The organism is uncultured Anaerofustis sp. (assembly GCF_938029165.1).
GTDB lineage: Bacteria > Bacillota > Clostridia > Eubacteriales > Anaerofustaceae > Anaerofustis.
Window position 1 is genome coordinate 1 of sequence record NZ_CALHFB010000030.1, and the last position, 115,343, is coordinate 115,343.

The 115,343-nt window shown below is 32.6% G+C and carries 107 protein-coding genes, 2 tRNA genes, 1 riboswitch and 1 other annotated feature (1 of these 111 running past the window's edge); of the genes, 46 read left to right on the forward strand and 63 right to left on the reverse strand.

The window, feature by feature from the left end; translation table 11 throughout:
- The first annotated feature begins 249 nt into the window (after window positions 1-249).
- The 6 genes from rpsF to fusA all read left to right on the forward strand — a co-directional run bounded on the left by rpsF (window position 250) and on the right by fusA (window position 4,508).
- A complete protein-coding gene (rpsF, locus tag Q0516_RS03005) occupies window positions 250-537 on the forward strand; it encodes a 30S ribosomal protein S6 (RefSeq protein WP_257479995.1) in 288 nt (95 codons plus the stop codon).
- A gap of 21 nt (window positions 538-558) precedes the next feature.
- Window positions 559-990 carry a single-stranded DNA-binding protein gene (gene ssb / locus Q0516_RS03010; protein WP_257479996.1) on the forward strand — a complete coding sequence of 144 codons (432 nt, stop codon included), beginning with the start codon at window positions 559-561 and terminating at the stop codon, window positions 988-990.
- Window positions 991-1,014: 24 nt separating this feature from the next.
- Window positions 1,015-1,287 carry a 30S ribosomal protein S18 gene (gene rpsR, locus Q0516_RS03015; RefSeq protein ID WP_365945436.1) on the forward strand — a complete coding sequence of 91 codons (273 nt, stop codon included), beginning with the start codon at window positions 1,015-1,017 and terminating at the stop codon, window positions 1,285-1,287.
- 223 nt (window positions 1,288-1,510) lie between these two features.
- On the forward strand, window positions 1,511-1,888 hold the full coding sequence (locus Q0516_RS03020; protein ID WP_294465673.1) for a hypothetical protein: 378 nt from the start codon (window positions 1,511-1,513) through the stop codon (window positions 1,886-1,888).
- A gap of 9 nt (window positions 1,889-1,897) precedes the next feature.
- Window positions 1,898-2,326 carry a DUF948 domain-containing protein gene (locus tag Q0516_RS03025; protein WP_257479998.1) on the forward strand — a complete coding sequence of 143 codons (429 nt, stop codon included), beginning with the start codon at window positions 1,898-1,900 and terminating at the stop codon, window positions 2,324-2,326.
- A gap of 94 nt (window positions 2,327-2,420) precedes the next feature.
- A complete protein-coding gene (gene fusA / locus Q0516_RS03030) occupies window positions 2,421-4,508 on the forward strand; it encodes an elongation factor G (RefSeq protein ID WP_257479999.1) in 2,088 nt (695 codons plus the stop codon).
- A 29-nt stretch (window positions 4,509-4,537) separates the two neighbouring features.
- Here fusA and Q0516_RS03035 read toward each other — a convergent pair whose 3' ends face one another.
- Window positions 4,538-4,867 carry a hypothetical protein gene (locus Q0516_RS03035; RefSeq protein WP_257480000.1) on the reverse strand — a complete coding sequence of 110 codons (330 nt, stop codon included), beginning with the start codon at window positions 4,865-4,867 and terminating at the stop codon, window positions 4,538-4,540.
- Between the two features lie 67 nt (window positions 4,868-4,934).
- Here Q0516_RS03035 and Q0516_RS03040 point away from each other — a divergent pair, with 67 nt between their 5' ends.
- Window positions 4,935-5,510 (forward strand): epoxyqueuosine reductase QueH, encoded by a 576-nt coding sequence (locus Q0516_RS03040; protein WP_294465678.1) that lies wholly within the window; start codon window positions 4,935-4,937, stop codon window positions 5,508-5,510.
- Window positions 5,511-5,523: 13 nt separating this feature from the next.
- On the opposite strand, the gene Q0516_RS03045 is transcribed toward Q0516_RS03040, so the two are convergent.
- The 34 genes from Q0516_RS03045 to Q0516_RS03210 all read right to left on the reverse strand — a co-directional run bounded on the left by Q0516_RS03045 (window position 5,524) and on the right by Q0516_RS03210 (window position 48,103).
- Window positions 5,524-5,979 (reverse strand): hypothetical protein, encoded by a 456-nt coding sequence (locus Q0516_RS03045; protein ID WP_294465682.1) that lies wholly within the window; start codon window positions 5,977-5,979, stop codon window positions 5,524-5,526.
- A gap of 9 nt (window positions 5,980-5,988) precedes the next feature.
- Window positions 5,989-7,650 carry an AAA family ATPase gene (locus Q0516_RS03050; RefSeq protein WP_365945439.1) on the reverse strand — a complete coding sequence of 554 codons (1,662 nt, stop codon included), beginning with the start codon at window positions 7,648-7,650 and terminating at the stop codon, window positions 5,989-5,991.
- Entirely contained in the window at window positions 7,640-8,236 is a 597-nt protein-coding gene (locus Q0516_RS03055; RefSeq protein ID WP_294465685.1) for a 4Fe-4S single cluster domain-containing protein, read from the reverse strand. The genes Q0516_RS03050 and Q0516_RS03055 overlap by 11 nt, the downstream gene beginning before the upstream one ends.
- Window positions 8,237-8,950: a helix-hairpin-helix domain-containing protein gene (locus Q0516_RS03060; RefSeq protein WP_294465689.1), complete on the reverse strand. Its 714-nt coding sequence runs from the start codon at window positions 8,948-8,950 to the stop codon at window positions 8,237-8,239.
- Window positions 8,937-9,158, reverse strand: a complete 222-nt coding sequence (locus Q0516_RS03065) for a DUF2997 domain-containing protein (RefSeq protein ID WP_294465692.1) — start codon at window positions 9,156-9,158, stop codon at window positions 8,937-8,939. Before Q0516_RS03065 ends, Q0516_RS03060 begins: the two co-directional genes overlap by 14 nt.
- A 112-nt stretch (window positions 9,159-9,270) precedes the next feature.
- The gene (locus tag Q0516_RS03070) at window positions 9,271-9,981 is read right to left on the reverse strand and encodes a response regulator transcription factor (protein WP_257480002.1); all 711 of its coding nucleotides are present in this window, start codon (window positions 9,979-9,981) and stop codon (window positions 9,271-9,273) included.
- Window positions 9,974-12,664 carry a sensor histidine kinase KdpD gene (locus tag Q0516_RS03075; RefSeq protein WP_294465695.1) on the reverse strand — a complete coding sequence of 897 codons (2,691 nt, stop codon included), beginning with the start codon at window positions 12,662-12,664 and terminating at the stop codon, window positions 9,974-9,976. Before Q0516_RS03075 ends, Q0516_RS03070 begins: the two co-directional genes overlap by 8 nt.
- Before the next feature lie 59 nt (window positions 12,665-12,723).
- The gene (locus Q0516_RS03080; protein ID WP_294465698.1) at window positions 12,724-13,611 is read right to left on the reverse strand and encodes a hypothetical protein; all 888 of its coding nucleotides are present in this window, start codon (window positions 13,609-13,611) and stop codon (window positions 12,724-12,726) included.
- Window positions 13,612-13,624: 13 nt separating this feature from the next.
- Window positions 13,625-14,221: a potassium-transporting ATPase subunit C gene (locus Q0516_RS03085; RefSeq protein ID WP_294465700.1), complete on the reverse strand. Its 597-nt coding sequence runs from the start codon at window positions 14,219-14,221 to the stop codon at window positions 13,625-13,627.
- A 14-nt stretch (window positions 14,222-14,235) separates the two neighbouring features.
- On the reverse strand, window positions 14,236-16,308 hold the full coding sequence (gene kdpB / locus Q0516_RS03090) for a potassium-transporting ATPase subunit KdpB (RefSeq protein ID WP_294465704.1): 2,073 nt from the start codon (window positions 16,306-16,308) through the stop codon (window positions 14,236-14,238).
- Window positions 16,309-16,330: 22 nt separating this feature from the next.
- Window positions 16,331-18,139 (reverse strand): potassium-transporting ATPase subunit KdpA, encoded by a 1,809-nt coding sequence (gene kdpA / locus Q0516_RS03095; protein ID WP_257480007.1) that lies wholly within the window; start codon window positions 18,137-18,139, stop codon window positions 16,331-16,333.
- A 266-nt stretch (window positions 18,140-18,405) separates the two neighbouring features.
- A complete protein-coding gene (locus Q0516_RS03100) occupies window positions 18,406-19,689 on the reverse strand; it encodes a hypothetical protein (RefSeq protein ID WP_294465708.1) in 1,284 nt (427 codons plus the stop codon).
- A gap of 267 nt (window positions 19,690-19,956) precedes the next feature.
- Window positions 19,957-23,181, reverse strand: coding sequence for a carbamoyl-phosphate synthase large subunit (carB, locus tag Q0516_RS03105; RefSeq protein WP_294465711.1), 3,225 nt, complete (start codon window positions 23,179-23,181; stop codon window positions 19,957-19,959).
- A gap of 10 nt (window positions 23,182-23,191) precedes the next feature.
- Window positions 23,192-24,250: a glutamine-hydrolyzing carbamoyl-phosphate synthase small subunit gene (gene carA / locus Q0516_RS03110; protein ID WP_294465720.1), complete on the reverse strand. Its 1,059-nt coding sequence runs from the start codon at window positions 24,248-24,250 to the stop codon at window positions 23,192-23,194.
- Window positions 24,251-24,262: 12 nt separating this feature from the next.
- Window positions 24,263-24,850, reverse strand: a complete 588-nt coding sequence (pyrE, locus tag Q0516_RS03115) for an orotate phosphoribosyltransferase (RefSeq protein ID WP_294465723.1) — start codon at window positions 24,848-24,850, stop codon at window positions 24,263-24,265.
- A 20-nt stretch (window positions 24,851-24,870) separates the two neighbouring features.
- On the reverse strand, window positions 24,871-25,773 hold the full coding sequence (locus tag Q0516_RS03120) for a dihydroorotate dehydrogenase (protein ID WP_294465727.1): 903 nt from the start codon (window positions 25,771-25,773) through the stop codon (window positions 24,871-24,873).
- Window position 25,774: 1 nt separating this feature from the next.
- Window positions 25,775-26,473 (reverse strand): dihydroorotate dehydrogenase electron transfer subunit, encoded by a 699-nt coding sequence (locus tag Q0516_RS03125; protein WP_294465730.1) that lies wholly within the window; start codon window positions 26,471-26,473, stop codon window positions 25,775-25,777.
- Window positions 26,464-27,324, reverse strand: a complete 861-nt coding sequence (gene pyrF, locus Q0516_RS03130) for an orotidine-5'-phosphate decarboxylase (RefSeq protein ID WP_294465734.1) — start codon at window positions 27,322-27,324, stop codon at window positions 26,464-26,466. Before pyrF ends, Q0516_RS03125 begins: the two co-directional genes overlap by 10 nt.
- Window positions 27,308-28,462 carry a dihydroorotase gene (locus Q0516_RS03135; protein ID WP_294465737.1) on the reverse strand — a complete coding sequence of 385 codons (1,155 nt, stop codon included), beginning with the start codon at window positions 28,460-28,462 and terminating at the stop codon, window positions 27,308-27,310. The genes pyrF and Q0516_RS03135 overlap by 17 nt, the downstream gene beginning before the upstream one ends.
- An 8-nt stretch (window positions 28,463-28,470) precedes the next feature.
- Complete coding sequence (locus Q0516_RS03140) at window positions 28,471-28,905, reverse strand: aspartate carbamoyltransferase regulatory subunit (RefSeq protein WP_257480016.1); 435 nt, start codon at window positions 28,903-28,905, stop codon at window positions 28,471-28,473.
- Window positions 28,898-29,824, reverse strand: a complete 927-nt coding sequence (pyrB, locus tag Q0516_RS03145) for an aspartate carbamoyltransferase (RefSeq protein WP_257480017.1) — start codon at window positions 29,822-29,824, stop codon at window positions 28,898-28,900. The genes Q0516_RS03140 and pyrB overlap by 8 nt, the downstream gene beginning before the upstream one ends.
- A gap of 322 nt (window positions 29,825-30,146) precedes the next feature.
- Window positions 30,147-30,875: a 23S rRNA (guanosine(2251)-2'-O)-methyltransferase RlmB gene (gene rlmB / locus Q0516_RS03150; RefSeq protein ID WP_294465744.1), complete on the reverse strand. Its 729-nt coding sequence runs from the start codon at window positions 30,873-30,875 to the stop codon at window positions 30,147-30,149.
- A 15-nt stretch (window positions 30,876-30,890) separates the two neighbouring features.
- A complete protein-coding gene (gene thyX / locus Q0516_RS03155; RefSeq protein WP_294465747.1) occupies window positions 30,891-31,664 on the reverse strand; it encodes an FAD-dependent thymidylate synthase in 774 nt (257 codons plus the stop codon).
- A gap of 151 nt (window positions 31,665-31,815) precedes the next feature.
- On the reverse strand, window positions 31,816-37,068 hold the full coding sequence (locus tag Q0516_RS03160) for an InlB B-repeat-containing protein (protein ID WP_294465750.1): 5,253 nt from the start codon (window positions 37,066-37,068) through the stop codon (window positions 31,816-31,818).
- 381 nt (window positions 37,069-37,449) lie between these two features.
- Entirely contained in the window at window positions 37,450-38,664 is a 1,215-nt protein-coding gene (gene coaBC / locus Q0516_RS03165; protein WP_294465753.1) for a bifunctional phosphopantothenoylcysteine decarboxylase/phosphopantothenate--cysteine ligase CoaBC, read from the reverse strand.
- Window positions 38,657-39,058, reverse strand: a complete 402-nt coding sequence (gene panD / locus Q0516_RS03170) for an aspartate 1-decarboxylase (RefSeq protein ID WP_294465755.1) — start codon at window positions 39,056-39,058, stop codon at window positions 38,657-38,659. The genes coaBC and panD overlap by 8 nt, the downstream gene beginning before the upstream one ends.
- A 9-nt stretch (window positions 39,059-39,067) precedes the next feature.
- The gene (gene panC / locus Q0516_RS03175; protein ID WP_294465757.1) at window positions 39,068-39,913 is read right to left on the reverse strand and encodes a pantoate--beta-alanine ligase; all 846 of its coding nucleotides are present in this window, start codon (window positions 39,911-39,913) and stop codon (window positions 39,068-39,070) included.
- Between the two features lie 12 nt (window positions 39,914-39,925).
- Complete coding sequence (gene panB, locus Q0516_RS03180) at window positions 39,926-40,753, reverse strand: 3-methyl-2-oxobutanoate hydroxymethyltransferase (protein ID WP_294465760.1); 828 nt, start codon at window positions 40,751-40,753, stop codon at window positions 39,926-39,928.
- Window positions 40,754-40,755: 2 nt separating this feature from the next.
- Entirely contained in the window at window positions 40,756-41,625 is an 870-nt protein-coding gene (locus Q0516_RS03185; protein WP_294465762.1) for a Rossmann-like and DUF2520 domain-containing protein, read from the reverse strand.
- Between the two features lie 193 nt (window positions 41,626-41,818).
- Entirely contained in the window at window positions 41,819-42,937 is a 1,119-nt protein-coding gene (locus tag Q0516_RS03190; protein WP_294465766.1) for a trypsin-like peptidase domain-containing protein, read from the reverse strand.
- A gap of 9 nt (window positions 42,938-42,946) precedes the next feature.
- The gene (locus Q0516_RS03195; RefSeq protein ID WP_294465769.1) at window positions 42,947-43,735 is read right to left on the reverse strand and encodes an MBL fold metallo-hydrolase; all 789 of its coding nucleotides are present in this window, start codon (window positions 43,733-43,735) and stop codon (window positions 42,947-42,949) included.
- An 84-nt stretch (window positions 43,736-43,819) separates the two neighbouring features.
- Window positions 43,820-45,082 carry a UDP-N-acetylglucosamine 1-carboxyvinyltransferase gene (locus tag Q0516_RS03200; protein WP_294465772.1) on the reverse strand — a complete coding sequence of 421 codons (1,263 nt, stop codon included), beginning with the start codon at window positions 45,080-45,082 and terminating at the stop codon, window positions 43,820-43,822.
- Between the two features lie 91 nt (window positions 45,083-45,173).
- A complete protein-coding gene (locus Q0516_RS03205; RefSeq protein ID WP_294465775.1) occupies window positions 45,174-46,031 on the reverse strand; it encodes a PHP domain-containing protein in 858 nt (285 codons plus the stop codon).
- An 8-nt stretch (window positions 46,032-46,039) separates the two neighbouring features.
- Window positions 46,040-48,103: a U32 family peptidase gene (locus Q0516_RS03210; protein WP_294465777.1), complete on the reverse strand. Its 2,064-nt coding sequence runs from the start codon at window positions 48,101-48,103 to the stop codon at window positions 46,040-46,042.
- 163 nt (window positions 48,104-48,266) lie between these two features.
- Between Q0516_RS03210 and Q0516_RS03215 the strand changes: the two genes are divergently transcribed.
- The 9 genes from Q0516_RS03215 to Q0516_RS03255 all read left to right on the forward strand — a co-directional run bounded on the left by Q0516_RS03215 (window position 48,267) and on the right by Q0516_RS03255 (window position 64,382).
- Window positions 48,267-50,636 carry a SpoIIE family protein phosphatase gene (locus tag Q0516_RS03215; RefSeq protein ID WP_294465782.1) on the forward strand — a complete coding sequence of 790 codons (2,370 nt, stop codon included), beginning with the start codon at window positions 48,267-48,269 and terminating at the stop codon, window positions 50,634-50,636.
- Window positions 50,637-51,072: 436 nt separating this feature from the next.
- Window positions 51,073-52,665 carry a hypothetical protein gene (locus Q0516_RS03220; protein WP_294465785.1) on the forward strand — a complete coding sequence of 531 codons (1,593 nt, stop codon included), beginning with the start codon at window positions 51,073-51,075 and terminating at the stop codon, window positions 52,663-52,665.
- A gap of 360 nt (window positions 52,666-53,025) precedes the next feature.
- Window positions 53,026-53,763: a methyltransferase gene (locus Q0516_RS03225; protein ID WP_294465787.1), complete on the forward strand. Its 738-nt coding sequence runs from the start codon at window positions 53,026-53,028 to the stop codon at window positions 53,761-53,763.
- Entirely contained in the window at window positions 53,738-54,607 is an 870-nt protein-coding gene (locus Q0516_RS03230; protein WP_257480060.1) for a DNA glycosylase, read from the forward strand. The genes Q0516_RS03225 and Q0516_RS03230 overlap by 26 nt, the downstream gene beginning before the upstream one ends.
- A gap of 3 nt (window positions 54,608-54,610) precedes the next feature.
- Window positions 54,611-55,255 (forward strand): HAD family phosphatase, encoded by a 645-nt coding sequence (locus Q0516_RS03235; protein ID WP_294465800.1) that lies wholly within the window; start codon window positions 54,611-54,613, stop codon window positions 55,253-55,255.
- Between the two features lie 224 nt (window positions 55,256-55,479).
- The gene (locus tag Q0516_RS03240) at window positions 55,480-56,037 is read left to right on the forward strand and encodes a manganese efflux pump MntP family protein (RefSeq protein WP_257480058.1); all 558 of its coding nucleotides are present in this window, start codon (window positions 55,480-55,482) and stop codon (window positions 56,035-56,037) included.
- A 75-nt stretch (window positions 56,038-56,112) separates the two neighbouring features.
- Window positions 56,113-58,749, forward strand: coding sequence for a calcium-translocating P-type ATPase, PMCA-type (locus tag Q0516_RS03245; RefSeq protein WP_294465804.1), 2,637 nt, complete (start codon window positions 56,113-56,115; stop codon window positions 58,747-58,749).
- Window positions 58,750-58,948: 199 nt separating this feature from the next.
- Complete coding sequence (locus tag Q0516_RS03250) at window positions 58,949-60,412, forward strand: extracellular solute-binding protein (RefSeq protein ID WP_294465808.1); 1,464 nt, start codon at window positions 58,949-58,951, stop codon at window positions 60,410-60,412.
- Between the two features lie 28 nt (window positions 60,413-60,440).
- Window positions 60,441-64,382, forward strand: coding sequence for an ATP-binding protein (locus tag Q0516_RS03255; protein ID WP_294465810.1), 3,942 nt, complete (start codon window positions 60,441-60,443; stop codon window positions 64,380-64,382).
- Window positions 64,383-64,534: 152 nt separating this feature from the next.
- On the opposite strand, the gene leuB is transcribed toward Q0516_RS03255, so the two are convergent.
- From leuB to Q0516_RS03290, 7 genes are all read right to left on the reverse strand, one after another.
- Window positions 64,535-65,605: a 3-isopropylmalate dehydrogenase gene (gene leuB, locus Q0516_RS03260; protein WP_294465813.1), complete on the reverse strand. Its 1,071-nt coding sequence runs from the start codon at window positions 65,603-65,605 to the stop codon at window positions 64,535-64,537.
- A gap of 3 nt (window positions 65,606-65,608) precedes the next feature.
- Window positions 65,609-66,103 (reverse strand): 3-isopropylmalate dehydratase small subunit, encoded by a 495-nt coding sequence (gene leuD, locus Q0516_RS03265; protein ID WP_257480053.1) that lies wholly within the window; start codon window positions 66,101-66,103, stop codon window positions 65,609-65,611.
- Window positions 66,103-67,377, reverse strand: coding sequence for a 3-isopropylmalate dehydratase large subunit (leuC, locus tag Q0516_RS03270; RefSeq protein ID WP_294465820.1), 1,275 nt, complete (start codon window positions 67,375-67,377; stop codon window positions 66,103-66,105). Before leuC ends, leuD begins: the two co-directional genes overlap by 1 nt.
- Window positions 67,378-67,398: 21 nt before the next feature.
- Window positions 67,399-69,060, reverse strand: coding sequence for a 2-isopropylmalate synthase (gene leuA, locus Q0516_RS03275; protein WP_294465823.1), 1,662 nt, complete (start codon window positions 69,058-69,060; stop codon window positions 67,399-67,401).
- A 136-nt stretch (window positions 69,061-69,196) separates the two neighbouring features.
- Window positions 69,197-69,450: a binding site (T-box leader), on the reverse strand.
- A gap of 512 nt (window positions 69,451-69,962) precedes the next feature.
- Window positions 69,963-70,211: a TM1266 family iron-only hydrogenase system putative regulator gene (locus tag Q0516_RS03280; RefSeq protein WP_294465828.1), complete on the reverse strand. Its 249-nt coding sequence runs from the start codon at window positions 70,209-70,211 to the stop codon at window positions 69,963-69,965.
- A 9-nt stretch (window positions 70,212-70,220) separates the two neighbouring features.
- Window positions 70,221-70,919 (reverse strand): gamma-glutamyl-gamma-aminobutyrate hydrolase family protein, encoded by a 699-nt coding sequence (locus Q0516_RS03285; RefSeq protein WP_294465831.1) that lies wholly within the window; start codon window positions 70,917-70,919, stop codon window positions 70,221-70,223.
- A 100-nt stretch (window positions 70,920-71,019) separates the two neighbouring features.
- The gene (locus tag Q0516_RS03290; RefSeq protein WP_257480049.1) at window positions 71,020-71,673 is read right to left on the reverse strand and encodes a phosphatase PAP2 family protein; all 654 of its coding nucleotides are present in this window, start codon (window positions 71,671-71,673) and stop codon (window positions 71,020-71,022) included.
- 205 nt (window positions 71,674-71,878) lie between these two features.
- Here Q0516_RS03290 and Q0516_RS03295 point away from each other — a divergent pair, with 205 nt between their 5' ends.
- A complete protein-coding gene (locus tag Q0516_RS03295; RefSeq protein ID WP_294465839.1) occupies window positions 71,879-72,577 on the forward strand; it encodes an N-acetylmuramoyl-L-alanine amidase in 699 nt (232 codons plus the stop codon).
- A gap of 8 nt (window positions 72,578-72,585) precedes the next feature.
- Here the strand turns inward: Q0516_RS03295 and Q0516_RS03300 are convergent, their stop codons facing one another.
- Entirely contained in the window at window positions 72,586-73,143 is a 558-nt protein-coding gene (locus Q0516_RS03300) for a biotin transporter BioY (RefSeq protein ID WP_299237413.1), read from the reverse strand.
- Between the two features lie 101 nt (window positions 73,144-73,244).
- The gene (locus tag Q0516_RS03305; RefSeq protein WP_257480046.1) at window positions 73,245-74,177 is read right to left on the reverse strand and encodes a sugar-binding transcriptional regulator; all 933 of its coding nucleotides are present in this window, start codon (window positions 74,175-74,177) and stop codon (window positions 73,245-73,247) included.
- Between the two features lie 177 nt (window positions 74,178-74,354).
- Here Q0516_RS03305 and Q0516_RS03310 point away from each other — a divergent pair, with 177 nt between their 5' ends.
- Window positions 74,355-75,452: a galactitol-1-phosphate 5-dehydrogenase gene (locus tag Q0516_RS03310; RefSeq protein WP_257480045.1), complete on the forward strand. Its 1,098-nt coding sequence runs from the start codon at window positions 74,355-74,357 to the stop codon at window positions 75,450-75,452.
- Between the two features lie 45 nt (window positions 75,453-75,497).
- The gene (gene deoC / locus Q0516_RS03315) at window positions 75,498-76,169 is read left to right on the forward strand and encodes a deoxyribose-phosphate aldolase (protein WP_257480044.1); all 672 of its coding nucleotides are present in this window, start codon (window positions 75,498-75,500) and stop codon (window positions 76,167-76,169) included.
- Window positions 76,170-76,227: 58 nt separating this feature from the next.
- On the opposite strand, the gene Q0516_RS03320 is transcribed toward deoC, so the two are convergent.
- Window positions 76,228-77,256, reverse strand: coding sequence for an FUSC family protein (locus Q0516_RS03320; RefSeq protein WP_294465848.1), 1,029 nt, complete (start codon window positions 77,254-77,256; stop codon window positions 76,228-76,230).
- 141 nt (window positions 77,257-77,397) lie between these two features.
- Between Q0516_RS03320 and Q0516_RS03325 the strand changes: the two genes are divergently transcribed.
- Entirely contained in the window at window positions 77,398-77,835 is a 438-nt protein-coding gene (locus tag Q0516_RS03325; protein WP_294465853.1) for a MarR family transcriptional regulator, read from the forward strand.
- A gap of 27 nt (window positions 77,836-77,862) precedes the next feature.
- Here the strand turns inward: Q0516_RS03325 and Q0516_RS03330 are convergent, their stop codons facing one another.
- The 5 genes from Q0516_RS03330 to Q0516_RS03350 all read right to left on the reverse strand — a co-directional run bounded on the left by Q0516_RS03330 (window position 77,863) and on the right by Q0516_RS03350 (window position 80,796).
- Window positions 77,863-79,221, reverse strand: a complete 1,359-nt coding sequence (locus Q0516_RS03330; RefSeq protein ID WP_294465856.1) for an FAD-dependent oxidoreductase — start codon at window positions 79,219-79,221, stop codon at window positions 77,863-77,865.
- Between the two features lie 2 nt (window positions 79,222-79,223).
- Complete coding sequence (locus Q0516_RS03335) at window positions 79,224-79,649, reverse strand: Rrf2 family transcriptional regulator (protein ID WP_294465860.1); 426 nt, start codon at window positions 79,647-79,649, stop codon at window positions 79,224-79,226.
- Between the two features lie 16 nt (window positions 79,650-79,665).
- A complete protein-coding gene (locus Q0516_RS03340) occupies window positions 79,666-80,058 on the reverse strand; it encodes a rhodanese-like domain-containing protein (protein ID WP_294465863.1) in 393 nt (130 codons plus the stop codon).
- 135 nt (window positions 80,059-80,193) lie between these two features.
- Complete coding sequence (locus tag Q0516_RS03345; protein ID WP_257480040.1) at window positions 80,194-80,484, reverse strand: helix-turn-helix transcriptional regulator; 291 nt, start codon at window positions 80,482-80,484, stop codon at window positions 80,194-80,196.
- Window positions 80,485-80,553: 69 nt separating this feature from the next.
- The gene (locus Q0516_RS03350; protein WP_294465866.1) at window positions 80,554-80,796 is read right to left on the reverse strand and encodes a helix-turn-helix transcriptional regulator; all 243 of its coding nucleotides are present in this window, start codon (window positions 80,794-80,796) and stop codon (window positions 80,554-80,556) included.
- Window positions 80,797-81,177: 381 nt separating this feature from the next.
- A riboswitch (FMN riboswitch) is annotated at window positions 81,178-81,290 on the forward strand.
- Window positions 81,291-81,369: 79 nt separating this feature from the next.
- On the opposite strand from Q0516_RS03350, the gene Q0516_RS03355 reads away from it, so the two are divergent.
- Window positions 81,370-81,936, forward strand: a complete 567-nt coding sequence (locus Q0516_RS03355) for an ECF transporter S component (RefSeq protein ID WP_257480038.1) — start codon at window positions 81,370-81,372, stop codon at window positions 81,934-81,936.
- 51 nt (window positions 81,937-81,987) lie between these two features.
- Here Q0516_RS03355 and Q0516_RS03360 read toward each other — a convergent pair whose 3' ends face one another.
- Both Q0516_RS03360 and spoVG read right to left on the reverse strand, forming a co-directional pair.
- Window positions 81,988-82,647: a DUF1287 domain-containing protein gene (locus Q0516_RS03360; protein WP_294465871.1), complete on the reverse strand. Its 660-nt coding sequence runs from the start codon at window positions 82,645-82,647 to the stop codon at window positions 81,988-81,990.
- Window positions 82,648-82,710: 63 nt separating this feature from the next.
- Window positions 82,711-82,992: a septation regulator SpoVG gene (gene spoVG / locus Q0516_RS03365; RefSeq protein ID WP_257480036.1), complete on the reverse strand. Its 282-nt coding sequence runs from the start codon at window positions 82,990-82,992 to the stop codon at window positions 82,711-82,713.
- A 258-nt stretch (window positions 82,993-83,250) separates the two neighbouring features.
- Here spoVG and murC point away from each other — a divergent pair, with 258 nt between their 5' ends.
- The 3 genes from murC to Q0516_RS03380 all read left to right on the forward strand — a co-directional run bounded on the left by murC (window position 83,251) and on the right by Q0516_RS03380 (window position 85,573).
- On the forward strand, window positions 83,251-84,651 hold the full coding sequence (gene murC / locus Q0516_RS03370; protein WP_257480035.1) for a UDP-N-acetylmuramate--L-alanine ligase: 1,401 nt from the start codon (window positions 83,251-83,253) through the stop codon (window positions 84,649-84,651).
- Window positions 84,652-84,728: 77 nt separating this feature from the next.
- Window positions 84,729-85,286 (forward strand): DNA-3-methyladenine glycosylase I, encoded by a 558-nt coding sequence (locus tag Q0516_RS03375; protein WP_294465876.1) that lies wholly within the window; start codon window positions 84,729-84,731, stop codon window positions 85,284-85,286.
- 14 nt (window positions 85,287-85,300) lie between these two features.
- Window positions 85,301-85,573: an acylphosphatase gene (locus Q0516_RS03380; protein WP_257480033.1), complete on the forward strand. Its 273-nt coding sequence runs from the start codon at window positions 85,301-85,303 to the stop codon at window positions 85,571-85,573.
- A 48-nt stretch (window positions 85,574-85,621) separates the two neighbouring features.
- Here the strand turns inward: Q0516_RS03380 and Q0516_RS03385 are convergent, their stop codons facing one another.
- Window positions 85,622-87,334, reverse strand: a complete 1,713-nt coding sequence (locus Q0516_RS03385) for an MBL fold metallo-hydrolase (protein ID WP_294465879.1) — start codon at window positions 87,332-87,334, stop codon at window positions 85,622-85,624.
- Window positions 87,335-87,422: 88 nt separating this feature from the next.
- Window positions 87,423-88,085, reverse strand: coding sequence for a transaldolase family protein (locus Q0516_RS03390; RefSeq protein ID WP_257480063.1), 663 nt, complete (start codon window positions 88,083-88,085; stop codon window positions 87,423-87,425).
- 400 nt (window positions 88,086-88,485) lie between these two features.
- On the opposite strand from Q0516_RS03390, the gene prfB reads away from it, so the two are divergent.
- Entirely contained in the window at window positions 88,486-89,580 is a 1,095-nt protein-coding gene (prfB, locus tag Q0516_RS03395; protein WP_294465884.1) for a peptide chain release factor 2, read from the forward strand.
- A gap of 73 nt (window positions 89,581-89,653) precedes the next feature.
- On the opposite strand, the gene Q0516_RS03400 is transcribed toward prfB, so the two are convergent.
- Entirely contained in the window at window positions 89,654-90,478 is an 825-nt protein-coding gene (locus tag Q0516_RS03400) for an alpha/beta hydrolase (protein ID WP_294465887.1), read from the reverse strand.
- 328 nt (window positions 90,479-90,806) lie between these two features.
- Here Q0516_RS03400 and rplU point away from each other — a divergent pair, with 328 nt between their 5' ends.
- The 7 genes from rplU to yqeK all read left to right on the forward strand — a co-directional run bounded on the left by rplU (window position 90,807) and on the right by yqeK (window position 94,614).
- Window positions 90,807-91,145, forward strand: coding sequence for a 50S ribosomal protein L21 (rplU, locus tag Q0516_RS03405; protein ID WP_117530850.1), 339 nt, complete (start codon window positions 90,807-90,809; stop codon window positions 91,143-91,145).
- On the forward strand, window positions 91,145-91,471 hold the full coding sequence (locus Q0516_RS03410; protein ID WP_117530852.1) for a ribosomal-processing cysteine protease Prp: 327 nt from the start codon (window positions 91,145-91,147) through the stop codon (window positions 91,469-91,471). The genes rplU and Q0516_RS03410 overlap by 1 nt, the downstream gene beginning before the upstream one ends.
- Before the next feature lie 2 nt (window positions 91,472-91,473).
- On the forward strand, window positions 91,474-91,767 hold the full coding sequence (gene rpmA, locus Q0516_RS03415; RefSeq protein WP_007050617.1) for a 50S ribosomal protein L27: 294 nt from the start codon (window positions 91,474-91,476) through the stop codon (window positions 91,765-91,767).
- Window positions 91,768-91,834: 67 nt separating this feature from the next.
- Window positions 91,835-93,118: a GTPase ObgE gene (gene obgE, locus Q0516_RS03420; RefSeq protein WP_117530854.1), complete on the forward strand. Its 1,284-nt coding sequence runs from the start codon at window positions 91,835-91,837 to the stop codon at window positions 93,116-93,118.
- Between the two features lie 11 nt (window positions 93,119-93,129).
- Window positions 93,130-93,414, forward strand: coding sequence for a ribosome assembly RNA-binding protein YhbY (gene yhbY / locus Q0516_RS03425; protein ID WP_294465913.1), 285 nt, complete (start codon window positions 93,130-93,132; stop codon window positions 93,412-93,414).
- A gap of 8 nt (window positions 93,415-93,422) precedes the next feature.
- Complete coding sequence (nadD, locus tag Q0516_RS03430; RefSeq protein ID WP_294465916.1) at window positions 93,423-94,019, forward strand: nicotinate (nicotinamide) nucleotide adenylyltransferase; 597 nt, start codon at window positions 93,423-93,425, stop codon at window positions 94,017-94,019.
- Window positions 94,020-94,029: 10 nt separating this feature from the next.
- Window positions 94,030-94,614 carry a bis(5'-nucleosyl)-tetraphosphatase (symmetrical) YqeK gene (yqeK, locus tag Q0516_RS03435; RefSeq protein WP_294465923.1) on the forward strand — a complete coding sequence of 195 codons (585 nt, stop codon included), beginning with the start codon at window positions 94,030-94,032 and terminating at the stop codon, window positions 94,612-94,614.
- A 123-nt stretch (window positions 94,615-94,737) separates the two neighbouring features.
- Here yqeK and Q0516_RS03440 read toward each other — a convergent pair whose 3' ends face one another.
- The 3 genes from Q0516_RS03440 to Q0516_RS03450 form a co-directional block, all read right to left on the reverse strand.
- The gene (locus Q0516_RS03440; RefSeq protein ID WP_294465925.1) at window positions 94,738-95,145 is read right to left on the reverse strand and encodes a VOC family protein; all 408 of its coding nucleotides are present in this window, start codon (window positions 95,143-95,145) and stop codon (window positions 94,738-94,740) included.
- 48 nt (window positions 95,146-95,193) lie between these two features.
- A complete protein-coding gene (locus Q0516_RS03445; protein ID WP_294465927.1) occupies window positions 95,194-96,027 on the reverse strand; it encodes a helix-turn-helix transcriptional regulator in 834 nt (277 codons plus the stop codon).
- Window positions 96,028-96,273: 246 nt separating this feature from the next.
- Entirely contained in the window at window positions 96,274-97,212 is a 939-nt protein-coding gene (locus Q0516_RS03450; RefSeq protein WP_294465931.1) for a M28 family peptidase, read from the reverse strand.
- A 155-nt stretch (window positions 97,213-97,367) separates the two neighbouring features.
- Between Q0516_RS03450 and Q0516_RS03455 the strand changes: the two genes are divergently transcribed.
- From Q0516_RS03455 to Q0516_RS03480, 6 genes are all read left to right on the forward strand, one after another.
- A complete protein-coding gene (locus Q0516_RS03455; RefSeq protein WP_257480074.1) occupies window positions 97,368-97,574 on the forward strand; it encodes a hypothetical protein in 207 nt (68 codons plus the stop codon).
- 72 nt (window positions 97,575-97,646) lie between these two features.
- Window positions 97,647-98,207 carry an aminoacyl-tRNA hydrolase gene (gene pth / locus Q0516_RS03460; protein WP_294465939.1) on the forward strand — a complete coding sequence of 187 codons (561 nt, stop codon included), beginning with the start codon at window positions 97,647-97,649 and terminating at the stop codon, window positions 98,205-98,207.
- A 183-nt stretch (window positions 98,208-98,390) separates the two neighbouring features.
- A complete protein-coding gene (locus Q0516_RS03465) occupies window positions 98,391-99,311 on the forward strand; it encodes an alpha/beta hydrolase (RefSeq protein WP_294465942.1) in 921 nt (306 codons plus the stop codon).
- A 55-nt stretch (window positions 99,312-99,366) separates the two neighbouring features.
- Window positions 99,367-99,442: transfer RNA gene (locus tag Q0516_RS03470), tRNA-Thr, on the forward strand.
- 155 nt (window positions 99,443-99,597) lie between these two features.
- Complete coding sequence (locus tag Q0516_RS03475; protein WP_294465945.1) at window positions 99,598-100,425, forward strand: helix-turn-helix transcriptional regulator; 828 nt, start codon at window positions 99,598-99,600, stop codon at window positions 100,423-100,425.
- 79 nt (window positions 100,426-100,504) lie between these two features.
- Complete coding sequence (locus Q0516_RS03480) at window positions 100,505-100,681, forward strand: hypothetical protein (protein ID WP_007050606.1); 177 nt, start codon at window positions 100,505-100,507, stop codon at window positions 100,679-100,681.
- Between the two features lie 64 nt (window positions 100,682-100,745).
- On the opposite strand, the gene Q0516_RS03485 is transcribed toward Q0516_RS03480, so the two are convergent.
- The 5 genes from Q0516_RS03485 to Q0516_RS03505 form a co-directional block, all read right to left on the reverse strand.
- A complete protein-coding gene (locus tag Q0516_RS03485) occupies window positions 100,746-101,603 on the reverse strand; it encodes an AraC family transcriptional regulator (RefSeq protein WP_294465952.1) in 858 nt (285 codons plus the stop codon).
- 355 nt (window positions 101,604-101,958) lie between these two features.
- A tRNA-Tyr gene (locus tag Q0516_RS03490) sits at window positions 101,959-102,043 on the reverse strand.
- A gap of 120 nt (window positions 102,044-102,163) precedes the next feature.
- A complete protein-coding gene (locus Q0516_RS03495; RefSeq protein WP_294465955.1) occupies window positions 102,164-103,210 on the reverse strand; it encodes an alcohol dehydrogenase catalytic domain-containing protein in 1,047 nt (348 codons plus the stop codon).
- Between the two features lie 206 nt (window positions 103,211-103,416).
- Entirely contained in the window at window positions 103,417-105,141 is a 1,725-nt protein-coding gene (locus Q0516_RS03500; protein WP_294465958.1) for an ammonium transporter, read from the reverse strand.
- 113 nt (window positions 105,142-105,254) lie between these two features.
- Window positions 105,255-107,339, reverse strand: coding sequence for a glutamine synthetase III (locus Q0516_RS03505; protein WP_294466210.1), 2,085 nt, complete (start codon window positions 107,337-107,339; stop codon window positions 105,255-105,257).
- 461 nt (window positions 107,340-107,800) lie between these two features.
- Between Q0516_RS03505 and Q0516_RS03510 the strand changes: the two genes are divergently transcribed.
- From Q0516_RS03510 to Q0516_RS03545, 8 genes are all read left to right on the forward strand, one after another.
- Window positions 107,801-108,907, forward strand: coding sequence for a glutamine amidotransferase family protein (locus Q0516_RS03510; protein WP_294465960.1), 1,107 nt, complete (start codon window positions 107,801-107,803; stop codon window positions 108,905-108,907).
- 1 nt (window position 108,908) lies between these two features.
- Window positions 108,909-110,414 (forward strand): glutamate synthase-related protein, encoded by a 1,506-nt coding sequence (locus tag Q0516_RS03515; protein ID WP_294465964.1) that lies wholly within the window; start codon window positions 108,909-108,911, stop codon window positions 110,412-110,414.
- A gap of 2 nt (window positions 110,415-110,416) precedes the next feature.
- On the forward strand, window positions 110,417-110,851 hold the full coding sequence (locus tag Q0516_RS03520) for a 4Fe-4S dicluster domain-containing protein (RefSeq protein ID WP_294465968.1): 435 nt from the start codon (window positions 110,417-110,419) through the stop codon (window positions 110,849-110,851).
- A 2-nt stretch (window positions 110,852-110,853) separates the two neighbouring features.
- A complete protein-coding gene (locus Q0516_RS03525; protein WP_294465972.1) occupies window positions 110,854-112,089 on the forward strand; it encodes an FAD-dependent oxidoreductase in 1,236 nt (411 codons plus the stop codon).
- Entirely contained in the window at window positions 112,086-112,820 is a 735-nt protein-coding gene (locus tag Q0516_RS03530) for a glutamate synthase (protein WP_299237449.1), read from the forward strand. The genes Q0516_RS03525 and Q0516_RS03530 overlap by 4 nt, the downstream gene beginning before the upstream one ends.
- A 12-nt stretch (window positions 112,821-112,832) precedes the next feature.
- Window positions 112,833-114,128, forward strand: coding sequence for a glutamine synthetase family protein (locus Q0516_RS03535; protein ID WP_294465976.1), 1,296 nt, complete (start codon window positions 112,833-112,835; stop codon window positions 114,126-114,128).
- 33 nt (window positions 114,129-114,161) lie between these two features.
- Window positions 114,162-114,731, forward strand: a complete 570-nt coding sequence (locus Q0516_RS03540; protein WP_294465981.1) for an ANTAR domain-containing protein — start codon at window positions 114,162-114,164, stop codon at window positions 114,729-114,731.
- A 114-nt stretch (window positions 114,732-114,845) separates the two neighbouring features.
- Window positions 114,846-115,343, forward strand: the 5' portion of a protein-coding gene (locus Q0516_RS03545) for a calcium/sodium antiporter (protein WP_294465984.1). Its footprint extends 450 nt past the window's final position; the window shows 498 of its 948 coding nt (coding positions 1-498); the start codon lies at window positions 114,846-114,848; its stop codon lies beyond the right edge, outside the window.

Below are 115,343 nucleotides of genomic sequence, written 5' to 3' on the forward strand. Positions count from 1 at the left end.
TATAACTTTTTTCTCAAGACATTTTTAGTAAATTTAATTTTTTTATTATAATAATTTATAAATAAACAATAAATTATTATGCTTATTAAAAAATCAATATATATTTAAAACACTTATTTATCAACAAAAAGTTATAAAAAGCCTTTACAAAAAGGATTTTAAAGGATATAATAATCTAACTGTGACAATTCGTCACATCCTTGGGAAAATATAAAGTTTTCCCCATGAGTCCATAAGGAGGTGAAAGATATGCAAAAATATGAAACATTATTCGCTGTTAGACCTGACATGAATGAAGAAGAAGTTAAGGCAATGGTTGAAAAAATTCAAAACGTAATCACAAGTAATGGTGGTAAGGTTGAAGAAGTTGATGAATGGGGCATGAAAAAATTAGCATACAAAATTAACAATAAGTATCGTGACGCATACTATACATTAATTAATTTTGAAGCTGAAAAACCTTGTTTAGATGCACTAAACCACACATTCAGAATTACAGAAGATATCATAAGAGACATTATCGTAAAAAGATATTAATCTTATATTTAGGAGATAAAAATGCTAAACAAAGTAGTATTGATAGGACGTCTAACAAGAGATCCTGAAACAAGAGTTTTAACTTCAGGTTCAAGTGTTAGTACATTTACACTAGCAGTTGACAGAACATTCAAATCAAGAGACGGAGAAAGAGGAACGGACTTTATCCCAATAGTTGCTTGGGGAAAAACTGCGGAGCTTTGCGGACAATACCTTTCAAAAGGAAGACAGACCGCTGTAGCAGGCAGGATACAAACAAGAAGCTATGACGCAAATGACGGAAGCAAAAGATATGTGACAGAAGTTGTTGCTGAAGAAGTAACTTTCCTTGGTTCTAAAAATGATGGTATGAGAAATAATAATAACAATAATTCATACCAGTCTCAGGATAACGAATTTGGCGTACCAATGGACGGCTTTAGTGAAATGGACGACGACGATATGCCATTTTAATTAATTAAGTAAAGGAGAAAAGCTATGGCTATGCAAAGACAAGGTGGATCTAACGGTGGATACAGAGGTGGATCAAACGGCGGATTTAGAAGAAGAAAAAAAGTTTGCTATTTCTGTGAAAACAAAATAGAACACATTGATTATAAAGATACAAAATTACTTAAAAAATACGTATCTGAAAGATATAAAATTTTACCTAGAAGAGTAACAGGTACATGTGCGAAACATCAAAGAGGTGTTACACAAGCTGTAAACATTGCAAGAAATGCAGCATTATTACCATATACAACTGAATAATAAGTAAATTATTAAGGACATACATAAATGTATGTCCTTTTTTTATTATTAAAGTTACAATTATCGAACTTTTAAATAATTTACTAATAAAAAGATAAAATAAATAATAGTTTCATTTTATTATTATTGAATGAAAACGAAAGTAAATCAAATAAAAATTATATGTATTTTTTACCTGAAATGTGATAATATATAAATAGATGTATTAAGGAGGACAGAAATTATGTCAAACGGAAAATTTTTAGCAGGATTAACAATAGGTGTAATTGCGGGTATAGCGGCAAAATACGCCTATGACAACAAGGAAGAACTTATGGATATAGCATTGGATAATTACTACATTGCTAAAGATGAACTATCTACTTTTGCTCAGCATTCTTTGGAAAAGGCAGAAAATTTATCAAAACAAGCTAAAGAAGGAGCTGACTTTGTATTTGACGCAGCAAAAGAAAAAATTGAAGAAGCAAAGAGCTATGCTGATGAACAAATAGATGATTTAAAAGGTATGGTTAAATCAGCAGGCAGCGAATTAAGCGAAGATAAAAAAGAAAACGAAGATATAGACGATTTTGAACTAAAGTTTGATGAAGAGCTTTTGTAGGAGAAGTAAATGAATATAAATATCAGTCCCTTAGATATGGCGTTGATTGCTCTTTGCATTGCTTTAGTAATACTAATCATATATTTGATTATAACGGTAAATAAATTATCAAAAACAATGAACGAAGTAAACACATTACTAAAAGATGTACAAACAATAACACAAGACAATACAAAAAATATAAACTCTATTATAGATAATATAGAACATATCACAAGCGACGCAGTTGAGCTGACAAACAAAGTAAACAGCTCTGTAAAAGGTATAGAAACAGCTCTCAAAACGCCCTTAGATGATCCCTCAGGAATCATGGAAGGAACCATGAAGGTTAAAAAAGTATATTCTACAGCAAAAAATGTCATGTTTGCTGCAATGGTGGTAAAAGACTTCTTTAACAGAAGGAAAGAGAAAAAACTAAGAAAAAAATATAAACAATAATATTATGGACATCAAGGTTGTGGCTGAAAAATTAGTGTATAGCTGCGGCCTTTTATAATATTATCAAAAATAAAAGCGAAAGGAAACAACAAAAATGAAAACTTATAAGACCAAGGATATAAGAAACATTGCATTACTTGGACATGGAGGCTCAGGTAAGACCTTGCTTGCAGAAGCTATGGCTTTGAAAGCGGGTCTGATAGAACGACTTGGAAAGACAGAAGACGGGACTACGATTTCGGATTATGATGCGTGTGAACAAGCCAAAGGCAGTTCAATTTCTACATCTTTAATTCCAATTGAACACGGCGGAGTTAAGATAAATGTACTTGATATCCCGGGTTATTTTGATTACATAGGAGAACAATGTTCGGCTCTCAGAGTAGCAGATACAGCAGTAATAGTAGTAGATGCAATAAGCGGAGTTCAGGTAGGAACGGAAAAAGCTTATGAAATGGCAGTAGAAAGAGGAATTCCCGTTGCATTTGTAATAAATAAACTCGACAGAGAAAATGTAGATACTCATAAAGTTATGGAAGAGCTTAGAGCTCTAACAGGACCTAAAATCGTACCTTTTCAAATCCCAATAAATGAAGGTGTCGGTTTTAACAGCGTAGCTGATATTTTTGATAACAAAGCTTATACATACGAACAAGGTAAAGTAACGATTACAGACGTACCCGATTCGACAATAGAAAAATCTTCAAAATATAAAGATATTATATTTGAAATCGCTGCAACCACAGATGAAGAATTAATGGAAAAATACTTTGAAGATGAAGACGGAACACTTACAGAAGCAGAACTTCATTCCGGAGTTAAGACCGCAATAGCAAACGAAGAACTTATCCCTGTATTTTGCGTAAGCGCACTAAATGATATAGCTGTTGATAAATTCTTAGATGCTATAGTATATAATTTCCCAACCCCTATCGAAGCTAAAGCAGCTAAGGTGGATCAAGACGGAAAACAAGCACAAAGACATTATGCAGATGACGAACCTCTTAGTTTGTTTGTATTTAAAACAATAGCAGACCCATTTGTAGGTAAATTATCATTATTCAAAATCAAGAGCGGTATTTTAAAACCGGGAATGGAACTTAGTAATACCAATCAGGATAAAAAAGAAAAAATCGCTAAGATTTATACTTTAATAGGTAAAAAGCAGGAAGAAGTCATGCAAATGCATCCGGGCGATATAGGTGCACTTGCCAAACTTGCTTATACAAAAACATCCGATACACTTTGCGACCCTAAAGATAATATTAAATTTAATCCTATAGAATTCCCTCAATCAATCATATTTACGGGAATAGAACCAAAATCAAGAGGCGATGAAGATAAGTTATCTACAGGACTTGCGAAATTAAAAGAAGAAGACCCAACTATTGTAGTTGAAAGAGACGAAGAAACTCATCAAAATGTTTTATATGGAATGGGAGAAGCTCATCTTGAAGTAGTAAAAGATAAACTTAAAAATAAATATGGTATAGAAGTTGTACTTACACCTCCTATTATCCCATATAGAGAAACAATAAAGAAAAAAGCCACAGCCGAAGGTAAACATAAAAAACAATCAGGCGGAAGAGGTCAGTTCGGTGTTGTAAATATAGATTTTGAACCTACATATAACTTGGAAGACGATCTTGTATTTGTCGATGCTGTTGTAGGAGGAGCAGTTCCTAGAAACTTTATCCCTGCAGTAGAAAAAGGACTTAGGGAATGTATCAAGCATGGCGTACTCGCGGGATATCCTGTAGTTGGACTGAAAGCAACTCTATTTGACGGCAAATTCCACCCTGTAGATTCAGACGAAATGAGCTTTAAAATGGCTGCAAACCTTGCATATAAACAAGGTATGGCTGAAGCTAGCCCAATCTTACTCGAACCTATATATAAAGTTGAGATTACAATACCTGATGACAATACTGGGGACGTAATGGGAGACCTTAACAAGAAGAGAGGCAGAGTCCTTGGAATGGATCCGGTAGGAAACGGTAAAACTAAGATCACCGCTGAAGTACCTCTGGGAGAAATGTTTAAATATGCTACGGAACTAAGATCAATGACTCAGGCAAGAGGATCTTTCACAATGGAATTTGAAAGATATGACGAAGTCCCTCAAATGGCGAGCGGAAAAATAATAGAAGAAGCTAATAAAAGAAAAGAAGCTAAAAAATAAATATATTAAAAGCACCTAGTAAGGTGCTTTTATTTTTCTTTATATTTGTTTTCTACCATAGAACAGATAACAATAAGACCTATTACCCATGGCATGATAAGAAGTACACTGACTATAGAACCTAAAGAATGTTCCGGTGCAAAAATCAAGGGGGACATAATAGGCAAAAGTAATAATCCAAAATAAATGAAAACTTTTCCCAGTTCTTTATTATATCCTTTAACGTCCTTTACGTCGGGCAATTTACTTACATTCGACATATATTGGACAGGTTTCTTACTTTTAGAAATGCTGATTCCGATCAGGATAAAAATAATCACTACTATTATAATGACGCCCAAAGCTATATATTTTCCCATAATTACTCTGCTTTCTATATATTGCATTTATATAATATATATTAATTATACTATGAGGAGAATTATTTTGAAAGTATTACTTCATACATGTTGTGCGCCCTGTTCCATTATGTGCATTGAAACACTCAGAAAAGAAAACATAGAACCCACATGCTTTTGGTATAATCCCAATATACATCCATTTCAGGAATATAAAAAGAGAAAAAAGACACTGATCGATTATACTAATGAAATAGATGTTAAATTAATAATTGAAAATGAATACGGGCTTAGAGAATTCTTAGATAATATTTATCCAAACTTTGATAACAGATGCGGTGTATGCTATAATATGAGGCTTTTCGAAACTGCAAAATACGCAAAAGAAAACGGGTTTGACGCATTTACTACGACTCTTTTAATAAGCCCCTATCAAGATCATGATTTAATGTGTATGATTGCAAAAGCTGCCGGCAAAAAATACGATATTGAATTCTTATATAGAGATTTCAGACTATATTTCAACGAAGGACAGGAAAAAGCTATAGCATTAAATCTTTACAGACAAAATTACTGCGGCTGTATTTTCAGTGAAGAAGAAAGATTTTCAAAAAAAAGAAGAAAAGAAATTATAAATAAACAAAAAGAAAAAGAACTTCAATAATGAAGTTCTTTATTTAATCTATATCTATTGTTAAAATAATTGTATCGTCTTCCAATATTTCCTCACTCTCAACATTCCATTCATTCTTTTTTACGTTATCCATTAAAACATTATATGTATATTCCTGAACATTATTTCCATACTCTTCGTTTATCGACTTAACTTCTTTCATAAAACAATTCATATCAGGTATATTCTCTAAATTCATAACATAAGGATGATATTCGTTTTCTCTTGAATATCTTAAAATCCCTTGTTCGTTATCAATATAAATATTATTATCATTTATTACATTAACTTTAAAACCATGTTCTGTCAATGTCTTTATAAGAATGTCCTTATCCTTAAATATTGTTGGGATATTTTTATAATTATTGTTTTTTAAGCTTTCATTATATTCCTCCACATAAACATCCATACTCATACCTACTGCAATAGCTAAAGGAACTAAACCTAAAATTAGTGACATATTATCCTCCTAAAAATCTAAAATTCTTCCGCCTCTTTTTTCTTTTATATCAAGTGATGGTGCTGGTTTTTCATCATTTGATTTATCAAATGCAAATTTACCCAAATCTTCTTTTGATGTAGCGGCAACGGCTCGTACATTTGCCCATTCTCTTAGAGCTTTAATTTGCTCTTTCTGTGTTATACAAAGTGGAACTGTATTTTTAATACATTTAATCAAATCATTTTCAGTTAAATCTCTATTTTCAAAAAAGGCTTCATATAATGCGGCTATAATAACTTCTTCAATCTCAGCACCGACAAAACCTTCACTTATTTCAGCCAATTTTGAATATAAGTCTTCATTAAGCTTTAACTCTCCGATTATATCAACATCTGTTAATCTTTTTTTTAAGTGAAGTTCAAATATTTTTTCTCGTTCTCTCTTTGTAGGTAAATCTACAAAAAATATTTCATCAAATCTACCTTTTCTGAGCAGCTCCGGAGGAAGGTTACTGATATTATTTGCAGTTGCTATTACAAAAACAGGAGCAGTTTTCTCCTGCATCCAAGTTAAAAAAGTCCCAAAAACTCTTGTGGACGTTCCTCCATCTCCTGAACCGTTATTGGCACCCGCCAATCCTTTTTCTATCTCATCAACCCATAATATAGACGGAGCAACAGCTTCGGCTGTTGCTATTGCTTTTCTGATATTCTCCTCAGAACTTCCAACAAGCCCGCTGAAAATTTTGCCTATATCTAATTTTAACAACGGTAATTTCCACATCGCGCTTGTAGCTTTTGCAGTAAGACTCTTCCCGCATCCGGGAACACCGGTTATCAAAATACCTTTAGGTGTTGGTATATTATATTTTTTTGCATTATCTAACCAAGATTTATTCCTCTTCATCAGCCATGATTTTAAATTTTCAAGACCGCCGATATCATTTATGTCTAAATCGCTTTTAATAAATTCTAAAATACCGGTTTTCTTGATTACCTGATTTTTTTCATCCAAAATGATATTAAGTGCATCAATATTAATGCCTTTAAGTTCAACCATTGCTCTTGCAAAAGCATTTTCGGCTTCCTGAAATGTTAAACCAAGTGCAGCCTTTATTAATTTATCTTTTTCTTCGACAGTTAAATTATTTTCAAGCCTCGATGAATTGACATTTATTAAATTATCCAATATTTTCGCCAGTTCTTCTTTCGTTGGAAGGGGAAATTCTAATATAGAAATATCCTTTTGCAAATCATTTGGTATATTTAGAACCGGAGAAACAAAAACAACGGTTTTTAAATTTTCACTATCACTCCTTAAATAAGGTATAAGATCCCTTAACTTTCTTATTATGTTATTATCGCCGGGTCTATTATTTGCGCCAAAAAAATTATGGAAATCTTTTAATACAAAAATAGCATCTTCTTTTGAATTTGCAATAGCATTTAAAGCGGCAGAAGGATCATATTGAATATTGTTTTTAGTAAAAGATTCTTCTATACTTTTAAATCCCTTAGTTTGGCTCCAAACATAAACCTTCCTTTTATCCTTGAATAAATTAGTATCATTAGCTGCAGAATTAATCATTTTAACTACTCTATCTTCTTCCCATGTTGGGATATAAATATATGGATATCTTGCTTTTATTAAATTTGCAAATTTTGTTTCAATATTATTTTCATTTTCCATGCCTATCTCCCTTTAAAATATCAATAAGATTATTAAAATTTCCCATACCATTAATAATGACATTTCCTTCTTTATTAATCCTCATTTCAATCTTACTTTTATATTTTTTAATATCATTATAAGAATATCTATCACTCAAGAAAATATAACTCTGATTTTTAGATCCAACCCAAGGACGGGAAAAATCCTTTAAACTTTCAATGTAAGGTCCGTCTACTAATAGGTCAGTATATTTTAGAAGTTCATTTACATATTTATCATTTAATGTCTTTAAATCTTCATATATATACCCCGTAAATGTAAGAACTGACAAATCTTTCTCTTTAACCTTCTTTGCTATTTTACTTAATTCTCTTGCCTGCAAAAAAGGCTCTCCCCCCAAAAAAGTAATACCCTCAATATCTTTTTCATATAAAATCATATTTAATAAGTCGTTAGCACCCATATATTTATCTACATCTGTATCCCAAGTATCCTTTGCAAAACATCCTTCACACCTATGCTTACAACCTTGCACCCATATACAAAATCTTTTGCCGGGACCTTCAACTTCAGTTTGCTTAATAATTTTATATATATTTATCATCTATATATCAAGTATCCTTCCATCAGCTATATCATCTTTTTTATTTTTATACTCTGTAATATATGCCATATCTAAAATTTGAACGGCAAAATGCGGTTTGATTTCCATTAATTTAATAAACTCATCCATAGATTTAAAACCATTATTTCTATTTATATAATCAGCTATTTTTTTTGCTTTAACAACTGTAATACCGGGAAGCTTACTTAACTCATCCGCAGTACTATTATTAATATCAATTTTATTATTTTCAACGACTTTATTTTTAAGATATATTGAGTCTTCTGCTTCAAGCTTCAAATCTTCTTTTTTATATAAATCTGATTTATTATCAACTATTTCTTCATTTAAAGGAATATAAAATTCTTTTTTTGTATTTCTATACTGATGTTCGTCTATAATTTCAAATGGATTGGACAAATAAAAATCCCTTCTTATTAAATATTCTTCTCTTACTACAAAACAATAAACAATACCTGAAACATAAGTTAACATTGGTATATATGCAAAAATAGAAGGTAAATTAGATACATCGAGAGATAACATATAAACCCATGTTAAAAAGAAATATATTATACTCAGTATTTTCCACCTCTTTACTTTAGCCTTATAACCTATATACATCAAAGATATAAATCCGAGTATAAAAAAAGATAAAAGTACCCACCAGGAATTTAAAAGCTCCCATTTTTTGCCTCTGTTAGTTATTGACATTTTTTAAAACATCCTCTCCTATAATTTCATTATTATTTATATTATCATTTTCATAATATTCATCAGTAAAAGAAGAATCAGTGACTTCTGCATTTAATATTTCTTTAAATACGTTTATATAATCTAGGCATTTTTTACCTTTTATATTTTTTGTCGACGCTTCTATTTCACCATTTGAACGTATTTTTACAATCAATTTTTTAGACATTTTGTACCCCAATAATATTATAGTATTTTATATGATTATATCATACTTTATAAATTAATAACAAATTATATATACCTAAATAACTAAAAAAGAACTTCAATAATGAAGTTCTTTATTTGTTTCCTATTCTAAGCATTCTATATCCAACACCAATATGAGTCTGTATATAAATAGGATGTTCACTATCCTCTTCTATCTTTTTTCTAAGCGTTGCCATATATACTCTAAGAGAGGCAACATCACTATCAAAAGCTGTACCCCATATTTCGTTCAAAATATATTTGTGAGTAAGGACCTTGCCAACGTTTTTACTGAGTAAACAAATCAATTTATATTCATTAGGAGTTAAATGCACTTCTTTGTCATCTACAAAAACACATCCGCTTTCATAGTCTATTTTAAGTCCCCCGTTAGTAAATATAGGACTTGCATTTTTATTATAATTACTATTTTGATAATCAAGTCTTCTAAATGCAACCCTAAGTCTGGCTAAAAGTTCATCTACGCTGAAAGGCTTAGTTAAATAATCATCTGCGCCGGCATCTAAGGCATCTATTTTATCTTTATCTTCACTCCTTGCACTGACTACAATTATTGGCACATTAGACCAGCCTCTGATCTTTCTTATTATATCAACACCATCCATATCAGGAAGTCCTAAATCCAATAATATGACATCAGGTTTTCTGCTGATTGCTTCATCCAGTGCCTGTTTCCCATTCTTGGCAGTATGAAATTTATAATCCTTACTTTCTAAAGTCGTGGATATCAAATTTTTTACTGCATTATCATCTTCTACGACTAATATTAATCTATTATTCATATAGTGTAACCTCCTGTGCCCTTAATGAAAATGTAAATATAGTACCCTTTGGAGTATTATCTTTAACCGTAAGTTCTCCGCCATGCGCATTTATTATAGTTTTACATAGATATAACCCAAGCCCCAATCCCCTTCTGCTATCGGCGATATTACCACCTGTATAAAACATTTTAAATAAATTCTTTTTCCCCTCTTCACTTATACCATCTCCATTATCCATTATACTTGTATATACATATCCATTTTTCTTTTTAACTTTAATTATTATATCCGAACCCGCTTTAGTATATTTTATTGCGTTATCTACTATATTTATTATAACTTGCATAATTAGTCTGGAATCCATTTTTGCCATTAACAGTTCGTCATCATTTTCTACTTTGATATTATGCTCCACACTTTTTCTATTGATATGTTTAAGTGATTCTAAAATAACTTCATTTATAAGTTCAGGCTCTATATTTAAATTCATACTTCCGTCTTCTATCCTTGTAACAGAAAGAAGATTTTCTACAAGGTTGATGAGCCACATGGAGTCATCATACATATCTTCGTATAATGCATGTTTTTTGTTTTCATCAATACTATCAAAATCCTTTAATAAGACAGAAGCATTTCCGGAAATACTTGTAAGAGGAGTCCTTAAATCATGAGATATGGAACGAAGTAAGTTAGCTCGAAGCTTTTCCTGTTTTGCTTCTAATAATGTTTTTTCATTCTTTTCTTCTAAATAATTATTTTCCAAAATAGAACCGCATTCATTTACCATTGAAATAAGTAAGCTTCTGTCAAACATGCTAAATTCTTCATCATTATCTATTTTAACTCCTACGACCCCATAAATACCCTCTTTGCCTCTTATTGAAAGATAATAGCACTTAGATCCATTTAATGTATTAGTGGACACCCCAGCATGTTTGTTATTTTTATACACCCAAAGAGCAACTGCCTGCTCATTGGCATTAATATATTCTTTTATATCTTCATTTATATCGGCTTTAAATATACGGGGTTCCAACAACCTATCATGTATAGACAAATAAATAATGGTAGTTTTATCAAGTAGTTTTAAAATTTGCTTTCCGGTTTCTTCTATTATATCTTCTTTGTTTTTCGCCTGCTGCAGTCTCTGATTCGTTTCCAACAAAACTTTCATTCTATAGGCAACTCTTGCAGACTGTTTCGCCTGCTCCTTTATTTTTGATGTAAGTGTACCTGTGACAAAAGCAGCAATGAACATTATTAGAAAAGTTACAGGATAACCTTTATCATATGCATCCAATGTAAATCTTGGTACCGTGAAGAAAAAATTAAATATTAAGACACTGAGTAAAGAAGATACAATCGGATATATTTTTTTAGGCGTTAATACCGCAGTCCCGAGAACACCTAAAATATAAACAGTTATTATATTTGCTTCACTAAACCCTAAAGAATAAAAAATAAATCCCGCTGCAGTACATAAAAATAAAATAGTAGTAGATTTAATAGTATCCATAAAATTAATACTTACTTCCTCTTTATCAATGATATTTTTGATATTTCTACTATTTTTAACATCACTGTCGGGAATGATATATATATCTAAATTGGGATAAATCGAAGATAATTTATTTGCAAAAGAAGAATTTGAAGAGAAAAGTCCCCTTTTATTTCCGCTTCTTCCGATAACTATCTTCGATACATTTGACAGCCTTGCAAATTCAGCAATTTGGAAAACTATATCATCTCCGTAAACTGTAGTTATATTTGCCCCGAGCTGTTCCGCTAATTTGAAATTCTCGTTAAGCCTTTTTTCATCTTCCTCGGATATTTCTTTATCATCTGAAGTTTCAACATATAATGCAGTAAAAGTACCTTTAAAAGCATCTGCCATACGTGAGGCAGTCCTGATTACTTTTTTATTGCTTGGAGAAGCAGATAAACATATCAATATATGTTCATTTGAGGGAGATGAATTCTTTGTAGGATTTTTTATCTTTTCAGATATTTTATTTACCCTATCGGCACATCTCCTTAAAGCAATTTCTCTTAGTGCGGTAAGATTATCGACAGTAAAAAAATTATCAAGTGCAGTTACTGCTCTATCCCTTCTATAAATTTTACCTTTATTAAGCCTATCTATTAGATCCTCAGGTTCAATATCCACAAGCTCTACCTGGTAAGCAAGGTCAAAAATTCTATCCGGTATCCTTTCCCTTACTTCAATTCCGGTAATTGACTCAACTATATCATTAAGGCTTTCAATATGCTGTACATTCACAGTCGTATACACATTTATCCCTGCATTAAGTAATTCTTCAATATCTTGATATCTTTTTACATGCCTAGAACCCATAGCATTGGTATGTGCAAGCTCATCCACAAGTATTATCTCAGGATTTCTTTTAAGGGCAGCACCCAAATCAAACTCTTTAAGGATAATACCATTATACTCTATTTTCTTATTATCCAAAGATTCTATACCATTTGTAAGTGCCATTGTTTCAGGACGAGCATGCGGTTCGATATATCCGATCACTACATCCTTACCATTATCAAAAGCTTTATGTGCAGCCTCAAGCATTGAGTACGTCTTACCTACACCTGCGGCATACCCAAAAAATATTTTTAATTTGCCGCAGTTACTATCTTTTTTTTCTGTTTTGATTTTCTCTAAAATTTTGTTCGGATCAGGTCTCATAATTTTCTCCTAACAAGATAAACAGTGCTAATATATTTAAATATTAACACTATTTAATATTACTTAAAAGTATTTATCGGAAATAATATTTTTAAAAACAATTTTTCTGCACTATTATCAGATGAATAATCAAAGTATAATCTCTTATTATTTTTATCGATTATTTTAAAATTATTATCATTATATTCTACGCTAATACGCAGATCACTAAGTGCAAGCCGAAGAGCAAGTTCCCATTCAAACAAAGAAAACAAACTATTCTCTTTATATCTTTTGAAAGCATAATCAAAATCAATAGGCGATAACTTATCTTTCAAAAAAAGTTTCCATAATTCTTTTCTTTGTTCTATACTAAGGGAATCAATAAAGGCTTCATTTTCATATGGATTATCCAATTTTATGTACTTATAAAAAGTATTTTTATCTTCTTCATCCATATTATTAAACATATGTTCAGGGAACTTTGCTCTGTCAACCGCAATATAACTTTTCCTATAATCAAGGTTATTAATGATTTGATAAAAACTATCCAGTAAATCTGAATTTATCACTTCTATTTTTACACAAATATCGGTCATTTCAGCAAAATCCTTACCGGATACATTTTTTTTCATAAGTATAATTTTACTATCACTTAAATCATAATAAGATACAAGTGAAGCCGATTCATTATCATTTATAATCCCATAAATCGATAAAGGATATTTGTTGGATATTAAACCGGCGCTTATACCAAATTCATCAAAGAAATTTTCAACTGCATAACAGGCCTTTTCATAATATACCCATATAGAATTTTCTTTTTCTATTTTATATACCTTTGGGTTTATATTAAGCTCATATCCTAACATATAGATATAAACCATTAAAAGTGATTCTTCATAAGAAGGTTTAATATCTTTGGAAATATTTACTTCTTCCTTATATGCAATGACTTTGTTATGCATATCTAATCTCCTTTTACTTTAATATACCATCTAACATTAAGTTAACTTTTAGTACATTTACTCTTTTTTCTCCAAAAATACCGAGAAAACGTCCTTTTGTACATTTATCAATTATTGTTTTAACTTGTGATTCACTCATATTATTATTTTTAGCAAGCCTTTTTACTTGATATTCTGCTGCTTTAGGAGATATTTCAGGGTCTAGACCGCTTCCCGAATTTGTTATTAAATCGGGCGGAATAGGTGTATTCCCCATCTCTTTATGATTTGCTTTTATTTTTTCTACTCTTTCTTCTATAGTTTTTTCAAAATCATTACTTGCGGGAGTTACATTTGAAGGACCGGAATAAAGAAGAGTATTTCCGTCTTTATCCTTAAATGTTGTCATATTTAAATTCATAACACGACCCCACATATGATCTTCATCTTCATACTGCTGTGCCATAAATTCACTTCCGTATTTCACTCCGTTTACTTCAATTATACTTCCGTTAGCTTTATCATGAAATAAAACCTGACATATACCTGTCATAACAAAAGTATATATAAGTCCGCAAAGTATAGTAGTGATGACTACAAAAATTAGTGATCTTTTTATTGTACCTTTCATTAATCTTTTTCCTCCTATACCAAACCGAGAGAAACGATGATTACATCAATTATCTTAATAAAGATAAATGGAGTGATAATACCACCGAGTCCGTAAACAAGTAAATTTCTGCTGAGAAGTTTTCCCGAAGACACTTCTCTGTATTTAACACCTTTTAAAGAAAGAGGTATCAATGCAACAATTATCAACGCATTGTATATAATTGCAGAGAAAACAGCTGAATTTGCACTGTGAAGTCCCATTATATTAAGTGTCTGTAATCCAGGATATAACCCTATGAACAATGCGGGTATAATAGCAAAGTATTTTGCAATATCATTTGCTATACTGAATGTTGTAAGACTTCCTCTTGTCATTAATAACTGTTTACCTATCCTTACTACATCAATTAATTTTGTAGGTGAGGAATCCAAATCTACCATATTACCTGCTTCTTTTGCAGCCTGAGTACCTGAATTCATTGCTACCGCAACATCCGCCTGTGCAAGTGCGGGAGCATCATTTGTACCGTCCCCTGTCATAGCAACAAGATGACCTTTCCTTTGAAAATCTCTTATCATATCAAGTTTACCTTCAGGGGTAGCTTCTGCAAGGAAATCATCCACACCTGCTTCCGCAGCAATAGCAGCAGCGGTAAGAGGATTATCTCCGGTAATCATGATTGTCTTGATACCCATCTTTCTAAGGTCGGCAAATTTTTCTTTTACACCTTTTTTTATGATATCTTTTAAGTGGATAACACCCAATACTTTATCATTTTTAGCGACAACAAGCGGTGTTCCGCCTTGGTTAGCTATTTTATTTACTGCCTCTTCGATTTCCGTATTAAAGTTACCGCCTTGTTCTTCTACATATTGTTTGATAGTATCAGCGGCACCTTTTCTGATTTCCATTCCATTCATATTTACGCCGCTCATACGAGTTTTAGCGGTAAAAGGAACGAATTCCATATTTAATTCTTCTAGATTTCTGCCTCTAAGCCCAAACTTTTCTTTTGCTAACACTACTATACTTCTTCCTTCGGGAGTTTCATCCGCTAAAGACGAAAGCTGTGCAGCATCTGCCAATTCTTTTATGTCTACTCCGCTTGCCGGAATAAAGGCATCTGCTTTTCTGTTCCCTAAAGTAATAGTTCCTGTCTTATCAAGCATCAATATATCCACATCACCTGCGGCTTCGATTGCTCTTCCGCTCATTGCAAGTACATTTGCACTATTAAGTCTGCTCATTCCCGCAATACCTATTGCAGAAAGAAGTGCACCAATAGTAGTTGGAGCCAAACAAACCAATAACGCAATAAGTGAGGTTATTGATGTTGGATTTGCAACACCCTGTTGATTTGCTGAGAATAAAGAATATCCATATAGTGCCAATGTTACCAATATAAATATGATCGACAGTGCTACCAAGAATATTTCAAGAGCAATTTCATTAGGAGTCTTCTTTCTTGAAGCACCCTCAACCATTGCGATCATCTTATCCAAAAAGCTTTCGCCCTTTTCACTTGTTACTTTTACTACTATCCAATCGGATATAACCGTAGTACCTCCGGTAACAGCACTTCTGTCACCTCCGCTTTCCCTTATGACCGGTGCAGATTCACCGGTTATGGCACTTTCATCCACGGAAGCAGCACCATCTATAACTTCACCGTCAGCAGGAATTTGTTCTCCTGCTTTTACAATAACCATATCTCCTTTTTTGAGATTAGCTGAAGAAACTTCGGTTATTTGATGCTTTTTATCTATAGATGGAATTTTATATGCCTTTACATCCTGCTTTGCGGCTCTGAGGGAATCAGCCTGAGCCTTCCCTCTGCCTTCCGCTATCGCTTCTGCAAAGTTGGCAAATAAAACCGTAAACCAAAGGATTAGAGCTATTCCAAGTATATATCCCTTTGGTGCATCTTGAATGCCAAACAGAGCCGAAACAAACAAAATACTTGTAAGTATAGCCGATATGTATACAAGAAGCATTACCGGATTTTTGGCTTGTATTTTCGGAGAAAGTTTTATAAAAGAATCTTTTATGGCACGTAGCACCATATTTTTATCTTTTAAAGCGCTTGTATATTCATTATTTTTCATAATACTACTATAATCTCCTTTACTATATAATCATTTCAAAAAATTCTGCTATCGGTCCGAGAGCCAGTGCAGGGAAGAAACTTAAAGCTCCTACTATCAACACCATTAATACAAGTAAGAATACAAACATAGCATTTGATGTCGATAAAGTTCCTGCAGTTACAGCAATTTTCTTTTTCTTTGCAAGACTGCCTGCTATAGCAAGACATGCCGTCATTTGAACAAAACGAGCAAATAACATTACAAAACCTAAATTAACATTGAGAAACGGTGTATTTGCATTAAATCCGGCAAAAGCAGAACCATTGTTACCTCCGCATGAAGAAAAAGCATAAATCACTTCACTAAGCCCATGAGCTCCAGCATTATTCAAACTATCAGCCGTTGACGGAAGTATAGTAGCCAGGAAGCTTCCTATAAGTATAGCTATAGGAGTAGCCAGACATACCAATACTGCCATTCTCATTTCAAAAGGCTCTATTTTCTTTCCTAAAAATTCAGGAGTCCTTCCGACCATAAGACCTGCCACAAATACCGCTAAAATCGCAAAACCGAGCATTCCGTATAATCCACATCCTACACCGCCAAATACTACTTCACCAAGCTGCATTTGAAGCATTGGTATCATACCTCCTATAGGTGTATAGCTGTCATGCATGGAGTTTACAGAACCGTTCGATGCCGCTGTTGTCCAGCTAGCCCATGTAACAGATGAGGCAATACCGAACCTCGTTTCCTTACCTTCCATGTTACCGATTTGCCCATCAACTGATGTACTTACCGCAGGATTTGCAGTAAATGCAGGCGTAGAAGCATGTTCACTATAGGCAGTTATACCCATAAAACCAACTAATAATATAAACATTGCCATAAATATAGCAATACCTTGTTTTTTGTTTTTAATGTCTCTGCCAAAGGCAAAACACAATGCAACAGGAATCAATAATAACGAAATCATTTCCAACATATTAGAGAAAGGCGTTGGGTTTTCGAGTGGGTGTGCAGAGTTAACTCCATAATATCCACCGCCGTTTGTTCCAAGCTGCTTTATTGCAACCTGACTCGCTGCCATACCTAAAGGAACGATTTGCTTTGTTACCACTTCAGCATCTTTTATCTGTTCACCATTAACATAAACTTTATTATCTTGAATTTTTGCATTCTCTATGATTTCACCTTCGGTAGTTATGGCTACAGGTTCAAGTAGGCTTACTTCTTCATGTCCTTTAAATGTTTGTACAACACCTTGAGAAGCAATACCTATTGTTACAACTAATGAAAGCGGGATCAATACATATAAAATACTTCTTGTTACATCCACAAAGAAATTTCCTATACCTTTACTTTTAACTTTCATTAGTCCCCTTACCAAAGCGTATAGAACAGCCATACCTGTTGCGGCAGATGTAAAGTTTTGAACAGTTAAGCCCAATGCTTGAGCTAAATAACTAAGCTGAGATTCACCGCTGTAAGCCTGCCAGTTTGTATTTGTAACGAAACTTGCTGCTGTATTAAATGATAGATCCCAGCTCATACCACCGATACCTTCAGGATTTAAAGGCAAGAATTTTTGTGCACATTGAATTACAAATAAAAATATAAGTCCAAATGCACTGAATGCCAATGCACTTATGGCATATTTCTTAAATCCCATTTCTTCATCTTTATTGATTTTTAAAATTTTATAAATGAAGTTTTCAACGGGAAGTATTATTTTTGATAAAAATACCGTTTCGCCATTCATTACTTTACTTATGTATTTTCCTAGAGGAATGGCTAAAACAACTAAAATTACCAAGTAAAATACATATTGCAAAATTGAATTACTCATTATTCTCTACCTCCCAAAAGTAAAACAGCGTAGTAAATAAGCATACCTACAGCTGCTAAACCGCTTATTACTATAAGAAATGTCATTTTTATGTCCTCCTTTTAACAAGTTAAAGTCTATCACTTAGAGAATTAAAATGGTGTTAAGGGACAAGTAAAGAGTATTAAGATTATATAAAGATATACTATTAAAAAAGAAGCAGTATAAAACTACTTCTTAAAGTTTAAAAAAAAAGAGAAGTAAAAATACTTCTCTTTTTTATTTATCTATTTACTATATTGTATTTTATACATACCGCTGCATTTTTTACCTTGCTGAACTTTAATATAATAAGTGCCTTTATTAGCTTTACCATAACTTGTTCCGTAAGTTATTTTACCTTTAAATTTATCGGTATATGGAGTAATTTTTTGCGTCCCTATTTTCTTTTTACCTTTATATACTGTTACAGCAATATTACCGGATTTTATTCCCTTTGTATTTAAGGTTATAACTGTAGGTCTTTTTTTAGAAACTTTTATTTTATACCAATCACAAGTTTTCTTTGTTGATGCAACAAATACTGTAGATACAGTTTTCTTACGCTTTATTGTCTTAGCCTTGCTTTTTTTTGAGATATTATAATCTTTTACTTTAGCATTTGAGTATTTAACACCATATTTATATTGGTATTTAGATGAACCTGTGCAATTATTTATCCTTATATAGTAAGTATTTTTTGCCTTAACGCCAAAATATGCTTTATTATAATAACTATTTTTGGAATTATAATAAACTTTTGATGATATTGCCTTTTTCTTAGAATCATATAAGGTTATATATCCCGTTGAACTGGAATATCCGTACCTTTTTAATGATACGTTAATATACCCTGTTTTGCTTGGTTTGATTTTATAGTATACATTACTATATCCGCTTCCTTTTGCACCAGACGATAATATCCATTTATTAACAGATAGACTTCTTGAATTATTAGCATATACATAGCCTCTAACTGATAATGTATACTTATTAGTAGAAGATCTCGGTTCTACTAAAATATAATATGTTTTTCCCGCTACAACATCGAAACCATTTGTATCAACTCTAGACTGCCCCGGTGATAAAAACATAGAAGCACCATATGCAGTCACATTAATATCAGTAGAAATTATAGCTATACTTGCTGTACTACTCTTATCTAATACAGCATCTATATATAGTATTCCTGTAGTAGCCGCTTTTATAGGAATAACATAGTTACCAGATACATTACTATATTTAGAATAGCCAGGTTTTCCTGTAGTTGTATATGCCATATGTTTTGAATTTATTGTTTTAGCCCATGTTATATTATTGTCTTTTGTCAACTTTACTGATGAAAGTGTTTTTTTATCAGATAAATTTAGTTCCTTACGAATTTTTTTCTGATTTATTTTATCTTCTATTTTATTAGAAGATAAAACCTCACCTTTAAACTCCGATATATTCGCCGCAAATACTCCGGCACTGCCCAGTGCAAACGTTGCTACCAATGTAAGCACCAAAAGTCTCTTTAAAACTTTCTTCATAATTTATTTCCCCTTTATGTATTTATTTTTAGTAACTCTTTGTTACTATATTAAACTAATTAAGAACAAAATATTGTCATAATACACTTTTTTCCTCATAAAAAGAGTAGTATCCAATAATTCTTTTATAATAATATTATAAAATACTTATAAGCAAAAGTCTATTATTTTAAACTTGGTTTCCCTTTATTTTACGGTGTTTTATACTTAAATTTTCTTACGGTAACAAAAAAGAAGATAGTTTAAAACTATCTTCTTAAATTATAACTAATAGTTTGCAACATCGGTTACATCAAATTCACTGAAGCTTAAATCCTCACTGAATAAAGTAGCCAATGCAATGGCACTATCGATTGAAGTTACTACACTTACCCCGCATTCAACGGCACATCTTCTTATTTTAAATCCGTCGGTTTCAGAATCTGAGGAACTTCCAGGAGTATTTATAATCAAATCGATCTTATGATTTTTAATAACATCTAAGATACCTAAATCCTTATGATCTCCTTCGTGCCCGATTTTATATACTTCGGTAACATTTTTAATCCCATGCCCTTCCATATAATTCTTTGTATTTTCCGTAGCAAAGAATTCATATCCGATATCAGACATCTTTTTAAGAGAAGGAAGGAATTCTTCTTTACTGTCATCATTTAATGAAATAAGGAGTTTTCTCTTTCTCTTACTTAAGTCAAATCCGGCAGCTAAGAACCCTTTATATAACGCTTCCAAATAATTCTTGCTTACACCGAGGACTTCTCCCGTAGAACGCATTTCGGGTCCGAGGCTTACTTCAACGTTCGGAAGTTTTTCCGTAGAGAATACAGGAACCTTTACTCCGTAATTTTCGCTGTCGGGCTGGATATAACTTCCGTATCCCATTTCTTTAATACATGGTCCAAACATAGATTTAACAGCCATTTCAAGAATAGGTACATTAGTGATTTTTGTTATATAAGGTACGGTCCTGCTTGAACGAGGATTAACTTCGATAACATAAAGTTCATCTTTAAATACAATAAATTGTATATTTATCATTCCCTTAACATTAAGTTCAAGAGCGATTTTTCGTGTATAATCATATAATGTTTCTTTGATTTTATCACTTACGTGTCTTGTAGGATATAGTGTAGCACTGTCTCCTGAATGGACTCCGGCTCTGTCAAGATGTTCCATAATACCCGGAACAAATACATCTACACCGTCACAAACCGCATCTACTTCAACTTCAAGTCCGAATAAGTATTTATCAATTAGGACAGGATTTTTGCCGTCTTCTTTTATGGCATTTGTAAGGTATTTAATTAGACTTTCCTCATCATGACAAATCATCATCCCTCTTCCGCCAAGTACATACGAAGGTCTTACAAGTACGGGATATCCGATTTTTTGAGCTATTTCTTTACCTTCTTCAACGGTAAATACACCTTTACCTTTAGGTTGTTTTACCCCAAGTTTTGAAAGCATAGCTTCAAATCTTTCCCTGTCTTCCGCTTTATCAATACTGTCAGGAGAAGTTCCTAAAATAGGGATATTTTCTCTTACACACATTTCCGCAAGCTTGATTGCAGTTTGTCCGCCAAACTGAAGAATAACTCCGTCAGGTTTTTCTTTATTGTAAATATTAAGTACATCTTCGTCTGTAAGAGGTTCGAAGTAAAGTTTATCGGAAGTATCAAAATCGGTACTCACGGTTTCCGGGTTATTGTTTACAACTATAGTTTCTATACCCATTTGCTTTAAGGCGTATACACAGTGAACGGAACTGTAGTCAAATTCTATACCTTGACCGATTCTGATAGGACCGGAACCGATGACCATTACTTTCTTCTTATCGCTTACGACCACTTCATCTTCGGTGTCGTAAGTTGAATAATAATATGGAGTATATGCTTCAAATTCCCCGGCACATGTATCAACCATTTTATAAACAGGATTGATATTCCACATTTGTCTCATTTCATATATATCTTTTTCTCTGACGCCCATTAAGAAGCTGATACCCTTATCGGAAAAACCTTTTTTCTTAAGGTCAAGTAACTCAGTTTTTGTTAAAGTTTCCAAAGTTAAAGTCTTTAAGTGTTCTTCTCTTTTTACTATTTCATTAATTTTATTTACAAAGAATAAGTCAATACCCGTTATCTTACTTACTTGAGTAACCGAATATTTAAGTCTGAGCATTTGAGCCAATACGAATATTCTTTCATCATCTGCTTTAAATACTTTATGTCTTAATTCTTTTATCGGAATATCATTTACTTTATTATGAACTAAAGTATGCTTTTTGATTTCAAGAGATCTGATTGCCTTTAAAAAGGCTTCTTCAAAAGTCCTTCCTATTGACATTACTTCTCCTGTCGCCATCATCTTTGTTCCAAGATCTCTTTTGGCACTTAAGAATTTATCGAACGGCCATTTAGGAACTTTTATTACCACATAATCAATAGCAGGTTCAAAACATGCAAATGTTTCTTTTGTAACTGCATTTCTTATCTCTTCCAAATGATAACCGAGTGCAATCTTTGCTGATACTTTAGCTATAGGATAACCAACGGCTTTTGAGGCTAGTGCTGAAGAACGGGAAACCCTTGGATTTATTTCTATAATCGCATATTCCATGCTGTCGGGATGAAGTGCGAATTGAACATTACATCCTCCTTCAATACCTACTGCTTCAATTATATCGAGAGAAGCTGAACGAAGCATTTGACATTCTTTATCGGAAAGAGTTTGAGTAGGAGCAACGACTATACTATCCCCTGTATGGATACCTACAGGGTCTATATTTTCCATATTACAAATTGTAATACAAGTACCGTTGGAGTCTCTCATTACTTCGTATTCGATTTCTTTCCAGTTTTTAATACTCTTTTCAATTAGGATTTGAGTAGTCATAGAAAGAGAAAGTCCGCTTTCCGCAATCTTTAATAGCTCTTCTTCGTTATTTACAATACCGCCGCCTGTACCCCCAAGAGTATATGCGGGTCTTACTACAACGGGATATCCGATATCAAGTGCTGCTTTTTTAGCATCTTCAAGTGTATTAACTATTCTGCTTTCAATGACAGGCTGACCGATTTCCTGCATAAGTTTTCTGAACTCATCTCTGTCTTCACCCTTCATGATACCTTCAACACTTGTTCCGATAACTTTTATTCCATACTTGTCAAGGATACCTTTATTGTGAAGCTCCATTGTCATGTTAAGAGCTGTCTGTCCTCCCATGCCACCTATAATAGCGTCGGGACGTTCTTTTTCAATAATCTTTACAACCGATTCCAAAGTGATAGGTTCTATGTATACTTTATCCGCAGTTTGTTTGTCTGTCATAATAGTAGCAGGGTTAGAATTTATAAGAACAACTTCGAATCCTTCTTCTCTTATGGCTTCACAGGCTTGTGTTCCCGAATAATCAAACTCGGCAGCTTGTCCGATTATTATCGGACCTGAACCTATAACCAATACTTTACTTATATCGTCTCTTTTTGGCATGATAATCCTCCTACTCTATTACCTTTAAAATTTCGTCTAATACATTCCCGTTGTCAGTCGGTCCGGGACAAGCCTCAGGATGGAACTGAACGGTATATATTTTTTTATCTCTTACTCTCATACCCTCTATACTTCCGTCATTTACGTGTGTATATGTTACTTCAACATCTTTTGGAAGTTTATCAACTACATATCCATGATTTTGGCTTGTAATAAATACTCTTTCATTTGATAAGTTTTTAACGGAGTGATTTCCGCCTCTGTGTCCGAATTTAAGTTTCTTTGTTGTTCCGCCTAAAGCCAATGAAGCAAGCTGATGTCCCAGGCAAATACCGAGAATTGGAAGCTTACCTATGAGTTTTTTGATTTCTTCAACACACATAGGAAGATCCATAGGGTCTCCGGGGCCGTTTGATAAAAATACCGCATCAGGGTTAATCTTTAAAACTTCTTCGGCTTTAGTATCAAAAGGAACGATAGTTAAGTTAAGTCCTTTTTCTTTAAACATATTGATTATATTAGTCTTGATACCATAATCGTATATAACGATATGTTTTGCATTTTCATCGCCTTTTATTTCATATGTATTTGATGTAGAAACAGAAAATACACTTTTTGAATTATCATGTTCGTCAAGTATTTCGATAAGCTTGGTCTTAGGCATCATATGAGTGGTTATCATTCCTCTCATAACACCTTCGTTTCTGAGTACTTTTGTAAGCATTCTTGTATCTATCCCGCTTAATGCCGTTATATCTTCGCTTTCAAGATAATCCGGAAGTGTCATTTCATTGTTAAAATTATTAGGTTTATAACATACTTCTTTAACAATAAAACCTCTTGCTTTGCAGCTGTCTGACTGTTCATAATCAAAATTAACTCCATAGTTACCTATAAGCGGGTAGGTCATCGTAACTATTTGACCGTAATAAGATGGGTCTGTTAAAATCTCTTGGTATCCGGTCATTGAAGTATTAAATACAACTTCTCCGATTACTTTTTCCTGGACTCTTCCGAAAAGTTCACCTTCAAAGGTCATTCCATTTTCTAACTGTAAATATCCTTTCATTATATAACCTCTTTATTTAGATTTTTTAAAATCTCTGCTGCCCGGTTTTACAAGCTCGATTTTTCCCTCTTTACATAAAGGACAATCTTCACCGTCATAAGAAACTATATTTAGTCTTATAGCAGAGTATATAGGAAGCGGGAAATTTAAATCATCACTTGTTCTGTTTACTATAGAACAAACACCAACAACTTCCGCGCCCATGTCTTCAAGTACTTTAACGGTTTCTAAAGTGCTTTTACCGGTAGTGATAACATCTTCGCTTATAAGTATCTTATCACCTTTACCTACACTGAAACCTCTTCTAAGCTCCATTTTACCGTCTTTTCTTTCAGTGAATATACTTTCTATTCCAAGCTGTCTGCCAAGCTCGTAAGAGACGATAACGCCTCCCATAGCAGGTCCGCAGATCTTTGTGATACCAAGGTCTTTTACTTGTTCTACCACTTCTTTTAGAACTTCCGCCGCTTTATCCGGAAATCTTAATAGTTTAGCACACTGCACATACTGATTTGAATGTCTTCCCGATGAAAGAAGGAAGTGACCTTCAAGAAATGCTTCTGTCTCTTTTAAAATCTCTTTTACTCTTTGTTCACTCATTTATATATACCTTACCTTTCTTATACTATTCCAATCAATTCGTTTATATTATCTATATTATTTCTTATTAAATATTCTTCCAAATCTTTTTTGATATCTATCATTACCGTAGGATTAGCAAATATTGCGCTTCCCACGCCGACAAGCGTCGCACCCGCCATTATAAATTCAAGTACATCCATATAATTGCTTACTCCGCCGTAAGACAATATAGGGATTTCTATCTCTTTGGCAACTTGATGAACCATTCTAAGTGCTATAGGTTTGATTGCAGAACCGGAAAGTCCGGCATATACATTATCAAAGACAGGTTTTTTCTTATTTATATCTATTGCCATAGCCAAAAAAGTATTTGTAAGACTTACAGCATCCGCACCTGCATCTTGAACGGTCTTAGCTACATCGACAATGCTTGGAGCATTAGGAGAAAGCTTCACTATTATTGGGTGTACGGATTTTTCTTTTACCGCTTTGGTTATATCATAAGCACTCTTATTATCCATACAAAAAGCCATACCGCCTTCTTTGACATTTGGGCAGGATATATTAAGTTCAATAAAGTCCAGTTCTTCTTTATTTAAAAGTTCAATACCTTCCAAGAAGTCCTCTGTACTGTGAGCTCCGAAATTTACTATTACCCTTGTTCCAAGCTTATTCATATAAGGTAAATCTTTTATTAAAAAGCTTCTTACTCCGGGATTTTCAAGTCCGATACTATTTATTACTCCGCTTGGAGCTTCCCATAATCTGTTCCCTGAATTTCCCGGCTGAGGTTTTAAAGTAAGTCCTTTTGAACAAACTCCTCCTATTTCACTTACATCAAAAAATTCAGAGTACTCTCGTCCAAAACCAAAAGTTCCGCTTGCTGCCACCAATGGATTAGAAAAATCTTTTCCTAAAAAATCAACTTTAAGTCTATCCATTTTAGTACACCTCGCTTCCTTTAAAGACAGGACCGTCTTTGCAAACTTTTCTGTTTCCGCTAGAGGTCCTTACATTACATCCAAGGCACGCACCGACAGCACAAGCCATTCTGTTTTCAAGAGACACGATAACATCATGACCTTCTTTACTCGCTAGGTCATAAGCACTTTTCATCATGATGTCCGGACCGCAGGCAAAATATTTATCATCTTTTGTGAAGTCCACTTGATGTGTAATAATCCCTCCAACATCTACAATTACTTCATCTGCTATCTTCTTAAACTCATCAACCAAATAATCTTCCTTTGTAAATCCCAAATAAACTCTAATGTATTTACTTGGATATTTATTCTTGATTTGTTTAATCAAATAATATAAAGGTGCAGTACCTATACCTCCGCCGATAACAGTAACGTCCTTATCAATATTTTCTATATCGAAACCGTTGCCTCGGGGACCGAACAAGTCAACTTCCATACCTTCTTTTAAAGTAGAAAAATATTTAGTTCCTTCACCTTTTACCTGATATAGGAATGTTATACCTTTCTTATCAATATCATGAATACTTATGGGTTTTGAAAGGAAAGTATTCTTGGGTTTTAACATATAAAACTGTCCTTCTTTACCTTCAAATTTACCTTTAAGCTTTAACATATAAATGTCATCTTTTATTTTATTATTAAATAATACTATAGCCATTTTCCAATATCCTCTTGCATATCTTTTACTGCCTTTACCGTAAGTTTCGTAAAGGTCTCATCCTCTACTTTTCCCTTATGAGCAGAAATAATACCTCTTGACGAATTTACTACTCCGCAGATATCATCTTTAAAGATTTCCGCTATATCTTTACCTGTTCCTCCCTGCGCTCCGTATCCCGGGATCAAGAAAAACGCTTTTGGCATATATTTTTTTACATCTATGAATTCTTTTGGATAAGTAAGACCGACAACGGAACCAACGGCACTGTATCCGCATTCTCCGACAAAATCATCTCCCCATTTATCTACATACTCAGCCATTATCTCATATACTTTTTTATTGTCCTTAGTTTCCAAATCCTGAATTTGATGTCCGTTGGGATTTGATGTTTTAACCAATACAAATAGCCCTTTATCTCCATTTTTTAAATAATCGAAATATGGACTAATCGCATCCGAGCCCATATAAGTATTTATGGTTATAAAGTCTGCTTCAAAATCACCCTTAAAATGTCCGTCAGCGTACATTGCGGCAGTAGAGGAAATATCTCCTCTTTTTATATCCGCTATAACTATACCATCATTCTCTCTTATATATTTCAAAGTATTTTGATATGCATTAAGCCCGTCCATTCCGAGAGCTTCATAACAAGCAATCTGTACTTTATAACATGCCACGATATCTTTTGTTGCGTCGATTATTGCTTTATTAAATAAGAAATATTTTTCTCCTAAAGAGATATCCATATTATTTATATACTCGGGAAGAAAAGCTTCCTTTGTATCAAGACCGAGACAAACTGCCATATTTTTTTTACTTCTCTCGTAAAGCTTATCTATTAATTTCATATTTTTTTTCTCCCCCTACAAAAGTCATTAGTATTCTTCCGTTTATATTATATCCGTCAAAAGGCGTGTTGTTTGATTTAGATATAAACTCTTTTTTATTTATTTTCCCTTTATAATCTAAATCTACTACGGCAAAGTCTGCATCGTATCCTTCTTCAATCAAACCTTTATTGAGACCTATTTTCTTAGCCGGAGTATAACTTATCATTTCACTTAGTTTATTGATGCTTATACCGTACTCTTTAAATATCTTATAATACATCGAAAATGCAACCTCGATATTATCTATTCCCGGAGCTCCCTTTTCTTTATCTTCCTCAGAATGAGGAGCATGATCGGTTGCAAGCACATCAATTTTATTATCTTTAATACCTTGTATCAAAGCCATTCTGTCTTCATTAGTGGCAAAGGACGGGTTTACTCTATAATCAAGACTATCGGCAAAAAGATGATGAGGCCCAACTTCACAGGTTACATCAAGTCCCTTTGCTTTTGCTTCTTTTATAAGTTCCAATGATTTCTTAGTGCTTATATGGCAAACATGAAGATTACCTCCAACCTTTTCAAGGAGTTTCATGTCTCTTTCTATTATTTCTTCTTCGGGCTGACAGTGCGTCAATAAATGAAAATCATATTCCTTGGATTTCTTCAAAGCTTCTTCCATGAATTTATCGCTGAATATAGTCCTTCCGTCATTTGAAAATAAATTGGTATATTTTTTGTTTTCTTTTATGTCTACAAGTTCTTTATCTTCAAGGTTTTTACCTATCGCACTGATTTGAATAACTTTATTTACTCCCGCCTTTTCTGACTTTTCTTTTACATAAGATAAGACTTCGGTACTATCGCAAATCGGATCGGTATTTGCCATTGTACAAACAACACTGTATCCACCTTTAACACTTGCTTTCATACCGGTTTCGATATCTTCCTTATAAGTATATCCCGGGTCTCTGAAATGTGAGTGCATATCAATGAATGCGGGAAGCAAAGTTTTTCCTTTTAAATCGATAACTTCTATATCATCAATTTTTAAATCTTTCCCTATTTTCTCTATTTTTCCATTGACAACCAATACATCTTCTTTTGATGTTTTTGTCTTATCAATTATCACTCCGTTTTTAAATAGTTTTTTCATTTTCCACCTTATTTATTTTCTACCAAAGTAGTCTTTGAGTCACAGTAAGAACATCTGTATTCTTTCTTTTCCGGATTAGCCAAATAAAACTTGATATTTTCAACATTTTCATACTGAGTGATACATCTCGGGTTTTTACACTTTAAAATCCCTTCAACAACTTCCGGAAGTCTTGGCTGTATCTTCTTCACTCTTTCTCCGTTTTCTATATAACTTACCGTTATATTAGGATCGATAAGTCCAAGTATAGTTAAATCAAGTTTTAAATCAGTTTCAATTTTTATAATATCTTTTTTTCCCATTTTATGACTTGGGATATTTCTCATAAGTACTATTACATCGTCTACTTCATCGAGTTTAAGTTGTTTAAAGACTTCATATCCGTGATTTACTTTAATATGGTCAATAACAATACCTTGTTTTAACTTAGAAACATTAATCATCTACTTCTACCCCCAATAACTTCATAATCAAAGCCATCCTTACATACATTCCAAGTCTTCCCTGCATAAAGTAAACAGCTCTTTCATCATCGTCCACATCTGTAGCTATTTCATTTACCCTAGGAAGAGGATGCATAACTATCATATCTTTTTTAGCTTTTTCTAATTTCTCTTTTGTAAGTATAAAGTAATCTTTAAGTCTTAGATATTCTTCTTCGTTTACAAACCTTTCTCTTTGAACCCTTGACATATAAAGAACGTCCAAATCTCCTATGACTTCATCAAGTGAATTCGTTTCGGAGTATTTAGCCTTTCCTTCGATTTCTTCTTTGATATATTCCGGCATTGAAAGTTCTTTTGGAGAAATGAATACAAACTCTATATTTTTATATCTCGACATTGCCTTTACAAGAGAATGGATAGTTCTTCCGAACATTAAGTCTCCGCATACACCAATTTTCAGATTATTGAAATCGTGTTTGTAATACTGGATTGTAAGTAAATCCGTAAGAGTTTGAGTTGGATGCTGATGTCCGCCGTCTCCGGCATTTATAACCGGAACTCTCGAATGTTCACTCATTAATTTTGCAGTACCTTCTCTGGGATGTCTTGCAACAATTATATCTACATAATTTGAAACGACCACTGTAGTATCCGCAAGAGATTCGCCTTTTGAAGTACTCGATGTGTTTGGATCGGAAAAACCTAAGACATTACCGCCAAGCCTGTACATCGCGGCGTCAAAAGAAAATTTTGTTCTCGTTGAAGGTTCATAAAAAAGGCTTGCCAATAATTTTCCATGACATACATCTACATATTTTTTCTCGTCATTTAGAATATCATTAGCAAGCGCAAATATTTCATCTAATTCTTCTACTGTAAAATTTGTTGGTTCGATCAAATCGCGACCTTTTAACATAAGTATATACCTCCGATATTTATAAAAAAATACCTGCACTTAGGCAAGGTATCTACAAAAAATGCATAGCTTTAGTAAGCTATTTATTAATCGAAGTATAACCTTTTTAGCCTCTCGTGCTAAGTTAAAAGTATTTTTAAATATTATATAAAATAATAACTCTAAAGTCAACGAAATATACTTTTTATTTATTTCATAAATTAATAAATTTTTCCAAATTTTATTTCATTATAATATAATTTAATTTTTAAAAATACTCTTTATTTTATTATCATTCCACAAAAAATTTATTTAATAAAAAAACTCTGCAAAAAGCAGAGTTTTATCTCGTTTTTATTGCTTCAAAAAGCACTATGCCCGCAGCAACGGATGCATTCAATGAATCAAAATCATTTTTAAGAGGTATAGAACTTATAAAATCACATTTTTCTTTAATAAGTCTTCCAAGTCCCTTACCTTCTGCACCTACCACCAAAGCCAAAGGCATATCATAATCCATATCGTAGTAGTTTTCTCCGTTCATATCAAGTCCCACTACAAATAAGCCTTCTTTTTTAAGTGTATCTATAGTTTGAGCTATATTTGATACTTCACATAAGTTTATATGTTCAATCGCTCCCGCAGAAGATTTATACATCCCTTCTCCGATAGAAGCGCTTCTTCTTGTCTGCATTATGACACCGTCTGCCCCCGCACAGTACGCACTTCTGATGATAGCACCGGCATTATGAGGATCCGTTATATTATCAAGGATAACTACCAAGGGCTTAGTATCTTTTTCATTCATATCCTCTATAAGTTCTCTGAGTGAAATTGTTTCAACAGGAGAACATAAAGCAAGAACACCCTGATGATGTGTACTTCCAGACATACTGTCAAGCTTATGGTTATTTGTCTTTTGAATGGATATCCCTTTTGACTTTGCCATTTTTATAATACTTACCAAACCAGAATCATGATTTTCGCTTATATAAAGTTTATTTATATTTCTACCCGCTTTTAAAGTTTCTCTGACCGCATTTCTTCCTATTACTTTTTCATAATTACTCATTAAATTAATTTACCTCTATAAATTCAAAAATTTTTCTTTTATTTCTTTCGCTTTTCCGCAGCTCATTTTGCCTTCGGGGCACGCACCTCTTACACATCCCGGTCCGGCACTGTCAAAAATGACAGGACAGACTTCTTTAACCAATTTCAGCATTTCGGTAGCCAACGCTCTGATTTCCCACTGTGCCCTGGTACAAGTTCTCTCTTCAAAGAAATGAAGGAGCTGTCTTGCATTCATAGTAGTGATGATTTTTGTTTCACAGGCTCCCGGAAGAACAAATCTCGCATCCTCATTTGCAAGTTTAACAGCCTTGCTTCTGGCTTTTTTCTCATCCATATTTTCTTTCTCTACAAGTTCTTTTGTCTTATTCTCGGTCAAAATATCTCTGATTTTTTCATAAGATGATTGTATCATTTCCATACTGTCGTTAAAAGCTTTTAATGCTTCTTCATCTTTTTCAACAGCAGGAGGAACGATAAAATCAAACTCCGTTTCGCTTACATATCTCTGTGACTGCTGAGAATAGCTAGCGAGTCTATGCCTTACAAGCTGATGAGTAAGTGTCCTGCTTACACCTTCTATCGCGAAAGAAAAACTTATATGTTCAAGAGGAGACATATGACTGAAACCCATCAACATTTTAACAAACTTTTCAGCCTGCTCATCACTCATTTTTTCACTTATTTCTTCTATACCAACAGGAGAATAACATAACTTAGCAGCCATTGCTACTGTCTTAACAGGTTCGGGAGTATACCTTACCAAACTTACTTTTAAATCACTCTTCATATTTTCCTCCTTTAAATTCAAATACTTATAATATTATACATTATTTTTACGTTAAAAGAAACACATTTAACTAAATGGTAATTTTATATATAATATATGAAAACTAAAAAAGACCCATCGGGGGAGGGTCTTTTTTAGTTTGGCGTTTAAATTAATTTACCCTTTTTATTTTAAAGATAGTTCCGCCGATTCCAGCAACAGCAATTAGTGCTATTAAGCAATATACTACTGTATTTGAATTGTCGGAAGTATCCGGGGTATCAACATTTTGTTTATTATCCTGTTGTCTGTCTTTTGATGTTCCGGTTGATGAAGAATCATCTTTTTTGCCGTTATTATTTTTATTGTTCTCTTTTTCAATTGCGGCAGCTTCTTCATCTGTCATCAATACAACCTGAACTTTATGATTTTTCGCTAAATCTTTAAAAGTCACAGAATTTTTACCAATCAAATCTTTTCTTTCCTTACCATCTACGATAATAGTTTTTACTTGGTATCCTTTTTCAACGCTCCACCTAACTGTATGGTCATCACCTTTTTTAAGTGTAGCAGTACCTGTTATAGTACCTTTACCGCCTATTATAGACGTTTCTATCTTTATATCATCTGAAGATGGCTGATATATTTCATCCTTTTCGGATTCTTTAACAAATATAACTTTTACATGATGATTTGATGCCAAATCTTTAAATTCTATTTTATTGTCGGCAAGGTTAACCTTTAAACCATCGACATATACTTCTTTAACAACGTAACCGCTTGCAGGTTTCCATGTAACCACATGATCATTGCCTTTTTTCTTAACTGTGGTAGGAGTTACACTACCTTTACCTACAGTTTCGGTAGATATCGTTAAATCTTTTGCCGGTTTATTGGTAGAAGAGTTATCTTTCGTTTCTACATATACATATACTGAGTGGTTAGCCTTTATAGCATTGAAGTCTTGGCTTCCCTGTACATTTTTAAGGTCTTCTCTGTATACTCCGTCTACGATTACGCTCTTTACAACATATCCTTCTTCGATATTCCATTCTACATTATAATCATCATCTTTTTGTAAAGTCGCACTTGGAGATATACTTCCTTTTCCTCCGACTATTCCCGTAGAAATTTGATATTTTTCTCCAGGGATATAATCCAAATGAGCTTCATCATCTTTAACGAATACTACTTTTACACTATGGTTTACCAAAATATTGTTAAAATCAACAAAGTTAACAGGAAGATTACTCTTATTTCCGTCGATGTAAACTTCTTTTAATACGTATCCGTCGGCAGGTGACCACTCTACTTTATGACTTCCGTTCTTTTCAACGATTTTACTTGGTGTGATACTACCTTTTCCAACGATTTCTGTTGTTACATTTAAAAGTCCTTCAGGATTTGTAACTTCTCCGTTGTTACCGCTGTCATTTTTATTTTCTTTAGATAAGAATACATAAACTGAATGACTTGCTTCTACACTGTTTATACTATATTCGCTGTTTTCGTTTCTAAGTTCGTCTCTAGCTACACCATCAACGATTACACTTTGAACTGTATAATCAGCTTCAACAGACCATTCTACTTTATGGCTTGTACCTTTTTCAACATCCAATGCAGAAGGTGTTATAGTACCTTCGCCGCCTTTGATACCGGTAATGATATCAAATGCTTCTTTATTATCATCAGGATCTACAGAAGTATCAACAGGTTTTAAAGTAACTATGATATCATAGTCGTCAGTAATATTTGTAAGTATAACTTTATTTCCATTTACTAAATTAGGTTTTAATACATTACCCATTTTTACTTCGATACTTTCGATTTCATATCCGGTTTCAATATGCCATGAAACTGTATAATCTTCACCTTTATTTACCGTTACGGAAGGAGAAATATCGCCTATACCGTTTTTGATTTGTGTATTTACCCTATATGTTTGAGCTACATCAGGGGTAGGGTTATCATCCGGATTATCTACATCAGGATTGTCAGGATTATCTACATCAGGATTATCTATATCCGGATTGTCAGGATCGACATCTCCTCCTGATGGTGTATCTTTAGCAAATATTACTTTGATTGTATGGTCAGCTGTAATATTATCAAACTGACCTTTTCTTAAACCTTCTTTTTCAACTCCGTCTACAATAACTTTATCAACATACCATCCACCTGCAGGCTTCCAGCTTATTGTGCATGCAGAACCTTTTTTAACCGTCTTACTTGCGTCAATTGAACCTTCACCTTCATATGATGTAGTTATTGTATAGAAATCTTCTTTTGGTGCAGGAGCAGTTTTCTTTTCAAATACTACTTGTACATCGTGATTAGCACTTATTGAATTGAATGTGATGCTTCCGCCGTTTTCATCGATATTATCTTTGATAACTCCGTCTATAGTGACCTTGCTTACTTTATATTCACCGCCGGCAGTCCAGCTGATTGTTTTGCTGTCGCCTTTTTTAACCGTACATCCGCTTGTTACTGTACAGTTACTGTCGCCGCCCTTTTTAACAGTATCAATAGAATAATACTGATTTGCAGGAGGAAGTTCTTCTCTTGTGAATTCTACAAAAACAGTATGATTTTCTCTTATTCCCGCAAAAGCGATTTGACCTGCGTGTAATAAATCATCTCTTACTTCGCCGTCAACTATTACTCTCTTTACTCTGTAATTATCTCTTGGTTCCCAAGTTATAATTGCCGTAGAGTCTTCATCATAAGCTTTTGTAGCCGTAATGACTCCGTCACCTGCTTTAGAGGTAGTAACGGTATGTTTATCTCTTACTCTGAACGCTACTTCTTCCAAAGTTATATTATAATTTGTACTTTGATTATTAATCGATGTTATTTTTAATGTAAAGTCGCCTATTTCTCCGCCTGTTGATGGCGAAACACCTGCTGCGTTTTTACATTCGAATACAGGAGTACCCAAATCAGCAACTTTATCGCCTTTTCCCAGACTTCCGCCTGTTACTTTAACTCCGAATGCAGGAACAGTGTCATTCCTGTCCATAGAATCAGGGGTAGGTTTAATTGTTATATCTCTCTTTGTAATTACACCGTTGTCCCCTGCTAAATAAGGAGCTATAGTATAATTTGCGGCTTTATCACCGCTTAAAGTGAATTTTGTAATAGTATAATTTTTATTTTCTCCGGCATTTTTATTGTCATATGTACCTGCTGAAGCTTTTATCGTAAGCCCTGTTGACTTAGCAGATTTTGCACTTGCAGAGCTTATCTGATCTTCAGCTAACAGACCGCTTACTTCTGTTACGCTGACAGCATCAAGACTTGATTTTGAAATTGCATTGGTCCCGTCATATACTTTTGTTGGTGCCGCATTTATATCAAGGCCTGTAACTGTCAATTCTTTTTTTGCTATATTTACAGTTACTTGTTTCGTTTTAGTTAAATTTGTATCTAAATCAGTACATTTAACTTGGATATTAATATCCCCTTTTGTAGCTGCTTTCGGAGTTCCCGAAATAACACCTGTTTCGGACATTGTAAGTCCCGCAGGTAAGCTTCCGCTTACGATTTCAAATTTAACATTAGGAGTGTCACTTGAAGCTGCATTTGAAGGAACCAAAGTCACATCGCTTATTGCAGTCCCGTAAGTTCCGCTTACTTTTGGAGTGGTAAAGTCCAAAGCCGCATCCCAAGTTGCATATAATGTCAAATCGGAAGTTATTGGAGATAAGTTGTTGTATAACTTAGCTTCTTGATTATCTAATGAATCATACCAGCCTTGGAAAGCGTAATACTGTCTTGTAGCAGTCGGCATTTCTACCATTCCGCCGTAACGTACAGTCATGGAAGCCTGAGAAGCTTCCCCGCCGTTTCCGTTAAATGTAACATTCATCATTTTTCTGTCGTAATAACGTTTTAGACGCAGACCGCTCGCGACTTCTCCGCTTTCATTTCGAAGCGATGTTGTTGTATTTTCTTCAAATCCCGTATAAGTCTTTTCGGGAGCAGTTACGGTTTCTCCTACTGCTGCTTCAAAAGACTTGCTTTCAGCCAATGTATAGTTATCGTCTTTTACATTTTGCTTATAGTATTCAACAGTGTACATTGCATTTTTCGTGCCTTCGACCCAATATGCTGTCAAAGTCGTATCACTGCTTGGCATTTTAAATTTTGTTCCTGCAGGATAAATATTCCCTTCACTATCCTGCCAGCCGCCGAATGTACAATTTTCTTTAGTAAAAGTGTTCGCGGGAAGAGTAGTATAATCCTGTTCAAAAATCTTTACGCTTGAAGGGGCAGTACCTGTAGCACCCTGACCACCATTAAAGCTTAAATAATATTCTTCTGCTTCCCTTACTGCATCGTCGCCTTCAACTACGACCCTAACTGTCTTGACATCAGACATTGCTCCGTAATTATTCATTACCCATACTGAAACCGTATGTACTTCGCCTACCTGCCAAGATGATGGCTTAGGGATCGAATCCTTTAGCGTTTGAACTTCACCTGTTGCATCCACCTCAGTTAATTTTTCAGCTGGAGTTTCATTTTCCGTATCCATATCGAATACATAGTAAATTGCATCTGTAGCGTTCTTATTTATATCTTTAAATCTTGCCTCAACATCTACTTTATCTCCGTTACAAACCGCAGAAATATCCTGCATCAACTGTGGTGGTGAAGCGGCATTACCTATACCTAAAAGAACTGAATAAGTCTTGGTTTCACCGTCTCTGATAAGTCTGTTTACCCAACCAAAAGACATACCTGAGTCTGTATTAAGAACAGTACCTGTAGTCTTTGTACCTGAAAACATCACATTAGGATAGGCACTATATGGTCCATAATATAAACTATCTACATCTGTAACACCATAAGATTTTTCGCATACAAAGTTAAACTGTCTGGAAGTGGTAGCTTCACTTTCCGCCATACGAATACCTGTATCGGTTCTATAAATCGGTGCTGAATCATTCCCTACAATCTGTATGTCCGCTCCAGAACCCAATGCAATATATTTATCCTTACCTGTATTATTTGTTAAAGTATATTGAATTTTAACATACCTGTTCTCGTTGGTAAAAGATAGAGTTTGTTTCAAATCAAAACCGGTAACTCCATTAATATTTTGTTTTACCACTCCGTTCGGCAAACTGTTTATTGCTACTCCGCTACCTGCAGCTGCATTATTAACTTGACTGTCGGTTATTCTTAAATATGACATATATCCCCTATCAGAATATGTAGTTTTAAAACTTCCCGGCATTCCTCTTACATTAAATGAACATGATGCATTATTTGTTAAATATTCTATTTCGCTTGCTTGTGCACTATCAGCAGCAAAAATGCTTGAAGTCGGCATCAAACATAAAACTAAAACAAGAGTCAGTATGACCCCCATGATTTTGTTTAGAATTTTACTTCGTTTTGGTTTTGTTTCATCCATTTCTCTTTTCCCCTTTATTTATTTTTATTTGATATTATAAATTTTTTGGAAATAGATATGCACTTGACCAAACTACGTTAAAAGACGAAAATAAAAAATTATATTATTTATTATCGTCATAGTCTCTATTCAATTTTTACAAATCGTGTACTTTTTGTAACAGAAGGTGTATACTACCTAATGCAATCATATATGGGGAATAGTATGCAAAAGTGTTACATACCTAATAATTGATTAAATAAAATATAAATATTTTGTATTATTATTTTATTCAACAATTAGTTACAAAAAGTACACCTTTTTTGACAAAATATTTGAATTTTTTACTTGAAAAAACTAAACGAAAGTAAGAATAAATAAAAATAATTAAAAAAAAGAGGTTTAAACCTCTTTCTTCTTATATATATCTATTAATTTATCAATTAAATTCATTGCGACTTCTTCTTTAGTCATTAAATCCAAGTGCTGGATATTATCCTTTGTGATAAAAGTGACTTTGTTGGTATCTTTCTTAAATCCGGCACCTTCTTCTTTTAGGCTGTTAGCCACTATCATATCGGCATTCTTTCGCTTTAATTTTTCTTTTGCATTCTCGATTAGATTACTTGTCTCCATTGCGAAACCGCAAATCACTTGATTTTTGAGTTTATTTTCACCCAAGAACTTCAATATATCTTTTGTTCTTTTAAGCTCTATAGACATCTCATCGTCTTTTTTCTTGATTTTTTCTTCACTTGTATTGATAGGCGTATAATCAGCCACAGCCGCGGCTTTGATTATAAAGTCCATTTCTTTGTAATTTTTCTCTACCGCCTTAAACATATCTTCTGCGCTTTTTACTTTTATAAAATTAACGAAAGGAGGAACTTTTTCTGTGCTGTTCCCGCTAGTCAGCGTAACATCTGCACCTCTCAGCATTGCTATCTTTGCAACGGCGTAGCCCATTTTCCCGCTGGAGTGATTGGTTATATACCTGACAGGGTCTATAGCTTCCATTGTCGCTCCCGCCGTTACCAATACTTTTTTATCTTTTAAGTCTTTTGGATATGCTGTTTCCCTTAAGATGTGATTTACCAAAGTCTGTTCATCGGGGAGTTTCCCCTCGCCTACATCTCTGCATGCAAGCATTCCCCTTGCGGGAGAAATTATTTTAAAACCATACCCTTTTAACTTTTGTATATTGTCTTTTGTAATTTTATTGTTATACATATGAGTATTCATTGCAGGAGCAACTATTTTTTTACAAGTTGCCGCGAGGACTGTAGTAGACAGCATATCATCTGCTATCCCGTTTGCCATTTTCGCGATTATGTTTGCACTTGCGGGAGCTATCAGCATAATATCCGCTTTTTGCCCCAGGGATACGTGAGAGACATGAAATTCAAAATTCCTGTCAAAAGTATCTACCAAACATTTATTATTCGTAAGGGTCTCAAAAGTTATGGGATTAATAAAGTTAAGGGCATTCTTTGTCATTATCACATGAACGTCTGCACCGAGTTTAATCAGCATACTTGCAACATTAGCCATTTTATAAGCCGCAATACTTCCGCTTATTCCAAGTACTACGGTTTTACCTTTTAATAATTTACTCATTTATCATATCCTCTGTCAACAGTCCATGTTTTTCGTATCTTGTAATCCTAAGAATTTTATTATCATCATCCACAAATAATACTTTAGGAGAGTTATCTTTTACTTCGTCAGGTGACATGGAAGCATATGCCATTATTATTATTTTATCTCCTACCTGCACTTCTCTTGCGGCAGCACCGTTCAAACATATCATACCGCTTCCCCGTTCTCCCGCAATCGTATAAGTTTCAAACCTGCTTCCGTTATTTACATCTACTATCTGGACTTTTTCATACTCAAGTATACCTGATTTTTCTAAAAGTTCAATATCTATTGTTATGCTCCCAACATAATCAAGTTTAGCTTCGGTAATCGTTGCTCTGTGGATTTTTCCTTTTAACATATTTAGTAACATTATTTCCTCCTAGCATTCAAACGTAAAGTTATCAATAAGTCTGGTTTTACCAATATACACTGCCATAGCAATAAGCACCTTACCTTTTATTACATCGATTTTTTCAACTGTCTCCAAATCTACGGCTTCTACATAATCAATTTTAGCAAGCGGTTCTTTATTTATATTGTCTTTCATTTTATTAATTATCGTATTTACATCTCTTTCTCCCGATACCAGCAAGTCTTTTCCCAGAGAAATCGTCTTATATAAAATAAGGGCAGCTTTTCTTTCTTCTTTATTTAAATATGTATTTCTAGAACTTTTCGCCAGACCGTCTTTCTCTCTTATTATAGGACAGCCTATAACATCAATATCCATATTTAAATCTTTTACCATCCTCTTTATCACGCATAACTGCTGTGCGTCTTTCATTCCAAAGTATACTCTGTCGGGTGTCACTATATTAAATAATTTTGTTACAACGGTCATAACACCTCTGAAATGTATGGGTCTTGATTTTCCGCAAAGTTCTGTTGTAAGACCATTCATATCTACATAAGAACAAAATCCTTCTTTGTACATTTCTTCCGGCTCGGGATTAAAAATCAAATCGGCACCCGCCTCATCACATAGCTTGCTGTCTTTATTCAAATCTCTGGGATAAGTTTCTAAGTCTTCGTTTTCCCCAAACTGCATGGGATTTACAAAGATACTTACAACGACTCTGTCATTTTCCTCTACGGCTTTTTTTATAAGGCTTTGATGTCCTTCGTGAAGATAACCCATTGTAGGCACAAGACCAACGCTTAAACCTTCTTTTTTCCATGAACTTACTATGCTTCTAACTTCTTCTATATTATGTACTAATTCCATTTCATTCTCCGATCAATATAATTTCTCTATTACTTCATCATCTATTTTATAAGTATTTTCCGAACTTGGGAATACACCTTTATTTATCTCATTATGATATTGTTTAAACGCTTCTTTCATCACACTTCCGATATCCGCGTATTTCTTAACGAATTTAGGAGTAAAATCCGAAAACATTCCAAGCATATCCTGATATACGAGTATTTGTCCGTCACAGTATTTTCCTGCACCTATACCTATTGTAGGAATACTTATACTCTCGGTTATAAGCTTTGCAAGCTTTTCAGGGACACATTCCAGTACCAAGGCAAATGCCCCCGCTTTTTCAATCTCTTTAGCGTCTTCAAGCAGTTTTTTTGCCGCCTCTTCACTCTTTCCCTGAACTTTAAACCCGCCAAAAGCGTTTATACTCTGGGGAGTAAGTCCTAAATGAGCCATTACGGGAATACCCGCATTAGTTATTGCATTTATAGCCTCACTAACTTCTTTTCCGCCCTCAAGCTTGACAGCTCCCGCTCGTCCTTCTTTCATTAGCCTACCCGCATTTTTTACCGCATCGTAAACAGAGGTTTGATATGACATAAAGGGCATATCCACGACTACCAAAGCGTTTTTTGCACCCCTTGCAACGGCTCTTGCGTGATGTATCATATCTTCCATGGTAACGGATATGGTATCTTCATAACCAAGGATTACATTGCCTAGTGAATCACCAACGAGTATCCCGTTGATACCGGCCTCATCCATTAATTTTGCGGTAGAGTAATCATATGCGGTAAGCATAGATAATTTTTCATTACTTTCTTTTGCACTTTTAAAAGTTGCTGAAGTATTTTTCATCCTTATTCCTCTTTCAATATTTTCTTTATATTGCCATAATCAGTATTTTCATATTTCTCTTCGGCAATATCTATTAGTCCCAATGATAATAATTTATAAATATCTTTTGCTTCATTACTTAATACATTTAAATGCTTCATTACGGTAGTAATATCATTTCTTTCAATAGGTCCGGTAAGAGAATCTATAAGCCCTCTTTCAGCTATATTATTTGCATTATTCATAAAAAGCGGCATTAAAGCATCTATTGCTTCCTCTTTTTTAAATCCGCTTTCAATAAGCAAATCAGCTCCCATATTTACTAATGCGATAACTAAATTACTCACGTAAACACATGACGCATGATATTTACTTTTATTATCCTCAGAAATTATTTTGACAGGATTTCCCATGCTCTCAAAAAAACACTTAAAAAAGTCTAAATATTTTTTATTTCCTTCAATTGTAAAATAAGCATTGGAGAGTTCCTTATAAGACGTATACTTATCGTTAAAAGCATACATTGGATGAATGGAATAACCGAGAACCTCTCGGTCACCTTTTTGAAAGACTGCGGAAGATAATGCTCCGCTACAGTGACAAAATATTTTATTTTTAATTTCGAAATCTTTTAGACTTTCCCAAACCCTACCGATATCTTTATCCGGTACTGTCAGGAACAATGCATCACATGAATTTAATATATCATATAATGTACTAAAATAATCAGTATCCGTGAATTTAGCTGCTTCACGTGCAGAATCGGGATTTTTGCTGTAATACCCAATAACATCTTTTTTATGCAGTTTAAAGTATTTGCCGAGACTGACTCCTACTTTTCCCGCACCAACAAATCCTATTTTCATTCTACCACCCTCTTTCGGTGATGCCATAAAGTCTCTTTCCTTCGATAAAAGCTTTAATTCTAATTACATAGAATGAAAAACAAAATATTTACCACGGTATAGTTTCAAAATGAATACCATCCGCCTACATAATATCACTAAGGTTAGTATTTGTAAATAAAAAACAACTATTTAAATATATTTAATCACAAAAAAAGAGCAGATTACTCTGCTCTTATGATTATTTTGATTTACTTAATTCGACCTCAACAGTATTTGCTTTCCCGTTTCGTTCATAAGTGATTTTTATCTTTTCGCCCGGTCTGTGGTAATAAAGTTGTTCTCTGAATTTTAACATATTATTGACTTCCACACCGTCTACTTTTGTAATAACATCATTTTCCTTTATCCCTGCTTTTGCGGCACCCGAGCCATTTACAACTCCTACTATCAATATACCCTTATCTACTTGTAACTTTTCATTTTCAGTATAGTATCTCGCAATTTCCTTATCTACACCTTCTATCCCGATGACTGTAGGCGTGAAAGAACCTTTTTCTTTGATTTGGTTTATTATAGGCTTCACTATATTTATAGGTATTGCAAAACCCAAACCTTCACCGGACTGTATTTTATAAGTGTTTATACCAATCACTTCTCCGGCAAGATTTAACAGAGGTCCTCCGCTGTTGCCGGCATTTATCGAAGCGTCGGTTTGTATAAGATCCTCGGCTATTGTCTTATTATCAACTGCAATGCTTCTGTTTAAGGCGCTCACTATCCCCTGAGTTACGCTTCTTTCAAAAGTAAGCCCCAAAGGATTTCCTATTGCAATAGCCGTCTGTCCTATATTTATCTTTTCACTGTCCCCTAAATTAACGACTGGTAAATTCTTTGCATTTATCTTTATTACAGCTAAATCTACAGTATCTGATTTGAATACTACTTTAGCTTCATAACTTGTTCCGTCTTTCAAAGTAACGTTTATTTGTTTGGGATTATCGCTTACCACATGCTGATTTGTAACGATTATCCCATTTTTATCTACTATAAATCCGGTTCCTACACCACTGCTTTCGTACTCTCTGTTAAACATATCTTTACTTAGTTCCGTAGTTTCTATACCAACGACAGCAGGCGTAACACTTGCCGCAACTTTCTCTGTCGTACTGGATTTTAAAGTCGTAGCCGAAGATGAACCAGAGCTATTTCCACTGCCTTGACTGACAGTACCTATTTTTTCATCTATCATTTTTTCCATTCTGTAATTAGTTACCAAAAAAGCAACGGAACCGAAAAGAATTCCTCCGATTATCAGCCCTAAAAAGAAAATAGTTAAACCGCTTCTCTTTTCTCTCATATTCTCCTCCTAAAATTCTACAATACCATTGACACCGATCCTGTTCGCAACATCCAAGATATAATCTTTACCCTCTTTGATATCACTGTCAAGGGCTACATTTTTTACAGTTTCATAAGCAATAGTACTTATATTGTTTTCTTCGCTTAAATGTCCAAGCCTTACCCTTTCAGTTTTGCCCTTAATGAGCTCACTTAATACTTTTCCGCTGTCATTATTTGATAAATGCCCGAACGGAGATAAAATCCTTTGTTTCAAATGCATCGGATATGAACCTTTCTTAAGCATATTCTCATCATGATTTGCTTCAAGAAAAACAAATTTACATTCCTTTAAATTTTCTATTACATCTTCTATTATCATTCCCATATCCGTTGCAACTCCGCATTTTGTTTTTCCGTCATCTATTGTAAAGCCTATGGGTGCAACCGCATCATGGGGAATGGAAAAACTATTTATAAGAACGTCATTTATATAAAAAGGGATTTCTTCTTCAATCCTATATATATTTTCTTCTTTTACGCTGCCAACCTTTTTGAGTACGGTATCACAGGCGGCTCTATGTAAATATATGGGGATATCGGCTCTTCTTGATAATACCCCTGCACCTTTTATATGATCACTATGTTCATGAGTGATAAGAATTGCATCTATATCGCCTATTTCAACATCTATTTTTTTTAGTTCATTTACTATAGTACTGCCGGGAAGACCCGCGTCAACCAAAATTTTAGTATTTTCGCTTTCCACAAGCAGACTATTACCTCTGGATGAGGAAAAAAGATTAGTAAATTTCATTTATTCTCCTATTAATTCTATGCATTCTATATTTAAATATATAATTTAATATTAAAAATCCCCTTATAAAATAAGGGGAAAAGGTTACGAATCAACTCTCTTTATGTCCGCTCCTAAATTTCTGAAGTTTTCTTCGATATTTTCATATCCTCTGTCTATATATTTAAGATTTGTAATTTCTGTAGTTCCTTTTGCTACGAGCCCCGCAAGTATCATTGCAGCTCCTGCTCTAAGGTCTGTTGCCTGTATCTTTGTTCCATATAATTCGCTCGGACCCGTGAACACCGCAGTGTTTCCGTTCACTCTTACATTTGCTCCCATTTTTTGAAGCTCCGTTACATATCTGAAACGATTTTCAAATATACTTTCCGTAATGGAACTTACACCGTTTGCAAGACACATAATAAGCCCCATGGGCTGTTGCAAGTCAGTAGGAAATCCGGGATAAGGCAAAGTCTTGACATTACAAGGCTTGATATATTCTCTTCCCACTACCCTTATATTATCGTCTTCATCGACATTAACGTCCGCGCCCATCTCGATAAGCTTAGCAGTAATCGAATCCAAATGAGGAGGGATTACATTTTTTATAAGTACATCCCCTTTTGTTGCAGCCGCAGCTATCATATATGTTCCCGCGGTAATTTGATCGGGAACTACAGAATATTCACATCCGTGAAGCTCTTCGACTCCCATTATCCTGATAACATCGGTACCCGCACCTTTTATTTTTGCACCCATAAGATTTAAAAAGTTTGCAATATCAACAACGTGAGGTTCCTTTGCTGCATTTTCTATAATGGTAAGCCCTTCTGCCTTTACTGCTGCGAGCATAATATTAATGGTAGCCCCAACACTTGCAACATCCATATATATATTGGTACCTTTGAGACCATAAGGTGCTTCGATTTTTATTGAGCCTTTTACATCTACTTTTGCACCCAAGGCTTCAAATCCTTTGATATGAAGGTCTATCGGTCTCGCACCTATATCACATCCCCCCGGAGGAGGAAGTTCAACAAATCCGTTTCGTCCAAGTAAAGCACCGAGGAGATAATAACTCGCTCTCATTTTTGTACTTTCATCTGCAATTTCTTCGCTGGTGCAGTCCGCTATTGCTGTTGTATCTATACTTAAGCCTTTACTCGTTTTTCTGATTTTAGCTCCGAGTTTTTTCATTATGCTTATATAATTTCTGATATCTTGTATATCAGGTAAATTTTCTATTAAAAATTTATCGGATGCCAGAACGGTTGCGGGTAATATCCCGAGAGCCGCATTTTTAGCACCGGTTATAGTCACTTCTCCGGTAAGTCTTCTGCCACCGTTAATAATAATTTTTTCCATATTTTTCTTCCTTTTATTCTTTTTCCCCTTAGCTAATTAATTATACTAAAATTAATACTAAAAATAAAGAGTTATTAAATATTATTTATACCTAGAAACATGGACTGTCCTGTAAATGCTTATAACTCCTTGTTCTTGCAAGCAGATTTGTATCACTTAATTTTACTTTTGGAATACCCGCAAATCTAGTTTTATAAACACTGCCGTGGCAATCGGAGCCGCCGCTGACTATCAAGTCATTCTTCTTACAATAATCGAAGTAATACTTGTTTTGTTCTTTTAACGGATTATATGAGCTGTAACATTCAAGTCCGTCGATACCTATATCCAAATAGTAATTCAACATATCTTCACTCATTACATTTCCCGGGTAATAATAAGAAGGATGTGCAAGGACCGCAACGCCACCTGCATTTTTTATTACTTTGATTACTTCTTCGGAAGAAATCAAATCTTCATCTTTTGGCACGGGAACTTGAGCTTTAACTTTATTAAATGCTTCTACACCTTCGCATACTCCTTTTTCTGCAAGATAATTCATTATGGGAAGTCCCGCCATTTCCTTCATTTTATAGATATTATATTCCTCTAAACTTACACCATTATCACAATTTTTTTCTACCCATTTTATTATCCTGGTATCTCTGTTTTGTCTTACTCTTCTTGTTCTGGTCATCGTATAAGTAAGATCGATATCGTCAATATCTATATCATATCCAAGTATGTGTATTTCCTTATCAAATGATTTAGAACATATTTCTGTTGCCCTTATGAAGTTTAGACCTTCATTATTTGCAATATACTCCGTAAGTTTAACATTCGAAATGCTGTCATGATCCGATATCGCAAAATATTTAAGTCCTGCCTCTTTAACATTTTTTACTGTCTCTTCACTGTCCCAGCTTCCGTCGGAAGCATTTGTATGAATATGAAAATCTAACCTGTCCATTTTCCCTCCTATAATAGCTTTCTAAAATAGCACCCTCTTGTACTATCACTAATCATTTCCTTTTTTTCATAGTGTGTTATTACTTTTTTTATATCATATATATTTTCATCATTAAACATAAATATTTTATTAATATCACTATCTAATCTATCAAGTTTGTCAAATATACATAAAGGATATGTATTATAAATTTCGCTGGTTTGTCCGTTACATTTTACTCTAAACTTTTTATCCATTCTATCTGTCAAATACTGATTTTTATTGCAGTTTTTACATCCTATCTCTTCTTTTACCGGACAGTTCCTTGCAGTCATCAAAGGAAGATACCCATATACTATAATTGATAATTCCGTATTTGTCTTGATTTTATTTATATTATTTATGGTATTTTCAAAGGAAAGTGTAATATTTTTTATATTATGTATTTCTTTTTCCAATAAATCAACAGAATATGAATTGGTGATATTCGTCCCAAAGCCCGTCATTATTTTAAAGTCAAGTTCATCCAACATGGCAATTTTACCTATCGTATGAGCTAATCCTTTTTTAATCCCGAACTCTTTTGCCTTTAAAAGGTTTTTATTTATATCTGTCTCATCATCGAAATATACCCTGGGGATTTCTACTCCGATTTTATCTTTGTATTTATCGATTAAATCTTTATTTAATTTACTAATATCAAGTAAAGGAATATATATTTCATCAAAATAATCAAGTATAAAATCATCGAGTATACTTAAATCATTTATGACAGATATATTTTTACTACCTATAGGTCTGATTTTATCTTTTAATTTTGTTAATTTGTCTATATCATATGAAGGGAATTTACTAAGTCTGATTTCGTCCAATTTATCTGTAGCATTTCTTCTGATTTCATTTATTTTAGAAACAGGTAAAAATATATTTTCATCTGATATTCCGGTAATATTTTCTGCGTGATAAACAGTTGAACCTAACTTTAATAAATTTTTTTCAATATTTTCTTTTGTGGTCGGTTTATTTTTTGCTTCTTCAATTATATCACTTTTAACAAAAACTCTATTATTATCTTCATCGATCATTTTAAGACAAGCATTTTTACCCAATGAAAAATCATACTTTATATTTACTTTGACTTTATCTTCATGAATATCTTTATTTCTTATTTCATCAACTGCTGCTTTTGTATAAGATTTATCTTCTTCACTTCTTATACCAAACATATTATTTCTTTTTCCCGTTATATATCCGTCGGTAAAACCGCTTCTGGAAAACACATCTTTGAGCAGTTCCTTATTATATTTTCCAGACTCTATTTTATTTCTTATTTCACTTACCACGCTTTTTACATATTCATTGCTCTTCATTCTGCCTTCGATTTTTAAAGAAGCAATCCCCAAATTTGCAAACTCTTCTATATAATCTATATAACAAACATCTTTAAGAGACAAATTATACCTTCCCTTATCTTTAACACAGAAAGGAAGCCTGCATACCCCGGCACATAGCCCCCTGTTCCCGCTTCGTTCTCCCAGAGCGGAAGAAAAATAACACTGCCCGGAAACACTCATGCATAAAGCTCCATGAATAAAAATTTCAACTTCTACATCGACTTCATCCATAATTCTTTTTATTTCATTCAAAGAAAGTTCCCTTGAAAGGACGACTCTGTCAAACCCCATATCCTTAAGTTTCTTTGCATCACTCACATTATGCACACTAAGCTGGGTGGAAGCATGAAGAGGAACCTTTGAAATTTGTCTTAAAATATTTATTACTCCAAGGTCCTGAACAATGATCGCATCAAAACCCACTTTATTAATAACTTCAATCTCTTCTATTAAATCTTTTATTTCATTGTCGTAAACCAATGTATTCAATGTCACATGAGCCTTCTTACCTCTTAAATGACAAAAATCAACTGCTTTTTTTATATCTTCAAATTCAGAGAAATTCTCGGCATTTCTCCTTGCATTAAAATTAGAAAGCCCAAAATATACGCTATCGGCTCCAGATAAAATAGCCGTCTTTAAATTATCAAAACTCCCGGCAGGTGCTAAAATTTCTATTTCATTTCCATTAACTATCATAAAAGTACCTTCAAATATTTATTTCAATGTAAGTATATAATAATAGCTATTTAAATACAAATATTTGAATGCTTTTTTATTTTTTTTAGAATTCTGCTAGATTTCACCAAATTTCTCCATGGATTATTTCTATAATTTTTTTATAACTTATAGGAGGCTTAAAATGATAAGTAGAGAAGGAATTATTAAAATAAACAATACATATAATAAAAACATAAAAAAAGAAAAAGAGACTAAAAAAAACAATTTTACCCTATATAAAAACATAATCATAACGATTTTGTCCATTCTCGGTAGCTTTAGTATATTCTTTTCCTACACTTTACCTTTTGTTTTCGGTATCAGTGCTTTTATCATTTATAAAGAAGAACTTTCAAACATCCCCTTAGTTCTTATGGTGATAATAACATCTTTTACTCTTGGGATATCATCAGGGATAAGACTTATTTTTTCCATATTATTGATGTTCGTACTTAACCGAAACTATATTATAAACAGTAATAAAGCTACATACGCATGCCTTTCAAGTGTCATTACATTATTTAGCGGCTTACTTATGAATTACATAGCTAAAAATCCTCCAATAAATAATATGTACTGTGCACTTGAAGCCCTTAGTTTGGTAATAGTTTTCTTTATCTTCGATACTGCCTATAACTTAATTGAAAATATTGATTTAAAAAAAGAATTTTCATCCTTTGAAGCCTTAAGCCTTGGAGTCGTATTTTCGATTATTTTACTTGGTACGGCAGATATAAATATATTTACCTTATCGGTAGCTATGATTTTTACTACCTTCCTTTTGTTATTCGTAGCTACATACTTCTCTCTAAGCCTCTGTTTAAGTTTTTCACTGGTAAGCAGTATCCTCCTTACTTTAAGAGGAGGATTTGATACCGATATAATACTTATATTTACCGTTGCATGCTTGTTTGCATCAATGACGAAAAACATATCCAAAATAACCAGTACTCTTATCTTTGGATTTACGGCGCTTACATTATCGTGTTATATAAATAAAAGTATAATGTTTACGGTAGGAATAAAAGAGATACTGATTGCTTCTGTAGCTTTTTTGATTTTCACGGCAGTGTTTAATGATAGGATAATGGCATTTCTAAGCTCAACCGAAACCATAGACCATGGAAATATATTCAATAATGCCATAAAGAAAACAATAAAAGAAGAAATAGAAAACAAAAAGAATATGATCAACGAGGTAAGCTATAACATTACCCTTAATAATAAAGACGAGAATACTAACGTGACTAAAAGTATCTGCAAAGTACTTACCGCTGATATTTGTACAAACTGTGAGAATTTTCATAAATGCTGGAATGAAGAAGGTGAAGATACTTTTGTAAATTTCTCACAAGTAATACTCGATACATATAACGGAACGATCACATCTAAAAAAGATTTACCTAAGAGTTTTATAAATAAATGCAAATATAACTTTTTTATGTTTAAAAGCACATCTTATCTTTGTGATAATTTAAAACTTAAAAAAGAATATAACGATAAATTAAATAAATTCAAGAGTCTTATGAAGATAGAATTTAACAGTGTCAATAAAACTTTGGATAACATATATAACAATATAAAAAAAGGACTAAATTATTTTTCAAGCGATGAAAAGAAAGTAAAGGAAGGATTATTCTCAATGGGAATAATCGTAAAGGAAGCAGTTATCTTAGAAGACTTTCAAGGAAAAATCAAAACTTATCTGAAGACGGGAAAAAGATTATCAAGCGAAGAATATCGAATAACCGTACCTCTACTATTAAGCGAAATACTTGGTAAAAATATAATGTATGATTACAACTCATACACAGAACAGGCTTTTGAAGCTTTTGAATATACCTTCACGGAAAGAATGCCTTATTCTCTAAGTGTAGGAGTCAGAAGAGAGAAAAAGGAAAACAGAGAAGAATGCGGAGACAACTATTCCAATATAGTTCTACCAACTAACACACATTTAATTGCCCTCGCCGACGGAATGGGGAGCGGAGAAAAAGCAAATAAGCAAAGTGAAAGAGTATTAAATTTACTCGAAGAAATGCTTAGCTGTGGAAGCGGTGAAGAAAACAGTGTAAATATGATCAATTCTATTCTTTCATTAGAAGAAGATGAAATATTTACGACTTTGGATGTAGTACTGTTTGATTTATATAATGCGGAAGCGGAATTTATAAAAGCCGGAGCACTTGAAAGTTATTTAAAAAGAGACGGTGAGATAATGGACTTGACCGGAGAGGCCCTTCCGATCGGTATTATAGAAAATATAAATTTAGCTACAGAAAAACTAAAACTTAAAAATAACGATTATTTATATCTTATAAGCGACGGCTTCTTGGAAGCATTCTCCGATGACAGAGAACTTATAAAACAAAAAATACAAAATATGGAATACAGAAATCCTCAAAAAATAGCAGACGAACTATTCAACGAAGCATATGCGAGAAGCCTCGGAAAATTAAAGGATGATGTAAGTATCCTTGTAGTCAAGGTCAGAGAAGAAATAGCAGGATAAAAGAACTCCTTAGTGAGTTCTTTTTTATTAATCATTAAAATAATAATATAATACTAAAATATCAATTATTCATTAATAAATTTATATTATTGTTTGTATATATATATTAATATTAAATCAAATTCAATTTTTTTGTATTAATTTAAATATCACTATATTGTTTCATAAATGTTTTTTTAAAACAAATATTGATTAATAAAATAAAAATTTTAATTTTATTATTTGTATATCATATAAATTTAAAATACATATAAGTTATAAAATAATATTGATAATCAAAGAAAATCTATAAAAAACAACCAAACAGTTATAAAATACAGTAATATTTTAAAATAAATCTCAAAAAAGTAACTTTAATTTGTAAATGTAACCGATGTGTAACCGATAAGGAATATACTAATAACATAAACAGAGAGAAAAACGTTGAGGTGTAGATATGAAAAATAGAAAAGGTATGAAAACTTTAGTAGCGATAATGGTAAGTATGTTACTAGTACTGCAATGTGCTGGACCGATATTTGCAGCAGAAGAAATAGCTGAGGAAGCATCTGTAGTAAGCGAAGAAGTTATCGACAAAGAAGCAAAAGAAGAAGTAAAAGCTGAAGTAGAAGAAGCTGAAGAAGAAAAGGCAGAAGTTAAAGAAGAAAAAGTTGAAAAAACTGAAGCTAAAAAAGAAGTAAAAGAAGAAACTTCTAAAGAATCAAAAGCTGTAAAACCAGAAGCAAAAGCAGTTAAAAATTCAAAGAGCGTAAAAGAAGCAAAAGAAGCTGTTAATCCATGTACTATAACATATGTAATGGACGAAGAATACTTTGACGTATACTGCTTCAACAAAGGACCTGCGGATGCGAAGACATATACCGAAGAAAAGAACAGGATAACAGGGTTTGGAGCATTTTATAAAGACAGAGAAACAAACAAATATATGTTTGATGTAACAATGACATTATTAAATGATGCAACAGGAACACTAAGCGGAAAGAAAGTTACATTCCCAGCCGGAACGATCGTATCTGTAAGAAGCGAAAGATATGACGGAAGTTTTGAAGCAAAAGTAAACTACAATACAGAAGGCGAAGGCAAAGGTTTCGGATATACTACATTTGATGCGGATCAAAATATAAGAATATTGGTTACACCCTATTATACAGTAAAATACTCAGTAAACTTTGAAGCAGGAGAAAACGGTAAATTAGAAGGCGAAACAACATTTGCAGACATCAATAAAGGAAGCGAATTTAAAAACGTAGTTAAAGTTCCAACACCTGTAGCAGACGAAGGATATGAATTTTCACACTGGGAAAGTACATTACCTGAAGACGGACACAGAGTAAGAAGTGATGAAACATACAAAGCAGTATTCGAAGTAAAAGAAGTTATTGAACCTGCAGAACCTGTAGTACCTGCGGAGCCGACAAAACCTGAAGGACCAAACAACGATGATAACAATGTAACAACACCCGATGACGAAGAAATAGTAACACCTGACAATGGAAATACACAAGCAGCAACAACCGGAACAGTAAAAATAACAACAGTAGCAAGAAATAACGCTGCAGCTTCAGTAGGAACATCAGCAGCAAACACAGGAAACGTACAACCGGCAACAGTTGTAACTCCGGTAAATAATAACACAACTACAATCAATGATAATAATACACCATTAGCTAACGGTGCAAACCAAAGCGAAGGAACAACTATCAACGATAATCAAACACCGCTTGCAAATGCAGAACAAAATGAAGCGGGAAGCTTTGCATTAGTAAATATATTACTAGCAGTACTAAGCATAATATCAGCATTGGTAATCGGACTTAAAGGAATGAGAAGAGAAGGCAAAATGAGCATGACTTTAGTTGGAATCATTATGGCGATAGTAAGTATAGCGGTATTCTTCTTAACACAAGATTTAAGCGGAAATATGGTAATTGCAGATGTATTCACGGTAGTTATGGCAGTAATAGCAGGGGTACAATTAGCAGTTGGATATATGATGAATAGAGAAGAAGCTAGAGAAGAAAACAGATAGTAGAAATAAATTAAATATTTTATAAAAAGTCCTCATTGATTGGGGGCTTTTTTAAATTCTTTATATGACTTAGGAAATGTTTGTTTGATTGTCAATTATCTAATATAAAAAGTTTAAGGGAGATATGGTTTGGGGGAAAGTATTTTGGAATTCTATTAGTCAGAGATTATTGTAAAATGGAGATGATGTAATTAATTGGTTGATTTTAGTATTGTTAGGATGAGCAATGTAAAATTAAAGAAATAAGGTAAAATGAATAAAACATTTTGTCATTGTTTGTGTTAGAAAAAATAATTGAACTTCTTTTATTTTATATTAGTTATCCTTTATGATATAATATTTGTAATTTAGGAGCGGATTATGAATTTAAGACTTGATGATTTACAAATAAAAAATTATTATATTTATCAGGATACCGATAGCTTTTGTTTCGGTGTAGATGCGGTTTTACTTGCTAACTTCATGGCAAAGTTCATTAAAAGAAACGATAAAGTAATCGACCTTTGTGCCGGGAACGGAATCATACCTATTCTTATATATGCAAAAAAAGAAAATAAAGATATAACCATGGTCGAAGTAAATAAAGATATGTGTGAAGTAGCAAAAAAATCTCTTGTATATAATAATATAGAAACTATTGATATTATCAATAACGACTTAAATCAATTAGACAAATCTTTATATAATAAATTTGACAGTCTTTCTGTAAACCCTCCCTACTATAAAACAAACAGCGGTATAATAAGTGAAAATGACAACAAAAAAATAGCACGACACGAGATATTATGTAACTTCGATGATATAGCAAGGATTTCATCAAAGCTACTTAAAGATAAAGGAAAATTTTTCTTAGTCCACAGAACAGACAGATTTGAAGAAATACTTCTTACCTTAAATAAATATAAGCTTACGGTAAAAGATGTGAAATTCATCTATCCAAAGAAAGATAAAAATTCGAATTTATTCCTTTTAAAAGCAGTGAAAAATGCAAAAGAGTCAATGAAAATATTACCGCCGCTAACAATGTACGAAAATAACAACCAATATACAAAAGAATTTATGGAGTATTATTATGAAGATAGAACAAGTAAACAATGATATTATTTTAACTGAGACCGACCATTTTAACTTAAAGAAAACATTTGAATGCGGACAATGCTTCAGATGGGACGAAATAGAAAAAGATGAATTCATAGGAGTAGTAAACGGCAAAGTAATACATATAAAAGAAGATAACGGAACTTTTACTTTTTATGATACTACAGAAGAATATTTTAATAATGTTTTGGTAGATTATTTTGACTTTAATTTAGACTATAATAAAATAGATAAAAAAATCAGTACAGATGAACATATCAAAAAGTGTATTGAATATGGGAATGGAATAAGAATTTTAAAACAAGACTTATTTGAAACAATTATCTCTTTTATAATTTCTGCTAACAATAATATACCAAGAATAAAAAAAATCATAAGCGACTTATGCGAAAGATACGGTAAAGAGATAATTTATAACGGAAAAAGTTATTATTCATTTCCTTCTTATGAAGATTTAAAAGATATAACAAAAGAAGAATTTCATGAACTTAAAATGGGATTTAGAGATAAATATCTGGTAGATGCCACTAAAAAAATAAACTCCGGGGAAATCGATCTTGACAAAATAACAAATATGGAAACATCAGAAGCAAAAAAAGAATTAATGAAAATTAAGGGTGTGGGAGAAAAAGTTTCTGACTGCATATTACTTTTTTCCCTTAAGAGATTAGAATTATGTCCTATGGATGTCTGGGTAAAAAGGATATTTGAAACCAGATACGGTCTCACCGATTTAACATTTGAAAACGGATTTAACCTCGCAAAAAACAACTGGGGTGAATATGCAGGTATAGCACAACAGTACTTATTTTATTATGAGAGAGAAACTTCTAAGGAGAAATAATTTATGAATGATAAATTACTTATATTTGATTTTGACGGAACACTTGTAGACTCACTTCCGCTATGGCAAAAAGTAGATGAGATTTTCTTTAATAAGAGAAGAGGTATAAACTATTCAAGCGAGGATATTGATTTCAGACCCATGAGCATTGAAGAAGCTGCTATAGAAGCAAAAAACTTTTATGGAATAAAAGATAGCATAGAAAGTATAATGAATGAATGGATAGAAATTGTAGACGGACTATATCTTACGGAAAATATTCTTAGGATCGGTGCCAAAGAACTGATTTTAAGGGCTAAGGAAAAAAGTTATAAATTAGCTGTAGGTACCAACAATACTATAAGACTTGTTGACGGGTTCCTTGAAAAGGAAGGAATAAGGAAATACTTCGATTTGATTTTGACAGCAAATGATGTTGAGAACAGCAAACCTGCTCCCGATATTTTTTTAGGCATTGCGGACAAATTAAAGGTAGAACCTAAAAATTCTATAGTAATAGAAGATTCCCTTTCGGGGACAACAGCTGGAAAAGCTGCAAATATGTTTACATATACAATTAAAGAAGATGAAAGCTTGGAGCATAAGGACGAAATACTTAAAATAACCGATAAATACATCAACTCATTAAAAGAAGTAGAATTATTTTAATGTATGAATGTAAAGTAAATGTAAAATAAAAATAATATCTTTGACAAAATATAATGAATATGGTATAGTATTCCAAAATAAGGGAGTAATCGACGCATGGCGTAATAAGGTCAACATCCTGGAATAAAAAAATTCCTGGCTTTATTTGAAACGATGAGACTTATCTGTTATAAAGACGGATAAGTCTCTTTTTTTATCTTCTTTATTTTAAGAAAGGAAATATTATGAGTTTATGGGAACTATTCATCATCGCAGTAGGACTTTCAATGGATGCATTCGCAGTTTCGATTTGTAAAGGTCTTTCAGTAGAAAAAATAACTATAAAACATCCGATAAAAGCAGGATTATATTTCGGAGGATTTCAGGCATTAATGCCACTGATCGGATATTACCTGGGATTTCATTTTAAAGATTTAATAACGAATTTTGACCATTGGATAGCTTTTGTATTATTGGGTTTTATAGGTATTAATATGATTTTGGAATCAAGAAATATTGGCGAAGATTTAAATAATAAGTTTGATTTTAAAACAATGATTACTCTAAGTATTGCTACAAGTATAGATGCTCTTGCAATAGGCATCACCTTTGCATTTCTAAAAGTCGATATTATTCCCGCAGTATTACTCATAGGAACAACAACATTTATTTTATCCATAATAGGAATAAAAATAGGAAATATATTTGGTCTAAAATATAAGCAAAAGGCAGAAATGTTTGGAGGTGTGGTATTAATTCTAATGGGATTTAAAATATTACTGGAACATATTGGAATACTTTAAAATTTAAAGTTAATAATTAAATATAGAAAATAGACTTAAGAAGTTAACATATTAAAATATGGAGGATATTTATTAATGAAAGAGTATTTACTTAGCATACTTGACGTACTTAAAAACCTAAATACGACAGAAGACGGATTAACAAGCAGTGAAGCCGAAGAAAGAGAACAGTCCCACGGGAAGAATAAACTTATCGAAGGTAAAAAAATATCTATCTTTAAAAGATTTATCAATCAGCTCTTAGACCCAATGATAATTATTTTGATAATAGCCGCAGTCGTATCGGGAATAACTGCCGCATATGCGGGAGAGTCTTTTGCGGATGTAATTATAATAATGATAGTTGTAATAATAAACGCAGTTCTCGGTGTTGTGCAGGAAAGCAAAGCAGAAAAAGCAATAGATGCACTTAAAGAAATCGCAGCTGCGACTTCCAAGGTTATCAGAGACAATAAGCAAATAACCATTAAAAGTGAAGATTTGGTACCTGGAGATATTATTATCCTAGAAGCAGGAGACGCAGTTCCCGCAGACGGAAGGATAATAGAATGTGCTAGTATGAAAGTCGAAGAATCTGCCCTAACCGGAGAGTCCGTACCTGTAACTAAAACCGAAAATGAAGTGATAGCTCATGCGAACGGTGATGTTCCATTGGGAGACAGAAAGAACATGGTATATATGGGAAGCTCCGTAGTTTACGGAAGGGGTAAAGCCGTAATTACCGCTACCGGTATGGATACCGAAATGGGTAAAATAGCAGATGCCCTTGCAAAAGCAGAGGATAATGCAACTCCTCTACAAAAGAAATTAACACAATTAAGTAAAATACTTAGTATTTTAGTCCTTGGTATTTGTGCTATTATTTTTGCGATAGATATATTCAGAGTTTATCCTAATGTAACAGGCGAAGCAATGCTTGATACATTCATGGTCGCGGTAAGTCTTGCAGTGGCAGCGATACCGGAAGGTCTCGCCGCAGTGGTAACAATAGTCCTCTCCATAGGTGTTACAAATATGTCTAAAAGAAACGCCGTTATCAGAAAACTGACTGCCGTAGAGACCCTTGGATGTGCCTCTGTCATATGTTCGGATAAGACCGGTACACTTACACAAAATAAAATGACTGTAGTGGAACATTACGGAGAAGATGAAAATTTAATAGCTAAAGGAATGGCACTTTGTTCGGATGCAGAACTTGATGAAAATAATTCTGCAATAGGTGAGCCGACAGAGTGTGCATTAGTTAACTTTGCTTATAAATTAAATCTAAATAAAAATCATTTAAAAGAGGAATATCCTCGTATAGGAGAAGCTCCCTTTGATTCTTTAAGAAAAATGATGAGTACCGTCCACAAAACCAAGGAAGGTAAAATCATCCAATTTACAAAAGGAGCGCCGGACGAAGTACTGAAAAGATGTAATAAGGCTTTACTAGATGGAAAAGAAGTTGATATAAATGAAGATATTTTAAATAGTATCCTAACTCAAAACAAAAACATGGCTGACAGGGCTTTAAGAGTTCTTTGTATCGCTATGAGAGTTTGGGATAATGAACCCAATAGTTATGAGGCAAATAATCTTGAACAAAATTTATGCTTTGTCGGACTTACCGGGATGATCGACCCGGTAAGACCTGAAGTAAAAGACGCAATAGTAGAATGCAGGAATGCAGGTATCAAACCTATAATGATTACAGGAGACCATAGAGATACCGCTGTAGCTATTGCCATGGAACTGGGTATTATACAAAATAAAGATGAGGCTATTACAGGCGCGGAACTGGATGAAATATCAGATGAGGAGCTACCTAATAAAATAGAACATTATGCGGTATATGCAAGAGTCCAGCCGGAACATAAAGTAAGAATAGTAAAAGCTTGGAAGGATAAAGGAAAAATAACCGCAATGACGGGAGACGGAGTTAATGATGCTCCTTCCATCAAAAATGCAGATATCGGAGTAGGTATGGGAATTACCGGAACGGATGTCACAAAGAATGTAGCAGATATGGTATTGGCAGATGATAACTTTGCAACCATCGTTTCCGCTGTGGGAGAAGGAAGAAGGATATACGACAATATCAGAAAATCAATTCAATTCCTCCTTGCTTCTAATCTATCGGAAGTTTTATCTATATTCATTGCAACTTTACTTGGATTTACAATATTAAAGCCGGTTCATCTATTATGGATAAATCTTATTACCGACTGCTTCCCTGCTCTTGCGCTTGGAATGGAAAAAGCAGAAAGCGATATAATGAAACGTCCTCCGAGAGATTCAAATGAAGGGATCTTTGCAGGAGGTATGGGGGTTAATATAGCTCTTCAAGGTATAATGGTAACAGTGATTACACTTTTAGCCTACTTTATAGGTCATTATATGGAATCGGGCGTATGGGAAATCGTGAACAGTGCCGACGGAATGACCATGGCATTTTTGACTTTATCCATGGCTGAAATATTCCACTCGTTTAATATGAGATCCCTTGATAAATCCATATTTAATATAAAAGGTCAAAACAAATATTTATTACTTGCAATGCTGGCTTCCCTAATATGCACAACAGCGGTAATATATGTACCTTTCTTATCCAGTGCATTTGGATTTGAACATATTTCGATTATGGAATATGCAGTATCGATACTTCTTGCGGTACTGGTCATTCCTATAGTTGAAATAAGTAAGTTAATAAAGAGAAAATCAAATAAATAATGATAAAAAAGACTTGTTTAAAGAAATTATTTTCTTTTCAAGTCTTTTTTTAATAAATTTTAATACAAATACTATTGATATATTTACTATTATTTTCCATTATTAGGCAAAACCTCAACTATTTTTGTTGTAGCCTAACATAAAAAAATGTATAATAAAATTATATATATCAAAATACATAATTTAAGGGGAAATTAAAATGAAAAAAAGAATAACGGCACTGGTAATTTCTATGCTTCTTGTTTTTGGAGCTTTGACGGGATGTAAGAGTAACGATAATCCTGCAGGAGTTAAGCTCGATCCGAATAATCCTGTCACAATAACCGTTTGGCATTATTATAACGGAGCTCAAAAAGTTGCATTTGACAGCATGATAAAAGAATTTAATGAAACGATTGGACTTGAAGAAGGAATATTTGTTGAAGGACATAACCAAGGAGATGTTACACAGCTCGAAGACAGCGTTATGGCATCAATAAATAAAAAAGTAGGAAGTAAAGAAATTCCTAATATTTTTGCTTCATATGCCGATACCGCTTATGAAATAGAAAAAAAAGGATACTTAGTGGATTTAACTAAATATATGTCTGAAGACGATATTGACTCATATGTAGATTCATATATTGAAGAAGGAAGAATAAGCAGCAATGCAGACGAACTAAAAATCTTCCCCGTGGCAAAAAGCACAGAAATATTTATGTTAAATAAGACAGCTTGGGACAAGTTTTCAAAAGCTACAGGTTCAAAACTTGATGAGCTTAAAACTAAAGAAGGCTTAGTAAATATTTCAAAAAAATATTATGAATGGACCGATTCATTGACTCCTGATGTTAAAAATGACGGAAAAGCATTTTACGGAAGAGACGCAATGGCTAATATGTTTATAATCGGTTCTATGCAAAATGGTGACGAACTTTTTAAAGTCGAAAACCAAAAAGTGACATTAAACATAAATAAAGAAAATATGAAGAAAATTTGGGATTTTTATTACGTTCCATATGTTAAAGGATATTTTTCATCTTACGGAAAATTCCGTTCAGATGATGTAGCCATAGGAGAAATAGCATCGCTGACCGGTTCTACTACATCAGCTAATTATTTCCCTGATAAAGTAGATAATAACGGTAAATCAAGCAAGATTGAAACAATAGTGCTTGAAGACCCTAAATTTAAAGACGGTAAGGACTATGCTGTACAGCAAGGTGCAGGAATGGTAGTAACAAAAGGGACTGAGCAGGAAGAATATGCGTCTGTTGTTTTCTTAAAGTGGTTCACGGAAGAAGAAAGAAATATTGATTTCTGCGGTGACAGCGGATATCTTCCGGTTAAAAAAGACGCTAACAATATAGATACATTTAATAAAGTTATTAAAGAAAATAACATAAACTTAAATGACAAAGTTAAAAAGACTATGGATGTAGCATATGATACACTAAAAAATAATACTCTTTATACAAATAAAGCATTTGACGGCGGAAGAAATGCAAGAAAAGTATTGGAATATAACTTATACGATTTAGCTATTAAAGACAGAAAAGAAGTTGAAAAAGCATTAAAAAATGGTAAAAGTTTAGAAGAAGCGACAAAAAAATACACATCTACTAAAAACTTTGAAAAATGGTATGATTCATTCAGTAAGGCATTAAAGGACAGCGTAAAATAACAAGTTAAAATAAACTTTTGAGGGCATAATGAAGAAGAAAAGATCAATATTCAATCAAATACTATTTCCATTGATAATTCTTATTTTCATACTAGTTTTTGCATTATATATAGCTTTATATATAAGCGGAACACCCAGTATTTTAAATCAGAATTCCGTACAGATATTGAGTCAAACGACGGAAAATAGAAAAATCATATTAGAAAATAATATGGTTCAGCAATGGTCAAATCTAAAAGAAGAACTCAAAGATGTAAATTCTAATTTAGATAAGATACTCAAAAATAACAAAATAAATTTAAATACATTCTTAAAAGATAAATCTTTGCAGAATGAGTTATTTGATTCGTCTTCAAATACCCTCATATCAAACTTAAGAAAAAATACGGTTAACGGTTCATTCATAATAATTGCCGATACGAGAAATAAAAAAAATGTACCCGGTATTTATTTAAGAGATGCAGATCCTGAAAACGATCCTATGGATTATTCAGATATAACCATGGTCAGAGGGAGTTCCACACTATCACATAAATTAAAAATACCCTTTGATATACCATGGGAATCATCTTTTAATATAAGCAGCAATAATGAAACCTTCAGTAATGAATTTTTTTATAAACCTTTTAATGCAGCAAAAGAAAACCCTGAACTTGGATATCAAAATCTAGGCTATTGGTCTAAGCCATTCTACTTGGAAGGTGAAAAAGAAGCAAATAAAAGTTATCAAATGATTACATATTCCGTACCTCTTGTATATAAAGGGCAGGTTTATGGCGTTGCGGGTATAGATATATCCATTTCATATCTTCATTCTATATTGCCGTCTAGAGAACTTGATTTGAAAAATTCTCATCAAAGCGGTTATTTATTGGTATTAAAAGATGAAAACAATAATTGCAGGGTCTTAACGGCGTCCGGAGCAAGCGCTTCACAAGTACAAACCATCAATAATGTATTTTCTCTAAAAAAAGAAGATACTTCAGATAATTTTTATAAGCTTAAAGATATAAAATTACATAATTCAGACGTATATGGGACACTGTCAGATTTAAATTTATACAACACCAATACCCCATTTTCTTCAGATAAGTGGGCATTAATGGCTATAAGTACCGACAATCAATTATTTGGAATCTCTAATAATTTAATGAAAACCGTAACGATAGTCGTTATCCTTTGTTTAATAATAGGTTTGGGAGCAATATATCTGACATCTACATCAATCACTAAACCTATAATACGATTAGCTCAAACCATTAAGGCAAGCGATGAAAATAAACTCAATGAATTCCCTATTTCAAATATAGAAGAAATAGATGAGCTGTATAATGTGATAAGCGATTTGACTCATAAACAAAAAGAGTCGGAAAATCTAATCATCGAAGAAAAAAGCAGATATCAAGCAGCACTTGAAAGCAGTACACAAACAATATTCGAATACGATGCCATGAAAGATATTGTATATGTTTATTATGAATTTAAAAACAAAGAAGATGAAAACAGCAGTTTGGAACCTTCGATTACAATAGAAAACTGTAAAGAAACTCTTAAAAATAAAGATTATATTTATGATGAAGATAAATACATCATAGATAAATATATATTTGATGATTTAGGATACATCCATACCGACTTTAGAGGTAAGCTTGGCAAAGATATTGAAAATTATATCTGGATAGAGCTAAGAGGAAAAGCTATCTATAATAACAATAATGAACTCATTAAAATCATCGGAAGCATGAGAGATATTGATGATGAAAAGAAACAAGAACTAAAAGAAATCGAAAAACAAAGACGAGATCCTTTAACAGGACTATTTAATTGGAATGAAGGAATCAAGTTAATAAAAAATGATTTTCATGTATCCGTTTATGGAACGATTTTAATATTTGATTTGGATTACTTTGAAAACATCAATAATAATTTAGGTATCGTTATCGGAGATGTAATACTTGAAGAAAGCGGTCAAATCTTAAGTTCCGTAATTTCTAATAATGATATTGCAGTAAGGTGCGGAGGAGACGAATTTTTACTTTGGGTTAATAATAAAAATTCCGATGAAGCTTTAACTATAGCAAAAGAGTTTACCAACAACTTTAATAATACTTTTAAAGACTTAAATGTTCAAACAGGATGCAGCACCGGGATATATTATGTAGAAAATACTAAAGAAACAGATGTAAAAGATGCAGTAAACAATGCAATTAAAGCATTAAAATTTGCAAAAAATAAAAAAATGGGCGAAGTGGAAACATATGCAGCTCTTCCTGAAACAGAAAAAAATAACAATATAGATTTAACTAATTCATTTGGAGATATACTTGGTGTCAACTATACAAATGATATAAGCATAGCATCACTTATATTCAATATGTTTGATAAAACAAATGATTTAAGAAAAATAATGCCGCTACTTTTGATGAAAGTCGGAAAATATTTTAAATTAGACAGCATAATAATGACTTTTGCCGAACAGGATTTTTATAGCAGTTACATACCTTTCCAATGGAGCAATGATAATTATAAAATCTCGGAAGAAATAAGACATTACCCTAAAGAAGATTTTATAAAGTTAAGCAGTGAGTTAATGACAAAACCTATTAAATATAATATAGATAATAAACTGCTACCTCCTGAAAGAGATTTCTTTAGAGTAGAAGAGCATACCAGCGGTATTTGTTATCCATTAATAAATGATGAAAATTATATAGGAAGTATATCATTTAATTTAAAGGATGAAACAAAAGATATAGATGAGAAAGATAACAGCAGTTTATACGAAATAGTTAAAATCATTGCTACAAATATCGGGAAATCACGTTCTGACTCGGCAAGTAAAGCTAAGAGTGATTTCTTATCAAGAATGTCACATGAAATCAGGACACCTATGAACGCTATCATTGGAATGACTAATATCGCAATGGAAGAAAACGGGCTTAAGAATAGCACTAAGGATTATCTTGAAAAAATAAGCACTTCTTCAGAATATCTTCTATCCATAATCAATGATATTTTGGATATGTCAAGAATTGAAAGCGGTAAAATGAAACTATCACCTTCCAATTTCAGTTTGACTAACCTTATCGATGAAGTAGAAACTTTGATAAGACCTCAAGCAGAAGATAAAGAACTTAACTTTAATGTTAAGGCTGATGTTAAAGAAGGTATTCTATATGGAGATTATATGAGAATAAATCAAATTCTTATAAATCTTCTCGGAAATGCAATAAAATTTACACAGTCGAAAGGAAATATATTACTTTCGGTAAGTGAAGAAGATTATAATGATAAACAAAGCAAAGTTACATTTATTGTAAAAGACGATGGTATCGGAATAAGCAGAGAAAATAAAGAAAGAGTTTTCCATGCATTTGAACAGGCAGAAGACGATACTTCCATTCATTACGGAGGGACAGGTCTTGGGCTTGCAATATGTAATAACCTCGTAAAATTAATGGGAAGCAATATAGAGCTTGAAAGTGATTTAGGAAAAGGAAGTACATTTAAATTTACATTGCTCCTTGAAAAATCTTCAGTTCATAAACTAGAAAAGAAAGATAATAATAATATAAAATTTGATTTCTCAGGGAAAAAAGTGTTATTGGTCGAAGATAATGAATTGAATATTGAAATCGCAAAAACCATACTTGAAATGAATAAGTTTATAGTGGAAGTTGCTGAAAACGGACAAATCGCTGTAGATAAATTTACAGAGTCTGAGGCCGGATATTATGATTTGATTTTAATGGATATCAGAATGCCGATAATGGACGGTTTAACAGCAACAAAAACTATAAGAAACCTCAATAAAGCTGATGCAATGACAGTACCGATCGTTGCTATGTCCGCAAATGCATTTGATGAAGATATGAAAAAATCAATAGAGAGCGGTATGAACGGACATATTTCAAAACCTATCGATTTAAATAAACTATACTCACTTCTCGGAGATTTACTTTGCAAATAATAAAAAGAAAAAAGACCCTATGCAAAAATAGAGGTCTTTTTATTTTATAAAGACAGGGCACTACACCCGCTTATGCGGATTTCGCGCCCCTGAACATACTATTTTACAATCAAAAAAGACCCTTTTAAAGGGTCTTTATCTTTATTATTTAATTAAAGGCATTCTACAATAAGCTTACCCATTTCTTTAGTTCCAACTTCTTTTGTATCTTCACTTTTTATATCTGCAGTCCTATATCCCCTGTCCAAAACCTGAGCTACCGCATTTTCAATATCATCAGCTTCTTTATTCAAATTAAATGTGTATCTAAGCATCATAGCCATTGAAAGAATAGTTGCAATAGGGTTTGCCATATCTTTACCTGCTATATCAGGAGCAGAACCATGTATAGGCTCATACATCCCAAATGAATTTTCTCCAAGGCTTGCGGAAGGAAGCATACCTATAGAACCTGTGATTTGACTTGCCTCGTCAGATAGTATATCACCAAACATATTTGATGTAACTATAACATCAAATTGCTTAGGGTTTCTTACAAGCTGCATTGCTGCATTATCCACATACATGTGGGTAAGTTCCACTTCGGGATAATCTTTAGCCATATCGGTAATTACTTTTCTCCAAAGTCTGCTGCTTTCAAGGACGTTGGCTTTATCTACACTGCAAAGCTTCTTATCTCTAGCCATAGCAGTATCAAAAGCAATTTTGCCTATCCTTCTTATTTCCATTTCGGAATAGCTTTCGGTGTCGAATGCTTCGTTTCCGTACTTGCCGTCTCTGTATCCTCTCTCACCGAAATAGATACCCCCGGTTAGTTCTCTAACGATCATTATATCTAAGCTGTCGCCTATGATTTCTTTCTTTATGGGACAAGCTTCACTAAGTGCTTCATGGATGATTGCGGGACGAAGGTTTGCATATAATCCCAGTGCTTCCCTAATTCCGAGAAGAGCTTTTTCCGGTCTTTGGTCTCCCGGAAGATCATCCCACTTCGGACCGCCTACGGCACCGAGTATTACGCTGTCGGAATTCTTGCATACCTCTACTGTTTTATTTGGAAGACATTCTCCCTCATTGTCAATAGCATCCCCGCCCGCTTTTACATATGTAAAATTAAATTTGTGGTCATATTTTTCACCGATTTTATTTAATACTTTTATTGCTTCATCAACTATTTCCGGACCTATTCCGTCCCCCTTGATTACAGCTAAATTAAAATCCATAGACTACTCTCCTATTTTTTCCTTTGTATATTCAACAAGTCCGCCTGCATTCATGATTTTCTGCATAAATTCAGGGAAAGGTTCTGCCTGATAAGTTTTTCCTGTGGTAATATTTGAAATCACACCGCTGTCAAAATCAACTTTCACTTCGTCTCCCGCTTTTATATCATTTGCGGCTTCTTCACATTCGAGGATAGGAAGCCCGATGTTTATTGCATTACGATAGAAAATCCTTGCAAAAGTAGAAGCAATTACACAAGATATTCCTGCACATTTGATTGCAAGAGGTGCATGTTCTCTGCTTGAACCGCAGCCGAAGTTTTTAGTTGCAACCATGATATCACCTTTATTTACTTCTTTTACAAAATTTTCATCTATATCTATCATACAATACTTTGCAAGTTCATCTCCGCTCGATACATTCAAGTATCTTGCGGGAATGATTACATCAGTATCTACATTATCACCATATTTAAATACTTTACCTTTAGCTTCCATTAAAACTCTCCTTTCATGACCTTTTCGGGATCGGCAATATAACCCGCAATCGCAGAAGCTGCCGCTACCGCTGGACTGGATAAGTAAACTTCACTGTCTACATGCCCCATTCTTCCCACGAAGTTTCTGTTCGTTGTGGATATCGCTTTTTCTCCCGCCGCAAGTATTCCCATATGCCCTCCGAGACACGGTCCGCATGTAGGTGTAGAGAATATCGCTCCGGCATTTACGATATCTTCAACATAACCCAGCTTAACACTATCCAAGTAAATCTTTTGAGTAGCAGGGATAACAATAGTTCTGACTTTCTTGTCAACCTGTTTTCCCCTTAAAATATCAGCCGCCATTTTTATATCTTCAAGCCTTCCGTTTGTACATGAACCGATAACAGCCTGGTCTATATAAACCTTTCCCGCTTCATCAACTGTCTTTGTATTTTCAGGTAAATGAGGGAAAGAAACAGTTGGTCTTAGTTTACTTAAATCAATCTCTATAACTTCATCATATTCTGCGTCTTCATCAGCTTCGAATACTTCAAATGTTTTTGTAGAATGTTCTTTTGCATATTCTATTGTCTTATCGTCAACAGGAAAAATACCATTCTTCGCTCCTGCTTCAATAGCCATATTTGCCATGGAAAATCTATCGTCCATTGAAAGATATTTAATCCCGTCTCCGGTAAATTCCATAGATCTGTAAAGAGCTCCGTCTACGCCGATTTTTCCGATGATATGTAAAATAATATCTTTACCGCTTATCCATTTTGCGGGTTTATTTTTAAGAACAAATTTTATTGCGGAAGGAACCTTGAACCATGCTTCTCCTGTAGCCATTCCGATAGCCATATCAGTACTCCCTACCCCTGTAGAAAAAGCACCTAGGGCACCATATGTACAGGTATGAGAATCCGCTCCGATTATTACTTCTCCGGGAACTACGATACCTTTTTCCGGTAAAAGTGCATGTTCTATCCCCATTTGACCTACATCAAAAAAATTTTTAATATTCATATCCCAAGCAAAATTCCTGCAGCTTTTACACTGTTCGGCTGCTTTAATATCTTTATTTGGAGTAAAGTGGTCTAATACGATTGCGACTTTTTCTTCGTTAAATACTTTCTTTGCTCCCGTCTTTTTAAATTCTTTTAGGGCAACGGCAGTTGTTATATCATTACCCATTACTATATCAAGTTTAGCTTCTATAAGCTGCCCTGCTTTAACGCTGTTAAGTCCTGCGTGTTTTGCAAGGATTTTTTGAGTCATAGTCATTCCCATAATATATATCTCCTTATTTTTCTATTCTACAATTTTATTTGCAACACTCACTACAGCATAGAAAGATGATAATGTGATATTGCTCGATACCCCTGCACCATAATACATTTTATGGTCTTTTCCTTCTATTTGTATATAAGATATAGCTCTCGCATTAGTACCATATTCCATAGAATGTTCACGGTAATCCGTTACTTCCATCTCTACGTCAAAGTGATTTTCAAGTGCATGCGTAAATGCATCTATAATACCATTACCGGATCCGTTCACTTCAGCTTCTTTTCCATTATACTCTATAATTGCCTTAACAGAAACATCTTTGTCTTCATCTTTTGTCGTTTCTTTGTATCTTATAAGTTTTATAGGTCTTTCATTGTTTATATATTCTTTCTTAAATATATCAAATATCACTTCGGGAGCTAAATCTCTATGATGTTTATCAGATACTGCTGTGGTAACTTTACTAAAATCTCTTTGGAAAGCTTTTGGAAGATATAATCCATAATTTTGTTCAAGTACAAATGCTACCCCGCCTTTTCCTGACTGCGAATTTATACGAACGATTGGATCGTAAGTCCCTCCAACATCTTTTGGATCGATTGGAAGATAAGGAACTTCCCAAATTTGTTGTTTCCTTTCTTCTCTTTTTGCCATACCTTTTCTTATTGCGTCCTGATGAGAACCGGAGAATGCGGTAAATACAAGGGAACCCACATAAGGATGTCTCGGATGAATTTCCATTCTGGTAAGTCTTTCAAACAAATCACCAAGTTCTCTCATTTTTGTAAAGTCCAGTTTAGGGTCTATCCCCTGTGAATACATATTCATTGCGACTACCATGATATCACAGTTCCCCGTTCTTTCACCGTTACCGAATAAAGTACCTTCTACTCTGTCTGCTCCTGCCATCAATGCAAGTTCGGTAGCGGCAACCCCGGTTCCTCTGTCATTATGAGCATGAAGAGATAAAACAACGTCTTCTCTATGATGAAGTCTTTCCGAGCAGTACTCTATCTGATCGGCATATATATTGGCAGTTGCCATTTCTACCGTCGAAGGAAGGTTTATAATTATTTTGTTTTTTACATGTCCATGCCATACATCTATTACGGCATTACAAATTTCCACCGCATAATCCATTTCCGTTCCGGTATAACTTTCCGGAGAATATTCAAAAGTAAATTCCGTTTCGGGATACTTCTTCATTTCTTCAAGGAATTTCTTTGCACCCTTAACTGCAATTTTTGTTACTTCTTCCTTACTTGCGTTAAATACAACATCTCTTTGGAGAACAGAAGTTGAATTGTAAAGATGTACTATTGCTTTTTTCGCACCTTTGATAGAAGCAAAAGTCCTTTCAATAATTTCATCTCTCGACTGCGTAAGAACTTGTATATTTACATCATCCGGAATCAAATCATCATCAATAAGTTTTCTCACAAATTCAAATTCGGTATCGCTAGCTGCGGGAAAACTTACCTCTATTTCCTTAAATCCGATTTCAACCAATTTATTATAAAATTCTAATTTTTCATCCAAGCTCATTGGTATTTCCAATGCTTGATTTCCGTCTCTTAAGTCTACACTGCACCAAATCGGTGCTTTTTCTATAACCTTAGAAGGCCATTTTCTGTCTTTTTTATCCACGGGTGGATATGGTTTGTACTTTTCAAAGTTTTTCATTTTTTTACCCCTTATGATAATTTATGAACGTACCTTATTTAAAAATAACACACTTCTCGGTAGCCTTTATTTCTTATAATATTTCAACTTATATGTAAAAAAAGGAAATAAAAAACCTTCCGACTCAAATATTTAAATAAGAGACGAAAGGTAATATTTCCGCGGTACCACTCTAATTTATTCTTATAAATAAGAATACACTCATTAAAGATACGGGCAGTGTGCCGATATCCTGTCACTGTAACGGGTGACACCCGATTTAACCTACTCTATACAATTTCAGCAAATCACTCTGAGGCGAGTTCGGATTTCATTAAGCACTGTTTCGCACCAGCCAACAGCTCTCTTTAGCTTATTAGAAAACTTACTATTCCTCTTCTTTGTGTTTTAAAGGTATTAAGTTCATATTGATATTAATCTATCACAAGAAAGATTGATTGTCAATAATATTTAGAGAATTCTCTATAATATATTTATAATCAATATTACTTTATATTATAAAAATAATAATTAAATTTTATTGTTACTTTTTATAATAACGAATAAGTAAACAAACATATATTAATATATAACCATGCCAGTTTGATATTTAGAATTTATAATTACTTTCTATAAATAGTATATAAGAACATAATAGACAAATCATTTGCAGATGAAATTTAATTATAATATAAAAATATTTCATAGTTAAACGTCACTGCTAACAATGAAATATACTAAAAGGTAAGAATATAAAAAATTCAAAAACATTAAAGTTATACCCAAATGTAAATTGACATTATATAATAAAGCGGAGCAAAACATAATTTAAAACAATTTCTAATGTAATATTAAATTTATTTATTCAATTTGTAATATACAATAAAATAATTGATACAAAAAAAGATCCAATAATGGACCTTTTAAATCTCTTTTTTGGAAAAAGAAGTTTTTACTTGGACATTAGAGATTTTTCCAAGCCTTCCCGTGAAAGCATTGATCATATCGACTTCTCCTACAACCGCTATTGAAATTATCGATACATCTTCATCGGGCAATGGAACGCCCATTCTTCCTTTAATAATATCCTTATAACTTCCTATAACTTCATTTACTTCTTTTTGCACAGACGTAGGGTCGTCCAAAACCATACTTACTACCGCTATTCTCATTTTCTCTCCTTATTTACATTTATTTATAAATTCTTTTATTATTTTTACACTTGTTTCTTCTTTTTTATAGTTAAATTCGGGGTGCCACTGGACGGCTAAAACAAATTTTTTATCTTTCATATAAGCCCCTTCAATAACTTTATCTTCAGAAACAGCCATTACTTTAAGTCTATTTGAAAGTTCTTTAACTGCCTGATGATGACAGCTGTTGACGTCAATTTTATCTTTATTTAATATATCATATAAAGGGGTATCCTTAATAATATCTACTTTATGAAAACTTTTATCATATGGAGGTTTCTGTTTATGAAGGATACCGAGCTCATTTCCCAAATCCTGATATAAATTTCCTCCAAGAAGCACATTTATGATTTGAAGCCCTCTGCATATCCCAAGTATCGGTTTGTCTTTTTCTATAACTTTATTAAAAAGTATTTTTTCCATTTCGTCCCTTTTTATACAGATGTTTTGACAGTCAGCATTTTTCTTTTCGTTATACAGCCTAGGATTGACGTCATGCCCGCCTGAAAATAAAAAACCGTCGCATATATCTATAAGCTCACCTATTGTTTTATCGTTAGTCGTAAGGGGCAGCATGATAGGAACTGCACCATTATCCTCTAGACAAGTCATATAACCGGGAAGCATCCAATAACTGTCTTTATATTCATCATATAAGGGAACTATTCCAATAATGGGATTTTTCATATGTACCTCCAAAATATAATTTATAATATCAAAAAATATGTAAATAGTAAATAAACTAATAATTTATTATAATAAAAAAGGACTTTAAAGTCCCTTTTCATTATGTACTTAACTTATTCTTTTCATATATGAATTTTTCAACGAAATGTGTAAAAATTATTAAATAAGCCATTGATAAACTAAATCCCGCCAAAACATCGCTGGAAAAATGTACGCCTAAATATATCCTGCTTACCCCAATCAGCACTATCAAGGTAATAATCGCAACCGTCGCTATCCATTTCAATACATCGGTATAATCCGTCTTCCAAAGAAGATAGAGAAAAAATCCATAAAACGCCAAGGATACCATGGAATGACCGCTTGGAAAACTAAATCCGCTGGCTTCCGCAAGTCTAAACACGGTAGGTCTTGGTCTTTCAAATAAAAATTTAAATATTTGATTTATCATAACTATATTTATTAAGTTTACTGTCGAAAGGATTATTTTCCTTTTATTCTTAAATAACAATAATGTAAATATCCATAAAGGCAGGATCACTTCACCGGATCCAAACCTGGTTATAAACCTGAATATCCTTGTCATTTTATATGATATAAATCCTGCTACGGTGTAATATATTTTATTATCCAGGAAGATGAGTTCATTTTCAGTAAGCTCTATGGAAATATGTATGAAAATAAATAAGCATACAGCACATATGACCCATTTAAAGTATTTATGATAATAATTATTGATACTCTTTACTTCCATAATATTTCTCCTTTTAAATATTTTACACTTATATAATTAATTGAACCTTAAAATACGTATCTTCGTATATATTTATAATTTTATTTTATATGTTGTAAGCTCCAAACTCAAAAGAAATATGTAAAATAATAAAATTATTTCAACATCAAATAAAAGAAACATATTTAAGATACAAAAACGTATAAATAAACATAAGGAGGGAGAAATGAAAAAATATCTTTATGTTATTTTATCGAGTATTATTGTAATCGGAATTTTATTTGGTATGTGCTTTTATCTTTTGGTAACTACTTCATACGTGGATAGTTCATTATATATATTAGACGGGAAAACTATATGTATAGACCCGGGACACGGAGGACAAGATCCCGGAAAAGTAGGCACAGAAGTAAACGAAGACAAAATAAATTTAGCCATTGCTGAAGAATTACGAAGTATTTTAATGACAATGGGTGCAAATGTAGTTATGACAAGGGACAGCGACAACGGACTTTTTGAAGACGGAAGTATGACTTGGACAAAAAAAGGCGATATGAAAATGAGAAGAGATATCATAAAAGAGTCCAAGTGCGACATAATGATAAGCATACATATGAATGCACACAGTGATAACAGCAGAGGTGCACAGGTATTCTATTTAAAAGATCATGAAAAAAGTGAAAATCTTGCTAAACATATCAAAGAAGAACTCGACAATACATCAAAATATTCCAAACACAGACAAATAAAACCAAGAGATGACTTATATATTCTTAAAAATGATAATACACCAAGCGTAATAGTAGAATGCGGATTTTTAAGTGAACCAAACGAAGAAAAACTATTAAATGACCATGACTATCAAGTTCAGTTAGCAAAATATATTTCTCTCGGAGCCGTAAAATATTTTTATGATATAAAATAAAGAGCATATCAATGCTCTTTTTTATTTATTTTTGATGTATATTTAATCTTCGGACCTACTATAAACGCTATAACGGACTTTATAATATCACCGGGAATATAAGGAAAGCAACCTATTATAAAAGCACTTATGATACTTATATTACTTTGAAATGCGAGCCATAAGCTTCCTATGATATAACAAATGATATTTCCAAGTATAAATCCTAAAATAATAAAACCTTTATTATCATAATATTTATCTATAAAATATCCCGTTACCAAAGTTAAAAATATAAATCCAACCAAATAACCTCCAGTAGGACCCAACAGTCTGTTTATGCCGCCCATAAATCCGGAAAACACAGGAAGCCCTATGGAACCGATCAAAATATATAATAATGTAGATATCAAAGCATATTTATATTCAAGAGCATAAACAGCAAAATAAATCCCGATTTGAGTTAAAGATATAGGTACCGGACTTAGAGAAATGGGTATGGATATTGGACCTAGTATACACATTACCGCTGTACATAATGCTATCTTCGTTAGGCTCTCTGTTTTTAAATACACCTTTCTTTTCACTTTGATACGAATTAACCTTTCATATAATATTTATTAGTCATTATATATCAAAAACAAACTTTTTCATAATAATAAAAAAAACAACTTATAAAAAGCTATTTTTATTTATTTAATAAATAATTTGCAGTATTTTCATCCGTTATAAGACTATTGATATATTTATTTTTCAAAGCTAAATATATAGCAAACATTTTATTTTCGCCTCCTGCAACAGCTGCTCTAATAGGAACTTTTTTAAAACATTTTGGACTTATACCTACGATCCTGTCTAGTATTTCCAGGTTTTCTTCCACTCCCTCTCGATTTAAAAATAATGAAGAGACTATATCACAGCAAATATCTCTGTCTTTAAGTTCTTTAAGATCTTCATCTTTAAAATATCCGGATTTATGTATCGTAGCATTTTCGTCTGCCGGATTACCTAAAGAAGTTATTACGCAGTCAAGCTTTCTGTACATATCAAAAACTTCTTTTATTGAACCTTCATTTATTATTATCTCTTTAAACTTTTTATTATCCACTATGGAAGGAGCAAGCAGCACCATAGACTTACTGCCGTATACTTCGCTTATCATAGCTGTTATTTGATTTGAGTGCATCTCAATAGATACATTTCCGTATCCTCCGAGAAGAGATACAAATGTTTTCTCGGGGTATTTGATATCACTTTCGATATTCAGATTACTTAAAGTTTTTCCCCAGCCTATACCTATATTATTATTATTTCTAACCAGCTCATCCAATACTTCACCCGCACCGTCGGCAAGAGAGCGGACGAGTTTTTTTGTTTCTTTGAAAAAAGGAACTATTTTAAAATCGGCATAAGGATATTTTTTCTTAAGTGCATCTTCCAAATTACTGAGGGGAGTAAATTCTTTTATCTTGATTTCTACTATACCTTCTTCTATGCATCTTTTTAAAGCTCTGGAAATCCCTATTCTTGAAATGCCTAAATTATCTCCTATTTGTTTTTGAGTAAGACCTTCCAAATAGTACATTTTCGCTATTTTTGATAGTGTATTATTATCCAGCATAATTTTCTCCTGAATTTAATAAAAATTAGTTGACATCTTTATTTTTTTATTATATAATACGGTTGAAATTGAACATATGAACTTATACGATGTTCATATGAACATGAATAAATAATAACATTACTATTTATGTTTGTCAAGTTAAATAACACTTTCAAAGTATTTAGGAGGAAAATAATGGAAGGTAAAATGAAAGCTGGTAGACTTCATGCTATCAATGATATAAGATGTGATGAAGTAGATATACCACAAATAAAGGATGACGAAGTACTACTTAAGGTTTACTGTGCGGGGATATGCGGTTCCGACTTAGGAAGAGTATTTTCAACAGGTACATATTCTTTCCCAACTACACTAGGTCATGAATTCGGCGGAGAAATCGTTGAAATAGGCAAGGGCGTTAAAGATCTTGATTTAAGAGAAGAACTTAAAGTAGGTCAAAGAGTAGATGTTAACCCGATGACAGGCTGCGGAAAATGTAAAGACTGTTTAAACGGAAACATCAATTTATGTGATACATACGGTTACACCGGTTCAAGAAGCGACGGAGGTTTCGGACAATACGTTGCAGTTAAAGCAACACAGTGTTATGTATGTCCAGATGACTTCAGCTGGGATATGATTTGTCAAATCGACCCTGCTGTTATCTCTCTACATGGTGCTCTTAGAGCAGGTATAAAGGTAAATGACGCAGTAGTAGTATTCGGTACCGGTCCTGTTGGATACTATATGGTACAATGGGCAAATATCTGCGGAGCAAGAATGGTAATAGCAGTAGATATCAAAGACGAAAAACTTGACTTAATCAAAAAAGTAGGTGCTACATATACAATCAACTCAATGGGAATGACAAATGAAGAAGTTGTTGCCAAAATCAAAGAATATGCGGGAGAAGAAGGTCCTGAAGTATGTATAGAAGCTGCAGGCTCTCCTATAACATTCAATCAAGCTCTACAATGCTTAAAGAAACATGGTACATTCACATGTATCGGAACACCTCACGGAGATGTAAATATATTGGATAAATCTTATGATAAATGTATCCTAAGAAAAGAACTTACAATAAAAGGTTCTTGGTGCTATAACTTCACACCAGAATACGAAGAATTCTGTGCAACAATCGATGCAGCTAAAAAAGGTTTATTGGACTTAACATCTATTATCTCTCACAGATTCAGCGTAGATGAAGTAAAGGACGCTTTTGATTTAATAGAAAGAAAAGAATTCTTTAATAAGATAGTAATCACACAAGACGGTTACGAACCGGGCAAATAGTTATTAATTAAAATTAAATATAATAAATTCAAGGAGAAAATTAAAATGATAACAAAATATGAATTAGCAAGAGCAAACGACCACTCTTTATTAAAACCACAATTAACTTATGATGAAGTAAGAAAAGGTATCCAATTCGCTAAAGAATGGAAATGCAGAACTGTATGTGTTACTCCAAGCAGAGTAAAAATGGCTTATGAAATCCTTAAAGGTTCTGAAACAGCAGTATGTGCATGTGTTGGTTTCCCTAACGGTGCGGAATTAACTGAATCAAAAGTTGCAGATACTCAAAGAGTATACAACATGGGTGCTACAGAAGTTGATATCGTACTAAACGTTTCAGCTATGAAATCAGGAGACTACGACACAGTTTATAATGACGTATATGAAGTAGTAAACGCTTCTCCTGCTAACATCAAAGTTATCTTGGAAAACTGCTTACTTACAAAAGAAGAAATCGCAAAAGCTTCAAGAATTTGTTCTGACGCAGGTGCAGGTTTCGTTAAAACATCAACAGGATTCTCTTCAGGCGGAGCAACACTTGAAGACGTAGCTATAATGAAAGAAAACATCGATACAACAAGAGTACAAATCAAAGCAGCAGGCGGTATCGCTAACATTGCTGACGCAGAAGCATTCCTAAACGCAGGCTGTTCAAGACTTGGTATTTCAAAAACACAAGCTATGTTTGATGAAATCGACGCAGCTAGTAAATAATTAAATTAATATGAAACCAAATAAAAAAGAACCTAAGATAAGGTTCTTTTTTATTACTTTAAACCGGTATATCTTTCTTTTCTCCTATATTTAATTTAGTTAAATTATAATTATTAATAAACTTCTTAAATATTTTTTGTAAGATAAACATCAAAACAACAATTAAAGCTCCTCCGACCAAACAAAAGAGGCGATTTTCTATGGCTTCAGATACGTCCAATAGTACCAACGAGGCATTGATTGCGCAAACAGCATTTACGATTTGTTTATATTTATATTCTGAAGTAAAAAAGCTGATATATCCTAAAAATAAAACCATGGGAAAAGCATACCTTGCAGGAATTAAAATTTTAAACAATAATATAAATACTAATACTCCAATTACATTCCCAAACATTCGATGTCTGATCCTTTCTGACATTTCATTAAAATGAAGCTGAGTTAAAGACATGACGACTATACTTATCCATAGCGGCTTTTTTATATGAAAAATCATACCTATAAACATTGCTACTGCAATCCCGAGAGACATTCTTAGCATATATCCCTTTTTCTTCCTGCAAAGCAAAATTTGTTCTTTTAAATTTCGCCCATCGTCTCCTTTATTATCCGATTTCCATTTTATCATTGTTATTATCCCAACAACTAAGCCCCCTGCCAAAGCTCCCAGTAATCTTTTAGGGAACATTTCCATTGAAACGGGAGTTGCCTGTGAAAATATAAAACATAACAGAAAGCTGATAGCAGGTTTAAACTCATTGGGTTCGCATATTAAATTCATTATCAAATATACAAATAAAAAGTTTATAATGATTGCAATCCACGGTGAGCTCAACGCTGACTGTGCCGCTAATACGCTTCCCGCATAAAGTATTACTATAATGCCTCCCATTGTTTTCCTTTTTATACCTATATATCCATCGGGAAACATTGTAAGTCCTACACCAATAGCAACTCCCGGTAAAATATTTTCGGCTCCGAATAGTATCTGAAATATCATTATAAATCCTAAATTAAATATAAATCTAAATGCATTCTCCAACGCTGTCTTTCCTATATGGATCGTCTTAAGCTTTATTTTACTCAATAAAATTCCTCCTTTTTTATCTTGCATAACTATATAAAATATTGTAGACTATTTTAAAGTACATAAATATATATAGTACATAAACATGTACTATATATTATAAAGCTATTATAACTATTTTTCAATACTAAAGGTTAGGAAATGATTAAAGAAATGAACTTTACCAGAAAACTGCTAAAATTACTGCCATATTGGCACTATAAAATAGATAAACCCTTTAAATTATTTATAAAAGATAAAATGAGCCTTGAAACATATTATTGTCTTCAAATACTTTTAGAAAATGGTCCAATGACCATGTCTCAAATATGTAACAAATTAAATATCAGTAAACAACGTGCCACTACACTGATAGAAAAATTATATGAACATAAATTTGTTGAAAGGAAAACAAATGAAAGAGACAGGAGATATATTGATATTTTTGTATCTAAAACCGGAAAGGATTATATAGAAAAAAATATCTATAATAATAAAGAATTTATAAATTCACTAGAAAAAGGATTAACTAAAGAAGATTTGATTAAACTTGAAGGATCAATCAATACACTTCTTGAAGTCCTAACTAAAATAAAATAAAAAGAAGGATAATATCCTTCTTTTTATTTATAATGAAAACAAATCATTTAAAGCTTCGCTCATAGTAGGATGAGTGAACACTTGATTTTTAAGTGTCGTATAATCAGCACCCAAATCCATTGCCAGCTTTACTATATTTATCATTTCATATGACTCCTCGCAGAGCAGCATTGTACCGAGTATCTTATTTGTTTTCTTATCTATTATAGCTTTTAAGACACCATATGGCTTCTTAAGTACCTGTGCCTTGGGTATTGACCCTACCGGTAATTTTAGTACTCTTATATCATAACCTTGTTCTAAGGCTTCTCTTTCATTCAAACCTACTCTTGACAGCGGAGTATTCATAAATACACTATAAGGAACATTTTCTCTTTTGCTTAAGTTATATTTATTTTCATTTTCAAGTCCGCTTACAATTATTCTGTAATCATCCAAAGAAACATAGGTAAACTGAAGCCCTCCGTTAACATCTCCCATTGCCCAAATATTTTCATTTGAAGTCCTTAAATTATCATCTACGACTATCCCGTCGCGTCTGTTCATTTCAACACCCGCAGCTTCCAAATTCAATTCATCGGTATTTGCTCTTCTTCCCGTAGCAACTAATATAGCATCCGCCTTATCATTAAATTCTTTTCCTTTTTGGCTATAGGAAACAATACCGTCTTCACTGAATTTTTTAATTTTAGCACCAAGTTTTATTTCAATACCTTGATTTTCGAGCAATGATTTTATTTCGTTAGCAATATCTTCGTCTTCTCTCGGAATAAATTTATCACCGTCTTGAATAACAGTTACACTACTTCCAAAGTTCGCATACATAGAAGCAAATTCAAGACCGATATATCCTCCCCCTATTATAATTAGCCTCTTTGGTAAAGTATCGAGGTCCATTAAGGTATCACTAAAATATACATATGGATTATTTTCGACCCCTTCTATCTTTGGAACTACAGATGTCGAACCAGTATTTATATATATTTTATCTGCACTTAATAATTCTTCACCGTCTTCATATGTGATTTTAATCACATTTTTATCTTCAAAACTTGCTTTTGCATTGATAACATCAACATTATCCAAATCATTTAATTTAGCATAATTTTTGCCTCTAAGCATTTCGGTTAAGTTTCTTTTTTCCAAAATCGCTTTATGGTATAAGTCACATTTTTCTTCAAATGAAATATCTCCCATTTGTGCTGTCTTTGAAGCATTTTTAACAAGTGATTTAGAAGGAATACATCCCACGTTTATACAAGTCCCGCCATACATTTTATTTGACTTTTCTATTATAGCAACCTTTTCACCTTTCTTTGCCAAATATCCTGCTAAAGTTTTTCCGCCCTTACCAAATCCTATAATTGTATCATCATATTTTTTCATTTCTATTCTCCATTTTTAAATATTTTACTGTCTATATCCGTTATTGTTATTTTACTTAGCTCTTCTTTACATACATCATCTAATTTTTCATATACTTCGTCCATGATATCCCCCATACCGGAAGCTATCAAACATTCCATATTGACATTTCCCGAACGCCAAGATATATCTATTACCCTTTTGCCGATTGCCTGATAAACATCAAGTAAAGTGATCTTAGCCGCATCTAGAGTAAAACTATATCCGCCCTTTACAGAACCTTCTTTTGTATTTACCAGTCCTGCCTTTTTAAGTTTGGAAAGGATTTTCCTTGCCCTTGCTGGATTTATACAAATATTCTCGGATATTTCTTCACTTGTCTTAATTTCTTTATAGTGATGATTTAAAAAAACCAATGCATGAACCGAAACCGCAAATTCGCTATTCATCAATTACCTCCTAAAATTATTTCTCTATTTCATAAGGCCAGTCAATTATCCCGCCAAAATCATATATATTTTTATATCCTATATCAACTAACTTCATCGAAGCATCTTTACTTCTCTTACCCGACCTGCAGTAAACTAATATAGTTTTTTCTAAATTTGGAATTTCTTCTAATACTTCATTACTAATAGTTTCATTTGGAACCAATACTGCATTTTTTATATGTCCGCTTTTATATTCATCTTCTCTTCTTACATCTAAAATAGTTACATCATCTAGTTCCATCATCTCTTTCGCTTCCAAAGCAGAAATTTTATGATAAGCACTTTTATTTTCTTCTTTAGGGATAAAAAATTTAAAACTAATAAACAAGATAATAACAATTCCCACTATAATCAATATATTTTTCACAACATCCTCCTTATGTAACAATTCGTGTTACAGTTTCTTTAATGTAATTATAACTGTTACAGATATATTTGTCAATATAAAATAAAAAAGAGAGGAAATAAATTTCCTCTCTTTAAATAATAACTGTCTAAACAGTTATTTTAATTCAGATTTGTACAGTTCTTCCATTTCATCACAGCTAAAAAATTCATCCATTTTCATATCGAGTACTCTTGATAAACTATATATAACATCTATACCCGGATTTTGACTTTTTCCATCAAATAAACTATATACAGTTGTCGGAGGAATACCTGCGCTCTCTGCAAGACTTTTAATGGAAATTTCTTTTGCTTCGCTTATTCTTATTATCCTTTTCGTTATAGCACCAATAAGATTAGTATCTGTTTTATATATTGCATTTACTGATATTTTTTCTCTATTCATTGTTTTTCTCCTTTAAAATTAAAATTGCCAAAGGGATTTTTATCCCTCTGACAACAAATCTTGAACATTCTATTTAAAACCTTTTTCTAAATTTACAAAGAATTCAGAATCGAAAAAATCTTTTATATCCATATCCAAACTATCGCAAATCATTTTAATAGTTTTGAAACTTGGATTAGCACATTTGCCGTCAAACATACTATAAACAGTAGTAGGCGGAATTGCTGACATATTCGCAAGTTTATTAATAGATAGTCCTCTTTCATCACATAATTCAATTATCCTTCTATTTAGTGAGTCTCTTAACTGCATTTCTATACCTCCTTTTCTAATTATTTTCATAGATAAAAACCCAAAATTATCTTCATATATCACCTCCTTTCAATTTTAGTAGCATAAAGTAGTATCTACATATAAAACAATTATTAAATATTTACTTAACATTTTGTAATAAAAAAGGACGCGTAAAAACACATCCCGAAATCACTGAAAATATAAATAAATATCTTAATAACACAAAAGAAAACAATCATATACTTTCTCCCATACTTTAACGTCAATATTCTATATCAGATAACTATGCCCACTTATATATTTTACCAATTTCATCCATTAAGTCTACATAATTTAAAATATTTTTATTTATAATGTAATTATATTGACATAAAGTAAAAATATATTATAATAAAGGAGAACAATCTTCAGGGTTGGGTGCAATTCCCTACCGGCAGTTAAAGTCTGCGAGCGCAAGCTGAAAAGGTGAAATTCCTTTACCGACGGTAAAGTCCGGATGAGAGAGGATACATAAAGTATTTTTTTAGTAATTTCCTGAAGGGTGATTACTATTTTTTTATGTATACCTTAATTTTAGGAGGTATAGAAAAAATGAAAGACACTAGAAGACTTGTAACAGTATCGATGCTTATTGCTTTATCGATAGTACTTATGTTAATCATAAGATTTCCTATCATGCCGTCGGCTGCATGGCTCGAGTATGAACCAATGGATATCCCGTTATTAATTGCAGGATTACAGTTCGGACCTGTAGTTGGGATCATCGCAGTCATTATTTCAAGCTCAATTCAAGCAATGACGGTGAGCGCTATGAATGGCTGGGTAGGAGCACTTATGCATATTATTTCGAGCAGCGCCTTGGTTGGAGTAACCGCACTTGTGTATAGAAAAAATAAAACAAAAAAAGGTGCAATGATAGGTTTGATACTAGGAGCATTATCAATGGTAATAGTAATGATCCCGGCAAACTTACTTATTACAACCAATTTTTATGGAATGCCAATGGATGCTGTAATAGCTTCCCTACCGGTAGCTGTAATTCCATTTAATTTACTCAAAGCAGGTATCAATTGTTTAGTTACATTTATTATTTATAAACCAATAAGTAATTTTATCAACAAACAAAATGACAGAAATGTAATAAATACAACTAAATAATATATACAATTCTTTACTTAATGAAATCCTTAGACCTTCTTTATGAAGGTCTTATTTTTTATTAATCCATCTAAAGTGACCGCTGATATCATTATATCTATACATTGCATAAACTTCTTTTTTCTCAAACTTACTTTGATGTATTATGAATACTTCACCATTTTTAGTTCTCTTATCCGATACTATTCCTATATGACTATCTGAAAATGTTATTATATCTCCGGGCTGCCACTGGTCTACCTTTGTTATGTCTTTCGTAAGAGAAAGTGCATTCATCCTAAAAAAGACTAATAAATTCGGTACCCTTCTAAAGTCAATATTGGGGTCCGGATTACCTTCTACTCTATAATATTCTTTTATGTTATTTTTGATATCATAATCAACCAAATCTTTCAAATCATATCCCGCTTTTTTAAATGCATACCATATTACGTCTGTACATACTCCTTCGCCCTTAGGAGGATATCCGTCTTTATAATATGCACTTTTATATTTAGGTTTCGTCATTACATACTCTCTGGCGCCAAGCATTATATCAGTATAATCATCTATTCCGTCCTTATCCTTATCTATATCAGACTTTATATCTTTTATTCCAAGTTCTTCCGAGCTATAAGATTTAGTTGGTATATATCCGAAATATTTAAAAATATATAATAAAATAACAGCAAATACTATTATTATTAAAAACAAAATTCTCTTTTTATTCATAATCCCCTCATTCCAAATACAAAAAAACAGTTCCCCTAATAGAGAACTGCCCTTTTAGAAAAACTAATCTTCAACTTCGTTTTCTAATTCCTGTAACTTTTCTTCATAAGCTTTTAAAACCTTATTTTGAATATCGACTCTGGTTTCAAGGTTTATAGGATGTGCAATATCTTTGAATTCCCCATTAGGCATTTTTCTGCTCGGCATAGCAATAAATACCCCATTATCTCCTTCAATAATTTTGATGTCGTGAATAACAAACTGATCGTCAAATGTTACTGATACAATTGCTTTCATCTTACCTTCATCATATGTCTTTCTTACCCTAATGTCTGTGATTTGCATTATACGTTTCCTCCCTTTAATCTGTTATAAATATTATACCTCATAAATTTTATAATTGCAACAACGATTACATAGGCTGTACATAAGGGATTTGGGATTTTCATAATAGTTATATTTTAAAATAAGATGCATATATTTTATTAGTATATTTAACTATAGTTATATACAATAAAATACATATTGTAAAAATTATAAAAACATAGTAAAATGTATATTATATTTATTTTAAGATAAAAATTACATGGCGGTGAATTAATTATGAATATAGATTTAGAGAATATTAAAAAAATATATTTTATAGGTATCGGCGGAACCAGTATGTCGGGGCTTGCACTTATGTCTAAAATCAACGGCAAAGAAGTTTTGGGTTCTGACATGAGACCTTGTGTATATACAGAGAAGTTAGAAAAAAATGGAATTAAAGTAATTATCGGACATAATAAAGAAAATATAACTGATGATATTGATCTAATCGTATATTCAGCAGCTATAAGAGAAAATAACCCTGAAAGAGTAGAAGGAAAAAACAAAGGTATCTTAGAACTTGAACGTTCTGTTTATCTCGGACTCATCAGCAGATATTATAAAAGAACAATTGCAGTAAGCGGTACTCATGGAAAAACTACAACCTCTTCATTGATGTCTTTAGTTTTTTTAAATGCAAATTTAGACCCTTCTATTTCAATAGGCGGAACGCTTAAAAAGATAAACGGGAATTCAAGAGTGGGCGACAGCGATTATTTTGTTATAGAAGCATGTGAGTTTGTGGATAGTTTCTTACACTCAAGACATTTTGTGGGAACAATTCAAAATATAGAAAAAGATCATTTAGATTACTTTACCGGCGGACTTGAACAAATAAAAGAATCATTTAGAAAATTTGCACAGATAACACCAAAGGACGGAATGCTTGTAGTAAACGGAGACGATGAAAATGTTTTGGATATACTTGAAGGTTTAGAATGTAAAATTGTTAAAGCAGGACTATCCGACAGCAATGATTTTGTAGCCAAGAACATAACATATGATAAATTCGGTAATCCAAACTTCGATGTTTATAAACACGGAGAATTCTATCACAATTTTGAACTAAATATCCCGGGTGAACATAATGTTTTAAATGCTTTGAGCGTAGTAGCCGTAGCAGACTTTTTCATGATAGATAAAGAAGTTGTAAATGACAGCTTTAAAGAGTTTACCGGAGCTAAAAGAAGATTTGAAAAGAGAGGTATAGTTAACGATATTACTGTTATTGAGGACTATGCACATCATCCCACAGAACTTAAGGTTACAATTGATGCTTGTAAAAATTATGAACATAATAAGTTGTTTGTAATATTCCAGCCTCATACTTACTCCAGGACATTCCTCTTATTCGATGAATTCGTGGAAGCAATGAAAGGCGCGGATGAACTTATATTAAATGATATTTACTCTGACAGAGAAGATAATGAATGGAATATCTATTCCGAAGATATAGCAAAAAAAGTAGTAGAAAAATATAATATACCTTCAAGAGTAATAAGTGAATTCAGCGATATAAGAGACTATGTAGTAAAGAATGCAAAAGCGGGAGATTTTGTATTGGTAGCGGGAAGCCAATCAATAAATCAGGTTGCATATGATATAGTAGAAAAATTAAAAGAAGTTTATAAATAAATTATTAAGATGTACATTGTTGTACATCTTTTTTTATTTCTGATATAATATTTATAATAAACTGTGGAAGGTATTATATGAAAGAAGAAAACATAAAAAGATGCAAATGGGTAGATTTAAATTCTGAAATTTATATCGATTATCACGATAAAGAGTGGGGCGTACCTACCTATAATGATAAAGAGTTATTTGAAATGCTTATACTTGAAGGGTTTCAGGCAGGTCTATCGTGGATAACGATACTAAAAAAAAGAGAAGCATTTAGAAAAGCATTTGACAATTTCGATGTAATTAAAGTATCTAAATACAGTGAAGAAAAGGTAAACGAATTATTAAACAATAAAGATATAGTTAGGAATAAAAACAAAATAAATGCAGCAATAAACAATGCTAAAATATTTATAAAGATACAAAATGAATTCGGAAGTTTTAAGAATTATATCTGGGGCTTTACAAATGGCAAAATAATAAAAAATACCGATGACAATATGCCAACGCATAATGAACTATCTGATACTGTATCAAGAGACTTAAAAAAACGCGGTATGAAATATGTGGGGACGATAATTATATACTCTTATCTTCAATCCATAGGAATAATAAATGACCATGAAAAAGAGTGTTTCAGATATTAAGAGAGGTGTTTATTATGAAAGTAAGAAAACATTACATTTTTAAAGGAAGAGTTCAGGCTGTAGGGTTTAGATACACCGCTTATAAAGAAGCTACTAAACTTGGTCTGACAGGGTTTGTAAAAAACTTAAAAAACGGAAATGTAGAAGCTGAATTTCAAGGAGAAGAATATCTTATAGATGAAGCTATAAAAGAATTAAAGTACGACCGTTTTATCTATATAGCATCTATGAAGGTAGATTATATAGAAATCATTCAAAATGAAACATCTTTTGACGTCTTATATTAAATAAAAATAGCACTAAATTTATAATTAGTGCTATTTTTTATTTCTTTATTATTTAACACATCTCTTACAAGGTAAATATCCTGCTTTCTTTGCCTTACCTAAAGTTGTTTTCTTTGGAGATTTTAAACAAGTTTTACTGTAATGATAACAAGTACTTTTTCTATTGGAAATATATACTTTCAAATGAGATTTACTTAAAACTTTTATTTTATATTTTAAAGTAATACCGTTTGCCTTAACTTTTATTGTTGTAGTTCCTGCCTTTTTACCGGTAACTACACCTTTACTGTTAACTGTTGCTATCTTTTTATTTGAAGATACAAATTTTATTTTATTCTTTGGACTGCATTTTGCTTTTATCTTTACTTTCTTACCTGAAATAATTTTCCCGGACTTCTTAGATAATTTAAGTTTAGATTGTTTAACGGTAACCGGAACTTTTACTTTTCTTCCGAGAGAAGAATAAGCTAAAATATGCGTCTTTCCTGCTTTTTTTGCTTTAATTGTTCCCTTTGAACTTACAGTTACGATTTTATTATTATAAGATTTAAACTTAATATATGAAGAAGGTTTCGCACTCCCTTTTATATTAGTACTAAAACTTGTGTATAGACTAATCTTTTTCTTAGACACCGATAATATTGGTGCTTTAACGGTAACAAGACATTTAGCTACTTTACCTGAAGTCGACTTTGCGTAAACATAACATTTACCAACTTTCTTGCCGGTTACAACTCCGGATGAAGTAACTGCCGCAATCTTTGAATTACTGCTGGAAAATGTTATTTTATCCGTAGAATAATCAGGAGTTAGACCTGCTTTAATTGTCTTCTTTTCAGATAGATACATACTCGAAGACGGAGTCACACTGACACTTGTACTTGGACATGTCGCCTTTTCCTTCGTAACATTAATTCTTTTATCATCAATAGTGACTGTAATACTTCCGTCCCTATCTGTACGATAAACTTTAGAACCCACTTTTGTTAGATTGTTTATGGTTTCTTTAGTGGGATGTCCGTAACTATTCTTTCCTACGCCAATGATAGAATATGTTGGTTTGACTTTACTTAAAAATGGCATTGAACTAGAAGTTTTGGCACCATGATGAGCTACTTTAAGTACATCATAATGCTTGATTAAGTTTTCATTTAATAAAATATTTTCTGCACTGCCGGTCATATCACCTGTCAGAAGTAAATTTCTGCCTAAAAAACTTACATCTAAAACAAGGCTTGCATCATTACCGGCTAAATCCGTCTCACCATAGAGAACTTTATTCTTTATATCACCTATATCAAATGTATCTCCGGTTTTAACTTTGATGACATCTATATTTTTATCTTCTAGTAATTTCATCAATTTACCATAAGCTACTTTTGCCTCTGCATTTTCACCTTCCATTACAGAAGAAATAAATACACCATGCTTGATATTGCCAAAATGTTCAACTATTTTTATAGCACCTCCCATATGGTCTATATCGGGATGAGTGATGACAAGTCTGTCTAATTTACTTACATTTATTTTATTTAAATAACTTATTACTTTATCTCCGCCGGGAGAATTACCGGTGTCAACAAGCATATTTTCTGAGTTATTTTCTATGAAAATACTGTCGCCCTGACCTACATCAATAAAATGAGCTTTCATTGAATTATTATTCCCGGATAATCTCTCTGCAAATACAAAAGGAGCAAACACTGAAAACGAAATTACTATGGTCAATACAACACATAATATTTTATTTTTGAATTTCATAATATTTCCCTCATCAATTTTTTTGTAATAAAAAAGAGTGGATAAAATATCCACTCAAATTATACAATAATATTTAAACTAATAATTACTATTTTTCGTAAGTATAGTATTCTGCACCTTTTTCTTCAAATTCCATTATAGCAGAAGTTGTCAAAGGATGATAAATAAGTTGTTCGAATAAGTCACAGCTGATTGTAGCAGCATGAGAACCAACCATAGCTACATTGTATACTTGTTGTGTATTTTTAAAGCTTGCAGCTAAAACTTTTGTATCTTTATCATACATTTCGAATAAGTTTACTATATCACCAACAACACCGATACCGTCAGAAGAGAAGTTATCAATTCTGTTTACGTATGGAGCTACATAATCAGCACCTGCTGTAGAAGCAAGTAAAGCTTGCTGAGCTGTAAAAATAGCTGTAGCAGTTACATTGAAACCTAATTCCTTTAATACGCTTATTGATTTAAGACCTTCACCTGTTACAGGAACTTTTACAAAGAAGTTTCCGCCTACAGTATCTCTAAGTCTGATAGCTTCTTTTACTATTTCATCGCAAGTTGATTCTAAAACTTGTGCATGAAGTTCAAGATCCGGACCGATTACATCTCTGATTGCTTTTATTTTTTTATAAACATTTTCTCCGTTTGCAGCAATAATACTTGGATTGGTAGTTACCCCATGAATTGGGAAATATTGTGTAATAGTTTTGATGCTTTCAACATTAGCATCATCAATTAAATATAACATATGTAATTTCTCCTTACTTTTTATAACACTTGTTTTTATGATAAGTGAATTATATATTATACTTTAAGTAATTACAAGTAGTTTCGTGTAAAAAAAGAAAAAAAGGTTATGAAAATAAAGGTAAATTTTCAAAAGATAATTATGTTTGATTAATTATAACCTTTACATTTATATATAAATAAAAAAGGATATAATGTTGTCGTAATACTGCTTTATATATTTTTAATTTCATTTGTTATTTATGATTTTAAAATGAAAGCAAAAGCACTACACAAATATTTATTTCAAGAATAAAGATATTTATGTAACTTTTACATCATGACAAAATGTATATATTGTTAAAAATAAAATTTTAATATATAATAATTATACTAAATTAAAATACAAAGGAAGTATTAAAATGGCTGAACTAATTGAGCTTAAAACCTTATTAGATAATATAGATAAAGAACTTTCGGATATTGCAAATTCAATAAATATAGAACTGTTAAAAGACGAGCTAAGATCAAAAGAAACCCTTATGAATGATAAAAGCTTTTGGAATGAAAGTGATAAAGCAAACAAAATCTTAAAAGAAGTCAAATCATTAAAATCCCAAATAAATTCCTATTCTTCTTTAGAGTATAAAAAAGATGATATAAGCGTACTTGTGGAAATGCTACAGGAAGATTTCTCTGAAAGTGATGCTGACAGCACGATGGAAGAATTATTAGCTCTTGAAAAGGAACTTAAGGTTTTTACTATAGACACATTGTTATCGGGAGAATATGATGCAAACAATGCTATATTATCTATCCACCCAGGAGCGGGCGGTACCGAAAGCCAGGACTGGGCTGAAATGCTTCTTAGAATGTTCATTAGATTTGCTGAAAAAAGAAATTTTAAAATAAAAATATTGGAGCAGCTTCCCGGAGATGTTGCGGGAATAAAAAGTGTTACAATATTAATAAGCGGGGATAATGCATATGGTTATTTAAAAGGAGAAAAAGGAGTTCATAGGCTTGTGAGGATCTCACCATTTGACAGTAACAGCAGGAGACATACCTCCTTCGCTTCCGTAGATGTGGAACCGGAGATAAAGGAAGATACTAATCTTGAAATAAATCCAAGTGATTTAAAAATCGATACGTACCGAGCAGGGGGTGCCGGAGGACAGCACGTCAATAAAACTGATTCAGCGGTAAGAATAACACATCTTCCCACAAAAATAGTTGTATCATGCCAAAATGAACGAAGTCAGTTCCAAAATAAAGAAACAGCAATGAAAATCCTTAAGGGGAAATTATATAAAATATTAATGGAAGAACATAAGGAAAAAATCGATGAAATAAAAGGAGACTACGGTCAAATAGCATGGGGAAATCAAATAAGGTCATATGTATTTCACCCTTACAGCATGGTAAAAGACCATAGAACAAAGGCTGAGACCTCAAATGTTCAGGCAGTGATGGACGGAGATATCAATGTATTCATCGATGCATATTTAAAAATGTAGAAAAATAATAAAAATAGAAATAAGTTTAAGCTTATTTCTATTTTTTACTTTAAATCAATATATACAATTATATTTAATTTTGATAATTTTCTAAAGAAAACAACCAATTATTAACTAAAGCATTAAATATTTGAGTTTGCTCAATTTGTAAATTATGACCTGCATAATTAATAACAGAAAAAGAAGCACTTTTATAGTCCTCTATTAAATTCCATAAATCCTGATAACCAACACAATTATCCTGTCTTCCCGCTATTAATAAAACAGATTTTTCATAATTAAGTTTACGAACTTCTTTATCAACATCAAATGAAAAACAATAATCATCTTTTAAATAATCAATAAATACATTATTAGCTATTTTAAGACCAGATTGTATTTCGTTTTTATATCTATAGAATACTTCACTATTGGCTACGATACAATACTCTAAAAAATCATTTTTTTCACTATCGTGTAACTCTTTTAAAAAGATTTCATCTCTATATTTGATTTTTACTTCCGGTACATTTCTTTTTTTAACATCAGAGATTACCACAGGGCAGATTAGTAGCATACCATCTACCATATCACTACATTTTGATAATATACCCCTAGCCAAATAACCTCCATATGATTGCCCTATCAGTAAAAATTTACTATTTATCACTTCTTTAATAAATGATAACAATATTTCTAAAATTTTATTAGATGAAGAATATTCTTTTAAAGCATCGGATTTCCCCATTCCTGGCAAATCTATATAAATACGTTTATAATTTTCATGTTTTTTAAATATTGGTTCCATACACTTTTTCAGTAAAGTCAAGTCACAGCCAAGACCATGTATCATTAGTACAGGATTACCGACACCGATAGTTTCATAATAAATATTTATATTTTTATAAGTATAAAACATAAGTTGTTCATCCTTTCTAAATTATATTTTTTGTAAATATCATAAATATATATCAAAGACAATATAATATAAATCAAACAATTCATATATTTATTATATAATAAAAACAGTTTAAGCATAATAAAGATCTTAATTTAAATCAATCAATATTCATTAAAAAAATATAATTCATTAAATATAACAAAATAATATAAAAAACCTTTTAAATCATTGACAGAACAAGGTCTTGGTGATATACTATTTAAGCATGTATCCGCACTGAAGAAGGTAAAAAGAAGTTGATTATTCACACCTTGGACGGCGAGACAGGATAGTGGAGGTAAAAGATATGTATGCAATTATTAAAACAGGCGGTAAACAATACCGTGTACAAAAAGGCGACGTTATAAACGTTGAAAAAATCGTTCCAAAGAGAAAAAATCAAAAGAAAGTTACTTTTGATGAAGTATTATTTGTAAACGAAGACGGAAATATGTTAGTAGGTGCACCTTTGGTAGAAGGCTATAAGGTAGAAGGTAAAATACTTGAACAAGGTAAGAGCGAAAAAGTCATTATCTACAAGTATAAAGCTAAAAAAGACTACAGAAGAAAACAAGGACACCGTCAGCCATATACACAAGTTGAAATAACAGGTCTTGTAAAAAAAGAAGAAAAAGCAGCTGAGTAATGATCAATATCAGCATTGATATAAAATCTGATTTTATTGAAACAATTAAGCTCAGCGGTCACGCTGAAAGCAATGAAAAAGGAAAAGACTTGATATGCTGCAGTATTTCGACTTTAACTATATCCCTTATAAATGCTTTAACGGAAATAGCTAAGGCAAATATCAAAGCAGAAGTATCTGAAGGATTTACATTGATAGAAATAGACGAACAAGAAAAAAATAAAAGATTAAAATCCGATATACTTACAAAAAGTTTTATGCTTTCAGTCAAAGGAATTGAAGAGGAAAACCCTGAGTTTATAAAACTAAATATCACGGAGGAATAAAAATGATTAAATTTAATTTAGATAACTTACAACTATTCGCCCACAAAAAAGGAATGGGTAGTACAAAGAATGGTAGAGACAGTGAATCAAAGAGACTTGGTACTAAAAAAGGTGACGGTCAATATGTTTTAGCTGGAAATATCATAGTTAGACAAAGAGGAACTAGAATTTATCCAGGAGTTAACGTAGGAATTGGCGGAGATGACACATTATTTGCTAAAGCTGACGGAGTTGTTAAATTCGAAAGAAAAGGCAAAACAAGAAAACAAGTTAGTGTTTACCCTAAGGCTCAATAGAATAATTTAAATAATAAACTCCATACTAAGTGTGTGGAGTTTAATTTTTTATAAAGGAAAATAATATATGTTTGTAGATAAAGTTAGTATAAATGTTAAAAGCGGTAAAGGCGGAGACGGTGCTGTCGCTTTTAGAAGAGAAAAATATGTTCCAAACGGAGGTCCTTCAGGAGGAGACGGCGGAAAAGGCGGAAATGTTATTTTTAAAAGTAATTCTGCCTTAAATACACTCGAAGCCTTTCGTTATAAAAGAAAGTTTGCTGCAGAAGCCGGAGAAAACGGCAGCAGAAGCAATATGAGCGGCAAAGACGGAAAAGATATAGTAATAGAAGTTCCTGTAGGAACCGTTATTTTTGATTCAGCAACCGGAGCTTTAATATGCGATATGGTAGAAGATAACCAGGAAATAACAGTGCTTAACGGAGGAAGAGGCGGCAGAGGCAATCAGCATTTTGCCACATCTACAAGACAGTCTCCCAAATTTGCAAAGCCCGGTGATGAAGCAGAAGAAAAAAATCTAATATTAGAACTTAAAACAATAGCCGATGTAGGACTTATCGGTTTTCCGAATGTAGGCAAATCAACGATCCTTTCAATGGTAACAAATGCTACACCTAAAATAGCCAATTATCACTTTACGACATTATCACCTAACCTAGGTATAGTTAAGTATAAAAACAGTGAGGAATTTGTTTTAGCCGATATCCCGGGACTTATAGAAGGCGCAAGCTCCGGACAAGGACTTGGACATCAGTTTTTAAGACATGTTGAAAGAACGAGACTTCTCGTGCATGTTCTTGACGCTTCGGGAGTAGAAGGAAGAGATCCAAAAAAAGATTTTGATATTATAAATAATGAATTATCTTTATATGCAGAGAAGTTAAAGGAAAGACCTCAAATAGTTGTTTTGAATAAAACCGACCTAATTGATATAGATAATAAGGAAGAAATAATCAAAGATTTAACAACTTACTTTGAACAAAAGGGATATAGAGTATTTGACTCAAGTGCGGCTATGAATGACGGACTTGATAAAATAATGAATTATATAGTAGAAGTACTCCCTACAATAGAAAGAACTCCATTATTCTTTACAACTGAAGAAAAAGTACTATATGCACCAAAAGCAGAAAAAGAATACGAAATCGAAAAAGAAAACGGAACTTATTATGTTGAAGGAAAAATGATGAGAAGACTCATAAATTCCGTTAATCTTGAAGATTATGAATCAAGCACATATTTTCAAAGAGTTCTTAAAAACAAAGGGATTTTTGCAGAACTTGAAAAAATGGGCATTACAGACGGAGATACAGTAAACATCGAAGGATTTGAATTTGAATATTATAAATAGGAAGTAGAAAAATGAACAGCAAAGAAAGAAGTTTATTAAAAAAAGAAGCGAGCAAGATGCAGCCAATAATACACATCGGTAAAGACGGAATGAGTGATAATATTGTCACTCAAGCCGATGATGCATTAAAAGCAAGAGAATTGATAAAAGGAAAAATACAGCAAAACTCTCTTGAAGATGTTAGAGAATCAGCAGAATATTTAGCAGATAAGACAAACAGTGAAGTAGTTATTACGATAGGAAGTACTTTTGTACTTTACAGAAGAAATCCCGATAAGAATAAATATAACATCTAGGAGATAAAATGAAAGTTGGTTTTATCGGCGGAAGTTTTAATCCCATACATAACGGACATATTAACTTGGCGCTTGCAGGAAAAAATGAATTTGATTTGGATAAAGTGATTTTTATTCCAAACAGTATAAACCCTATAAAAGAAAACAAAAGTAAAGTATCAACAGAAGACAGAGTAAAAATGGTAGAACTTGCTACTCAAGATTATGATGATTTTGAAATCGATACTTATGAAGTCGATAAAAAAGGAATAAGTTATACTATTGATACCGTTGAATATTTAAAAAATAAATATAATGATTTATATTTTATCGGAGGAGCAGACCTAATATTTGAACTTCATAAATGGAAAGACTATGAAAAGTTACTAAAAGAAGTAGATTTTATTATTGCCGGCAGGAATCCATATAAATTACCGGAACTTGAAGATAAAGTAAATGAGTTAAACAAAAAATATGATATAAATATAAATATCTTAAAGAACTTTAAGATGATCGATTTATCTTCCAGCGAAATAAGAAATAATATTTTATCAAATAAGTCTTTAAAAATTCCTAAAAAAGTGGCAGAATATATTATAAAGAATAATTTATATTATGATGACTAAGGGAGAAAAAATGAAAGAATATACCAGCATAAAGCAAACACTTAAAACACTTTTAAAAGAAGACAGATATATTCATACATTAGCTACACAGCGTGAAGCTGTCAAGCTTGCAAAAAATTATGGAGCAGATCCTGAAAAAGCATCTCTTGCCGCACTTTTACATGACTGCGCAAAAAATATGGAACCGGAAGCAATGATAGATATCTTATCTAAGCAGTATATCAAATTGGACGATATAGAAAGAAAAAATACTGCATTACTTCATGGAAAAGCCGGAAGAGTTATGGCAAAATTTAAGTTCAATGTAACGGATGAAGATATTTTGAATTCAATAGAATATCATACAACCGGTAAAGAAAATATGACATTATTACAAAAAATAATATTTCTTGCAGATGTGATTGAAGAGACCAGAACTTATGAAGGTGTGGAAGAAGTAAGGGAAGTAGCATATGAAAATATTGATAAAGCAATAGTTATGTCCCTTAACAGAACTATTTTATCCATTCTAAAAAAGGGATATCTTTTGCATCCAAATACTGTTAATGCAAGAAATTATTTGATAATGGAACGAGAAGAAAAAATGAAAGATTAAAAAGTCCTATGACAGGACTTTTTTTATTTCTAAAAATATAAGTTTTAATTGTCTTTTTTATAATTATTAACTAATAAATACAATTATAAATCATTAACTTTTTAACTAAATGATATATAACTTTTATACACCGCTGGCATCATTTAATTCAAACAGATTTCCTTCGGGATCTCTGAAATAAGTACAGCGCATACCCCATTCTTCAATATACTGCGGTTCACCTAAAAAAGCAACTCCCGCTTCTTTCATACGTAAATAATCAGAGTCTAAAGCAAGCGTAGGAATAACTGCAGTAATAGTATCCGGCTGTGTACTGAAATTTGGTTGTTCATATCCTTTAAACATTGACATTGCCTCTGCTGAAAAAATAGCAAAACAAGGATTTGACTTATCATCTACGGCAAAAGAAGTATAAGGTCCGTTTCTATCCCCCCAAACTGCGGTCAATCCAATTTTTTCTGTGTAAAAATCAAAACATTCCCCATAATTTTTTCTTACTAAAATACGAATTGTTGTTTCGTTAAATTTCATTTTTTAATCCTCTCTTTCTGTATTTAACATTACAGTAATATTATAGATTTAAAATTTCGCTATTTCACTGTAAAAATCGGACATATTGGCTCTATATTCACCGGGTGTAATATTACACACTACTTTAAAATCTTTTACAAAATGAGAAACATCATAATATCCAAGTTTTTCGCATATGATATCCAATGTAAATTTATTATTGTTTAAAAGCTGAAAAGACTTATTAATTCTAACTAATCGAGAAAATGACTTTATGCTCATGCCAACATATAAATTGAATAAACGATTTAAATGTCTCATACTGTAATAAATGTTTTTTAAAATTTCTTCAGAAGTAATACCGCCTTCAGTTTGAATGATAAGTTTAACAGCATTAGTAAGTTCACTTGGATATTGAAATATAATACTTTGCAGAAGGATTTCTTCTGATTTAAATAATAATTCATCTACGGATATAGACTTATTAAAAATAGCTCTCATATTAATATCAAGAGAATTATCAATAAATGAAAGAGGGATAATTTTATCTGTAAGTTTATTTTGATTTATTTTTGCAATGGGATAAAATCCTCCCGGTTGAAACTCGATAATGAATATGATATCGCATTTATTTGCAATATCACCTACTTTGACTGATTTAGTGGTCGGTCCAAACAAAAAGCTATGTATTTTTTTATTATATTGGAACAACACTAGTGTAACACTTCCGTGAGGCATAATAGTATAATAATCTGAAATGATCGTTTTATTGGGAATAGTAATTGTAAAATTAGATACTAAATGTCTTAATTTTTTACATGGACGTAAATAAACAAAGTTTTCTTCGTAAATTAGAATTTCTCTATTTTTAGTTATATTCTTTAAACTGCTTTTATTTATCATTTATATCATCCTTATTTTAATATTTGCATTAAATGAAATCGATCATATATCTACATGATACATGCTAATAAATAAATTTAAAAGCATTCTATTATTACTGAATTTTTATGTTAAATATAAATTCTTTTTGTAATAATGTAAATTATTTAATATTATTAGGAATATTTTAATAATTATTTAAATTTAAAATCAAAACGTTAATTTGTATATAACTTGCTTTAAAAATTAAAAAACTTATTAGAACCTCTATTTATCATTCTCAATGACATTTATCATAACCTTACTTATAAAATCAATATTTCTTTTATCAAAAACGACATCTTTATTTGTATGTATTTTATTCATATAATATCCGATTATAGGTTTCTTTTTAAGTGCGGCTACACCTATACTCTTTTTAAAAATCATTTGGTCGGATGGATAAAACGTATTTTTTGTATTTTCTATTAACACATTCTTTTTATAATTTTCTTTTTCCTTATTTAAATTCTCTTCTAAAATTTCGAATTTTTTATCAAACTTCGCTTTTTTAGAACACACAAACATAATATTATCCCCGTCGGATACACAGTCAAAATTTATTATTAACTTATAATTTAAGTTCTTATACTTTTTCTTAAAAGCAGATGAACCAACAAGCCCTGCCTCCTCATTATCAAAGAAAACAAAAGCTGTTTTATTCATATATTCTCTATCCAAACCATGGATTATAGTCAGTAAAGTTATTACTCCGGAAGTATTATCATTTGCAGTATGTCTATTGGGCTTACCGAATATCATTAAATAAATATCCATGAATAGAATAAACATATATATAAGTCTAGAGATAAGAGACTTATGAAATAAAAGTTCTGCGATAAAAGCACATATGAATGCACTCATTATCATTAAAAACGCTAAAAACAAAGAATATAAAAGATATATAAATATATTTTTAGGCGTTATGAAGTTTGGGAAAGGAAGTTTTGCACAAGTATCATAATGGGCAGTAAATATTGTGTCCGCTTCATCGATATCCCCTACTATAATATTTCTGCTTTTTATCATTCTACCATGGTTATCTATATTAAATTTAATTCCAAGCTTGTTAAAAATACTCTCAAGATATTCGATGAATTTGCTTTTATCATTATAGCTTTTTCTTACTTGATACTTATCAAAAATTTCATTAATAAAGTCATACATAATAATTCTCCTAGGATTTTATTCATTATAGCATATCATCTTATATACTTAAAAATATAAAATTATATTTCTAACAATAAAATAAAGCAATTCATCATATTAATATCACCATTATTAAACTTTTTAAATATTATAAAATAAAAGGAGGATTATATATGCAGTTAATAAACGAATTTGTACCATATAGTAAAGATATAATCGGACAGAGTAAATTAAATGAAAATTCTTTAAAATTTACTAAAACAAACAATAAAGAAGATATTATTGATGATGTCAGCAAGGTTGCTATAATGGCGATAACCTCAATGACAGGAATGGTAAAAATGGTAAGTGAAGCCATAATAAAAAGAATAAATGAATAAATACATATTAAAAAAACTAATAATAAATGATATAATGTATAAGCTGATTAAAATTTAGGAGAAAACACAAACATGTACTTAATAGTTGGACTTGGGAATATAGGAAGTGAATATAATCTTACACGACATAACATAGGTTTTGAAGTGGTAGATTATATAAGTGATGAATATGATATAAAAATAAATAAAACAAAGTTCAAAGCCGACTTTGGCAAAGGCAAATTGGCAGGTGAAGATGTCTTTTTAATCAAGCCTAGGACATATATGAACTTAAGCGGAGAAAGCGTTAAATTATTCAAGGATTATTTTAAAATACCAGAAGAAAATATATTAGTTATTTATGACGATATAGAACTTCCAAAGGGAAAACTCAGGATAAGAAAAAACGGAGGTCCCGGAACCCATAACGGAATGAAATCCATAGTGAAGGAACTGGGGACAAGAAACTTTCCAAGATTCAGACTGGGAGTTGGAAGTCCCGAACACGGAGACTTGGTAAATTATGTTCTCGGAAGATTTAACGAAGAAGAGCTCCCTATAATAAAAGATATGGTTATTATGACAAGTAAGGCTGTTTTTACTGCCCTCGATAAAGATTTGGATAAAGCAATGAATATGTACAATAAAAAATAAAAAAGAAGTGATTTACACTTCTTTTTTATTTATATGTAATCATCCTATTATATTTAACTACCTTTTAACACATATATATTACCGCCTATTTTATATAAATTATTATTTATGTTATAATATAAAAAATGGCATTTAAATCCTTACAGAAAAGATATACTTTAATTATAAGTGAGGTAAATCAAAATGAAAGAAAAATCATTTTTAATAGACTCAAGCGATGAAAAATTAAAAATATCATGTTATATGAAAATTCCGGAAGATAATATAAAAGGCATTGTTCAAATTGCCCATGGTATGGCAGAACATAAAGAAAGATACTATGATTTTATGGACTATTTATCAAATAATGGATATATAACCGTCATCAACGACCACAGAGGTCACGGAGAAAGTATAATCGAAGATAAAGACTTAGGTTATTTTTATGACGACAGCGGAGAGATGATAGTTAAAGATTTCCATAGTATAACTGAAGTTATTAAAGAGGAATATCAAGATATACCTTATTATATTTTCTCTCATAGTATGGGTACGTTAGTGGCAAGAAATTATTTGAAAGAATATGACAACGAAATAAATGGCATGATATTATGCGGTGCACCATATAAAAATCCAATGGCAAAAATGGGTCTTAACATCTCTTCGATAATCGGAAAATTAAAAGGTGAACATCACAGAAGCAAATTTATTCATGGATTGGCTTTTAATTCATTCAATGATAAATTCGAAGAACCTATAATGAATAAGTGGATAAACAGTAATATGTCAAAAGTCAAAGAATACAATAAAAACCCACTTTGCGGATATATTTTTACCATAAACGGATTTAAAAATCTTTTTAGTCTTGTTGACAAGGCATTCAATAAAGAGGAATATAAAATCAAGAATAAAGAATTACCTATATTTTTTATAGCGGGAGAAGATGACCCGGTTATCGGAGGAGTGGAAAAATTTAGAGAAAGTATAGAGTTTTTAAGAAATATCGGGTATACAAATATTTCTTCAAGATTATACTATGGTTTGAGACACGAAATATTAAATGAAAAAAATCATATGGAAGTTTATAAAGATGTACTGGAATTTTTAGATAATATTAATAATTAATTTTAATAAACAATTTACAAATTTAAGAATTCATGTTATTATATGAACTGAAAATGCTGCTATGGCTCAGGCGGTAGAGCACTTCCTTGGTAAGGAAGAGGTCACGGGTTCAAGTCCCGTTAGTAGCTCCATTAAAAAAACTATCTGTACTGAAGTTTCAGTACAGATTTTTTTATTTTTATAAAGCTATTGAAATAATTGTCCTTATTTATATATTCGACTGACAAGCGATTGCTTATTTTATTATTTTCCATTATGATTGTAATAACATAACGGAGGAACATTAATGAATTATAAAAAAATAGGAACATTTATCTGCAGTCTCAGAAAAGAAAAAAATTTGACTCAAAAAGAACTTGCAGATAAACTCAATATTACAAACAAAGCAATATCAAAATGGGAAAGAGGAATAAGTTGTCCCGATATTTCTTTGCTTATACCATTATCCGATATTCTTGAAGTAACGACAAATGAAATACTTAACGGACAAAGAGAAGAAGTATCGGATATCAATAAAGACGTAGACAAAAAAGTAAAAAAGACACTTACATATATGGTTGATATATCGAGTGAAAAGAGTAAGAAATATTTAAATTATATATTTTTAGGTGTTACATTCTCTCTTATTATAAGTATGATAATTTGCTTGATATGCGATTATGTATTGTATGATTCTTTTTCATGGTCGCGTGTTGTATCAGCTTCATGTATATTAAGCTGGTTTATTATACTCCCGTTTTTTAAATCCAAAAGAGACAAAGTTAAATCGGTCATTATAAGTATTACGCTGTCAATTATCCCATATCTATTTGTGTTAAGTATTTTATTAAAAAATAATTTAATATTTTCTCTTGGAAGTATTATAGCTGTACTTAGCATAATATATATTTGGATACTATATTACTTATACACAAAAATGAAACACAAAAAATTTAAAGCTACAGGGATGGCATTTTTATTATTGATCCCTTTAAGCCTTTCTATAAACCATATAGCAAATTATTTTATAGGTCCGGATCCATTTGAGGTATTTAACGCAATTATAAATACAATAAGTGCTATAATAGTTGCACTGGTATGCTTTAGTATGAGTAAGAAGAGAAATGAAGGTTAAAATAAAAGTAAATAATAATAAAAATAGTATTTCTTTAAACCGTATAGTATAATTAACTAAAGCTATATAGGAGAAAAATATGGAAACAGAAAATAAGACGACGATAATAAAGAAAAGTGTGAAATCCGGGATTTCATTCGGAAGTGCCCTTGCAATGGTCATAAGCTATTCTACATGGCATTCCATAGGCTGGGCAATCATTCACGGATTATTAAGCTGGGTATATGTTATATACTTTTTTATTGTTCATTATTAATTTATAAAAAATATACTAATATAAAAAGGAGATATGTGATTTATCTCCTTTTTTATTATAATAACTATTTTGCTTTTACAGGAATCCAAATCTCGCTGTAATAATCATCATCTTCTACACCTTTTTTATACTCCGCCGGATCACTGTACATTTCAATATTATATCCTGCAGCTATTTCATAGTCCCTACAGTTCGGTAACCACTGTGAAAAAATCTTCTTTTGCACATCGGGAATCGATTTAGAACTTGCACCTTTACAAGAAAATACCGCCCAAGTATGTTCCGGAATGGTTTTTGTTATAAATTCTTCGGAAATATCTTTTATAGGGTCGTAATTGTCCGCAATAAGATATTCAAACTTATTACCCTCCATATTTTCATCGATAGAAATACCATACACACTGCATACAATATTACTTAACCCTTTTTGGTAATATTCTTCCCATAACTTAGGAACCTCTGTTTCGGCTTCATCATAATTAAATACATTTGATATACCTACAACGGTAAATTGATCCTTTTTTACTATTTTATAATCCATAGTATAACCTCCTTCTAAGGTAAAATTGATTTTTAGCGAAGCAAAAGATTTTATCATTGCTTCACCCTTTCGTACAGAAGTAGGCGTTGCACCATGAAAACGAGTGAATGCTTTTGTGAAACTGTCCGGAGAATTATAACCATATTTTAAAGCAATATCTATGACTTTTTCATCTGTTGAAACAAGCTCACTGCCGGCAAGCGAAAGTCTGCGTTTTTTTATATAATCTCCCACGGTAAATCCGCAAAGCATGTTAAATCCTTTTTGAAAGTAAAAAGGTGAAATCAATACTTTATGTGCAATATCTTCGATTGTAAGTTCTTCTGTTAAATTATCCTCAATATAATTTATTGCGTCTATGATACATTCAGTCCACTCCATGATAAATACCTCCTATCTGTATTTATATCTTACTATTATTAGAAAAAGGTTTCCCGATTTTCTGTGCTTTGTTTTGTCTTTTAAAAATTATAATATAAGTATTTTATACCCTAACATATCAGACATACTTTTATTATGATTATGTATTATAATATTACCATTAGATTATATAAAAAACTACAGACCTTACAACTAAAATATATCTATTTTATAATTATATTTATTAATCATATTTCATAACGATACTTTTTAATACCTAAATATTTTATTTAAAAAATTAAAGTTATAATTTGATTATCTTTTAAGTTAAACAAAAAAACATCTTTCATTAGAAAGATGTTTAAAATCGTATAAATGGTGGGGGAGAATGGATTCGAACCATTGTAGGCTGAGCCAACGGATTTACAGTCCGCCCCCTTTAGCCACTCGGGCACTCCCCCATGAATATGCTATAATATTTTATTATATTATTTCCCTTTTGTCAAGAGATTAGTCATTTATATAGTATTTAAATAAAAAATGCACCAATATTAGGTGCATTTCTTATAATATTATTTATTTTATTCCCAAGGCTTCAAAACTACCTTAATTGCCTCTCCGGTCCTTGTCATTTCTATCCCTCTTTTTATTTCGGATAAAGGAAGAGTATGAGTAACAAATTTATCCGCAGGTATAGTACCGTCAACTATTAAATCAAGAGCATGCTTAAATGAATCGGGTGAAAAACTATATCCACCGCATATTTGCAGTTCTTTATAATGTATTAGATTACTGTCAAAATTTACATGGCAGTTATCATGAGGAAGTCCTCCGAACAATAAAACTTTTCCTCTTGGTCTTACATAGTGCGTTGCTTCCTCTTGCACAGCACCTACAGGACAAGCAGTAATAGCCACATCTACCCCGTCCCCGTCTGTTTCTCGCATAACTATTTCTTCTAAATTTTCGGTTGTAGGATTTACAAATAAATCTATGAAATCAAATCTTTTGGCTTTATCAAGTCTGGGCTGATTTACTTCAGATAATATAACTTTTTTAGCACCCCTGATTTTCGCCATTGCACTATGTAAATTACCAAGTGGTCCCGCCCCGATTATGAGGACGATATCGCCTTTTGTTATATTAATAAAATCATGAGTGGAATAAACGCTCGCCAAAGTTTCTGACAGCGGGGCTAAATCCAAATTAAAATCATCCGGTAAGATATGTAAGAATTTTGGATTTGCACCAACTTCCGGAAGTGCTACATAATGTGCATATCCCCCGTAAAAATCCATTCCCGGTACTACTATATTTTTACATTGGTTACCTAAATTTTTATCTGAAGTACAGAATTTGCATTTACCGCAGGTAATTCCCGGATTTAACATTACCTTCTGCCCTTTTTTATAATATTCACTGTCGCTTTCTTCAACTATCCCCGCAATTTCATGACCTATTACAAAAGGAGGTTTGACCTTATGATGTCCGGAATTAAATGTTCTGATATCAGAACCGCAAAGCCCTACGGATATGACTTTAATCAGTACACCATTTTTAGGACACTCTGGTGTTTCTACTTCTTCATAATCAAAATTTCCCGGTCCTTTATAAAGTATTGCTTTCATTTTCGTCTCCTTAAATCTAATTTATCTTAAGTTAAGTTTAATATTATAATTATATAATGGCAATACTGAAAATATTTTCACTAGTCTCAAACTTTTCTGTTTTTATATTAAAAAGCGTACTCTGAGGGCTAAGTGAGTACGCTTTTGAGGTGTAAAACCTGTCTGACCGATTAATATTTAAAATGTAAATACCCAGACAGTAACTTTTATTCTTCTTCAGGTTCTTGAAGAGCATCAAACCCTTCTTCACCTGTCCTGATTTTAACGACATTATCAAGCCCGTAAATAAAGATTTTTCCGTCTCCGATATTTCCTGTGTATAAAGCTTTTTTGGCAGCTTCGATAACGGTTCTGACAGGTACGGCTGCAACTACTATCTCTACTTTCAATTTAGGAAGGAGTACCGCATCTACTTCACTTCCACGATAATAGCTTTTTCTTCCCTTTTGGACACCGCATCCAAGTACATTTGTTACGGTCATACCCGTAACTCCAACTTTTTGCATTGCCGCCTTAAGAGAATTGAATTTATCTTTATTTATTACGATTGTGATTTTACTTATACCGGTATCGGTTTTAGTGATTTTAATTTGACTGTCTTTTTCATCAGCAGGTATATCTTCTATCGTTACTGCCGGAACAGGTTCCGTAACAGAAGCGAGACTGCCTTCGTCTTCCAATGAATAATAGAAATCCCCTGCGGGAGCAAAGTCTGCATAAGAACTTACCAATCCATGCTCGGTTATATCAAGTCCTAAAATTTCTTCTTCTTCACTTGCTCTAAGTCCCACTGTCTTTTGAATAAGTTTAAAGACAATAAACATGGTAACTAAGACATAAACAGCAACAGAAACAACCCCAAGCAACTGAATTAAAAACATATGAGTTCCACCGCCGTAAAAAAGTCCGCCGTCTAATGCAAATAATCCTGTAAGTAATGTACCTGTAGCACCGCAGCAGCCATGAACGGCAATAGCTCCGACAGGATCGTCTATCTTAAGTTTATGGTCGATGAATTCAACTGCAAATACTACTAAAGTACCTGCAACAGCACCTATAATGAAAGCACCTACGGGAGAAACCATATCACAGCCCGCTGTAATAGCGACCAATCCTGCCAAAGCACCGTTAAGTGTCATTGAGACATCAGGTTTCCCGTATCTTACCCATGTAACTATAAGCGTCATTAATGTAGCGGCAGCAGCTGCCATGTTTGTAGTTACGAATACACTTGAAGCGGATATCATCGCTTCATCTGTAGACATTGCTACAGTTGAACAACCGTTAAATCCAAACCAACCCATCCAAAGGATAAATACGCCTAAAGCACCGATTGCAATATTATGTCCGGGGATAGCTTTACTTTTTCCATCTTTATCATACTTTCCAATCCTTGGTCCAAGGATTTTAGCTCCTACCAATGCTGCAACTCCGCCGACCATATGTACTGCGGTAGAACCTGCAAAATCATGAAATCCCAACTGACTTAACCAGCCGCCACCCCAAATCCAATGTCCTGAAATAGGATAAATAACAGCACTTATAACCGCAGAATAAATAAGATAAGAAATGAATTTTGTTCTTTCAGCCATTGCACCCGAAACGATTGTGGCTGCAGTAGCACAAAATACTGTTTGAAAAATCACAAATGCCATTGTGGGAAAGGCACTGTCATAATTACCTCTGATAAAGAAATCTACTTTACCGATGACGCCCAATATATCAGGTCCCATCATTATCCCGAAACCAATGACCCAATAAATGATTGTACCGAGGACAAAGTCCATCAAGTTTTTCATAATAATATTTCCTGCATTTTTAGCTCTGGTAAACCCTGATTCTACCATGGCAAATCCCGCTTGCATCCAAAATACCAGTATAGCTCCCAGCAATACCCAAATGGTATCGAGAGCATTAAATGTTGTCTCCATTTTAATTACCTCCAAATTTTATTGTTAATTTATATAAAAAAGCGTGTAATCATATAGAATATCTATACAATTACACGCCTTCGTGTCGAATTTATTAAATTAATTTTGATTACTTATTTTACACTAAATAAAATTTCTCCGTATGTAGGATATGGCCAGAAATCTCTGTCTACGATAGTTTCCAGTTCATCTGCATATTTTCTGACTTCTTCCATATTTTCAAATACATCTTTTCTGAATGACATGGCTCTTTCTTGTACATCTTCGATATTTTCAGCCTTTTTTAGTCCTTCTTCCAAAGTAGCGATAGCTTTATATAATGAAGCGTTAAGAGAGCTTACTCTCATTACCGTATCTTCTTCAACCGTGCTGTCAGCCGCAGGACAAACATCTTTCTTAACCGCTAGAGTCTCTGCAACTTCTTTTACGTATGATACACATGAAGGCAAGATTGAAGCTTTTGCCATATCCAGGCAAGCTTTTGCTTCTATTGAAATTACATTTGAATAATCTTCAAGAAGAACTTCCGTTCTGCTTTCAACTTCTTCTTTTGTAAGAACTTTATGTTTTTCAAATAATGAAATATTTTCTTCTCTCTTATAATAAGGGATCGCTTCCGCACAAGTTTTTAAATTAAGTAATTCTCTTTTTTCTGCTTCAACTACCCATTCATCGGAATATCCGTCACCGTTAAATATAATCCTTTGATGCTTCGTAAACGTATCTTTAATCAACTTCTTAATAGCTTCATCAGAATTGTCTTTTTCAAGGATATCAGCAAACTCACAGAAAGCATCGGCAACAATAGTATTAAGCATCATATTTGAACATGCAACCGAATCCTGTGAACCTACCATTCTGAATTCAAATTTGTTTCCGGTAAATGCAAAAGGTGATGTTCTGTTTCTGTCCGTAGTATCCTTTGTTAAATCGGGAAGGACTGTAGCACCGAGGTTAAATTTAGTTTTTCCTTCGCTCTTATAATCATTATCTGAGATGATCGCATCTACAACTCCTTTTAAATCATCTCCCAAGAAAATGGATATGATTGCGGGAGGAGCTTCATTTGCACCGAGTCTATGGTCATTACCCGCACTTGCAACGGAAATCCTAAGCAGATCCTGATGTTCGTCAACGGCTTTAACAACAGCCGCAAGTACTAATAAGAACTGCATATTTTGTTTAGGGTCATTTCCCGGTGATAGTAGATTTTCACCTTCTTTTGTCGTAATAGACCAGTTATTATGTTTACCGCTTCCGTTAATACCTTCAAATGGTTTTTCGTGAAGTAAACATACCAAACCATGTTTTTTTGCAACTTTTTTCATCATTTCCATCATAATTTGGTTTTGATCGCAAGCTGTATTAGTAGAAGCATATACAGGAGCCAATTCGTGCTGAGCTGGAGCTACTTCGTTATGTCTGGTTTTAGCGGTTATACCAAGTTCCCATAAAGTTTCATCCAAATCTTGCATATATTTCATTATAGGACCTTTTATAGGAGCAAAATAATGGTCATCCATTTCTTGTCCTTTTGGAGTCGGAGCACCGAATAAGGTTCTTCCTGTGTAAATTAAGTCAGGTCTATTTTTGTACATTTCTTCAGAAATAATAAAGTATTCCTGTTCTGCACCTACTGATGTAGTAGCTCCAGCACTTTCTTTACCTAAAAGTTTAAGAAGTCTTACAGCTTGATCGCTTATTGCTTCTATGGATTTAAGCAAAGGTGCCTTTTTATCTAATACTTCGCCGTTATAAGAACAGAATATTGCAGGAATGCAAAGCGTATTATCTTTAATAAAAGCATAGCTTGTAGGGTCCCAAACCGTATATCCTCTGGCTTCATTTGTAGCTCTGAGTCCCCCTGAAGGGAATGATGAAGCATCAGGCTCGGCCTGAACCAAATCTTTTCCGGAAAGCCTTATAACAACTTTATCTCCTGCCGGTTCTATAAATGCATCATGCTTTTCGGCGGTTAAACTGGTCATTGGCTGGAACCAATGTGTATAATGCGTACAGCCGTTTTCCAGTGCCCATTCTTTCATTGCATGCGCAACCGCATTTGCAATTGTTATATCTAGGGCTTCACCCTCTTCTATAGTTTTCTTCAATATCTTATATGTATCGTTTGATAGTTTTTCCTGCATGGTTTCATCATTAAAAACTTTACACCCGAATAAACTCGCAACTCTATCCATCATTATTTATACATCCTTTCTCTTAGTTAAATTAAATATTTATTAATTTTACAATATGAATTAATTATACATTTTTTTTCATAATCTTTCTACCATATTTTAAATCTTTATATTCCTTTTCACCTTTTTAACCTTTCATTATAAAGTCAATAAAACCTATCTTTATCTTTATACCATTTTAATTTTAAAAAAGAAAAAGGCGCCGTAAGCTTTTTGCCTACAGCGCCGTTGCTGTTATGAATGCATAATACTACGCAAGTTCGTATTTGTCAAGTATTTTTTTATTATTTTTTAAATATTTAGAAAATTCAATTTATTTACGTATTAAGTCTTGATTTTTATTGCTTCCGGGTGTATACTATTTCCACTATAAAATTAAATAGCCGGACAAAGAAGTCCAATGAACATAGATTGTATTCTGTGTTTATTGGATTTTTTTATGTTTTCATGGGGGTGTAAAAATGGTATTTGATGAAAGATATAAAGAAGGGAATGTAAGGATTCCCTCCGGATGTGCAATAAGCGGTATATTTCATAAAGACGGAAGAAAGACCGACGGAAGAGATATTATAACTTCTATTGAAGTCATGCATGAAAGAAGTAATGGTTTAGGCGGAGGCTTTGCAGCATATGGGATTTATCCGGAATATAAAGATTATTATGCTTTTCATGTATTCTTTGATGACAATATAGCAAGAAAAGAATGCGAGACATTCTTAGACACTCATTTTGATGTTATTGACTACGGAATAATTCCTACAAGGAAAATAGATAAAATAAAAAATGAACCATTGATTTATATATATTTTTTATTTCCAAAAGAATCAAAATTAAAATCTTCACAATTGGATGAAAAAGAATTCGTAGTCCAAAGTGTAATGAATATAAATACAAATATGAAGGGATGTTATGTTTTTTCAAGCGGAAAAAACATGGGATCTTTTAAAGCCGTAGGTTATCCCGAGGATGTCGGAGAATTTTATAAACTGGATGACTACAAAGCATATTCATGGACGGCACACGGAAGATATCCGACAAATACACCGGGTTGGTGGGGAGGAGCTCACCCTTTCAGCCTGCTGGATTATTCTATAGTACATAACGGAGAAATATCTTCATATGACGCGAACAGAAGATATATTGAAATGTTCGGATATAAATGTAATTTACTTACAGATACGGAAGTTATTACATATATGATGGATTATTTATTAAGAAAAAAAGGATTGAACCTTGAAGAAACCGCGGAAATTATAGCTGCACCGTTTTGGAGCACAATCGAAAGAATGGAAGAAAAAGAAAAAGAAAGATTAACATATCTAAGAACTATGTTTTCAAGCATGTTAATAACAGGGCCTTTTTCTATTATGCTTGGATTTGAAGGCGGTATCATGGCTCTTAACGACAGACTTAAACTTCGCTCGATGGTAGTCGGAGAAAAGGGAGAAGACGTTTATATTGCAAGCGAAGAAAGTGCAATAAAAATTATACAAAAAGACTTCGACAGAATTTATTCTCCTGCCGGCGGAGAAGCCGTAATCGTAAAACTAAATGAGGGGGCTAAATAAAATGGGAATTAATTTTATACATCCACAGTTTGAAGTGGTAAGAAATCAAGATAGATGTATACAGTGCAGAGTCTGCGAAAGACAGTGCGCAAACGAAGTTCATTTTTACGATGAAGACAGCAAGTTAATGTTAAGCGACGAAACAAACTGTGTTGCTTGTCACAGATGTGTTTCTCTGTGCCCTACAAAGGCTTTAAAAATAGTTGAAAGCGATCATACTTTTAAGCCACATGCAAACTGGACGGGAGAACAAATAGAAAATATTTACAGACAAGCCGAAAGTGGAGGAGTTCTTCTTGCCTCAATGGGAAACCCCAAAAGCTATCCTATTTATTTTGATAAAATGCTGATTAACGCATCTCAGGTTACTAATCCTTCCATTGACCCTTTAAGAGAACCTATGGAAACAAAAGTAAGCCTTGGAAAGAAAAATGTAGAAATAAAAAGAGATAAAAACGGAAATATAATTCCCGATATTCCTCCTCAAATAAAACTTAATGTACCAATAATGTTTTCTGCCATGTCATATGGTTCAATAAGCTATAATGCTCATGAAAGTTTAGCAAGAGCGGCAAGCGAGCTGGGAATAATGTATAACACAGGTGAAGGCGGACTTCATGAAGATTTTTATAAATATGGTAAGAATACTATAGTACAAGTGGCTTCAGGAAGATTTGGTGTACATAAAGACTTTTTAAACATAGGTGCAGCAATAGAAATAAAAATGGGACAAGGTGCTAAACCGGGTATCGGAGGACATCTTCCGGGAGAAAAAATAGGTCCGGATATTTCAAAAACCAGAATGATACCCGAGGGAAGCGACGCTATAAGCCCCGCACCTCATCATGATATATATTCCATAGAAGATTTAAGACAGCTTGTATTATCCCTTAAGGAAGCGACAAATTATGAAAAGCCGGTAATAGTAAAAATCGCCGCCGTACATAATGTGGCTGCAATAGCAAGCGGAGTTGCAAGAAGCGGAGCGGACATAATCGCAATAGACGGTTTCAGAGGAGGAACAGGAGCTGCTCCTACAAGGATAAGAGATAATGTAGGAATTCCAATCGAGCTTGCTCTTGCAAGCGTAGATTCAAGACTTAGAAACGAAGGTATAAGAAACAATGTTTCACTTGTAGTGGGAGGAAGTATAAGAAGCAGTGCAGATGTCGTAAAATCAATAGCACTCGGTGCCGACTGTGTATACATTGCAACATCAGCCTTAATGGCTCTTGGATGTCATTTATGCAGAAACTGCCACAGTGGTAAATGCAACTGGGGTATCGCCACTCAACGCCCCGATTTAGTAAAAAGATTAAATCCGGATATAGGATATAAAAGAGTAGTTAATTTGGTTACCGCCTGGGAACATGAAATAAAAGAGATGATGGGCGGAATGGGTATTAACTCAATCGAAGCATTAAAAGGAAACAGATTAATGCTGAGAGGCGTAGGACTTAATGAAAAAGAACTTGAAATACTTGGAATTAAACATGCGGGAGAATAGAATTGAAAAGAGTATATGTTAACGAAGAATGGTGCTTAGGCTGTCATTTATGTGAATATAATTGCGCTTTTGCAAACAGCAATGAAGACAGAATGGTCAAAGCACTTAAAGATAAAAAAATCAGACCCAATATAAACGTAGAGGAAAATAAAGATATACACTTTGCAGTTTCATGCAGACACTGCGATGATGCGATTTGCGTTAAAAGCTGTATAAGCGGTGCACTTACAAAAAAAGATGGATTGATAAGCGTAAATAAAGAAAAATGTATTGGTTGTCTAACCTGCGTTTTAGTCTGCCCTTACGGAGCTGTACATCCCGACGAAGAAAATGGTGTGGTAGATAAATGTGAATTTTGTACTAATAATTTAAAGGGCGAACCAAACTGCGTAAAAGGGTGTCCCAATAATGCCATTGTATTCGAAGAAAGGGGTTAAATATGAGCAAATATGTAATTATAGGAGGTTCTATTGCTGCTATAGGAACAATAGAAGGAATAAGAAGTATAGATAAAGACGGTGAAATAACATTGATAAGTGATGAAAATCATTTTATCTATTCTCGCCCTTTAATTTCTTACCTAGTTCAAGGTAAAACAGACTTAAAGAATATGAGATATCGAGATGATGATTTTTATAATAAAAACAATGTAAAGGTAATAAAAGGAGTCAGGGCTTTAAATATCAATCACCAAGACAAATACATATCCCTTAGTAATAATGAAAATATCCCTTATGAAAAATTAATGATTGCAACAGGCTCTTCTCCTTTTATCCCTCACATTGAAGGAGAAGAAAAAGTAATAAATAAATTTACTTTCATGTCCCTTGATGATGCACTAAGTTTACAAAAAAAAATAAATAAAGACAGCAAAGTATTGATTTTGGGAGCAGGACTTATAGGGCTCAAATGTGCCGAAGCGGTAAATGATAAAGTAAAAAGCGTAACAGTAGTGGATCTTGCGGATAGGATTCTTCCGAGCATACTAGATAATAAAGGATGTAAAATCGTTCAAAAACATATAGAAAAACAAGGCGTTAAATTTGTTTTAAACAATAGCATAACCGGTATAAATGAACATCAGGCGACACTAAAAGATAATACTGTAATTGATTTTGATGTTTTTGTAGTGGCAGTGGGAGTAAGACCAAATATATCATTGGCAAAAGAAATAGGAGCGGAAGTCAACAGGGGCATTATAACAGATAAAAAAGGAATGACAACAATAAAAGACATTTATGCTGCGGGAGACTGCACCGAGAGCTATGATATAACCAGAGAACAAAATATTATCCTAGCGTTACTTCCAAATGCTTACTTTAAAGGGGAAACCGCAGGGATAAATATGGCAGGAGGGAAAAAATCATACAATAACGCAATTCCAATGAACTCACTCGGGTTGTTCGGACTTCATATGGTAACAGCAGGAAATTATGACGGAGAAGAATATATTATTGAAAAGAATAACTATTATAAAAAACTTATATACAAGGACGGACTTTTAAAAGGATATATTATTATTGGAGATGTAAATAAATCCGGAATTTATACATATTTAATAAGGGAAAAAGTAAAATTAAATGATATAGATTTTGATTTAATTAAAGATAATCCCGGGCTTATTGCCTTTTCCAAAGAATACAGAGGGACTACTCTGGGAGGGAAAAAATTATGATGGAAATAAATGCAAAAGGACTTGAACATAGAGAAATAAATTTGGAAATAAAAGCATGTGCCATAAAAGAAAGGGATATTACCGTAAAGGAAGTAATGGGACAAAGATTTATTGGTTCTGCCCTATCTAAAACAAATCTTATAATAAACGGAGTTCCCGGTAATGCTGTGGGAGCATATCTTGACGGCGCTAAAATCACCATAAACGAAAATGCACAGGACGCTACCGGAGATACCATGAATGACGGAGAAATCATAATCCACGGTTCAAGCGGAGATGCCACGGGATATGCAATGAGAGGCGGAACTATATATGTTAAAGGTGACGTCGGTTACAGAGCCGGAATTCATATGAAAGCTTATAAGGATAAAAAACCCACTATAGTTATCGGAGGAAAAACCGGTTCATTCCTCGGAGAATATCAAGCGGGAGGAAATATCATAGTTCTTGGATTAGAATATGAAAACAAAGAAATCCCATTGGGACATTTTTGTGCAACGGGAATGCACGGAGGAAAAATATTTTTAAGAACGAAATATCCGCCCAAAATAGAAACTGATAAATTGATTATTAAGGAAGCGGACGCTGAAGATATAGATGAAATCAAAGAATATATAAAAAAATTCAGTTCTTACTTTGACAAAGAATATGATAAAATAATTAATAGTAAGTATTATGCAATAATACCTAATACAAAAAGTCCTTACAAACAATTATACACTAATCATTAGGAGGAGTAGTATATGAACAGTATAACAAGGGAAGTAATCAATTTTGTCAGAGAAAATGATATAAAATTTATTCGACTAGCATTCTGTGACATCTTTGGTGTACAAAAAAATATAGCTATAATGTCAGACGAACTTGAAAATGCCTTTGAAAATGGAATTTCTTTTGATGGATTTTCAATTGACGGATTTTTAAATGACAAAAGCAGTCATCTTCTGCTTTACCCCGATCCGTCTACACTATCCATATTACCATGGAGACCTTCGGAAGGAAGAGTTGCAAGATTTTTTTGTGACGTCAAATATCCAACAAAAGAATTATTTGATAATGACTCAAGGTATATTCTAAAAAAAGCAATCAATAAAGCAAAAGATATGGGATATCTGGCTAAAATAGGAGCGGAATGCGAATTTTATATCTTCGAAACCGATGACGAAGGACATCCCACTATGATACCTTATGACGAAGGCGGATATTTTGATGTTTCTCCTTTAGACAAAGGTGAAAATATACGTAGAGAGATTTGTCTCACACTGGAACAAATGGGTATTACTCCAATAAGCTCTTATCATGAGAGAGGTCCGGGACAACATAGAATTAAATTCAGATACGGAGATCCGCTGACGGCAGCAGATGATTTTATTACATTTAAATGGATTGTAAAATCAATCGCAAATAAAAACGGAGGTTATGCGACATTTATGCCAAAACCTCTAAAGGAACTATATGGCAGCGGACTTCATGTGAGTCTTCTATTATTTAAAGAAGGTAAAAATATATTATCTGAAGGTCTTGATAAATCAAGTGAAGCTAAATCTTTTATAGCAGGAATAATGAATAGGATAAACGAAATTACCGCTATATTAAACCCAACTAGGAATTCATATAAAAGATTCGGAGAATTTCATGCACCTAAATATATTACTTGGTCAGAAAAAAATCCAAATACTTTGATAAAAGTTACTACATTCAATAAAGATAAAGCAAAATTTAAATTAAGGTCTGTAGACCCAACAACCAATCCATACCTTGCTTTTGCCTTGATTTTACTTGCAGGTTTAAAAGGTATAGAAAACAAAGAAAAAATAGAGGATAAAGCAAATATCAAATCTATAATGGAAGAAGATATACCGACCGGAGTAAATATGCTTCCGCAAAACTTTAAGAGTGCTTTAAAGATATTTGAAAAAAGTGCATTTGCTGAGAAATGCTTAGGAAAAAATTTAGTTAATAACTTTATTGAGAAAAGAAAAAAAGATTTAAAAATTGACGAAGATATTCAAGAGCTTAAATACTTTTTAATGGATTAAAATATAGAAATTTTATTACAAGGGGGTGATTATTTGGAAAAAGTATTGATAGTATCCGCAAATGAAAAATCAAAAGATACACTATGCGAATTATTAAAAGAATATAATAATATCCAAATAGTTACCACGACTTCCGCGTCAAAAGCAAGAAGATATGCCGCAAATAATGAATTATCAATTGCCATAATCAACACTCCGCTGAGAGAAGAATTCGGTACCGAACTTAGTATAGATTTATCAAGATTGAATATAGGAACTTTATTGCTGGTTAAAAGCGATATTGCAGAGGAAATTAGAGCAGATGTAGAAAGCTTCGGAGTACTAATCATATCTAAACCTGTTATAAAATCTCTTTTTTATCAATCACTTAGACTGCAAATGTCAGTGAAAAACAGACTTATTTCTTTAAAAAAGGAAAATGAGCAGCTTAAAAATAAAATAGAAGAAATTAAAATCGTGGATAGAGCTAAACTCATACTAATGGAAAATGAGCATTTAAATGAAAATGAAGCACATAAGTACATAGAAAAAGAAGCTATGAACCGCAGATTAAATAGATATGAAATAGCAAAGGAAATACTTGATAAGTATAATATTTCTTGACATATGTATTCTTATATTATAAAATATTTTTTAATTCGTAGTTGAATTAACATAAGTGGATTAGGAAAACTTATGTATGTAACATAAGTTTTTTTAATGCAAAAAGGAGATAAAATGATCAGAGATATAATATTTCTTATAATAGGATTTATACTTCTTATAAAAGGTGCGGACTTATTTGTGGAAGGCTCCAGCTCGGTGGCAAAACTTTTAAAAGTTCCTACTATTATTATAGGGCTAACAATAGTTGCAATGGGAACAAGTGCACCGGAGGCAGCTGTCAGTATTTCCGCAGCACTCAAAGGGCAAAATGCGATTGCCATAGCAAATGTCATTGGTTCAAATATATTTAATCTTTTAGTCGTAGGCGGAGTATGCGCTGTAATAACCCCGATAATAGTCAAAAAAAGCATTATTAAAAGGGAATATCCATTTTCAATCATAATAAGTATACTGTTACTGTTTTTCATTTCCGATTTTATATTTGGAAATAATAATATTACGATTGGAAGATTTGAAGGTCTTATCCTTTTAGTATTATTTATACTATTTCTTATATATATGGTTGTTTCTGCCATTAAAAACAGAGAAGAGTTAGATGAAGATTTTATA

Bases quoted from the DNA above. Each gene is read 5' to 3' on its own strand.
- rpsF (WP_257479995.1), top strand. From the start codon at position 250: ATGCAAAAATATGAAACATTATTCGCTGTTAGACCTGACATGAATGAA.
- ssb (WP_257479996.1), top strand. From the start codon at position 559: ATGCTAAACAAAGTAGTATTGATAGGACGTCTAACAAGAGATCCTGAA.
- rpsR (WP_365945436.1), top strand. From the start codon at position 1,015: ATGGCTATGCAAAGACAAGGTGGATCTAACGGTGGATACAGAGGTGGA.
- Q0516_RS03020 (WP_294465673.1), top strand. From the start codon at position 1,511: ATGTCAAACGGAAAATTTTTAGCAGGATTAACAATAGGTGTAATTGCG.
- Q0516_RS03025 (WP_257479998.1), top strand. From the start codon at position 1,898: ATGAATATAAATATCAGTCCCTTAGATATGGCGTTGATTGCTCTTTGC.
- fusA (WP_257479999.1), top strand. From the start codon at position 2,421: ATGAAAACTTATAAGACCAAGGATATAAGAAACATTGCATTACTTGGA.
- Q0516_RS03035 (WP_257480000.1), bottom strand. From the start codon at position 4,867: ATGGGAAAATATATAGCTTTGGGCGTCATTATAATAGTAGTGATTATT.
- Q0516_RS03045 (WP_294465682.1), bottom strand. From the start codon at position 5,979: ATGTCACTAATTTTAGGTTTAGTTCCTTTAGCTATTGCAGTAGGTATG.
- Q0516_RS03050 (WP_365945439.1), bottom strand. From the start codon at position 7,650: ATGGAAAATGAAAATAATATTGAAACAAAATTTGCAAATTTAATAAAA.
- Q0516_RS03055 (WP_294465685.1), bottom strand. From the start codon at position 8,236: ATGATAAATATATATAAAATTATTAAGCAAACTGAAGTTGAAGGTCCC.
- Q0516_RS03060 (WP_294465689.1), bottom strand. From the start codon at position 8,950: ATGTCAATAACTAACAGAGGCAAAAAATGGGAGCTTTTAAATTCCTGG.
- Q0516_RS03065 (WP_294465692.1), bottom strand. From the start codon at position 9,158: ATGTCTAAAAAATTGATTGTAAAAATACGTTCAAATGGTGAAATAGAA.
- Q0516_RS03070 (WP_257480002.1), bottom strand. From the start codon at position 9,981: ATGAATAATAGATTAATATTAGTCGTAGAAGATGATAATGCAGTAAAA.
- Q0516_RS03075 (WP_294465695.1), bottom strand. From the start codon at position 12,664: ATGAGACCTGATCCGAACAAAATTTTAGAGAAAATCAAAACAGAAAAA.
- Q0516_RS03080 (WP_294465698.1), bottom strand. From the start codon at position 13,611: ATGCATAACAAAGTCATTGCATATAAGGAAGAAGTAAATATTTCCAAA.
- Q0516_RS03085 (WP_294465700.1), bottom strand. From the start codon at position 14,221: ATGAAAGGTACAATAAAAAGATCACTAATTTTTGTAGTCATCACTACT.
- kdpB (WP_294465704.1), bottom strand. From the start codon at position 16,308: ATGAAAAATAATGAATATACAAGCGCTTTAAAAGATAAAAATATGGTG.
- kdpA (WP_257480007.1), bottom strand. From the start codon at position 18,139: ATGAGTAATTCAATTTTGCAATATGTATTTTACTTGGTAATTTTAGTT.
- Q0516_RS03100 (WP_294465708.1), bottom strand. From the start codon at position 19,689: ATGAAGAAAGTTTTAAAGAGACTTTTGGTGCTTACATTGGTAGCAACG.
- carB (WP_294465711.1), bottom strand. From the start codon at position 23,181: ATGCCAAAAAGAGACGATATAAGTAAAGTATTGGTTATAGGTTCAGGT.
- carA (WP_294465720.1), bottom strand. From the start codon at position 24,250: ATGAAAGGATATTTACAGTTAGAAAATGGAATGACCTTTGAAGGTGAA.
- pyrE (WP_294465723.1), bottom strand. From the start codon at position 24,850: ATGAGTGAACAAAGAGTAAAAGAGATTTTAAAAGAGACAGAAGCATTT.
- Q0516_RS03120 (WP_294465727.1), bottom strand. From the start codon at position 25,773: ATGGATAGACTTAAAGTTGATTTTTTAGGAAAAGATTTTTCTAATCCA.
- Q0516_RS03125 (WP_294465730.1), bottom strand. From the start codon at position 26,473: ATGGCTATAGTATTATTTAATAATAAAATAAAAGATGACATTTATATG.
- pyrF (WP_294465734.1), bottom strand. From the start codon at position 27,324: ATGAAATTAATAGATAAGCTTTACGAGAGAAGTAAAAAAAATATGGCA.
- Q0516_RS03135 (WP_294465737.1), bottom strand. From the start codon at position 28,462: ATGAAAAAACTATTTAAAAACGGAGTGATAATTGATAAGACAAAAACA.
- Q0516_RS03140 (WP_257480016.1), bottom strand. From the start codon at position 28,905: ATGATTAATGTTTCTAAGTTAAAACAAGGTATTGTTATTGACCATATT.
- pyrB (WP_257480017.1), bottom strand. From the start codon at position 29,824: ATGTTAAAAGGTCGCGATTTGATCGAACCAACAAATTTTACAGTAGAA.
- rlmB (WP_294465744.1), bottom strand. From the start codon at position 30,875: ATGAGTAATTATGAAAAAGTAATAGGAAGAAATGCGGTCAGAGAAACT.
- thyX (WP_294465747.1), bottom strand. From the start codon at position 31,664: ATGAAGAGTGATTTAAAAGTAAGTTTGGTAAGGTATACTCCCGAACCT.
- Q0516_RS03160 (WP_294465750.1), bottom strand. From the start codon at position 37,068: ATGGATGAAACAAAACCAAAACGAAGTAAAATTCTAAACAAAATCATG.
- coaBC (WP_294465753.1), bottom strand. From the start codon at position 38,664: ATGAGTAAATTATTAAAAGGTAAAACCGTAGTACTTGGAATAAGCGGA.
- panD (WP_294465755.1), bottom strand. From the start codon at position 39,058: ATGTTACTAAATATGTTAAAAGGAAAAATCCACAGAGCAACGATTACC.
- panC (WP_294465757.1), bottom strand. From the start codon at position 39,913: ATGGAATTAGTACATAATATAGAAGAAGTTAGAAGCATAGTAAGTTCA.
- panB (WP_294465760.1), bottom strand. From the start codon at position 40,753: ATGAAAAATACTTCAGCAACTTTTAAAAGTGCAAAAGAAAGTAATGAA.
- Q0516_RS03185 (WP_294465762.1), bottom strand. From the start codon at position 41,625: ATGGCATCACCGAAAGAGGGTGGTAGAATGAAAATAGGATTTGTTGGT.
- Q0516_RS03190 (WP_294465766.1), bottom strand. From the start codon at position 42,937: ATGAGAGAAAAGAGAAGCGGTTTAACTATTTTCTTTTTAGGGCTGATA.
- Q0516_RS03195 (WP_294465769.1), bottom strand. From the start codon at position 43,735: ATGAAATTTACTAATCTTTTTTCCTCATCCAGAGGTAATAGTCTGCTT.
- Q0516_RS03200 (WP_294465772.1), bottom strand. From the start codon at position 45,082: ATGGAAAAAATTATTATTAACGGTGGCAGAAGACTTACCGGAGAAGTG.
- Q0516_RS03205 (WP_294465775.1), bottom strand. From the start codon at position 46,031: ATGGACAGGTTAGATTTTCATATTCATACAAATGCTTCCGACGGAAGC.
- Q0516_RS03210 (WP_294465777.1), bottom strand. From the start codon at position 48,103: ATGATAGTTAATGGAAATGAAATAGAAATTTTAGCACCTGCCGGGAGT.
- Q0516_RS03215 (WP_294465782.1), top strand. From the start codon at position 48,267: ATGATAAGTAGAGAAGGAATTATTAAAATAAACAATACATATAATAAA.
- Q0516_RS03220 (WP_294465785.1), top strand. From the start codon at position 51,073: ATGAAAAATAGAAAAGGTATGAAAACTTTAGTAGCGATAATGGTAAGT.
- Q0516_RS03225 (WP_294465787.1), top strand. From the start codon at position 53,026: ATGAATTTAAGACTTGATGATTTACAAATAAAAAATTATTATATTTAT.
- Q0516_RS03230 (WP_257480060.1), top strand. From the start codon at position 53,738: ATGAAGATAGAACAAGTAAACAATGATATTATTTTAACTGAGACCGAC.
- Q0516_RS03235 (WP_294465800.1), top strand. From the start codon at position 54,611: ATGAATGATAAATTACTTATATTTGATTTTGACGGAACACTTGTAGAC.
- Q0516_RS03240 (WP_257480058.1), top strand. From the start codon at position 55,480: ATGAGTTTATGGGAACTATTCATCATCGCAGTAGGACTTTCAATGGAT.
- Q0516_RS03245 (WP_294465804.1), top strand. From the start codon at position 56,113: ATGAAAGAGTATTTACTTAGCATACTTGACGTACTTAAAAACCTAAAT.
- Q0516_RS03250 (WP_294465808.1), top strand. From the start codon at position 58,949: ATGAAAAAAAGAATAACGGCACTGGTAATTTCTATGCTTCTTGTTTTT.
- Q0516_RS03255 (WP_294465810.1), top strand. From the start codon at position 60,441: ATGAAGAAGAAAAGATCAATATTCAATCAAATACTATTTCCATTGATA.
- leuB (WP_294465813.1), bottom strand. From the start codon at position 65,605: ATGGATTTTAATTTAGCTGTAATCAAGGGGGACGGAATAGGTCCGGAA.
- leuD (WP_257480053.1), bottom strand. From the start codon at position 66,103: ATGGAAGCTAAAGGTAAAGTATTTAAATATGGTGATAATGTAGATACT.
- leuC (WP_294465820.1), bottom strand. From the start codon at position 67,377: ATGGGAATGACTATGACTCAAAAAATCCTTGCAAAACACGCAGGACTT.
- leuA (WP_294465823.1), bottom strand. From the start codon at position 69,060: ATGAAAAACTTTGAAAAGTACAAACCATATCCACCCGTGGATAAAAAA.
- Q0516_RS03280 (WP_294465828.1), bottom strand. From the start codon at position 70,211: ATGAGAATAGCGGTAGTAAGTATGGTTTTGGACGACCCTACGTCTGTG.
- Q0516_RS03285 (WP_294465831.1), bottom strand. From the start codon at position 70,919: ATGAAAAATCCCATTATTGGAATAGTTCCCTTATATGATGAATATAAA.
- Q0516_RS03290 (WP_257480049.1), bottom strand. From the start codon at position 71,673: ATGGAAGTAAAGAGTATCAATAATTATTATCATAAATACTTTAAATGG.
- Q0516_RS03295 (WP_294465839.1), top strand. From the start codon at position 71,879: ATGAAAAAATATCTTTATGTTATTTTATCGAGTATTATTGTAATCGGA.
- Q0516_RS03305 (WP_257480046.1), bottom strand. From the start codon at position 74,177: ATGCTGGATAATAATACACTATCAAAAATAGCGAAAATGTACTATTTG.
- Q0516_RS03310 (WP_257480045.1), top strand. From the start codon at position 74,355: ATGGAAGGTAAAATGAAAGCTGGTAGACTTCATGCTATCAATGATATA.
- deoC (WP_257480044.1), top strand. From the start codon at position 75,498: ATGATAACAAAATATGAATTAGCAAGAGCAAACGACCACTCTTTATTA.
- Q0516_RS03325 (WP_294465853.1), top strand. From the start codon at position 77,398: ATGATTAAAGAAATGAACTTTACCAGAAAACTGCTAAAATTACTGCCA.
- Q0516_RS03330 (WP_294465856.1), bottom strand. From the start codon at position 79,221: ATGAAAAAATATGATGATACAATTATAGGATTTGGTAAGGGCGGAAAA.
- Q0516_RS03335 (WP_294465860.1), bottom strand. From the start codon at position 79,649: ATGAATAGCGAATTTGCGGTTTCGGTTCATGCATTGGTTTTTTTAAAT.
- Q0516_RS03345 (WP_257480040.1), bottom strand. From the start codon at position 80,484: ATGAATAGAGAAAAAATATCAGTAAATGCAATATATAAAACAGATACT.
- Q0516_RS03350 (WP_294465866.1), bottom strand. From the start codon at position 80,796: ATGCAGTTAAGAGACTCACTAAATAGAAGGATAATTGAATTATGTGAT.
- Q0516_RS03355 (WP_257480038.1), top strand. From the start codon at position 81,370: ATGAAAGACACTAGAAGACTTGTAACAGTATCGATGCTTATTGCTTTA.
- Q0516_RS03360 (WP_294465871.1), bottom strand. From the start codon at position 82,647: ATGAATAAAAAGAGAATTTTGTTTTTAATAATAATAGTATTTGCTGTT.
- spoVG (WP_257480036.1), bottom strand. From the start codon at position 82,992: ATGCAAATCACAGACATTAGGGTAAGAAAGACATATGATGAAGGTAAG.
- murC (WP_257480035.1), top strand. From the start codon at position 83,251: ATGAATATAGATTTAGAGAATATTAAAAAAATATATTTTATAGGTATC.
- Q0516_RS03375 (WP_294465876.1), top strand. From the start codon at position 84,729: ATGAAAGAAGAAAACATAAAAAGATGCAAATGGGTAGATTTAAATTCT.
- Q0516_RS03380 (WP_257480033.1), top strand. From the start codon at position 85,301: ATGAAAGTAAGAAAACATTACATTTTTAAAGGAAGAGTTCAGGCTGTA.
- Q0516_RS03385 (WP_294465879.1), bottom strand. From the start codon at position 87,334: ATGAAATTCAAAAATAAAATATTATGTGTTGTATTGACCATAGTAATT.
- Q0516_RS03390 (WP_257480063.1), bottom strand. From the start codon at position 88,085: ATGTTATATTTAATTGATGATGCTAATGTTGAAAGCATCAAAACTATT.
- prfB (WP_294465884.1), top strand. From the start codon at position 88,486: ATGGCTGAACTAATTGAGCTTAAAACCTTATTAGATAATATAGATAAA.
- Q0516_RS03400 (WP_294465887.1), bottom strand. From the start codon at position 90,478: ATGTTTTATACTTATAAAAATATAAATATTTATTATGAAACTATCGGT.
- rplU (WP_117530850.1), top strand. From the start codon at position 90,807: ATGTATGCAATTATTAAAACAGGCGGTAAACAATACCGTGTACAAAAA.
- Q0516_RS03410 (WP_117530852.1), top strand. From the start codon at position 91,145: ATGATCAATATCAGCATTGATATAAAATCTGATTTTATTGAAACAATT.
- rpmA (WP_007050617.1), top strand. From the start codon at position 91,474: ATGATTAAATTTAATTTAGATAACTTACAACTATTCGCCCACAAAAAA.
- obgE (WP_117530854.1), top strand. From the start codon at position 91,835: ATGTTTGTAGATAAAGTTAGTATAAATGTTAAAAGCGGTAAAGGCGGA.
- yhbY (WP_294465913.1), top strand. From the start codon at position 93,130: ATGAACAGCAAAGAAAGAAGTTTATTAAAAAAAGAAGCGAGCAAGATG.
- nadD (WP_294465916.1), top strand. From the start codon at position 93,423: ATGAAAGTTGGTTTTATCGGCGGAAGTTTTAATCCCATACATAACGGA.
- yqeK (WP_294465923.1), top strand. From the start codon at position 94,030: ATGAAAGAATATACCAGCATAAAGCAAACACTTAAAACACTTTTAAAA.
- Q0516_RS03440 (WP_294465925.1), bottom strand. From the start codon at position 95,145: ATGAAATTTAACGAAACAACAATTCGTATTTTAGTAAGAAAAAATTAT.
- Q0516_RS03445 (WP_294465927.1), bottom strand. From the start codon at position 96,027: ATGATAAATAAAAGCAGTTTAAAGAATATAACTAAAAATAGAGAAATT.
- Q0516_RS03450 (WP_294465931.1), bottom strand. From the start codon at position 97,212: ATGTATGACTTTATTAATGAAATTTTTGATAAGTATCAAGTAAGAAAA.
- Q0516_RS03455 (WP_257480074.1), top strand. From the start codon at position 97,368: ATGCAGTTAATAAACGAATTTGTACCATATAGTAAAGATATAATCGGA.
- pth (WP_294465939.1), top strand. From the start codon at position 97,647: ATGTACTTAATAGTTGGACTTGGGAATATAGGAAGTGAATATAATCTT.
- Q0516_RS03465 (WP_294465942.1), top strand. From the start codon at position 98,391: ATGAAAGAAAAATCATTTTTAATAGACTCAAGCGATGAAAAATTAAAA.
- Q0516_RS03475 (WP_294465945.1), top strand. From the start codon at position 99,598: ATGAATTATAAAAAAATAGGAACATTTATCTGCAGTCTCAGAAAAGAA.
- Q0516_RS03480 (WP_007050606.1), top strand. From the start codon at position 100,505: ATGGAAACAGAAAATAAGACGACGATAATAAAGAAAAGTGTGAAATCC.
- Q0516_RS03485 (WP_294465952.1), bottom strand. From the start codon at position 101,603: ATGGAGTGGACTGAATGTATCATAGACGCAATAAATTATATTGAGGAT.
- Q0516_RS03495 (WP_294465955.1), bottom strand. From the start codon at position 103,210: ATGAAAGCAATACTTTATAAAGGACCGGGAAATTTTGATTATGAAGAA.
- Q0516_RS03500 (WP_294465958.1), bottom strand. From the start codon at position 105,141: ATGGAGACAACATTTAATGCTCTCGATACCATTTGGGTATTGCTGGGA.
- Q0516_RS03505 (WP_294466210.1), bottom strand. From the start codon at position 107,339: ATGGATAGAGTTGCGAGTTTATTCGGGTGTAAAGTTTTTAATGATGAA.
- Q0516_RS03510 (WP_294465960.1), top strand. From the start codon at position 107,801: ATGGTATTTGATGAAAGATATAAAGAAGGGAATGTAAGGATTCCCTCC.
- Q0516_RS03515 (WP_294465964.1), top strand. From the start codon at position 108,909: ATGGGAATTAATTTTATACATCCACAGTTTGAAGTGGTAAGAAATCAA.
- Q0516_RS03525 (WP_294465972.1), top strand. From the start codon at position 110,854: ATGAGCAAATATGTAATTATAGGAGGTTCTATTGCTGCTATAGGAACA.
- Q0516_RS03530 (WP_299237449.1), top strand. From the start codon at position 112,086: ATGATGGAAATAAATGCAAAAGGACTTGAACATAGAGAAATAAATTTG.
- Q0516_RS03535 (WP_294465976.1), top strand. From the start codon at position 112,833: ATGAACAGTATAACAAGGGAAGTAATCAATTTTGTCAGAGAAAATGAT.